Source organism: Tolypothrix campylonemoides VB511288_2, from assembly GCF_045999855.1.
Lineage (GTDB): Bacteria > Cyanobacteriota > Cyanobacteriia > Cyanobacteriales > Nostocaceae > Scytonema > Scytonema bouteillei_A.
Genome location: NZ_JBFPMW010000017.1, coordinates 1 through 115,343, shown reverse-complemented (window position 1 = coordinate 115,343; position 115,343 = coordinate 1). Strand labels below are relative to the sequence as shown.

The 115,343-nt window shown below is 41.2% G+C and carries 91 protein-coding genes and 1 tRNA gene (1 of these 92 running past the window's edge); 40 read left to right on the top strand and 52 right to left on the bottom strand.

Going from position 1 to position 115,343, the window contains the following annotated elements; all coding sequences use genetic code 11:
- Both AB0756_RS35465 and AB0756_RS35460 read left to right on the top strand, forming a co-directional pair.
- Positions 1 to 808, top strand: partial view of a LysR family transcriptional regulator gene (locus AB0756_RS35465; RefSeq protein WP_038075607.1) — the 3' portion only. The gene continues 119 nt to the left of window position 1, outside the view; the window shows 808 of its 927 coding nt (coding positions 120–927); the start codon falls outside the window, past its left edge; its stop codon occupies positions 806 to 808.
- Between the two features lie 267 nt (positions 809 to 1,075).
- On the top strand, positions 1,076 to 1,510 hold the full coding sequence (locus tag AB0756_RS35460) for an RrF2 family transcriptional regulator (protein WP_038075399.1): 435 nt from the start codon (positions 1,076 to 1,078) through the stop codon (positions 1,508 to 1,510).
- Between the two features lie 308 nt (positions 1,511 to 1,818).
- Here the strand turns inward: AB0756_RS35460 and AB0756_RS35455 are convergent, their stop codons facing one another.
- Entirely contained in the window at positions 1,819 to 2,505 is a 687-nt protein-coding gene (locus AB0756_RS35455; protein ID WP_038075397.1) for a cadmium resistance transporter, read from the bottom strand.
- Between the two features lie 75 nt (positions 2,506 to 2,580).
- Between AB0756_RS35455 and AB0756_RS35450 the strand changes: the two genes are divergently transcribed.
- Complete coding sequence (locus AB0756_RS35450; protein WP_038075394.1) at positions 2,581 to 3,243, top strand: cadmium resistance transporter; 663 nt, start codon at positions 2,581 to 2,583, stop codon at positions 3,241 to 3,243.
- On the opposite strand, the gene AB0756_RS35445 is transcribed toward AB0756_RS35450, so the two are convergent.
- A complete protein-coding gene (locus AB0756_RS35445) occupies positions 3,226 to 4,023 on the bottom strand; it encodes a sulfite exporter TauE/SafE family protein (RefSeq protein ID WP_038075390.1) in 798 nt (265 codons plus the stop codon). The two genes, AB0756_RS35450 and AB0756_RS35445, sit on opposite strands and share 18 nt — an antisense overlap.
- Positions 4,024 to 4,529: 506 nt before the next feature.
- On the opposite strand from AB0756_RS35445, the gene AB0756_RS35440 reads away from it, so the two are divergent.
- Positions 4,530 to 5,309, top strand: coding sequence for a phosphatase PAP2 family protein (locus AB0756_RS35440; RefSeq protein ID WP_038075387.1), 780 nt, complete (start codon positions 4,530 to 4,532; stop codon positions 5,307 to 5,309).
- 120 nt (positions 5,310 to 5,429) lie between these two features.
- Here the strand turns inward: AB0756_RS35440 and AB0756_RS35435 are convergent, their stop codons facing one another.
- Complete coding sequence (locus AB0756_RS35435) at positions 5,430 to 6,107, bottom strand: hypothetical protein (protein WP_038075604.1); 678 nt, start codon at positions 6,105 to 6,107, stop codon at positions 5,430 to 5,432.
- 760 nt (positions 6,108 to 6,867) lie between these two features.
- Between AB0756_RS35435 and AB0756_RS35430 the strand changes: the two genes are divergently transcribed.
- The 4 genes from AB0756_RS35430 to AB0756_RS35415 all read left to right on the top strand — a co-directional run bounded on the left by AB0756_RS35430 (position 6,868) and on the right by AB0756_RS35415 (position 10,674).
- Positions 6,868 to 8,325: an APC family permease gene (locus tag AB0756_RS35430; protein WP_038075382.1), complete on the top strand. Its 1,458-nt coding sequence runs from the start codon at positions 6,868 to 6,870 to the stop codon at positions 8,323 to 8,325.
- A gap of 33 nt (positions 8,326 to 8,358) precedes the next feature.
- A complete protein-coding gene (locus AB0756_RS35425) occupies positions 8,359 to 9,072 on the top strand; it encodes a cadmium resistance transporter (RefSeq protein ID WP_408019939.1) in 714 nt (237 codons plus the stop codon).
- 188 nt (positions 9,073 to 9,260) lie between these two features.
- Positions 9,261 to 10,100 (top strand): sulfite exporter TauE/SafE family protein, encoded by an 840-nt coding sequence (locus AB0756_RS35420; protein WP_038075377.1) that lies wholly within the window; start codon positions 9,261 to 9,263, stop codon positions 10,098 to 10,100.
- Between the two features lies 1 nt (position 10,101).
- On the top strand, positions 10,102 to 10,674 hold the full coding sequence (locus AB0756_RS35415) for a DUF1634 domain-containing protein (protein WP_038075375.1): 573 nt from the start codon (positions 10,102 to 10,104) through the stop codon (positions 10,672 to 10,674).
- Between the two features lie 295 nt (positions 10,675 to 10,969).
- Here AB0756_RS35415 and AB0756_RS35410 read toward each other — a convergent pair whose 3' ends face one another.
- Entirely contained in the window at positions 10,970 to 11,236 is a 267-nt protein-coding gene (locus tag AB0756_RS35410; protein ID WP_038075373.1) for a hypothetical protein, read from the bottom strand.
- Between the two features lie 193 nt (positions 11,237 to 11,429).
- Here AB0756_RS35410 and AB0756_RS35405 point away from each other — a divergent pair, with 193 nt between their 5' ends.
- A complete protein-coding gene (locus AB0756_RS35405; RefSeq protein ID WP_038075372.1) occupies positions 11,430 to 11,891 on the top strand; it encodes a hypothetical protein in 462 nt (153 codons plus the stop codon).
- 273 nt (positions 11,892 to 12,164) lie between these two features.
- On the opposite strand, the gene AB0756_RS35400 is transcribed toward AB0756_RS35405, so the two are convergent.
- Positions 12,165 to 12,968, bottom strand: coding sequence for a prohibitin family protein (locus AB0756_RS35400; protein WP_038075600.1), 804 nt, complete (start codon positions 12,966 to 12,968; stop codon positions 12,165 to 12,167).
- A gap of 431 nt (positions 12,969 to 13,399) precedes the next feature.
- On the opposite strand from AB0756_RS35400, the gene AB0756_RS35395 reads away from it, so the two are divergent.
- Entirely contained in the window at positions 13,400 to 13,840 is a 441-nt protein-coding gene (locus AB0756_RS35395; RefSeq protein WP_050045712.1) for an Rrf2 family transcriptional regulator, read from the top strand.
- Between the two features lie 175 nt (positions 13,841 to 14,015).
- Here AB0756_RS35395 and AB0756_RS35390 read toward each other — a convergent pair whose 3' ends face one another.
- Together AB0756_RS35390 and folK are read right to left on the bottom strand one after the other, a co-directional pair.
- On the bottom strand, positions 14,016 to 14,567 hold the full coding sequence (locus AB0756_RS35390; protein WP_038075369.1) for an NUDIX hydrolase: 552 nt from the start codon (positions 14,565 to 14,567) through the stop codon (positions 14,016 to 14,018).
- 84 nt (positions 14,568 to 14,651) lie between these two features.
- Positions 14,652 to 15,137, bottom strand: coding sequence for a 2-amino-4-hydroxy-6-hydroxymethyldihydropteridine diphosphokinase (gene folK / locus AB0756_RS35385; protein ID WP_038075367.1), 486 nt, complete (start codon positions 15,135 to 15,137; stop codon positions 14,652 to 14,654).
- A 169-nt stretch (positions 15,138 to 15,306) separates the two neighbouring features.
- On the opposite strand from folK, the gene AB0756_RS35380 reads away from it, so the two are divergent.
- Positions 15,307 to 17,796, top strand: a complete 2,490-nt coding sequence (locus AB0756_RS35380) for a transglycosylase domain-containing protein (RefSeq protein ID WP_038075365.1) — start codon at positions 15,307 to 15,309, stop codon at positions 17,794 to 17,796.
- Between the two features lie 208 nt (positions 17,797 to 18,004).
- Positions 18,005 to 18,226, top strand: a complete 222-nt coding sequence (gene psb35, locus AB0756_RS35375) for a photosystem II assembly protein Psb35 (protein ID WP_038075364.1) — start codon at positions 18,005 to 18,007, stop codon at positions 18,224 to 18,226.
- A gap of 93 nt (positions 18,227 to 18,319) precedes the next feature.
- Here psb35 and AB0756_RS35370 read toward each other — a convergent pair whose 3' ends face one another.
- From AB0756_RS35370 to AB0756_RS35360, 3 genes are all read right to left on the bottom strand, one after another.
- Positions 18,320 to 18,745: a tellurite resistance TerB family protein gene (locus tag AB0756_RS35370; RefSeq protein ID WP_038083042.1), complete on the bottom strand. Its 426-nt coding sequence runs from the start codon at positions 18,743 to 18,745 to the stop codon at positions 18,320 to 18,322.
- Positions 18,746 to 18,784: 39 nt separating this feature from the next.
- The gene (locus tag AB0756_RS35365) at positions 18,785 to 20,248 is read right to left on the bottom strand and encodes a 16S rRNA (cytosine(967)-C(5))-methyltransferase (protein ID WP_038083043.1); all 1,464 of its coding nucleotides are present in this window, start codon (positions 20,246 to 20,248) and stop codon (positions 18,785 to 18,787) included.
- A gap of 271 nt (positions 20,249 to 20,519) precedes the next feature.
- On the bottom strand, positions 20,520 to 21,968 hold the full coding sequence (locus AB0756_RS35360; protein WP_038083044.1) for a glycoside hydrolase 100 family protein: 1,449 nt from the start codon (positions 21,966 to 21,968) through the stop codon (positions 20,520 to 20,522).
- 1,737 nt (positions 21,969 to 23,705) lie between these two features.
- Here AB0756_RS35360 and AB0756_RS35355 point away from each other — a divergent pair.
- A complete protein-coding gene (locus tag AB0756_RS35355) occupies positions 23,706 to 24,791 on the top strand; it encodes a hypothetical protein (protein WP_038083045.1) in 1,086 nt (361 codons plus the stop codon).
- Positions 24,792 to 24,834: 43 nt separating this feature from the next.
- Here the strand turns inward: AB0756_RS35355 and AB0756_RS35350 are convergent, their stop codons facing one another.
- The gene (locus tag AB0756_RS35350; RefSeq protein ID WP_038083046.1) at positions 24,835 to 25,425 is read right to left on the bottom strand and encodes a flavodoxin family protein; all 591 of its coding nucleotides are present in this window, start codon (positions 25,423 to 25,425) and stop codon (positions 24,835 to 24,837) included.
- Between the two features lie 215 nt (positions 25,426 to 25,640).
- Positions 25,641 to 27,446 (bottom strand): DnaJ domain-containing protein, encoded by a 1,806-nt coding sequence (locus AB0756_RS35345; RefSeq protein WP_038083047.1) that lies wholly within the window; start codon positions 27,444 to 27,446, stop codon positions 25,641 to 25,643.
- Positions 27,447 to 27,737: 291 nt separating this feature from the next.
- On the opposite strand from AB0756_RS35345, the gene AB0756_RS35340 reads away from it, so the two are divergent.
- Positions 27,738 to 28,373: a GNAT family N-acetyltransferase gene (locus AB0756_RS35340; protein WP_038083048.1), complete on the top strand. Its 636-nt coding sequence runs from the start codon at positions 27,738 to 27,740 to the stop codon at positions 28,371 to 28,373.
- 117 nt (positions 28,374 to 28,490) lie between these two features.
- Here AB0756_RS35340 and AB0756_RS35335 read toward each other — a convergent pair whose 3' ends face one another.
- The gene (locus AB0756_RS35335; RefSeq protein WP_038083049.1) at positions 28,491 to 28,925 is read right to left on the bottom strand and encodes a QcrA and Rieske domain-containing protein; all 435 of its coding nucleotides are present in this window, start codon (positions 28,923 to 28,925) and stop codon (positions 28,491 to 28,493) included.
- Between the two features lie 332 nt (positions 28,926 to 29,257).
- Between AB0756_RS35335 and AB0756_RS35330 the strand changes: the two genes are divergently transcribed.
- From AB0756_RS35330 to AB0756_RS35320, 3 genes are all read left to right on the top strand, one after another.
- A complete protein-coding gene (locus AB0756_RS35330; RefSeq protein ID WP_038083050.1) occupies positions 29,258 to 30,460 on the top strand; it encodes a Coenzyme F420 hydrogenase/dehydrogenase, beta subunit C-terminal domain in 1,203 nt (400 codons plus the stop codon).
- A gap of 518 nt (positions 30,461 to 30,978) precedes the next feature.
- Positions 30,979 to 32,334: an alkaline phosphatase PhoX gene (locus tag AB0756_RS35325; RefSeq protein ID WP_038083051.1), complete on the top strand. Its 1,356-nt coding sequence runs from the start codon at positions 30,979 to 30,981 to the stop codon at positions 32,332 to 32,334.
- A 313-nt stretch (positions 32,335 to 32,647) separates the two neighbouring features.
- Positions 32,648 to 38,458, top strand: a complete 5,811-nt coding sequence (locus AB0756_RS35320; RefSeq protein WP_038083052.1) for a trifunctional serine/threonine-protein kinase/ATP-binding protein/sensor histidine kinase — start codon at positions 32,648 to 32,650, stop codon at positions 38,456 to 38,458.
- Between the two features lie 234 nt (positions 38,459 to 38,692).
- On the opposite strand, the gene AB0756_RS35315 is transcribed toward AB0756_RS35320, so the two are convergent.
- The gene (locus AB0756_RS35315; RefSeq protein WP_167844667.1) at positions 38,693 to 44,539 is read right to left on the bottom strand and encodes a trifunctional serine/threonine-protein kinase/ATP-binding protein/sensor histidine kinase; all 5,847 of its coding nucleotides are present in this window, start codon (positions 44,537 to 44,539) and stop codon (positions 38,693 to 38,695) included.
- A 324-nt stretch (positions 44,540 to 44,863) separates the two neighbouring features.
- Here AB0756_RS35315 and AB0756_RS35310 point away from each other — a divergent pair, with 324 nt between their 5' ends.
- Entirely contained in the window at positions 44,864 to 46,483 is a 1,620-nt protein-coding gene (locus tag AB0756_RS35310; RefSeq protein ID WP_038081639.1) for a TAXI family TRAP transporter solute-binding subunit, read from the top strand.
- A gap of 135 nt (positions 46,484 to 46,618) precedes the next feature.
- Here AB0756_RS35310 and AB0756_RS35305 read toward each other — a convergent pair whose 3' ends face one another.
- On the bottom strand, positions 46,619 to 47,845 hold the full coding sequence (locus AB0756_RS35305) for a methionine gamma-lyase family protein (protein WP_038081637.1): 1,227 nt from the start codon (positions 47,843 to 47,845) through the stop codon (positions 46,619 to 46,621).
- Between the two features lie 88 nt (positions 47,846 to 47,933).
- Here AB0756_RS35305 and AB0756_RS35300 point away from each other — a divergent pair, with 88 nt between their 5' ends.
- The 3 genes from AB0756_RS35300 (at position 47,934) to AB0756_RS35290 (ending at position 51,379) form a co-directional block, all read left to right on the top strand.
- Positions 47,934 to 48,749, top strand: a complete 816-nt coding sequence (locus tag AB0756_RS35300; RefSeq protein WP_038081634.1) for an acyl-CoA desaturase — start codon at positions 47,934 to 47,936, stop codon at positions 48,747 to 48,749.
- Positions 48,750 to 48,984: 235 nt separating this feature from the next.
- The gene (locus tag AB0756_RS35295) at positions 48,985 to 50,049 is read left to right on the top strand and encodes a fatty acid desaturase (protein ID WP_038081632.1); all 1,065 of its coding nucleotides are present in this window, start codon (positions 48,985 to 48,987) and stop codon (positions 50,047 to 50,049) included.
- 259 nt (positions 50,050 to 50,308) lie between these two features.
- Positions 50,309 to 51,379 (top strand): fatty acid desaturase, encoded by a 1,071-nt coding sequence (locus AB0756_RS35290; protein ID WP_038081630.1) that lies wholly within the window; start codon positions 50,309 to 50,311, stop codon positions 51,377 to 51,379.
- Between the two features lie 62 nt (positions 51,380 to 51,441).
- Here AB0756_RS35290 and AB0756_RS35285 read toward each other — a convergent pair whose 3' ends face one another.
- Both AB0756_RS35285 and AB0756_RS35280 read right to left on the bottom strand, forming a co-directional pair.
- A complete protein-coding gene (locus AB0756_RS35285; RefSeq protein ID WP_050045991.1) occupies positions 51,442 to 52,668 on the bottom strand; it encodes a glutamate-5-semialdehyde dehydrogenase in 1,227 nt (408 codons plus the stop codon).
- A 47-nt stretch (positions 52,669 to 52,715) separates the two neighbouring features.
- Positions 52,716 to 53,123, bottom strand: a complete 408-nt coding sequence (locus AB0756_RS35280) for a hypothetical protein (protein WP_038081629.1) — start codon at positions 53,121 to 53,123, stop codon at positions 52,716 to 52,718.
- A 331-nt stretch (positions 53,124 to 53,454) separates the two neighbouring features.
- On the opposite strand from AB0756_RS35280, the gene AB0756_RS35275 reads away from it, so the two are divergent.
- A complete protein-coding gene (locus AB0756_RS35275; protein WP_408104041.1) occupies positions 53,455 to 53,607 on the top strand; it encodes a hypothetical protein in 153 nt (50 codons plus the stop codon).
- Positions 53,608 to 53,783: 176 nt separating this feature from the next.
- Here the strand turns inward: AB0756_RS35275 and AB0756_RS35270 are convergent, their stop codons facing one another.
- Both AB0756_RS35270 and AB0756_RS35265 read right to left on the bottom strand, forming a co-directional pair.
- On the bottom strand, positions 53,784 to 54,101 hold the full coding sequence (locus AB0756_RS35270; RefSeq protein ID WP_038081625.1) for a hypothetical protein: 318 nt from the start codon (positions 54,099 to 54,101) through the stop codon (positions 53,784 to 53,786).
- 29 nt (positions 54,102 to 54,130) lie between these two features.
- Positions 54,131 to 55,447, bottom strand: a complete 1,317-nt coding sequence (locus AB0756_RS35265; RefSeq protein ID WP_038081624.1) for an FAD-dependent oxidoreductase — start codon at positions 55,445 to 55,447, stop codon at positions 54,131 to 54,133.
- A gap of 586 nt (positions 55,448 to 56,033) precedes the next feature.
- On the opposite strand from AB0756_RS35265, the gene AB0756_RS35260 reads away from it, so the two are divergent.
- From AB0756_RS35260 to mtnA, 4 genes are all read left to right on the top strand, one after another.
- Positions 56,034 to 57,728 carry a R3H domain-containing nucleic acid-binding protein gene (locus tag AB0756_RS35260; protein ID WP_038081623.1) on the top strand — a complete coding sequence of 565 codons (1,695 nt, stop codon included), beginning with the start codon at positions 56,034 to 56,036 and terminating at the stop codon, positions 57,726 to 57,728.
- A 38-nt stretch (positions 57,729 to 57,766) separates the two neighbouring features.
- Positions 57,767 to 58,330 carry a Uma2 family endonuclease gene (locus AB0756_RS35255; protein ID WP_038081622.1) on the top strand — a complete coding sequence of 188 codons (564 nt, stop codon included), beginning with the start codon at positions 57,767 to 57,769 and terminating at the stop codon, positions 58,328 to 58,330.
- 61 nt (positions 58,331 to 58,391) lie between these two features.
- The gene (locus AB0756_RS35250; RefSeq protein ID WP_408104040.1) at positions 58,392 to 58,955 is read left to right on the top strand and encodes a Uma2 family endonuclease; all 564 of its coding nucleotides are present in this window, start codon (positions 58,392 to 58,394) and stop codon (positions 58,953 to 58,955) included.
- 136 nt (positions 58,956 to 59,091) lie between these two features.
- Complete coding sequence (mtnA, locus tag AB0756_RS35245) at positions 59,092 to 60,153, top strand: S-methyl-5-thioribose-1-phosphate isomerase (protein ID WP_038081620.1); 1,062 nt, start codon at positions 59,092 to 59,094, stop codon at positions 60,151 to 60,153.
- Positions 60,154 to 60,341: 188 nt separating this feature from the next.
- Here the strand turns inward: mtnA and AB0756_RS35240 are convergent, their stop codons facing one another.
- The 3 genes from AB0756_RS35240 to AB0756_RS35230 all read right to left on the bottom strand — a co-directional run bounded on the left by AB0756_RS35240 (position 60,342) and on the right by AB0756_RS35230 (position 63,511).
- Complete coding sequence (locus AB0756_RS35240) at positions 60,342 to 60,833, bottom strand: hypothetical protein (RefSeq protein ID WP_050045714.1); 492 nt, start codon at positions 60,831 to 60,833, stop codon at positions 60,342 to 60,344.
- 137 nt (positions 60,834 to 60,970) lie between these two features.
- Positions 60,971 to 63,112 (bottom strand): pentapeptide repeat-containing protein, encoded by a 2,142-nt coding sequence (locus AB0756_RS35235; protein WP_038078857.1) that lies wholly within the window; start codon positions 63,110 to 63,112, stop codon positions 60,971 to 60,973.
- Between the two features lie 57 nt (positions 63,113 to 63,169).
- On the bottom strand, positions 63,170 to 63,511 hold the full coding sequence (locus AB0756_RS35230) for a hypothetical protein (RefSeq protein ID WP_038078854.1): 342 nt from the start codon (positions 63,509 to 63,511) through the stop codon (positions 63,170 to 63,172).
- A 310-nt stretch (positions 63,512 to 63,821) separates the two neighbouring features.
- Here AB0756_RS35230 and AB0756_RS35225 point away from each other — a divergent pair, with 310 nt between their 5' ends.
- Complete coding sequence (locus AB0756_RS35225) at positions 63,822 to 64,265, top strand: hypothetical protein (protein WP_038078851.1); 444 nt, start codon at positions 63,822 to 63,824, stop codon at positions 64,263 to 64,265.
- Positions 64,266 to 64,532: 267 nt separating this feature from the next.
- Positions 64,533 to 66,722: a HAMP domain-containing sensor histidine kinase gene (locus tag AB0756_RS35220; protein ID WP_038078848.1), complete on the top strand. Its 2,190-nt coding sequence runs from the start codon at positions 64,533 to 64,535 to the stop codon at positions 66,720 to 66,722.
- Positions 66,723 to 66,846: 124 nt separating this feature from the next.
- On the opposite strand, the gene AB0756_RS35215 is transcribed toward AB0756_RS35220, so the two are convergent.
- From AB0756_RS35215 to AB0756_RS35180, 8 genes are all read right to left on the bottom strand, one after another.
- Positions 66,847 to 69,720, bottom strand: coding sequence for a DUF5682 family protein (locus AB0756_RS35215; RefSeq protein ID WP_038078845.1), 2,874 nt, complete (start codon positions 69,718 to 69,720; stop codon positions 66,847 to 66,849).
- A gap of 28 nt (positions 69,721 to 69,748) precedes the next feature.
- Positions 69,749 to 70,879 (bottom strand): ATP-binding protein, encoded by a 1,131-nt coding sequence (locus AB0756_RS35210; RefSeq protein ID WP_038078842.1) that lies wholly within the window; start codon positions 70,877 to 70,879, stop codon positions 69,749 to 69,751.
- A 90-nt stretch (positions 70,880 to 70,969) separates the two neighbouring features.
- Positions 70,970 to 71,551, bottom strand: a complete 582-nt coding sequence (locus tag AB0756_RS35205) for a Uma2 family endonuclease (RefSeq protein ID WP_038078840.1) — start codon at positions 71,549 to 71,551, stop codon at positions 70,970 to 70,972.
- Positions 71,552 to 71,564: 13 nt separating this feature from the next.
- Entirely contained in the window at positions 71,565 to 73,031 is a 1,467-nt protein-coding gene (locus tag AB0756_RS35200; RefSeq protein WP_050045717.1) for a VWA domain-containing protein, read from the bottom strand.
- Positions 73,032 to 73,105: 74 nt separating this feature from the next.
- On the bottom strand, positions 73,106 to 74,482 hold the full coding sequence (locus AB0756_RS35195) for a hypothetical protein (RefSeq protein WP_038078839.1): 1,377 nt from the start codon (positions 74,480 to 74,482) through the stop codon (positions 73,106 to 73,108).
- 12 nt (positions 74,483 to 74,494) lie between these two features.
- Positions 74,495 to 74,965 carry a hypothetical protein gene (locus AB0756_RS35190; RefSeq protein ID WP_050045718.1) on the bottom strand — a complete coding sequence of 157 codons (471 nt, stop codon included), beginning with the start codon at positions 74,963 to 74,965 and terminating at the stop codon, positions 74,495 to 74,497.
- A 44-nt stretch (positions 74,966 to 75,009) separates the two neighbouring features.
- The gene (locus tag AB0756_RS35185; protein WP_050045719.1) at positions 75,010 to 76,944 is read right to left on the bottom strand and encodes a diguanylate cyclase domain-containing protein; all 1,935 of its coding nucleotides are present in this window, start codon (positions 76,942 to 76,944) and stop codon (positions 75,010 to 75,012) included.
- 92 nt (positions 76,945 to 77,036) lie between these two features.
- On the bottom strand, positions 77,037 to 78,803 hold the full coding sequence (locus tag AB0756_RS35180) for a PAS domain-containing sensor histidine kinase (RefSeq protein ID WP_038078836.1): 1,767 nt from the start codon (positions 78,801 to 78,803) through the stop codon (positions 77,037 to 77,039).
- 132 nt (positions 78,804 to 78,935) lie between these two features.
- On the opposite strand from AB0756_RS35180, the gene AB0756_RS35175 reads away from it, so the two are divergent.
- The 4 genes from AB0756_RS35175 (at position 78,936) to AB0756_RS35160 (ending at position 83,693) form a co-directional block, all read left to right on the top strand.
- Positions 78,936 to 80,621, top strand: coding sequence for an ABC-F family ATP-binding cassette domain-containing protein (locus AB0756_RS35175; protein ID WP_038078834.1), 1,686 nt, complete (start codon positions 78,936 to 78,938; stop codon positions 80,619 to 80,621).
- 153 nt (positions 80,622 to 80,774) lie between these two features.
- Positions 80,775 to 82,373 (top strand): 2,3-bisphosphoglycerate-independent phosphoglycerate mutase, encoded by a 1,599-nt coding sequence (gpmI, locus tag AB0756_RS35170; protein WP_038078832.1) that lies wholly within the window; start codon positions 80,775 to 80,777, stop codon positions 82,371 to 82,373.
- Between the two features lie 134 nt (positions 82,374 to 82,507).
- Complete coding sequence (secG, locus tag AB0756_RS35165) at positions 82,508 to 82,741, top strand: preprotein translocase subunit SecG (protein WP_038078830.1); 234 nt, start codon at positions 82,508 to 82,510, stop codon at positions 82,739 to 82,741.
- A 145-nt stretch (positions 82,742 to 82,886) separates the two neighbouring features.
- Positions 82,887 to 83,693: a peptidase gene (locus AB0756_RS35160; protein WP_050045992.1), complete on the top strand. Its 807-nt coding sequence runs from the start codon at positions 82,887 to 82,889 to the stop codon at positions 83,691 to 83,693.
- A 152-nt stretch (positions 83,694 to 83,845) separates the two neighbouring features.
- Here the strand turns inward: AB0756_RS35160 and AB0756_RS35155 are convergent, their stop codons facing one another.
- A complete protein-coding gene (locus AB0756_RS35155) occupies positions 83,846 to 84,211 on the bottom strand; it encodes a tetratricopeptide repeat protein (RefSeq protein WP_050045720.1) in 366 nt (121 codons plus the stop codon).
- Positions 84,212 to 84,220: 9 nt separating this feature from the next.
- The gene (locus tag AB0756_RS35150; RefSeq protein ID WP_137986269.1) at positions 84,221 to 84,361 is read right to left on the bottom strand and encodes a tetratricopeptide repeat protein; all 141 of its coding nucleotides are present in this window, start codon (positions 84,359 to 84,361) and stop codon (positions 84,221 to 84,223) included.
- 234 nt (positions 84,362 to 84,595) lie between these two features.
- On the opposite strand from AB0756_RS35150, the gene AB0756_RS35145 reads away from it, so the two are divergent.
- Positions 84,596 to 84,760 (top strand): hypothetical protein, encoded by a 165-nt coding sequence (locus tag AB0756_RS35145; protein WP_167844668.1) that lies wholly within the window; start codon positions 84,596 to 84,598, stop codon positions 84,758 to 84,760.
- Between the two features lie 22 nt (positions 84,761 to 84,782).
- Here AB0756_RS35145 and AB0756_RS35140 read toward each other — a convergent pair whose 3' ends face one another.
- The 7 genes from AB0756_RS35140 to AB0756_RS35110 form a co-directional block, all read right to left on the bottom strand.
- On the bottom strand, positions 84,783 to 85,472 hold the full coding sequence (locus AB0756_RS35140; protein WP_050045721.1) for an HhH-GPD family protein: 690 nt from the start codon (positions 85,470 to 85,472) through the stop codon (positions 84,783 to 84,785).
- A gap of 288 nt (positions 85,473 to 85,760) precedes the next feature.
- The gene (locus AB0756_RS35135) at positions 85,761 to 86,909 is read right to left on the bottom strand and encodes a glycosyltransferase family 4 protein (RefSeq protein ID WP_038078824.1); all 1,149 of its coding nucleotides are present in this window, start codon (positions 86,907 to 86,909) and stop codon (positions 85,761 to 85,763) included.
- 216 nt (positions 86,910 to 87,125) lie between these two features.
- Positions 87,126 to 87,338, bottom strand: a complete 213-nt coding sequence (locus AB0756_RS35130; RefSeq protein ID WP_137986270.1) for a hypothetical protein — start codon at positions 87,336 to 87,338, stop codon at positions 87,126 to 87,128.
- Positions 87,339 to 87,426: 88 nt separating this feature from the next.
- Positions 87,427 to 89,094: an MFS transporter gene (locus AB0756_RS35125; protein WP_050045722.1), complete on the bottom strand. Its 1,668-nt coding sequence runs from the start codon at positions 89,092 to 89,094 to the stop codon at positions 87,427 to 87,429.
- The gene (gene recO / locus AB0756_RS35120; protein ID WP_038078822.1) at positions 89,081 to 90,019 is read right to left on the bottom strand and encodes a DNA repair protein RecO; all 939 of its coding nucleotides are present in this window, start codon (positions 90,017 to 90,019) and stop codon (positions 89,081 to 89,083) included. Before recO ends, AB0756_RS35125 begins: the two co-directional genes overlap by 14 nt.
- 73 nt (positions 90,020 to 90,092) lie before the next feature.
- A complete protein-coding gene (deoC, locus tag AB0756_RS35115; protein ID WP_038078819.1) occupies positions 90,093 to 90,773 on the bottom strand; it encodes a deoxyribose-phosphate aldolase in 681 nt (226 codons plus the stop codon).
- Between the two features lie 426 nt (positions 90,774 to 91,199).
- Positions 91,200 to 92,339, bottom strand: a complete 1,140-nt coding sequence (locus AB0756_RS35110; RefSeq protein WP_038078818.1) for a DNA cytosine methyltransferase — start codon at positions 92,337 to 92,339, stop codon at positions 91,200 to 91,202.
- A gap of 463 nt (positions 92,340 to 92,802) precedes the next feature.
- On the opposite strand from AB0756_RS35110, the gene AB0756_RS35105 reads away from it, so the two are divergent.
- On the top strand, positions 92,803 to 93,309 hold the full coding sequence (locus tag AB0756_RS35105; RefSeq protein ID WP_050045723.1) for an ADP-ribosylglycohydrolase family protein: 507 nt from the start codon (positions 92,803 to 92,805) through the stop codon (positions 93,307 to 93,309).
- 287 nt (positions 93,310 to 93,596) lie between these two features.
- Here the strand turns inward: AB0756_RS35105 and AB0756_RS35100 are convergent, their stop codons facing one another.
- From AB0756_RS35100 to AB0756_RS35070, 7 genes are all read right to left on the bottom strand, one after another.
- Positions 93,597 to 95,063, bottom strand: coding sequence for a YcjF family protein (locus AB0756_RS35100; RefSeq protein ID WP_038078816.1), 1,467 nt, complete (start codon positions 95,061 to 95,063; stop codon positions 93,597 to 93,599).
- Between the two features lie 227 nt (positions 95,064 to 95,290).
- Positions 95,291 to 95,367, bottom strand: a tRNA-Met gene (locus AB0756_RS35095).
- A 156-nt stretch (positions 95,368 to 95,523) separates the two neighbouring features.
- Positions 95,524 to 96,477 carry an asparaginase gene (locus tag AB0756_RS35090; RefSeq protein WP_038078814.1) on the bottom strand — a complete coding sequence of 318 codons (954 nt, stop codon included), beginning with the start codon at positions 96,475 to 96,477 and terminating at the stop codon, positions 95,524 to 95,526.
- Positions 96,478 to 96,575: 98 nt separating this feature from the next.
- Positions 96,576 to 97,076, bottom strand: a complete 501-nt coding sequence (locus AB0756_RS35085) for a CGLD27 family protein (protein ID WP_038078812.1) — start codon at positions 97,074 to 97,076, stop codon at positions 96,576 to 96,578.
- Positions 97,077 to 97,112: 36 nt separating this feature from the next.
- Positions 97,113 to 97,574, bottom strand: coding sequence for a ribosome silencing factor (gene rsfS / locus AB0756_RS35080; RefSeq protein WP_038078810.1), 462 nt, complete (start codon positions 97,572 to 97,574; stop codon positions 97,113 to 97,115).
- 740 nt (positions 97,575 to 98,314) lie between these two features.
- Positions 98,315 to 99,586, bottom strand: coding sequence for a glycosyltransferase family 4 protein (locus AB0756_RS35075; protein WP_038078807.1), 1,272 nt, complete (start codon positions 99,584 to 99,586; stop codon positions 98,315 to 98,317).
- Positions 99,587 to 100,102: 516 nt separating this feature from the next.
- A complete protein-coding gene (locus AB0756_RS35070) occupies positions 100,103 to 101,125 on the bottom strand; it encodes an exopolysaccharide biosynthesis polyprenyl glycosylphosphotransferase (RefSeq protein WP_137986338.1) in 1,023 nt (340 codons plus the stop codon).
- A 354-nt stretch (positions 101,126 to 101,479) separates the two neighbouring features.
- On the opposite strand from AB0756_RS35070, the gene AB0756_RS35065 reads away from it, so the two are divergent.
- Positions 101,480 to 102,277 (top strand): 7-carboxy-7-deazaguanine synthase QueE, encoded by a 798-nt coding sequence (locus tag AB0756_RS35065; RefSeq protein WP_038078804.1) that lies wholly within the window; start codon positions 101,480 to 101,482, stop codon positions 102,275 to 102,277.
- 235 nt (positions 102,278 to 102,512) lie between these two features.
- Entirely contained in the window at positions 102,513 to 103,985 is a 1,473-nt protein-coding gene (locus tag AB0756_RS35060) for an esterase-like activity of phytase family protein (protein WP_038078801.1), read from the top strand.
- A gap of 144 nt (positions 103,986 to 104,129) precedes the next feature.
- Here AB0756_RS35060 and AB0756_RS35055 read toward each other — a convergent pair whose 3' ends face one another.
- Positions 104,130 to 104,774, bottom strand: a complete 645-nt coding sequence (locus tag AB0756_RS35055) for a DUF3318 domain-containing protein (RefSeq protein WP_038078798.1) — start codon at positions 104,772 to 104,774, stop codon at positions 104,130 to 104,132.
- 76 nt (positions 104,775 to 104,850) lie between these two features.
- Positions 104,851 to 105,408, bottom strand: coding sequence for a type III secretion system chaperone family protein (locus AB0756_RS35050; protein ID WP_038078795.1), 558 nt, complete (start codon positions 105,406 to 105,408; stop codon positions 104,851 to 104,853).
- Between the two features lie 509 nt (positions 105,409 to 105,917).
- On the opposite strand from AB0756_RS35050, the gene AB0756_RS35045 reads away from it, so the two are divergent.
- The 4 genes from AB0756_RS35045 to AB0756_RS35030 all read left to right on the top strand — a co-directional run bounded on the left by AB0756_RS35045 (position 105,918) and on the right by AB0756_RS35030 (position 110,812).
- Positions 105,918 to 108,089: a sensor histidine kinase gene (locus AB0756_RS35045; protein WP_167844670.1), complete on the top strand. Its 2,172-nt coding sequence runs from the start codon at positions 105,918 to 105,920 to the stop codon at positions 108,087 to 108,089.
- A 120-nt stretch (positions 108,090 to 108,209) separates the two neighbouring features.
- The gene (locus AB0756_RS35040; protein ID WP_038078792.1) at positions 108,210 to 108,863 is read left to right on the top strand and encodes a response regulator; all 654 of its coding nucleotides are present in this window, start codon (positions 108,210 to 108,212) and stop codon (positions 108,861 to 108,863) included.
- 174 nt (positions 108,864 to 109,037) lie between these two features.
- Positions 109,038 to 109,904, top strand: a complete 867-nt coding sequence (locus AB0756_RS35035; RefSeq protein ID WP_050045727.1) for a sensor histidine kinase — start codon at positions 109,038 to 109,040, stop codon at positions 109,902 to 109,904.
- 116 nt (positions 109,905 to 110,020) lie between these two features.
- On the top strand, positions 110,021 to 110,812 hold the full coding sequence (locus tag AB0756_RS35030; RefSeq protein ID WP_038078790.1) for a response regulator transcription factor: 792 nt from the start codon (positions 110,021 to 110,023) through the stop codon (positions 110,810 to 110,812).
- A 62-nt stretch (positions 110,813 to 110,874) separates the two neighbouring features.
- Here AB0756_RS35030 and AB0756_RS35025 read toward each other — a convergent pair whose 3' ends face one another.
- The 4 genes from AB0756_RS35025 to AB0756_RS35010 all read right to left on the bottom strand — a co-directional run.
- Entirely contained in the window at positions 110,875 to 112,578 is a 1,704-nt protein-coding gene (locus AB0756_RS35025) for a pentapeptide repeat-containing protein (RefSeq protein WP_038078787.1), read from the bottom strand.
- A 376-nt stretch (positions 112,579 to 112,954) separates the two neighbouring features.
- Positions 112,955 to 114,250, bottom strand: a complete 1,296-nt coding sequence (locus tag AB0756_RS35020; protein ID WP_038078784.1) for a S8 family peptidase — start codon at positions 114,248 to 114,250, stop codon at positions 112,955 to 112,957.
- A gap of 382 nt (positions 114,251 to 114,632) precedes the next feature.
- A complete protein-coding gene (locus tag AB0756_RS35015; protein WP_038078782.1) occupies positions 114,633 to 114,836 on the bottom strand; it encodes a hypothetical protein in 204 nt (67 codons plus the stop codon).
- Between the two features lie 277 nt (positions 114,837 to 115,113).
- Positions 115,114 to 115,343, bottom strand: a 230-nt coding sequence (locus tag AB0756_RS35010; RefSeq protein ID WP_408104039.1) for a hypothetical protein, incomplete at its 5' end; no start/stop codon positions are given.

The following is a 115,343-nucleotide window of genomic DNA, read 5'->3' as shown; positions in this document are numbered from 1 at the left end:
AACAGAATACGGGGTCAAATTATTTCATAGAATTGGTCGTCATATCGAAATCACTGATGCTGGGAAGTTGCTCCAAGTAGAAGCACAAAAGATTCTCGATCAAGTTTCTTTAACTCAAAGGGGCTTGCGAGAGTTAAACAATATGCAACGGGGGGAGTTAAAACTGGGGTCAAGTCTGACTATTGGTAATTACTGGTTACCTGAAAAAATTAGCCAGTTCAATCGTCACTATCCCGGTATCCATATAAATTGCACTTTGGGTAACGCTGAAGAAATCTGTGAAGGAACCGCGACGGGGTTGTTTGATTTCGGGTTAGTGACAGGTGACGTGAAAGTCTCCCTGAGAAACTATTTAGAAAAAGAAGTTGTGGGAAGCGATCGCTTGCAGATAGTTGTAGGCAAATCTCACCCTTGGTTTGGCAGAAGAGAAATTTCCCCCGCAGAACTCCTTACAACAACTTGGGTGATGAGAGAGTCAGGGTCTGGGGCGCAACAAATGTTTGAGCAAGCCCTGCAAAAATGGGGAATCGAGCCGACCGAACTGGAAGTTGTTCTCGTTCTTAGTAGCAGCGAGATGGTAAAAGCAGTCGTTGAAAGCGGTGTAGGTGCAGCAGCCATTCCAGAATTGATGGTGAAAAAAGAATTACAGCTATCCACACTGCACGCAGTCCGTGTTATCGGTCGAGATACTAACACAAAGTTAGAAATTGTCCAACCCGTATGGAAACTGAAGCACCTACAACGCTTTCAAACCAGAGTAGCAAGCGCTTTTGAACAGATTCTCAGTCAATGTTCGCTCTCAGTGTAGGGGAATTGGGGATTGGGGATAAGGTAAAATTGCCTTCCTTGTCCTCAATCCCCAATCCCTTCGTACCAATCAATTACTTTTTTTTATTGAATTAAGAAAAAAAAATACTTGCTTTTATTGACAGTATCCTTGTATATTGATGTCAACATGCGAGCGTAGAAGCTCGCCAAAACACCAAATAACACTTTAACCTGATTCAATCGGGTTATGCTGAATCGCCCTGTTAGGTGATGAAGTACCTTTTAGGTGTCTCATCTCTCTTAATTTATGGAACTTTCAAATAAAACAGAGTATGCAATTCTCTCTTTGCTGGCACTGGCAAAATGCTATGCTGACGGTGAATCATTGCAAATCCGAGAGATAGCAGCACGTCAAAACATTCCCAACCGCTATTTAGAAGAACTTCTAGCAACTCTAAGGCGTGGAGGTTTGATTAAGAGCATACGTGGGGTGAAAGGAGGTTACGTTTTAGCCAGGGAACCTCAAAAAATAACAGTTTTGGAAGCTTTACGTTGTATAGAGGGGTCAGACGATGAACCCGGTAAGCCTTCCAATATCAAAACGGTAGAAACTGAAGTTATTCGTGATGTTTGGCAAGAAGTTCGTCAAGCTGCTTACGACGTTTTACAGAAACATACACTTCAAGATCTTTGCGAAAAGCGAATTTCCAAGCAGCAAATGGAACTAATGTACTATATATAAATTATGCCTTCGCGGACTAATAAAAAGTCCACGTAGGTGGTGAGTCCAGAGAAAGTAGGCGGGTTTCCCGCCGTAGGCGACTGGTGAGTCCAGCGCTGCAGGAGGGTTTCCCGCCGTAGGCGACTGGCGAACCCGGAGGGCGAACCCGAAGGGACTTTGTTTGTATAGACGCAATTTTAATCGCCATTTGGATTTTAATCGCCCTTTGTTTGTATAGACGCGATTTTAATCGCCATTTGTTTTTTCTAATTGGAATGCTCCCTATTTGTCTGTATCTTGAAAAACACCAAGCGATCGCGTTAAAACTCTCACGATCGCTTATCATCTTTCTTCACTAGAATTGTTATACAAAAACAACTAGCAATTAGCTTTGTTATACTTAATGCATCACTTTTTAAAATAATAAAAATTCCCAATCCTATCAAGATAAAAGGAATAAAGTAATTACCATATCGCGCGATCGTCTCGGCTATTTCTTTTTGACGAGTTAATTGGTAAGCTACATAACACCAAACTCCTAGCAATAGAAAGAAGATAGAGACAACTATCAAAAAGCTTGCTAAATTGCTGCTAGCAAATAATGGCACGTAGACACTGATATTATCGCTACCGTTAGCGATGGTCACAGATGCAACACTATAAGTTTGAGGAGACACCAAATTCAAAAGAATAGATTCTTCAGAATCTTCTGTCTCAAATTCACTTTCCCCGGTAGGATTTTCTTCCCCATTCACCAAACTGCTAAGACCCATAGCAATTGGCATGAAACCAAGCAATCCAATCCAGCGTCCCGATAACAATAACCCTCCAAACAGACCAGAAAGACTGGTAAAAATCAGTATACAAAACCCCAAATACTGACCTGTAATAATATGCTTGTAAGTGAAGGTGGCATTTACTTGGGAAAAAAACAATAAAAGGATGAGAAGGTCATCGATATTAGTAGCAGTAAAGGCAAGGATTCCCGTGCTAATTGCAGCGATCGATTCACCCATATTGTCTTTATTGTTTAATTGCAAGCAAAGACGCACTCGTTTTTTCTAAAGTAACACTCTCTTATAAAAGCAACCATGAATATGTTTTGGGCGGCTTTCACAGAAGGTATAATTGCTTTTGCAGCAACCAATATTGATGATATCTTAATCCTTCTACTTTTTTTCTCACAAGTAGATGCTAATTTTCGCAAGCGCCATATCATTGTTGGTCAATACCTTGGTTTTTCAGCTATCATCATCGCCAGCCTACCAGGATTTTTTGGTGGTTTGGTAGTACCGCACGAAGTCATTGGGCTGCTCGGATTGTTACCTATAGCAATTGGCATAAAAAAGCTGTTGAGTCGAGAAGAATCTACAGAAGTTCAGGCTGTAACCAGCGATTTTCAGCCGATTTCATCAAACAATTCTCCGAGGTCTTTTTTAGTTAGTCTTTTGCACCCTCCAACTTATAAAGTAGCCGCAGTCACTCTTGCAAATGGGGGCGATAATATCAGCATTTACATACCGTTATTTGCTGGAAATAGCTATGCCAGTATGGGTGTAATTTTGATTGTCTTCTTAGTTATGGTTGGAGTCTGGTGTGCAATTGCTAACTTCTTAGCCCGTCAAGAGGCGATCGCTCATATTTTAAGCCGATATGGTAGAGCGGCTGTTCCTTTTATTTTGATTTGTTTGGGTTTATTTATTATGTACGAAAGAGGTACCATTCCATGGCTTTACTCATACTGGAGAAACTAATTTGTAACTCACCATTAGCAAAAGCGTGTAGATGACAAAACGCAATGGACGTTGGGGTGCAATCTCGCAAAGTTTGGCACCAAGGAGGACCCCAGGTACAGATCCAAACCATATAGGTAATACCAAACTCCAATCAACTGTTCCCAAGCTCAAATGCCCAATAGAAGTAAATAATAACAAGATAGCTGCTTGCGAAATATCTGTACCCACTAATTTACGAGCATCCAAGCGGAAAAAGGAAATTAGCACCAACGCGAACATTGAACCGGAAGAGACACTCGTTAAACCAACCAAACAGCCTAAAATAGCTCCTACACTCATTGCCAACACGCGACCCAACCCAGTATCTAGATCGAACTTCGGCAGATCGGGAAACTTCAAATTTGGGAAAAATGTGATGAGCAGCAGTTGTATCAGGGCTGATAGCGTAACAACCAAAATCATTAGCCCAACCAAGTGCAGCAAAACGTGATTGAGATTGTACTCTCCACTGTGCTTGATAAAGTGTAGAATTCCCACACCAAACAAGGAACCGGGAACGCTGCCAAAAGCCAGCCATTTTACCACTTGCAAGTCAATAGTTTTTTGCTGCCAATGCTTAAAGCCGCCTACAAATTTCATTAACGTCGCCGCTACTACGTCAGAACTGACCGCAACGGAAGGTGGAACTTGAAAGATAAAGATCAGCATTGGTGTTATGAGGGATGCTCCACCAATTCCGGTTAAACCAACGACTATACCAACACAAAAACTAAAGAGGGGTAATAAAAGATAATGCATACGACGGCTCGCATATAGGGTTATTATTTTGCCCAAACTTCCTGTGGAAGTCAGATTGGTAGATGTAAACCCTTTTTTTTTCAAAAAAGACAAAAGTCGATATACTTACCGTACTTTAACTTAGATCGCGGTCAAACGTCTAGCGTATTCGCACATACGCAATTAAATTATTTATTACAGTTCTTAAAAGAGAAGAATCAGATGCAAAAGCCTTATATAGCAAGGCATCGAGGCTGTGTAAATTTTTTAAAAGAATATAATCTGACAGCAAAAAAATACAATTTAGCCTTTCAATTCCCAAATTTCCCTGACCTAGGGAAAGTATGAAGGATAAAATATATCCCACGTAAGTTCCAGGGGGATCGGGCAAGGATGAAGGATAAGGTATGGGGTATGAAGGTATATCCTAGGTTTGTTCCAGGGTTAGTTGATGGGAATGAGCTACCCCGTCGGGTTTATCTTGTTTCCTTTACCCTGTATCCTTTCACCGTTTTAGTGTTATAGAAATGTCTCAAACTGAGTTCAACAAACCCAACCAGTCTTTTTTCAATTTTTTCAAAGCATTATTAGCTGCTCGTTGGCAGTCGCTGCTATTGCTACTTATAGGTATCTACTTACCTTTACAAATCTTTGGGCTTCTGGCAATAGCCGTTTGGGAAAGCAAAGGCGGTTTCCCCTTTCCTTGGGATGTACCCATTCTCATAGCAGTTCATTCTACAGCAACAGCACAACTTGATGCGATCGCGGTGGTACTGACCCAATTCGGTTCTTCAAAATTTATGTTTCCCGCAATCGGTTTTCTTGGGCTGCTTCTTTTGCTGCTACAACGGTGGCGATCGCTCACTTTCTTGCTCACAACAACTATAGGAAGCGCCATTATCAACCGTACAGCGAAAGAGTTCATGCACAGAATCCGCCCCCATTTGTGGGATTCACTTGCACCTGAATTAGATTTTTCATTTCCTAGCGGTCATTCGATGATGACCATGACACTAGTAGCAACCTTGGTTGTTTTAACTTGGGGTACGCTCTGGTCATGGGCTGTGCTAATTGCTGGAAGTTTTTTTGTCATAGCCATTGGCTGGACGAGACTTTATTTAGGAGTTCACTTTCCTAGCGATATTTTGGCAGGTTGGATGGTTTCAATAGCCTGGGTAATTGGCGTCAGCCTAATTATAAGACCGCATTTTACTAAAACAACTGCCGTCACCGAAGCGCCAACGGCAGAAGAAACTACATTACTTCCTGAAGAAAAGCAGGTTTTGCAAGAGAAAACAGATCGTTGATTGCTCGGAACTTTCAGATAGAAATACCCAATTAAGTCTTTGTGGGACGGGGATTTTGCCCGTCCTTTATTAATATACAGACAGGCAATATACCCCACATCACAAGTAGTGATAGTATCCTTAATCCCCAAGACTGATTTGTGGAGTCTCGTTCGTGGGCGCGTTGGTAGCTCTTGTATCTAAGAATGCTTGAGAGACTTTAGGAACAAACCAGTTGATTTTACTAGATTTGGACACTTGAGCAACCGGCATATTAAATTCCAGTGCTCCAGTATTTTGATTGCTAGCGATCGCTAACTTAGTCCCTTTGGGGACTTTAACAACGACACCGCCACTAATTTCTTGATTTTTTCCGCTAGAAGTTGAGGATACAGCAGTGACATCACTGGGTATGTAAATTCCCTGACAATCCCAGTCATTTTGGGTTGTTTGACCATCAGCTAGAAAGTAAAGCCCAGCATCATATGGAAAATCTTCTTGTTCCACGTTTGCTGGTATTGGCCCATAAATAGCTAGAGTTTTGCCAGTTTTGTTTTCGCACTGACCCCAATTGACGCCTGACTCATAAGCGTATTTGAGCAACTCCAACTCTGCGAGCTTGCTTTCTATTTCTTCTGGTGTATAACCCTCGATATCTGATTGAGATTCTTGGACGCTTTGCAACTTGTTAATCTCTTTAGTCAATGCTTTGTATTCAGGGCTTTTCGTAATTTTTGGTGCATCTGCAAAGGAAGGTTGAGCAAACAAAAAGTTTGCTAGTAGTAGCAGCACCATCAAAAGATATTTGAAAGCTTTCATGTTTTTTTCCAAACCAAATAACAAAATCCGAAACTTGAAACCTATGGTTTGCAGGCAACACATTATCCACATTGTAGCAACTGCAAAGACAAAAAATAGAGTCTAGAGAATGGGAGTTAAGGGTTGGGTAAGAAAGATGTTCGTGCTTTGTTTTGAGCTATTGCTGATAAACATCTATCTTATCTATTCAGAAGTTACATTATCATCTAGCCGTCAGTTATTAAATCTTAAAAAACAATTAATTTTATACGGAGAGATAGCATATCTTCGAGCGCTTTTAATTGCTATCTCTCAATCCTATCAACTCCTTTAGCTTTCTCAAGGAGTCATGGCAACTTTTCCGGTAAACTTTTGCGTGTATTAAATAAAACTTTTATTTTGTATATTCAAATACTTGTTATTTTGTTGGTAGCAATTTTTTGCTACTATTCCGATGAACTTGGCGTAGAATTAGAATTTATTAAAAAACACTGATTTAGTATTTTTTAAAGACTTGATTGCCGAAATTATATAAGCTATGATTTACTTCGCAGCCCAAATTCAATTAACCAAGAGAAAAATGTATTGCAATCATTAATATTTTGTATATATCCTGCTCGTGCAAAGGAATATAGCAGTCATAAATGAAATATAAAAATAAGAGTGAAGACTGCTAATAGCTAACGATCGAAAAGCAATTAGCTATCAGCCATTAGCTATTAGCTAATTTCTCAAAACTCACCAAAAATATTGGCTATCTCAGGGTAAAAAAACTTGCAAGATGAAACCTAAAATATTATCCCACAGTAAAAGTACGCATGGTTTAAAACCCGCGTGTCTCTCATTTGGGGAAGTTCTAGCTCAATCCTTTGCTGTTATTGCACCTACCACAATTCCTGCATCTAATATTGGTTTGATAGTGGCGCTTTCGGGGAAAGGAGCCTGGTTAAGTTTTCTCATCGGTTTAATTGGACTCGTTTTAGTCAGTATCAACATCAATCAGTTTGCCAGTCGTTCGGCTTCTCCCGGTTCCCTATACTCTTATATTGTCAAAGGCTTAGGTCCAACAGCGGGTGTGATTTGTGGTTGGTGTTTGGTACTGGCATATTTGTTCACGGGAATGTCCGTATTGTGTGGTTTTGCCAACTTCAGTGGAAATTTAATCGGTCAATTGGGTATTCATCCCTCTAGTATTACGTTGTTGGCTTTAGGTGCGGGAATAGCTTGGTATGCAGCCTATAAAGATATTCAGCTTTCTGCTATGGCAATGCTCTGGCTCGAAGGAATCTCGCTGGCTTTGATTGCAGTGTTGTGCGCGATCGTTTGGGCAAATAAAGGTTTTGCTTTAGATATGTCACAACTAACACTTTCTGATGTCACTCCTGGCAAAGTTGCAACGGGATTAGTATTGGTCATGTTTGCTTTTTCTGGCTTTGAAAGTGCTACGTCGTTGGGTGATGAAGCAAAGAAACCGTTAAAAACCATTCCCAGATCGGTGATTGGGAGTGTTATTCTAGCAGGTCTGTTTTATATATCAACGACATATATTGAAGTCTTGGGTTTTAGCGGTACTGGTGTGTCGATTACCAAAACTGAAGAACCTTTAAAGTTTTTATCCCAACAAGTCGGTATGGGATTTTTGGGAGAGTTAATTGCTTTTGGCGCATTATTTAGCTTTTTTGCTTGCGTTTTGGGCTGTATTAATCCTGCCGCTAGAATTTTCTTTATGATGGCACGTCACGGATTATTCTACTCCAAGCTAGGGACTGCACATTCTTTTAATCGAACTCCCCATATTGCGGTGACGATGTGCTCGTTTGCTATTTTCTTAGTTCCTGCAGTGATGTCCTTATTTAACATTCAGTTGTTTGAAAGTATGGGTTACTTAGGAGCTATCTGTAGCTATGGATTTCTCACAGTTTATATCCTCATTTCTATTGCAGCACCAGTTTATCTCTATCAAATCGGTAAACTCCGCTTCCATCATGTCGTTTTCTCTGTGCTAGCGGTTGCATTTATGATGATTCCTGTATTGGGAAGTGTCGGAATTCCAGGCAGTACAATGTTTCCAGTTCCAGAAGCTCCTTATGATGTTTTCCCCTACTTATTCTTGACGTATTTAGCGCTCACTTGTGGCACGTTTGTGTTGCAGCGATTGCGATCGCCCAACATTGTTATGGAAATGCGCCAAGGAGTTGAAGAAATTCATGCTCGATTTAGCGATCGCGATGGGCTTTAATTTCAATTTATATAGAACTACAGGTTCTAGCAGATGAACGTCGAGCGAGAAAGTACAATTCAAAATTCAACATTCCTTAATCCAAAATCCCAAATTGACATGAGTGGATTAGTAACTGCAATTAGTACAGGGGCAGCTGCTTTTGGTGCTACCAACATTGATGATATTGTTATCCTGACAATCTTTTTTTCACAAGTTAATGAAACATTTCGCCGTTGGCATATTATCTTGGGTCAGTATTTAGGGTTTACAATACTGGTTCTTGCGAGTCTTCCCGGCTTTTTTGGAGGTTTAATTGTACCGAAACCGTGGATTGGACTTTTTGGCTTAGTACCAATCCTAATTGGTATTAGGTACTTAATGAACAAAGATGAAGAAGATTCAGAAAACGCTGAGGAAGAGTCAGAACAGAGCCAAAACTCTTTTTTTGCCAAATTTTTTAACGTACAAGTTTATAGTGTTGCTGCTGTGACATTTGCCAATGGCAGCGATAATATTAGTATTTATATTCCTTTATTTGCTAGCAGCACTTTAGACAGCTTGGTTGTTATCATAGCAGTCTTTTTTCTACTTGTGGGAGCTTTGTGCTTTGCAGCATATCAATTAACCAATCAGAGAACCGTAGCTGAAATGCTTTCTTGTCATGGTAATAATTTTGTCCCATTTGTATTGATGGGATTGGGTGCTTTAATTTTAATAGAAAGTGGTGTTTTAACTCCTCTACTTTCTTTTGTTATAGATAGTTAATGGTTAGTTGTTAGTAGTTGTTTATTAGTTGTAAATAACTACTTACCACTAACGATGAAAGGCGAGACGCCTGTCCCAACCCAATAAAGACAAACTACTAACCACCAGTCATTAACAAGTTTGGTTACAGAATATACAAACATATTACTGGATATTTTAGTATAAATTTATAAATTTGAGGAATAAAATTGACTATTTTAGAATTTTCATTATTAGTTTGGATAGGGTCGTTTACTGCAGGATTTCTAGGGGCATTAACTGGTTTGGGAGGTGGCGTTGTGATTGTCCCGTTGTTAGCGTCGGTTTTTGGAGTTGACATCAGATATGCAGTTGGTGCTTCTTTAGTCTCTGTCATCGCCACTTCCTTAGGTGCAGCATCTACATATATAAAGAAAGGCTACACAAATTTGCGGTTGGGAATGTTTTTAGAAGTCGCAACAACGATTGGAGCTTTAATTGGAGCGTTAATTGCTACGTATATTTCTGTGAAAGCTTTAACTATTGTGCTGGCTGTTGTTCTACTTTATTCAGCTTACCTTTCACAACAACCTAAACTTGATAATCCGGAAAGCGAGTCGCCCGATCCTTTGGGCAATTATTTACAACTTAACGGCAGTTATCCCGCACCTGAAGGAGTAGTATCTTATCAAGTTCACTCCGTCCCTGCTGGATTTAGCGTGATGCTTGTTGCTGGTGTGATTTCTGGTTTATTGGGTATTGGTTCGGGCGCGTTTAAAGTACTGGCAATGGATCAAATCATGCGTGTCCCGTTCAAAGTTTCTACAACCACAAGCAATTTTATGATTGGGGTGACAGCCGCCGCATCTACAGGAGTTTACTTAGCACGCGGTTACATCGATCCTGCATTGTCAATGCCAGTTATGTTAGGCGTTTTACCCGGTGCTTTTTTAGGTGCGCGAGTTCTTATAGGAGTTAAAACTCAAACTTTAAGAATTGTCTTTAGTCTTGTGCTAGTTCTTATGGCTTGCAAAATGGTATTTAACAGCTTAACATCAGGGGCAGCGTAATATGGAAAAAACAATTTTTAGTTTTTGGCGGGGTTCGCCTACACTTTCAGAAAGTGAACCCACTCAACTCCAGTTACAGCAATTTGGCGATACTGCTACAACCGTTAAGCCGGAGGCTCATCGCAACTTAATTCAGCAGAACAACAAAACCGCCCCACTAGTGGCTCATAACTCCGAGCTTGATGCTAGCAAAGACGGTACTAAGACGGTAAGCGATTTACAACTCGAGCCATTACTGAGCAACTTATTAAAATATGGCGTACTCATTGCTAGTGCTGTCATTTTCATAGGCGGCTTACTCTACTTAATTCGCCACGGTGCTGAACCAGCTAACTATCACATTTTTAAAGAAGAATCATTTGAGTTTCGCTCTCCCATAGGTGTTATAGATGTTATTCGAGCAGGTAGCTATCGTGGAATTATTCAACTTGGATTACTGCTACTAGTTGCAACTCCTATATTACGCGTTATTATCTCCCTATTCGTATTTCTACGACACAGAGAATATACTTACGCTCTCATTACGTCGATTGTCCTGAGTGCTTTATTGTGCAGCTTTTTAGGTGCTTTTTAGCGGAAGTAAGCCAAAGAGTGCCAAAGCCTGCAAGAATGGAATTCTCGGGTTATACAAACAAAGCCTGCCCAGGCAGGCTTTTTTCAAAATCATGTGGCACGAACGCAATTACCCAGACTCAGCCCGACAATGTTTGCGCTTCAGTCTGCCTGAACTTTGTGGGAATCTTTGACTTTTCGCTAACAGCGAGCGCGAAAAAATATTACTTTTTCCGGTCTTCTTTTAAAATTGCGATGCTCCCTTTTAGACCAACTATTGAGCGTCTCTAGATGAAAATTTTTTTAAAATAAAAATTTTAGGAAACAAAGCGATTTATTAATCCTAAATTTTGTTGAATAAACTCCGATATAGAAGTTCTCAACAAATCAATCATTTCCGTTGAGAATAATCCCAATGCAGCAGCAGAACCCAAGCTAAACAAACCAACAATCAAAGCTAGAAACCTTCCAAAAAAACCGGGGTTAATTTCCATAAAACCCAGTCGCGATTGTCCTATAACTGAAATAGTCAGAAAAACTATTCCTAGGATTAAAAAAATATTAGTTAAAGGTAAAGCACTCATATTTTTCAAAAATTTCCTGTCTTCGATTATAACCGTGATTTTTACTTAACTGCTTACCCATAAAGTAAGAAATTCAGGTGCTAAACCCTAACTTCTTTAAAGGCGTTGGGGAGCTAGCACTGCTAACCACTAGACTTTTGATTTATTTTTCGTTATACTACGGTAAGTGAATAGACTTTATGCAATTTACATTATGCAACAAGCCCCACAAATGCCTCATGAGTCGAACTTAGCAGCGGACACAGCCCTTGAGCAGTCGCAGTCAGATGCTCCTGTGGGTTTGAAGCAAGGAATTTTCAAAAAAATCAGAGGGGGATTGTTTTTTGCCCTTGGATATTTACTATCACCTCTATGTTGGTGGAATGACTTAATTTTCAATCTGCCGATCGCTTACGGTTTTGGCTATGTTTGCAGTTTATTCTCGCCAAAACTACTTATCCCTTGCTCAATAGCAGGCTATTGGCTTTCTAACGTTGTTGGGATTCTTTTGATGCAAAGAGGCGCTTTGGATGTGTTTCAAAACCAACCAACAGAACGCAATCCAAGAAAAGAGTTGGTTACAGGTCTCGTAACCTCAACTATTTTTACAGTCGTTATTTTAACTTTAATCCAGTTAAAAGTTATTGAGACTCCGGATTTGTTTCCAAATAGCTAATGGTTAATGGCTAATTACTAATTGCTAATTGCTAATTGCTAATTGCTAATTGCTAATTGCTAATAGTGAGTCCAGAGAAAGTAGGCGGGTTTCCCATGCCGCAGGTGACTGGCGTACAGCCCTTCGGACATAGCTTCGTATCGCGTATAGCCCTTACGGGCAATAGCCTGCGGCAACGCGGAGCGTGTGCCTTGCACATAGCGTCTGTGCTCCTGAGATACAAGGGAGGGCTAATAGACATTTGGCCATTAGCCATTAGCCATTAGCCATTAGCTAATACGATTTCAAAAAATCTGTCAAATTTAATAACTTTTGTTCTCCTTGACCAACAATTACGGGAAGCTTACCATCCCATTTTTCTAAGGCTTGCTTTTCCAGAATCTCTGGTGTTAAGTTTTCGCGGATAATCTTGTGTGCTTCCGCTTCACCTTTTGCCAAGTTCACTCTCGCTTCTGCTTCTTTTGATGCTTTTAAAGCGATGAATTCCGCACGTTTGGCTTCTTGTGCAGCCACTTGTTTTGATTCTACAGCTTCATTAAACTTTTGCGAGAAGTGAATGTGGAGCAGAGAAACGTCGTCTACTGCAATGTGATAGTTAGCCAATCTATTTGTTAAAGTTTCGTCTACTCCTGCTTTCATTTCTTCTCGCTTGAGAATAATTTCTTCGGCAGTATATTTTGCAACAATCGCCTTGAGGACTTCTTCAAGTGCTGGATTGATAATGCGATCGACAACATTTTTTTCATCTCCAATTTTCTGGAAAATAGTATTGGCTTTCTCTGGAATAATATGCCAGTTTAGAGCCACCTCTGCGGAGATATTCTGTAAATCTTTAGTAGAAGCCTCAGCAGAAATGTTTTGTTTCTGCACTTGCACGCTCAATCTCTTTACTGTGTTTACTACTGGTACGATGATGTGAATACCTTCTCCAAGGACTCTGTCTTGAACTTTACCAAATTCCATCAATACACCTCGTTCTCCTGCATTAACGATCGCAAAGGGAGTCAAGAACAAAGTGATGAGAACTAGAAGTGCTGTCAGTTTACCGGCATTGTTAAATGCTTTACTTTTTTTCATAATTGCTAACGAATGTAAAGTATCTGTAACAAGTTTGACTGTTGCTTTGCGTCTCCAGAGCAGGATGAGTATTGCTTGTGGATAAACAATTTGGGATGCGATCGTGTATTTTGACAAAAATTAATTTTTTACTGAGTTATTTCTGCTTTTAAAAAGTACGGTATATTGGTAGAATTGCCGTACTCACAGTTTGACATATTTTATAACTGCGTGTTGCGGCAAACAATGTATAAAACCCATACCCAACATAGATGAAAAAGGATACAAACTTTATACCGGACATTCATCTATTAAATGGATACCATATCCTATCTTTATCTACGGGAAAATATGGTAGCGTAAAAACTTTTTTGTCAAGCCCTTAAATGTTTAGTGTGAGGTCTATTTTATTCCCTCATACTTTATACTTCATCCTTTAGTTGATTTTTTTGATGATGGAAATATCCTCGAAAATTAAATATACTCTACTAGCACTGCTAGAGCTGACTCGATACTACGAGCAAGAAGAATTTTTACAAATTGAACAAATCGCAGTTTCTCAGCAAATACCAGATCGGTATTTAGGACAACTCTTGATGAGTTTGCGACGATGCGGTTTGGTTTGCAGTCAGCGAGGAGTTAAAGGGGGTTATCAACTCAGCAAACCTCCTGAAGAAATTACATTGCTTGAAGTGCTGACTTGTCTTGAAGGTGCAGCAACTCAAGAATACGGGGAACTGGGGGAGCCACTCAGTATGGAAAATATGATTATTAAAGAAGTGTGGCATGAAGCGACGAAAGCGGCATTGACAGTTTTTGGAAGTTATACCTTAAGAGGGTTGTATGAGAAACAACAAGCAAGGCAGTTGTTAAATCCAATGTATTATATTTAACTGGATTTCGACAGACTTCACCCTGCTCTCCTTGTAGGGGTTCGGGGTGAGGTCTGTTTTGGCTTCATTGGACTCACTTCTTTTTAAGCGGGACATCTAACACTTTGAAAACACGCTTTAGTCCCCTTAAACAAGGGGACTGTGGACTATAGCTAAATGAATAATTGATAACCTTTCATTGATTTAAGAAAGGACGGGCGAGAAAAAAGCTAGTAATTGATTTAGCGTCTACCTGTTCGCCATCAAGAATCGCTTTCTCTAACTCTTGAGGAGTAAAGAAAACTGTCTCCATATCTTCGTCTTCATCTTGTGGTGGCGGTTCGTCTAGCTTTTCTAAATCTTGGGCGAGGAAAGCATAAATAATCTCGCTAGAATAACCAGGGGCTAGGAAAAACTCACCTAATTTTTGCCACTTATGAGCGCGAAAACCTGTTTCTTCCTGAATTTCACGCTGAATGGTTGCTAGGGGGTCTTCACCGTACTCTACAGTTCCCGCAGGAAACTCAAATAACCTTCCTTGTGCTGCAAATCGATACTGGCGCACGAGTAAAAGTTTACCTTCTGAAGTCACAGGTATTACTAAAGCTCCACCTGGGTGACGGATGCACTCCCATTCTCCTTCAGAGTTGTTGGGTAAACGCAAGCGATTGACTTCAAAATCGAACTTGCGTCCCTTATAGAACAAGCGTTGCTTTAACAGTTGGGGTAATTCTCTACCTAATGGCATACTCTGTTTTATAGTTAAAAAGCACACAGACTAGTACTTTCGGTGGATGTGAAACTAGCGTTTTCTGCGCTTATAGTTGTAAAATTAATAGCCCACCAATAGTTGCACTTCTGTACAGTCTACATCTTTAACAAGCTCTTTAATCCTGCGTCCGGAAATTGGTTCTACCCAATCTGGAGCGATTTCTGCTAGTGGAACTAACACAAATGCTCGTTGCTGCATTCGAGGGTGGGGAACTTGGAGTTTTGGCGTCTCTAAAATCAAGTTATCGTATAACAACAAATCCAAATCTAAGGTGCGTGGTTCCCATCGTTCTCGCCGCACTCGTCCAAATTGATTTTCAATATTTAGTAAAGTTTCGAGCAGTTGTTCTGGTACCATCTCTATTTGTAAAATAGCTGTACCGTTGATGTAATCTGGTTGTGGTGGTCCGACAGCTTTGGTTCTGTACCAACTGGATTTTGCCTGTAAAACAACCCCCGGTGTCTGGGCTAGAGCTTCTATGGCGGCTTCTAAGATTGCTAGGGAATCACCAATGTTGCTACCCAACGCGATCGCACTACTTTTCATGAGCAACTTGCCAATGGAAAAATAATAAGTAAAAATTATCGATAAAGTTTGCCCTATAGGGATACAGTTTATTATTTGGCGGATGTTATACTAACACGGTTGTGGCTCAAAAATCAGAAAAAGTTTTTCATGACGATCGCATTGCAACTGCTTGAAGTGAGGGATTAACGTGGTAAAGTTTACCTCCTGGTTCAAAGACAAACAAATTAAGTCGAGTGAATCTGATAGAGAGAAACAGTCACCGCAGCCAAATCATCAGGACGAAAACGCGGAATCTACTCAGGATAAAAAATCACAAAGCTTCTTGGCAAATGTGAGGAAATCACTGAATGGGATAAGTGCCAAATTACCTGGAGGTCACAAACCTATTTATCGTCGCTACTGGTTTTGGGCGGGCTTGGGTCTGAGTGGTGGAATTATTGCTGCTAGTTATGGTGTATCGGCAATAGACCGTTCTCTACCTGACAAAGCTGAACTGAACGCAGTTGTCAGAGAACAGACACTCACTATTAAAGCTGCTAACGGGTCAATTTTACAACAACAAGGAGAAGCAACCAGAGAACAGTTAACGCTAGAGGAAATACCGGATAAGCTGCAACAAGCTTTCATTGCTTCAGAAGATCGACGGTTTAGCCAGCATAATGGGGTCGATACTCAGGGAATAGCAAGAGCCATACTAAATAACCTGCGATCGCAAAACGTGGTAGAAGGTGGTAGTACCATCACGCAGCAACTTGCCAGAATTCTTTTTCTCAAACAAGAGCGTACAGTTTGGCGCAAGCTTAAAGAAGCGCGTCTGGCTCAAAAAATGGAAGAAGAATTGACAAAAGACGCCATTTTAGAACGGTACCTGAACTTAGTTTATTTGGGGTCCGGAGCCTACGGTGTAGCAGATGCAGCTTGGGTTTACTATAGCAAACCTGTAAGCAAACTTACCCTAGGGGAGATGGCAACAATCGCAGCATTACCGCCCGCCCCAAATAACTTCTCGCCGATAGTCAATCGTCAAGCAGCACAACAACGACGGAATATAGTGCTGCAACGGATGCGAGAAGAAGGATTTATTACAGCCGCCGAACAACAAGCAGCAACTGCAGAACCAATCAACCTAAAAGCAAGCGCCCCAAGGCGATGGGAAGTAGAATCTCCCTACTTTATCAGCTATGTACAAAAAGAGATACCCAAATATGTTTCCCCTGAAGTTCTGAAAGCAGGTGGCTTAACAGTAGAAACCAGCCTGGACCTAAAATGGCAGGATGCGGCGGAAAAAGCTGTGGCTAAAACTTTGAGAAATCAAGGGCGTTGGGAAAATTTTAAACAAGCAGCCTTAGTTGCCATTGACCCCCGCAATGGTCAAATTAAAGCAATGGTTGGGGGAAAAGATTTTAACAAAAACCAATTTAACCGCGTTACTCAAGCACAGCGCCAACCCGGTTCTACTTTTAAAGGGTTTGTGTATGCCACTGCGATCGCAGCAGGTTTCAATCCCACCGATGGTTACTTAGATTCACCTTTAATAATAGACGGTTACGAACCCAAAAACTTCGATGAAGGTTATCGAGGTTGGATTAGCATGAAAGATGCTCTCACCAAATCAGTGAATATTGTTGCGGTGAGAGTCATGATGAAAGTGGGATTTGAGCCAACTATCAGAATGGCTCACAAAATGGGGATTAAATCGGATCTCAAGCCAATGTATTCATTAGCACTTGGCTCTTCAGAAGTGAATCTTTTAGAATTGACGAGTGCTTATGGAACTTTTGCTACCAAAGGTCTGCACGTAGAACCCCACGGTATTACCCGCATTCTCGACCGTAAAGGAAAAGTCATTTGGTCTCCAAACTTTAAACCAGAACGGGCTTTAGATACTGAGAGTGCAGCTATTATGACATGGATGCTGCGTAATGTTGTGGAAAATGGTACCGGTCGAGCCGCCCAACTGGGTAGACCTGTTGCAGGAAAGACCGGCACCACAGATGAAGCTCGCGATCTGTGGTTTATTGGTTATATTCCGCAACTTGTGACAGGTGTTTGGTTGGGTAATGACGATAACAAACCGACCTGGGGTAGCAGTGGAAGCGCTGCTTACACTTGGCATGAATTTATGGAACAGGTGGTCAGTAAAATACCCGTTGAGAAGTTTCCTGAAATACCCAAGCTAGCAGGTCGAAAAGGTACTATCAAAGCACAGGCTGTTAAACCCAGACGAATAGTAAATCGTTCTGCAGGTTTCTACAACAACGATGATGATGATAATTCTCGTAAATCTTACAGGCGCGATCGAGAAAATACCTCAGATGATGGCTCTCAAGAGCGTACCTATAGAAGACGCAGATATAGGAGACGTTACGACCAAGAGGAGCAGCAACAACCGCAAGAGTATACTTCAAGACGCAGCAGGCGTAACTATCAACAAGACGACGAGGAAAGCAGCACCTCCAGAAGGCGCTATCGCCGTCGCTACCGTGTAGAGCAATCGGAATCTGGCGAGTCAAGTTCGCAAAGAAGATACAGGGGAAGCAATTCTGATTCATCGCCAAGAATTCGCCGACGGTACACGCCCGATACAGGTAATTCCTCAGAGTCTACATCTCCAAAACGCTCTTGGAGAGAACGGCTCAGACCGACAACACCTCCTGCTTCGGAGACAGTACCTTAAAGAACAAGGGAGATAAGGGGGACAAGGGGAATTTTCTCCTTTATCTTCCCCCTCTTCCTTGTCTACCATCTCTACCCCATCCCCCCTCTCCCCCTCCCAATTATCGGAATGTACGACTTTGGATGAGTTCTACAGAGTAGGCGTTAATGATACTCTCTTCATATAAGGTAGTAATAAGTAGTGTTGCCTACATAAGGAGGGTCTACCCATGTACTTTTTATTAGAAACAGCAGCGCAAGCAGCAGCAGAAGCAAAAGACCCATATCAATTTCCTTGGGCTTTTACAGCAGTCTACGTAATCGGCTTTATTGCTGCTGTGACAATTGGTTCAATCGCTTGGTATAACTCCAAGCGTCCTGTTGGTTGGGAAAGCAAGGAGCGCCCAGACTTTGTACCTAAGGTAGATAAAGATCCAACACCAGGTGTGTAGTCATTGCTAATGGCTAATGGCTAATGGCTAGTAGCTAATGGCTAAGCAACTAACAAATAACAATTAGCAATTAGCAATTAGCAATTAGCAAATTCAATTTTGAACGTCAACCCAACGGCGGTAAAGTTTTTGAATTTGTCTGAGAACATTATGATGCCCATGTTGGGTTGAATCGTTGGTATCCGATATTTGTTGTAATTTTGTCAACAGTTTTGCTTCTTCTGTTGCAACTTCACCATCACTGTAAATCAATCCGCCGATCGCCTCGATCAAGTTTTGGCATTCTTCTTGAGTGGGGCGTTCCCCCAAATACTCCTTCAACCAATCATAAAACTGTTCTGGTTGCACGGAGACTAACTCGTACAACCAAGGTTGAATTTCTGGCTCGTCAGCAACTCCCTTCTCTTGAGCCACTTTGCGAAGATATTGCCTCTCTTCTGGTTGAATTCTGCCATCAATCCAAGCCGCCCCAATCAGGATTTTGACCAAGTTTTTCACGCTACTAGAATTACCAACCATAAGGTAAATCCTCCGGTAGTTCAATTTACCTATTCTCCCTCAATTCCTGATTTTTCTTAAGCGCACCATAAAAAAGCCATCCATATCTTGTTGGTGGGGTAAAACTTTAATCCAACCTTCTCGAGTGCAGTAAGGATGGGCTAGTGAATCAATTCTGGGGGTTTCAATTTCCCAGTTTGGATAATCTGCGAGAAATGACTCAATGACATTTTCATTTTCTTTGGGATGCAGCGTACAGGTTGAGTAAACAAGTACACCATTTAACTTGACAAAAGTAGAGGAATGTGCAATAAGTTGTTTTTGTAGCACGGAAAGCTCTTCGACAGTTTCTGGTTTTTGCCGCCAACGCGCATCAGCATGACGGTGGAGTGTTCCCAAGCCAGAACAGGGCGCATCTAAGAGTACTCGATCGGCGGTATTTTGAAACTCGGTAAAGTCACGGGTGCTATCACCGAGATATATTTGTATGGATTGTAGGGAAAGCCGTTGAATATTTTCTTGAAGTTTTTTCACACGCGATGGAGTGCGATGTACCAAAAGTGCGGCTTCGCGCTCGCTCTTAGCGCCTGTACCCGGCTTATCGCAAGCGCAAATTTTTCCCCTATCTGCCATTAATTCTGCAATGTGGGTTGTTTTACCACCAGGTGCAGCACAAACATCAATAATAGTCTCATCTGGTTGAGGGTCCAGTAAATGACTGACGAGTTGAGCGCTACTATCTTGTACAGTCCACCAACCTTGGTTATAACCGGGTAAATTTTGAATGGGACCAGCGTTACTCATCAATCGTAAAGCTTGAGGTAACTGATGAACCCTTTGAAACGAAACACCCGCCGATTGTAACTCCGCCTCCACTTCTTCCACCGCAACCCGCAACAAATTAACCCGCAAATCAATCGCTGGAGTTTTGTTCATCCACATACATAATTGTTCTGTTTCAGCTAAACCAAATTGCTCTACCCACACTTGAACAATCCAATCGGGAAAGCTGTGTAAAATACCCAAGCGTGCGATCGGGTTTTCTGGCAATTGCAAGGGGATTTTGGATTTTGGATTTTGAATTGGGAAATCTTCTCCCCCTTCCCCCCCTCTGTCTTTCTCCCTCTCCTCTTTCCCCTCAGTCATTCTGATATACTGACGCAGTAAACCGTTAACAACACCAGTTAAACCAGAAAAACCATTTTCTTTGGCTAACTGAACTGTGGTGTTGACAGCTGCACTAACAGGAATCCGTTCTTGATATTGTAATTGGTACAAACCCAAATGGATAATAGTGCGGAGGTCTTTTGGCTGTTGGTGAGATTTCTTTTTACCAAGTTGGTCTATAATGGCATCGAGGGTACGCTGTCTTCTGGTGCATCCGTATACCAATTCCGTCACAAGACGACGATCCATATCAGGTAAATTAACTTTTTGCAGTACGCGATCGAGGGCAATATCAACATAAGCCCCTTTATGAATATCTCGCAGTGCAGTAAAAGCTAATTGACGGGAAGAAATCATTGTCAAATGTATGTAAATTTTAAAATTTCCGATTGTTCTTTAGGGTAGCAAATACTTCAGCAGGATTTTAAATAGGCAAAAAAATTTCTTAAGGAAGAATTAGATACTTAACCAATCTGTTTTAAAGGTCGCTTGGGGTTGAGAGATCGGCTTAAAGCCGTTCCTAACTGGTAGGAACGGCTGCGAGAATTTGTTGATGAAATTCTCAAAGATATGGACAAACAGTAAGTTATGAGTAGCTTTATCCGAAATTAAGTAACAGCTTCAAACCCTAACCAAGAATCATAGTATCAGCATGAGCGAGTTCAAACTCACAAGCTCTAGAAGTCTGTTCTACAGAAAATGGTTCAAAAGTTACAAGTGGTAAAAGTGTGGGATTTTGCAATAATTCTTTTGCAAGCAAGAATCCAGCAATTGTCCAAGTTTGATATTTCCTAGCTTGTTTGCCAATTAACCGACCTTTCTTACCGTCGTAATACTCCGGCCACTCATCATAATGGAGCCTAGCCTGTGCAATTTCAAGCGCTCTATTTGCCAGTTCCGGTCTATTTGTTTTCACAGCAGCTGCTGATAATAACCACAATAAAACAGGCCAACTGCCGCCATTATGATAAGACCAGGGAATGTTTTTGGGGTCACATCCAGTAACAATTTTATACTCTTCGTCTTTTAAAGCGGGGAAACAAATTTTCACTGGCATATCTCCCACTAGGTCTTCCCAACGTTCGTCGAAAAGATTCATAATGGCTTGCGATTGTTCTTCACTTGCAAGATCTGAGATAACGGCCACTAAATTTCCTAAAGTAAAGAAGCGAGTATCTAGCTGAGACGGTCCAACATTACCTACTAGATAACCGCCTTTTCTTGGCAACCACTTGTCCAATTCATAGTATGGTAAAGAATCAGCATATATATTGAAGAGGTTGACTGCTGCTTTGCCGTACTCTTCACTCTTGAAGCGATAAATTTTGTTCAAGCAATTCAAATCCATCCAATAATGCTGGCGGATGTGAACGCGTAAGAGTGGTAAGCGATTATCAATAGCTTCCACAATATCTTCGTTACCTTGGCAAATTAGGAGTTCTCTTGCTGAACGTAATGCAGCAAAAAATAAAGCCTGAATTTCTAAAGGATGCCCGTAGATACCCATACGACGATCGATCATACAAGCACCATCTGGCACCAATAAGGTTGGATACATATCAAACCTTGTCGCCAAGCACAGTTCCATAATTAACCGGATACCATGTTGAAATTCAGGTTGATAGGCTAAAGAAAAATCTTTTGTAGCTACTACATAAGCACGTAATAAAATCACCCACCAAAGGCAAGAATCGACTGGCGTGACTCGAGCAATAGCGTGTTCGCCAAAATCGGGTTCTAGATATTCTTCTCCACCCTCTGAGACAACCTTGAAGCTAGCTGGCATCAGACCCCGACCTGGCTTGTAAGCATTTAACTGCCTTTCCTTTGGCTGTAACTTTAAGGTTTCCTCTAGAAAATTACGAACAATATCTGTTCTTCCTTTAGTCAGAAAAATTAGAGCTGAGGATACGAAATCACGAACAAAGCATTGGTCATAATTTAATGCTTCTACTGAGCTATCATAAGCGGCTACTGTTCCTACAGGACGCCCTTTATAGTAAAGAATGGAATTTTCTAATGCTTTCCAAGCCTCACTCTCTATGTTTTCACTTGGAACAAAATCATCTAAATACATTGTCAGAACAACTCCAATGGTTTGGTAAATGGGTAGTGAGAGGTATTGTGGTATCTACTGCTATTTAGATCATAACAATGATGATTTGTTCAATAGCAAATACAACAATCTGCTGGGGATTAACAACAGCAGCAACAGCTTCAATTACCGCTCTTTTGGCGGCATAATTGATAGTTATTTGCTTTTGTAAATAGGCTTCCTGTTAGTTAAAGCTGTTTTTTTCATATCAAACGATCGCATAAACTTTAGTTATCCATGATATGTTGTTACGTTCAAACGTTAGAAACATTTTTTACTTAACAAAAACATACTTTAAATACTATGCAATCTTTCAAGGAATTAGTGACTTTATTTTAAGTATTTTTACTTAAAAGGATAAAGTTTACTGAGAGTACATAATGAAATAATATTTCCATGCCTATAGATAAGAATTTATAACGAATTTTTGTTGGATGCAATATGGTTTTTGAAGTTCATAACTCTTACTGCTTAAAAAAATACATATTCTACCTCAAATATATTGATTTAGGAACTAACATAGTTCTGTTTATTTTTGCCTAACAACTTCTCTCATAATTGAAAAACATTTGTTAACAGTTAATTTTTTTGTCAAAAGTTAATTGCTAACAGTGGATAATTTCGCGCTACTCCAGCATCACTGTTAATTTTGAGGTTTTTTCAGCTACAACTACAAAACCCACCAATACCAATCGGCGGGCAAAAATGCCACAATGACAACACTTGATGGAAGTCAAACTAAGTAACACGGTTTTGAGTGTAGATGTTACCCGCAAAGATCGATAGCAGATGAATATGTTCGGCTTTCTTTTTAAAGATGTTGCTATAAGAGCTATTCTCTTTTACCAAAGGATAGAAGAAGCCTATTGTACAGCTTCTCTTAAATACAAAATGTCACAAAGAAACCGACATCTAAATCGTGAACTGTGCTACATAACCACTGTTTGGATGTAGATAGTACAAGTATTCTATCGGCTGTAGCTGTGTAACATTTTGGGAATCGGGAATATAAACTGTAGCCAGCTACACAGATTTTACACCAGATATACCTGTTGAACTATATCAACAATATAAATTTTTCATCATCCTCAGTAAGGTAATTGTAAATTTTATACATTTATTATAGTTGGTACTTGTCGCTATACCTCAGTAATACTTCGGAAATTTTTCCGGATTCCTGTTAAAGTTTCTGTAATTCATAATATCGGATTTTTTATATCTATACAATCTGGAAGATTGAGAAGTCTGTTTGACCGTCAATTCTTCCTCTTGTTCTTGAAATAAGTGTGAAAAGAGTTCTCGCTTGACATATTAAAAGCATAATAAATCTCTGACAATTAACAAGCTTAAAAGTTTGGAAAATGACAGCATATATTATTGACATGAGTAATAGTATATATGGATAATTTTTATGCAAAAGCATAGAAAATTTAAAGTTTGATTTGTTTTTTTATATCTTTATATAATACAATCATTATAATAATAATTTTTCTTAAACAAGAAGGAGTTTAATTTACATTTCTATCTTTAAGCTTTCAAATTTTCCAGGAAAAGGGTAGGATTTTCCTACTTTTTTTGGAGTTTATCCATAACGTTAAAAATTAGTTAAAAACTGGTAAAAATTATATTCATCCAGTCACTTACTTAAAAAGCCCTAAAATCTAAAGCCATAGCACTTCGATTTGTCAGATTCACAAAAAGATTGCAAAGGTCAAATTTATGTTAAAAACTTCCCAGGCTAGAAAAACTTACTCTGTTGAAAATTTGCTTAAACTGTGGTTGCAGCGTTTTACAATTAATACAATTTCTCTATCCATAGACAAGCATCTATCTTATGAGGATTTATTAAAAGCTAACTCATCACAAGGTAGAACACTTACAGTTGCAAAACTAAAGGATACAGTCTTAGATATTAATTGTCAAATGGCATGGATTCAAACAAAAGATCTTTATGGTTATATTCCTAACATTTTTGATTTAAACGAAGCGAGGCGAATAACTCAATTTGCTTTTCGCGTATACCGGAAATTGCTAGAAGTTTATCAACAACATTTTATAGAAGAGACTGTACACGCAACAGAAGAAAAAACCTCTCTACCTATATGGGGTATAGCAGAACTTGAACAGTTGTTATACGAACTAGAACCAACATTGATGGTTTTTCAGGAACAACACGTAATATCTAAAGACTGGCGTGCGCTTGGTTTTATGACTTCGCAGTTGAACTTCAGCAACCAGTTAATTTTAAAAAAACTTGCACCAGCGGAAAAAGTGCTCCTGACACCTTACCTTAAGTTTGTTGAAGAACAAGTTGCAATGCCTTGGCAAAGAGTTTGTCACTCTGCAGCCAAGCACGAGCAAGGCTCTCCGATGATAGCACTTGTTGAACAAATGCTACCTGAATCTGAAAACATCGCTCAAAGTGTTTATCGCCGACTCACTGAATTATTGCCCAACCATCAAAGTCGTAGGGGTGGGTTGGGAGATCCAGGAATTACTCACTCCTGTCTTCGCGACTTGAATATGTTCCAAGCTTACCTTTGGCTGTGTTTGTTAGAAAAAAGTGTTGCTCCGCTCGAACAGGAACTCCTTCCTTTATGCGTTATGGTTGTCCAAGGTGTAGACATTCCATGGGAGTTGACAAAGCAATGGTGCCAAATTCTAGGAGAAGAAATTGCCACCCGTATTCAGTCAGAACAGAGAGATTTATTAAAACCTTACATTCAAGCAATGCAGCAAATATTTTTTGAGGAACGTCAGCGTTTGCTTTGTCCGGTAGCACTAGAAACTGTTTCAGAATTGTAAGGATGGATTGGGGACGAATACTCGTCCCGGTTAATTGATAAAACTACTTGAGCCAGCGTTTAGTGACTTCAGCAATACGTTGTCCAAATCGTTCTGCTGTTAAGCGATCGCCAGGGTCAAGTACAGCTTCTTTACCACTCATATCTATCTGACTTTGACCCATTGCGCCAAGAAATCCTCCAAGTCTATTGACTCCATCGTCTTTACCAAGTAAAAAGCTTTGCAAGTCCCCCAAATTTACCCAAATCATACCGTGTTGAGCGGCATTAGTGACCAAATATAAGAGTGTTCCTTGTTTATCACCACTTGGCGAGCTAGAGTGAGTGAAACCAGCAGCAAGTTTATCTTTCCATCCATGATGGAACCAAATTGTACTGGCTGCATCGATAAACGCCTTGAATTGAGCTGCAACCCCACCCATATAGGTTGGTGAACCAAATACGATGGCATCAGACTGATTCAGCTTTTCTATTATTGCATCGTCTTTCCAACGACCATTTACAATTTGCTCCCCGACAATCCGTAACACTTCGACAGTTGTGCCTTCAATTTTACCAGCACCTTCAGCAACTGCTTGTGCCATTAGATGAGTATGACCTGAACCAGAAAAGTAGACAATCGCAACGGTGGACATGGGACACTTGCTCAATTGTAATTATAATGAATATCATACGCAGTCTTGATAACAGAGTAAATAGCACCAATCTACTGGCAAACACTTTATGCTTTATCACTAAGTTAGTGAGAAAAAACCAAACTATGTAACAAAAAGTAAAATCTTTGTATTTGGCTCGAAGTAACGCTTCAGCCTATGCATTGCAACTACATACTAGTAATGATTATTTGTACCTACTTAACTGAATTCCCTAAGTTGTCCATATTTAATTGCTGACGAAATTCTTTGTAGGCTCGATTAATAGCTTGCATTTTGGATTTTGCACAAGCAGAACCATTGATATCAGGATGATACAGTCTTGCTAATCTTACATACGCAAACTTTACAGCTTTTGGAGAAGCAAACTTATCAACTGCCAAAACTTCCCACCATTCCTCATTCCCCAGTAATATATTTTCTAGTACTGAATCGTCACTACCAAATCTTTGAGTCCAAATCTTGAGAGTGGCACCTTTTCCTCCACTGACTAATGTCTTTCCATCAGGACTAAAAGCAACAGGGCTGCTTCCAGAAAGAGTTTGTAGAATTTTTCCCAAGCGCAAATTCCAAAGATGAATGATACCGTCTCTGCTGGTACTTGCAAGGGTTTGTCCGTCAGGAGCGATCGCAACAGACACAACTGCGCTTGAGTGTCCGGTTAAAGTTTCAAGTAATTCACCAGTATGAAAATTCCATAACTTGATAGTAGCATCAGTACTTCCACTGATTAGAGTATGACCATCAGGACTGATAACGATGGTGTTAATTGCTGCCAAATGTCCGGTAAGCATGCGTAACTGCTTTCCGGTGTTTAAATCCCAAAATCTTATGGTGCGATCGGCACTACCACTGGCTAAAACTTTTGCATAAGAACCGATCGCAATAGATAAAACTGCTTCTGTATGTCCATTTAAAGTACGTTTTAATTCTCCGGTATAACGTCCCCAAAGTCTTATTGTCTTGTCATCACTACAGCTAGCAAGAATACTTCCATTAGGGCTAAAAACAATTGAATGTATAAAGCCAGTATGGCTGTAAGGGAAATCTAAGTATAAAAAAGTATGGCAATATTTTTTGGTATCTAGTTTCCAGCTAGTAATCTTCCTATCTACACAGCCACTTGCAATTATTTGACCATCAGGGCTAATGGCAACAGATAATACTGCCTCTGCTTGCCCCGCAAAAGTGTAGAGCCATTTTCCAGTTTTCAAATCCCACAAATGAACCGATTTGTCATCACTTCCACTGACAAAACTTTGACCATCAGGAGTAAATGCGATCGTATTGACTCCTGCAGAGTGACCCTTAATAATATTTACGCATTTCCAAGTTTCAAGCGATCGGGATTTGAGAGAATTCGTTTCTGTTTCAACTTTAGGGTTTGCGGTTTCAAACTTCACAGACGAAGAGACACAAGTTTCTGTTTTTTGCTGGAATTCTGCCTTGAGTACTTGCGTTTCATCCTCAACTTCCAAAGCAGCAAATTTTTGATTTAAATTCTCCCCATATAAAAATACTTCTAACTCCGTCACTGCTGCGGAATAAGCTTCCATCTGTAAAACTTTTTCTTCCATCCGCTCAAAAACTTGTGCTGGTGTTTCCCGTGTTCCAGTTTCGTCCAGCAACTTAGCAATACCATACGCAGCGAGTCCTACCACTGCAACAACTCCAGCCATCGGTACTGTACCGATACCAACGGCTAAACCTATTTTAGGAGCAACTAATCCCATCCCACCGACAACACTAGAAATGCCAGCACCACCTATTGAGCCAATTCCCATTGCACAGAAAGCAGCTGCGTCTCCTTCACTTATTGCCTTAAAAGCACCATAAGCAGCAGCACCAACAACACCACCAGCACCAACTATAGGAACTGTTCCCAGTCCAACTGCTCCAAATCCTCCAGCCAGACCCATTCCGCCGACAGTTGTCGAAACACCAGCACCTGCTAAGTTTCCTCCTACAATAAATGCTGCACCTGTTGGGGAGTTTTGTTTCACTTGTTATAGTTCCTGTAAACCATTTTTTTGTTGGGTCTCACTGTTGTCAACCCATTTTAATAATGATACGGCTTACACATAGCCTCCCTTTTTTAGCTATGAATTTTCCGAATCTTTACAAATCTGTTGTATATCCATGATTTTTCTTGATTAGAAAACCAACTTGCTATCAATTCTCGATCTCTTTCTTCTCACATTTAATAAATGATCTGTAAACTTTTGTGTATGGCGAAATCTCGCCTACGCCTATTTGGGAAGAATAACCAAGAAATAATTTCAAAATGAAATACCATGACTCATGCCTCACCTGAGTTACCTTCAGGTGTAATTATTCGCCCAATTCAACTGACAGATATCGATGTCCTATCACTTAAGATGATGCCTAACGATCCGCGTCGTTTACCGTCTTGGGCATCTACAAAGATGATACTAACTCTTTACAAAATTGGAGAGGGTATAGTTTCAGCTATCCTACCTAGCAGTTTACTTTATTTGCTGATTTTGTTTGCTGGAGGACTCAATATACCAATTAATTGGTTGTGGATATGGGCGGCTTGGTTAATTCTCTTAGAAATTTGCATCTTCTTTGCCCTAACTCATCGCCATGACTGGCTTAACTGCTGCTGGGTAGTGGAGCACCAAGGGGGTTTCGTTGCTTATGCTGTCTTGCGTCCATACAACCATTTTAGGATTTTGGAATGGCTACAAGTACATTCTAAATGGAGAAGAAAAGGCATTGGTTCTGCATTAATGAGAACTTTGATCTCGCAATCTCAAAAGCCTATTTACTTAGAAAGCAGTTTTCTTAGTGTTAGATTCTACACTCGCCTTAGCTTTCGGAAAATTCCATGGAAAGATATGCCCCCTGAAGTTCAACAGCGATTCTCTTTTATAGGTAGTACTGTTTTAATGGTCTACAGCACTTAAGACAAAAAACTTGATTTTTTTGTAAGTCCGCGTAGGCGGACTTTGTTTGTGTAGTAACGAATTATATTCGCCCAATACTTTGAAAACACCGTCTAAGATCTTGTAGGGCGTGGAGACCTAACCTGCTTTTACCAAAACCTCATTCCCTTCAACCTTTGCTGTATACGTAGGTATGGGCTTGTCAGCAGGACCGTTGAGAACCTTACCATCAGCAGCAAATTTAGAACCATGACAGGGACAAACAAAAGAATTTTCATCTTTTTTCCATCCAACATCACAACCCGCATGAGTGCAAACGGGATTGACAGCTAGGACTTGACTCGTGTTGTTTGGATCTCGAACGACCAACACTTTGCTAGTAGCAAATTTTTCATTGAGAATTTGACCATTTTTGTCTAAATCTGCTACTGTGCCAACAGCCTGAAATCCGTCAGCACGGGGAGGGCTTGCTGGTGGCTGAGTGTTTTGAGAAGAACAAGCACTGATAACTCCCGGTAAAGAACTAGCAACGCCTGCTACACCAACCCAACTCATAAATTCACGACGGTCCACTGGAATACCTACCTTAGTTAATTGATTTTGTAAAGAGCTTTTCAGAACAGCCCAATCGTAGCACTTTAGCCGTATCCGTCATGAAGTTTATGGCTGATAAAGGTATTGTTAATAAAAGCAGTATTGCTGAATAAAAGAATGATTTTTGTAGATCCCCCCAACCCCCCTTAAAAAGGGGGGCTGTGCGTAAGCCTTAAAAAGGGGGCTGTGCGTAAGTCCTATATAAGAAGCTCCCTTCTCCCTTAACCGAGTTGAGTTGGGGTGATAGGCAATTCATACTTTAATTCAGCAACGCCATAAAAGCTACTCCTTGATAAGACAAGCAATTTATTATGACTTCTGTGGATTCTAGCAAGCATAAGAAAGCCAAAGCTCTCAAACCCGGTAGCCGCCGTCCTGCAAAGGAACTATGTAGTGAATGCGGGCTGTGCGATACATACTATATTCATTATGTCAAGGAAGCTTGCGCGTTCATCAATCAGCAAATAGAGACTCTCGAACAACAAACTCACTCGCGATCGCGTAACCTAGAAAAACCTGATGAACTCTACTTTGGCGTCCACCAAGATATGATGGCGGCGCGGAAAAAGGAGCCCGTTCCTGGTGCTCAATGGACTGGTATTGTCAGTACCATCGCAATTGAAATGCTCAATCGCGGTATTGTTGAAGGTGTTGTTTGCGTCCAAAATACCAAAGAAGATCGCTTTGGTCCAATGCCTGTCATCGCTCGTACCCCAGAGGAAGTACTAGCAGCAAAGGTTAACAAACCAACTCTTTCACCCAACCTTTCTATTCTCGAACAAGTAGAAAAATCCGGGCTAAAGCGACTGTTAGTCATTGGTGTTGGTTGTCAAATTCAAGCATTACGGGCTGTTGAAAAACAATTGGGCTTAGAAAAACTTTACGTTTTGGGGACACCTTGTGTCGATAATGTCAGCCGTGAAGGGCTGCAAAAATTTTTAGAAACCACTAGTAAATCGCCCGATACTGTGGTTCATTATGAATTTATGCAAGACTTTCGAGTTCATTTTAAACACGAAGATGGCTCGATTGAAAAAGTACCGTTTTTTGGGCTGAAAACGAACAAACTTAAAGATGTTTTTGCCCCTTCCTGTATGAGTTGCTTTGACTATGTTAATTCTCTTGCCGATTTAGTTGTGGGATATATGGGAGCACCTTTTGGTTGGCAATGGATTGTTGTGAGAAATGACCAAGGTCAACAAATGCTCGACTTGGTAAACGAGCAACTCGAAACTCAACCAGTCATGTCCAAAGGCGATCGCAAAGCTGCCGTCCAACAAAGTATACCAGCCTACGATAAAGGCGTCACCCTTCCCATGTGGGCAGCACAATTAATGGGTGTTTTTATTGAAAAAATCGGTCCTAAAGGTTTAGAATACGCCCGTTTTTCCATAGACTCCCACTTTACCCGCAATTATTTATATGTTAAGCGGAATCATCCAGAGAAATTAGAAGCACATATTCCACAATTTGCCAAGTGTATTGTTGAGCAATATCAGTTACCGGAGTCGTAGCCGTTTCTAATTGCTTTGTAGTTGCGAATGTCTGCTCAAGCGCAACTACAAATCATAATTTTCTTTTTATAAAAGATATTTTACAAAATTTTATATAAAAAATAATGCTCATTATTTTTTATCAAGCATATAAATAATTTATAAAAACTTGTAAGTACTTTAGGGTAAGCAGCCCACCACAAAAAGCTTTTGGTGGGTAGAGTCCACCTTACTATTATTATTTACCAAGCAAGAAATATAAATTTACATTAATTCAAGAACTTGTTGATTGATAGAGACAATTAACAATGTCATTAACTCACCTTAACTTTATAAGTCTATTCTCATTTTTGGAAGAGCTAAGTGAGTAGATGTGCTAATAACGGATCTTATTTTAAAAGTTGAGACATAGGTGAATTTTGACAGCCATACTTAAGCTATTGGTCTGAATACAGAAAATTTACAAACATGCTCAATCTTTGGTCTAAGTATTACATGCAATCTACTCATATTTTAGATGCAGATATAGAGAGGAGACTATGGCTTTCTCAAGAAGAAAATTTTTTGCCCTAGCAGGTACAACTGCTGCAACTTTAGTTGTTGGAGAGAACTTAAAAGGTCTTTACGCAAGAGCACAAGGAGCATCGTCAACAACATATGGTTATGGTCCCCTCATCAAAGACCCCAATGGCTTGTTAGACTTACCTGCTGGATTTCAGTATAAAGCCTTTTCCCGCACAGGCGATCTCATGAGCGATGGTAACCCCGTACCCGGAGGTCATGATGGAATGGCAGCTTTTGCTGGACCAAATCGCTCAGTAATCTTAGTTCGCAACCACGAACTTAGCCCAAATTCTTCAACTGAGGTAAAAGGCAACAAGTATGACGAGCTTTGTAAAGGCGGTACAACAACATTAGTTGTTAATCCAGCACGCGAGCTTGTCAGAGACTATGCATCACTAGCAGGAACCTACCGCAACTGTGCTGGAGGTCTGACTCCTTGGGGATCGTGGATTAGTTGTGAAGAAAATACTTCCACTCCAGAAACAACCCCAAGCACCATAGAACAACCCGCTAATTCTGGTATTTTTGTACCCAATCCAAACAGAGTGACTAAACGCCACGGGTACAACTTTGAAGTTCCAGCACTTTGGAAGCCCAAAAAAGGTACTGTAGACCCCGTACCTTTAATAGAAATGGGTCGATTCAACCACGAAGCTGTAGCTGTAGATCCCAGAACCGGAATTGTATATCAGACAGAAGATGCAGGAGATAGCCTCTTCTATCGCTTTATTCCTAACAAACCGGGCTACTTGCAAGAAGGCGGTGTTTTAGAAGCTCTTGCGATCGTCGGTTTATTTCAAGAAAATACCAAAACTGGTTTCCCTGTAGGGAAGAAGTATCAAGCTGAATGGGTTCGTATTGAAGATTACGATCCTTATGCGGACACCGTGCGGAAAGAAGGTTTTGCTAAGGGAGCCGCACAATTTGCTCGTGGTGAAGGTATATGGTATGGCAACGGAGAATTTTACTTCTGCTGCACGAGTGGTGGTGCTAACAGTGGTGGTCAGGTATGGCGTTACATCCCTGGTAGAACTGCTAAAGAGGGCGGTACAATTGAACTATTTGTAGAGCCAAACGATAAGAGCATACTAGATATGCCAGATAATATTGTCGTAGCTCCCTTTGGAGACCTAATCCTTTGTGAAGATGGTGATGACGAGCAATTTGTTGTTGGGGTAACTCCTGAAGGTGGGCTTTATCAGTTTGCTCGCAACGCTCTTAATGACAATGAATTTGCTGGTGCTTGCTTCTCACCAGACAATCAAACTTTGTTTGTGAATATTCAAACTCCTGGTATCACTTTCGCTATCTGGGGACCTTGGAATAAATAATTGCTTCACCTAAAGACGCAAAGGTGTTAATACCAATTCTTTGTGAAATTGCACAGAACTCCTATCTGTCAAATCCTTATCTAGAATGAGCTTTATTTATTGCTGTTCTATGCATTTGCACGTGGAATTGGTATTTTCTAGCAATCGCTTCCTCTGACTTATGCGATTATGGTTTTCATGAAGGAAGCATGGCGTTAACCTCCTTGCTAAGATTGGAATTCTAAGGAATTCCAATACAAATTTTGGTGCTGATATAAATGACTCCATAGATCTGGGAATACTAAATCCAGCAATTTTCAAGATGAGCGCAGTTATGGTTGGCACTCTTTTTAGTATTTCTGGATATCATATAACGGAAGAACTCTACAATGGTTCGAGAACACTGGTTTATCGTGGGTATCGCGAAGCGGACTCATTACCAGTGGCGATTAAACTGCTGAAGACTCCTTATCCTAGCTTCAGCGAACTCGTACAATTTCGCAATCAATATACCATTGCCAAAAACCTCAACTATTCCGGAATTGTCCAAACCTATAGCCTCGAACCTTTCCAAAACGGCTATGCGTTGGTCATGGAAGATTTTGGGGGAATTTCTCTAAAAGATTATTTTGCTCATCTACAGAGTTTACACACAACATCTCTACAAGAATTTCTGCAAATAGCGATCGCTTTGTGCAATATCTTATATTGTCTCTATCAAGAACGCATTATTCATAAAGATATTAAACCCAGTAATATATTAATTAACCCCGAAACCAAACAAGTTAAATTAATTGACTTTAGTATTGCATCTTTATTGCCAAGAGAAACACAAACGCTTATCAGTCCTAATGTTTTAGAAGGGACACTCGCTTACATTTCTCCCGAACAAACAGGGAGAATGAATCGAGGAATTGATTATCGCACTGACTTCTATTCACTCGGTGTAACTTTCTATGAATTACTAACAGGAGAATTACCTTTTGCGTCTAACGATTCAATAGAATTAGTGCATTGTCATCTAGCTCAAACAGCACCATTAGTCCACGAAACGAATGTTGAAATTCCTCCGATCGTTTCCAGAATTATCTGCAAATTAATGGCAAAAAATTCTGAAGACAGATATCAAAGTGCTTTAGGCTTGAAGTTTGATTTGGAAAAATGTTTGCAACAACTCGTAGAAACTAGTGTCATATCTGATTTTGAAATTGCGCGTAGGGATGTGTGCGATCGCTTCATCATTCCCGATCGACTTTATGGGAGAGAAGCTGAAATCTCAACCCTGCTTCAAGCCTTTGATAGAGTCTGTCAAGGTGCAACAGAAATAATGCTCGTTGCTGGATTTTCTGGAATTGGAAAAACCGCTGTGGTCAACGAAGTGCATAAACCCATTGTTCGCCAACGCGGTTATTTTGTCAAAGGTAAATATGACCAATTTCAACGCAACATTCCTTTTAGTGCATTTGTGCAAGCATTTCGAGATTTAATGGGACAATTGCTTGCGGAAAGTGATGTCCAACTAGAGCAGTGGAAAAAGAAAATTTTAGATGTAGTTGGCGAAAATGGTCAAGTCCTTATTGAAGTTATTCCCGAACTAGAAAGAATTATTGACGAACAACCACTAGCAATAGAGTTATCAGGAACCGAGGCACAAAATAGATTTAATTTACTCTTCCAAAAATTTATTCACGTCTTTACTTGTGCAGAACATCCATTAGTCATATTTTTAGATGATTTGCAATGGGCAGATTCGGCATCATTGAATTTAATGCAGCTGTTAATGGCTGATGCAGGTCATCTTTTCATTATTGGTGCGTACCGTGATAACGAGGTTAATCTAGCACATCCACTAATGTTGACTTTGAATGAAATTCAAAAAAAACAAGCAAAAATTAGTACAATTAATTTAGCACCACTGAATCAAGTACAAGTCAATAAGTTAGTAGCTGATACTCTTAAATGCACAGAAGATTTGGCATATAATATTTCTCAATTAATCCATCAAAAAACCAAAGGAAACCCATTTTTTGCTACTCAATTTCTCAAAGCATTACATCAAGATGGATTCATTGAATTTAATTTTGATTTGAGTTGTTGGCAATGTGACATGACCCAAGTGACAATTCAAGCAGTTACAGATGATGTTGTAACCTTTATGGGTTGTCAATTGCGAAAACTACCACAATATACCCAAGACATATTACAATTAGCAGCTTGTATTGGCAATCAGTTTGATTTAGCAACTTTAGCAATTGTTTCCGAACAATCGGAACTTGAGACGGCTGCAGCTTTGTGGAAGGCTTTACAAGAAGGATTGATTTTACCAATTGGGGAGATTTATAAGTTTTATATTGGGCAAGAAATCCTTGCAGGTACATCAGAAAAGCAACAGACTGTTACATATAAATTTTTACATGACCGAGTACAGCAAGCCGCTTATTCCCTAATTCCTGACAGTGAAAAACAAACAACTCACTACCAAATCGGACAACTGCTACTGCAACAGATTTCCGCACAAGCAAGAGAAGACCGTATTTTTGAAATTGTCCATCAATTAAATTATGGAACTTCTCTAATCAGAGAACAAACTCAACGAGATGAACTAGCACAACTTAATCTAATTGCATCTCGCAAAGCCAAAAATTCCACCGCCTATCAAGCAGCGCGTGAATATGTCACGGTAGGATTATCTTTGTTAGGAAAAAATACTTGGCAGCAGCAGTATGAAATGACCCTCGCCTTGCATGAATTAGCGGCGGAAGTAGCACTGCTAAATGGTAGTTTTGAGGCGATGGAACAGTTTATTGATACTGTCATTCAACAAGCACATTCTTTATTAGAAAAGGTGAATGTTTACTGCATTAGAATTCAATCTCAGATTTTCCAAAGTAAATTAACTTCAGCGATCGCGATCGCCCAAACAATCTTACAACAGCTTGGTGTAACCTTTCCTGAAACACCCACACCATCAGATCTTCAACGGGAAATCCAAGAGATTGAGAAACTTATTGGCGATCGCTCAATTGCCGATTTAGTTAACTTACCTGAGATGCGGGATGCAGAAAAACTCGCTACTCTCAAGATTGCCAGTATCATCAGCCCAGCAGCTTACCTCACTGGTTCAGCCTTGTTCCCATTGCTGAATACTTTGTCCGTTAAAGTCTCGATTCAGTACGGTAACACATCGACGTCTACTTACGGCTATGCGAATTATGGCAATATTCTCTGCAATTTCTTCCAAGTCGTGGATACAGGAACGCAGTTTGGTTCCCTGGCACTCCAGATTATCCCAAAACTCGATGCCAAAGCCAGTAAAACAGATGTTTTGATGCTCTCGGGGTTGTTTATTGTACACCGCAACTCTCACATTCAAGAAACACTACCCATGTTGCAAGAAGGTTACACTAGTGCCCTAGAATTTGGCAACCTAGTACTTGCTGGTTACAATGGCCACAGTTTTTGTCTCAATTCTTTTTGGTGCAGTAAACCCCTGGCTACCTTAGAGCAGGATATTTGCGCTTACTGCCATAGTTTAATGCAATTAAATCAATTGACAAGCGCAAATTATTGCAGAATCTATTGGCAACCAGTTTTAAATCTCCTAGGTTTTGCAGAACATACCACCCTTTTGTCTGGAAAAGCCCTTGAAGAAACAGAATTTCTCCTACAACTACAATCTGCCGATGATGGATATGGATTGTATATTTTCCATGTGTATAAACTCATGCTTTGCTTCTTGTTTGGAGAAATTGAGCCAGCGAAAAATCATGCTATTGAAGTCAGGCGCTATTTTGTAGCAGGTGCGGGATTAGTCAGCGAACCAGTATTTTATCTATATGATTCTCTAATGACTTTGGCACAATTGAATCCACAGTTAGAAGAAACATCGGCAGCATTGCAGAGTGTAACAGAAAACCAAACCCGGTTACAGCAATGGGCGCATCATGCACCCATGAATTACCAGCACAAGGTGGATTTGGTAGAGGCAGAAAAATATCGGGTTTTAGGCAACAATTACGCAGCAGGGGATTATTACGATCGCGCTATTTCTCTTGCTAAAGTCAACGGATACCTCCAAGAAGAAGCCTTAGCAAACGAACTGGCAGCTAAATTCTACCTGGAATGGAAAAAAGAAAAAGTAGCTGCCGGATATATGCAGGAAGCTTACTATTGCTATGCGAAATGGGGAGCCAAAGCTAAAGTTGTCGATCTAGAAAAACGCTATCCCCAACTACTTGCCCCTATATTACAGCCAACTCGTTCGACTCTCTCAACTGATGAAACCATCTTCGCCTTGGGGACTCTCACCTCCACCAGTGGAGTTACTTCTAACAGCAGTATTTCAGATATCCTAGATTTAAAAGCTATTCTCAAAGCTTCTCAAACTATCTCAGGCGAAATCGAACTGGAAAAACTGCTGTCATCGTTACTCAAAATTGTCATCGAAAATGCTGGGGCTGATAAATGCGTGCTCATGCTGTTGCGAGACGATCGCCTGCTAGTAAAAGGATTAATCTCTCAGGGAACACAGCCCGTCGTGTTGCAGCGCCTTCCCATTGAAGACAGCCAGGATGTTCCCCAAAAGCTAATTTACAAAGTCAAACACAGCAAACAGACTGTTGTCTTGCTGGACGCGAAAGCAGATCCCACCTTAGCCAACGATCCTTATATTGTTCGCCAACAGCCTCACAGTATCTTGTGCAGTCCGATTTTGCATCAAGGCAAGTTGATGGGAATATTATATTTAGAGAATAATTTAGCAACCGGAGCGTTCACTAGCGATCGCATGGAGCTGTTGAATTTACTTTGCGCTCAAGCTGCCATCTCACTAGAAAATGCCCGACTGTATGAAAGTTCCCAGAAATATGCCCAACAGTTAGAACAGTCATTCGCCGAATTGAGTGCTGCTCAGTCTCGCTTCCACAATTTAGTAGACAACGTGCCCGGAGTGGTTTATCAATATCACATGACTCCTGATGGCATTATCTCACTCATCTATATTAGTGCTAACTGTCACAGCGTGTTTGAAATTACCCCCGAACAAGCTGCAGCCACAGCAGAGTTTCTCCCAGAACTGGTGCATCCAGAGGATACGGTCAGTTTTCAGCAGTCTAGGACTAATGCCATTCAAAACTGTTCCTCCTGGCAATGGGAAGGGCGGATCATCACTCCTTCAGGAATCGTCAAGTGGATTCATGGAGAAGGGCGAATTGAGAAGCGTGGCGATGGTTCGGTATTTTGGGATGGATTGTTTTTAGAGATTAGCGATCGCAAAAAAGCTGAATTTGCCCTGCAACAAGCACAATTACAAATCATCCAAAGTGAGAAAATGTCAGCTTTAGGTAACTTAGTTGCGGGTGTAGCTCACGAAATGAATAATCCTTTGGGCTTTATTTCTGCTAGTCTCAAACAAGCTCAACCCACTTTTTTTGATATTGCAGAACACTTAAAACTTTATCAAAAAACTTTCCCCAATCGGACTGAAGAAATCCTTGACCATGCAGAGTCAGTTGACTTGGAATATAGCTTAGAAGATTTCCCAAAAATACTGGATTCCATGATTTTGGCGTGCGACAGACTCAAAAATATCAGCACTAGTCTCCGCACTTTCTCTCGTGCCGATCGCGATTGCAAAGTGCCGTTTAATATTCACGAAGGCATTGACAGTACCCTTCTCATTCTCAAGCATCGCCTGAAAGCCAACGAACAACGTCCGGCGATTGAAGTTGTCACCAACTACAAGAATTTCCCTCAAATTGAATGCTTTCCCGGACAATTAAATCAAGTATTTATGAATCTTATTGCTAATGCTATTGATGCAATAGAAGAGTCAAATATTGGGCTGACTTTGGCAGAGATTCAAGCTCATCCCCATCGAATTACAATTACTACTAACCTAGCAGACCATCTTGTCAGGATTACCATTGCTGATAATGGGAAAGGCATGACTGAAGAAATTCAACAAAAAATATTTGACCACTTGTTTACTACAAAAGCTGTGGGGAAAGGAACGGGATTGGGATTGGCTATAGCTCGGTCTATTATTGTTGAAAAACATGGCGGAACAATTACCGTTAACTCTACACTAGGAGCCGGAACTGAATTTATTATTAGTTTACCAATTCAGGCAAAATCAACAAATTAACTTTTCCCAGGCTTTCCAACTGACTCAAACTGTAGATATATTCGTTGACACATAGGATGGTCAATTTGTACAGTGCGTAAGTCCTACGAATAACTCTACAATGGTTCGAGAACCTTAATTTATTGAGGATATCGGGAAATGAACTCATTACTAGTAGCGTTCTAAAGACGCAAAGATTTTATTTGCGTCTTTTTGCTATATGGCAAATTGCTGAGTAAAATGCCAAGTGGAAAATTACACTGGAATTTCAATAATCAATTCAGTGCCTTCACCCAAAACAGAGTTGCACCTCAATTTTCCACCATGGGTTTCTTCCACAATTTGACGGGCGATAGCTAATCCTAACCCCGTACCTTTTCCGACAGCTTTTGTCGTAAATAAATGGTCAAATATCTTTTGTTTAATATCTTCACTCATCCCCTTACCATTATCTAAAATAGCAATTTTAGCTAGATTATTTTCTACTGAAGTTGTAATTGTAATTAGGTTGGTTTGATGTTTAATTTCCTCAAGTTTCTGTCCGTGATTGGATTCTTCTAAGGCATCAATAGCATTTGCTAAAATATTCATAAATACCTGATTTAATTGACCTGGGAAGCATTCAATTTGTGGTAAATTACCGTAGTTAGTGACAACTTCAATCGCCGGACGTTGTTCGTTAGCTTTGAGACGATGTTTGAGAATAAGAATGGTGCTATCAATGCCTTCGTGAATATTAAACGATACTTTGTAGTCTTTGTCAGCACGGGAGAAAGTGCGGAGTGAAGTGCTAATATTTTTGAGTCGGTCACATGCCATAGTCATGGAATCAAGCATTTTGGGTAAATCTTCTAAGCTATATTCCAAATCAATTTCTGACTCGTGGTCGAGGATTTCTTCACTCTTAGAGGGGAAAGTTTGTTGATAGAGTTTCAGGTGTTCAAGAATATCAGAAATTGTGGGTTTAGCTTGTTTAATACTGGCAGAAATAAAGCCGAGAGGATTATTCATTTCGTGAGCCACACCAGCAACCAAGTTACCCAAAGCAGACATTTTCTCACTTTGGACGATTTGTAATTGAGCGTTTTGCAGGTCAAGTAATGCTTGTTGTAAGTCAAGGGATTTTTGTTGCAAGGCAAGTTCAGCTTTTTTGCGATCGCTAATATCACGCATCGCAACTACTGCACCAACTTTGTTACCCCAAGCATCGAAGATTGCTTGTCCGCTAGCTAACAAACTTCTCCGAGAACCCTGCTTCGGCGCAATTACCATTTCGACATTTTTGACGATTTCTCCTTGCAAGGCACGAAACAGAGGAATTTCTGTTTTTGATAAGGGTGTTTGACCATCAGGTTGATAGAGTAAAGAATATTCTGCCCATTGTTCTGGCGGTAATGATTCCACTGGTAAGCCATGAAATTCACAAGTTGCTTTATTAAATAGAGTTAAAGTCCCAGTAGCATCGCAGACAACAATTCCATCGGTAATAGTGTGGATAATGGCATTCAAAAACTCTCGTTCCTTAGCTAGAGATGCTTCAGTTTGTTTTAATTTTTCTAGTGATGCTTGTAATGATTTAGATTTTTCCTGTTCTCGTTCATAAAGTTGGGCATTTTCTATAGAAATAGCAGCTTGAGAGCAAAGTAGATTCAAGAGTTCGACGCGATCGCTAGTAAACGCCCCTGTCGCTAAATTATTCTCTAGATATAAAATGCCCATCAATTTACCTTGATGCAAAATTGGGCTGCATAAGATACTTTTGGGCTGCTGACGAATGATATAGGGGTCATTGGCTAAGGTTGGTTCAGCACTTGCATCAAGCAGCACAACAGTCTGACTGTTGTGCTTGACTTTGTAAATTAGTCTCAGGGGAATATCCAAGCTCTGTTCAATGGGAAGACGCTGCAATACAACTGGTTCTGTCCCCAGAGTAATCGAGCCTTTAATTAGCAGTTGTCCCTCTCGCAACAGCATTAACACACATTTATCGGCTCCCGCATTTTTGATGACAATCGATAGCAGCGATGAAAGCAGCTTGGACAGTTCGATTTCACTCGAGATAGTTTGGGAAGCTTTGAGAATGGCAGCTAAATCTAAAGCTACAGAAGCACTACTAGAAGTAGCGGATGTAGTGGAGGTGATAGTTCCCAAAGCGAAGATGGTTTCATTAGTTGAGAGGGGAGAATGGGTTTGTTGTAATATAGGGGCGAGTAATTGGGGATAGCGTCTTTCCAAGTCGGCTACTTTGGCTTTTGCACCCCAACGAGCGTAGCAGTAGTATGCTTCTTGCATATATATTTGGGCGATTTTTTCTTTACCCCAGTTGAGATAAAATTTAGCTGCTAGTTCATTTGCTAACCCTTCTTCTTGGATATATTCGTTAACTTTAGCTCCCAAAATTGCCTTATCGTATAGCTCAATTGCTTCGGATTTTTGTCCTAACACTCGAAATTTTTCCGCTTCTACGAGATCGACCTTATGCTGGTAATTCATAGGAGCATAGTGTGCCCAATGCTGTAACTTAGTTTGATTTTCTGCCACCCGCTCTAATGCGGTTGATTCCTCGCCTGAAGATTGACTCAATTGTGCCAGAGCAATCAAAGAATCATAGAAATAAAATGCAGGTTCGCAGACTGTTCCAACACCAGCTATTAAATAGTTTTTGTCTAAGAGTGCATAATTGTTAGCTTGTTCAACTTCTCCAAACAAAAAGCAAAGAGCCAGCTTATACAAATAGAAGTAATACAACCCAGATAAATCATTAGCAGACCGCAGTAGGGGCAGAAGTTCCGTTTCTTGCAGGGCTGACCCAGACAAAAGGGTGGGATGCTCCGCAAAACCCAGTAAATTTAGAATAGATTGCCAATAGATCCGGCAGTAATTAGCTGTTATCAATTGGTTAATTTGTACTAAACCATTGTAGTAGGTGCGTATATCCTGCTCCAGAATTCTAAGGGGCTGACCGCACCAAAAAGAATTCAGACAGAAACAATGGCCACTATATCCGGCGTATGCCAGATTTCCGACTTCTAAAGCAGTCGCGTAGCTTTCCCTCAAGAGTGGAAACGTTTCTTTGATGTGAGATTTGCGGTGAAAGATAAATACTCCCAGTATCTCTAATATTTCAGGTTTAGTCGCTTTAGCATCAAGTTTTAAAGCCACATTCCATGCCAACTGACCAAACTGTAAGGCTAAATCCACATCTTGCAAGAAATTACAGACAAGAATGCTGTAGCAAACATAGTAATAAGCTGAAGTCGAGATGTTTCCATACTGTATGGATAATTTGACTGATAGAGAAGTCAGGAATGGGAACAAAGGAGAGCCAGAAATGTAAGCTGGTGTCATAATGCTACTGGCAATCTGGATAATGGCAATCTTGTTTGCATCGGTCATTACAGGAAGATGAACAAAATCTTCAATTTTCCGCGCTCCAACTAATTCGCTAATTTCTTGCATTAACTGTTGAATATCTTCTGAGGTCGGTGTTTCTGGAATTTTTACACCCAACTTTTGCAGGAGTTTCTGTCCGATTTCAATAGCTACGGTCAGTTTATTCTGGCTGGTATTTACTAAAATTTTCATGCAGTAAACATTTGCCTGTTCAGGTAAAGAATGAGCCTGTTCGATGACAACATTAATGAACTGCTCCATCCGCTCAAAATTACCGCCTAGCATTGCTACTTCTGCCGCTAATTCATGGAAGGCGAGGGTCATTTCGTACTGCCGTTGCCAAGCCTTTTCTCCCAACAGGGACAATCCGATTGCCGCATATTCACCAGCTACTTGATAGGCGGTTGAATTTTTGGCTTTGCGACAGGCAATCAGATTAAGTTGCGCTAGTTCATCTCTTTGTATTTGTTCGGTAATTAAAGTAGTTCCATAATTTAATTGATTGACGATTTCAAAAATTCGCTCTTCTGTTGCTGGTGTGGAAATCTGTTGCAGAAGTAGTTGTCCGATTTGGTAATGAGTCGTTTGTTTTTGGTCATCGGGAATTAAAGAATAAGCGGCTTGTTGTACTCGGTCGTGTAAAAATTTGTAGGTAACAGCCTTTTGATTTTCTTGAGTCACTGCAAGAATCTCTTGCCCGACATAAAACTTATAAACATCTCCGATCGGTAAAATCAATCCTTCTTGCAATGCTTTCCACAAAGCAGATGCCGTCTCTATTTCTGATTGTTCCGAAACAAGAGCTAAAGTTGCTAACTCAAAAGAGTTGCCAATACAAGCAGCTAACTGCAATAATTCTTGAGTTGAGCGCGGGAGTTTTCGGAGTTGCAAGCTCATAAAAGCTACAACGTCATCTGTAACTGCTTGAGTCGTCACTTTTACTATGTCACATTGCCAACAGCCTAACTCCACATCAAATTGAATCAGTTCTTCTTGATGCAATGCTTTGAGAAACTGGGTGGCAAAAAACGGATTTCCTTGAGTCTTTTGAACTATCAATCTAGACAGAGAGGATGTCAAACTCAACGAACATTTCAGCGTCTCAGCAACTAACTGATTGACGCTTATTTGATTGAGTGGTTCTAAAGTAATTGTATTAATCGTTGCTTGATTTTTCTGGATTTCACTCAGAGTCAACATCAATGGATGTGCTGGATTGACTTCGTTATCGCGATATGCACCAATAATGAAAAGATGACTTGTATCAGTCATTAAAAGCTGCATTAAATTCACTGATGCTGAATCTGCCCATTGCAAATCATCTAAAAACATCACTAAGGGATGTTCTGCACTGGTAAAGACTTGGGTAAATTTTTGAAACAATAGATTAAAGCGATTTTGAGCTGCTGTTCCCGATAATTCTACTACAGGTGGTTGTTCCCCGATAATTCTTTCTAGTTCGGGTATAACTTCAATAATTACTTGTCCGTTCTCCCCAACTGCTTCTAATATTTTGTTTTTCCATTGCTGAATTTGTGCATCACTTTCTGTAAGCAATTGACCCATTAAATCTCGGAATGCTTGTACAAAAGCAGAGAAGGGAATATTACGTTGAAATTGGTCGAATTTCCCTTTGATAAAATAACCGCGTTGCCTGATAATAGGTTTGTGAACTTCGTTGACAACTGCGGTTTTTCCAATCCCGGAAAAGCCAGCGACTAGCATCATTTCTGTTGCGCCTTGGCTGACTCTTTCAAAGGCTTGCAATAGCGTTTCAACTTCAGTCTCTCGTCCGTAGAGTTTGTCAGGGATGAGGAAGCGATCGCTCACATCCAGCCGCCCAATTTCAAAGCTCTGAATTTCTCCAGTTTCTTTAAGCTGATATAAACATCTTTCTAAATCGGATTTCAGTCCTAACGCACTCTGATAGCGATCTTCCGCATTTTTTGCCATTAATTTGCTGACAATCTCTGAAAGCACAAATGGAATTTGGGGGTTAATTTCACGTAATAATGGTGCTGCTTTGGCGATATGGCAATGCACTAATTCCATCGGGTCATTTGATTGAAATGGCAATTCTCCTGTCAGTAATTCATAGAGAGTCACACCCAAAGAATAAAAATCAGTCCGGTAATCAATCCCCCGGTTCATTCTGCCTGTTTGTTCCGGAGAAATGTAAGCCAGTGTCCCTTCTAATACATTGGGATTGACAAGGGTTTGTGTTTCTCTTGGTAGTAAAGATGCAATACTAAAGTCGATTAATTTAATTTGTTTGGTTTCAGGATTAATTAATATGTTGCTGGGTTTGATATCTTTATGAATAATGCGTTCCCGGTACAATATATCTAAGATATTGCAGAGGGAGATGGCAATTTCTAAAAATTCTTCTAGGGATATGATATTATTCTTGGTGAAATAATTATTCAGGGAAGTTACCCCAAAATCTTCTATCACTAAGGCATAGCCATTTTGGTAAGCTTCCAAACTATAAGTTTGAATAATTAAAAAAGAATTAATATTTTTGGTAATGGTGTATTGATTGCGAAACGACAAGAGTTCGCTGAAACTGGGGTAAGGATTTTTCAGCAGTTTAATTACTACTGCTAAAGAATCAGTCTCTCGAACTGCTCGATAAACTAGGGTTCTCGAACCATTGTAGAGTTCTTCAACGATTCGATATCCGGGAATACTGACAAGAGTGCCAATCATACTGCGGTCATCCTCGGGATTGCTGAATTTAGTATTCCCAGATATGCTAAGTGATTTATATCAAAGCAAAAACTTACACCGAAATCTTAATAATAAATTCAGTACCTTTACCCATAACAGAGTTGCAATTCAATTTGCTGTCCTGGGTTTCTTCGATGATTTGTCAACGAGTGCCAACCATAATTACGTATATTTACTTAGAATTTTTGTAGTAAATAAATGAGAAACTCTGGTGTTTCATAATCACTGTTTGTAGACGTGATTCCATAAAAGACTGGGCTCACCATACAATAATCCCCTAACAGAGATTAAAATTTTACATCTATGGCGGCGTTAAAAACTTCTCATAAACTTTCTTTTAGAAGATTTTTTCAGCAACTCGATCCGCTCTCTAAATTTGTCTTTATCAGTCTTGGACTTTTTAGCACGGGCTTACTTGCTTTTAGTTTGTGGAGATTTGCAGGGCGTTTGACAGCACCTGAAATTATTCTTGCGGCTGGAGATACGGAAGGAGAAAGCTACATTATCAGTGAAGCAATCGAGAAAGTTGTTGAAAGTAAGTCTAATATCAAAATTACAGTACGGGAAACTGGAGGTACTTCTCAAAGTTTGCAGATGTTAGAAACAGGTCAAGTGCAAATGGCGGCTGCACAAGCAGATGTTGCTTCTGAAGAAATGGACGTATCTACTCGTAAAACGAAACCATTAAAGTTAGAGAGAGGAAATGCTGAATTAAGAACCATAGCCATTTTATATCAAGATTTATTTCAGTTAGTTGTTAGAGATCCTAGTATTAAACAATTTTCTCAGTTAAAAGGAAAAACTGTTGCTTTGCCCGCAAAAGGTGGTCAATATAAATCTTTTCAGAAAATAGCTAAGCATTATGGTTTATCAGACATTGTAGTTACAGGAAATTTAAAAGGTCAACAAGATTACAACGATACAAAAGCAGAAGAAGATTTTAAAGCTGGTAGAGCAAATGCTTTATTTCGCGTTCGTGCTGTTGGAAATAGAGGGATCGCTACACTTGTAGAGAATTACAATGGCAGACTGGTCGGCATTGCACAAGCAGAAGCTATGAAAATTAAGCATCCGGCTTTTGAAAATACCAAAATTCCCCAAGGTGCGTATAAGGGAAATCCTGCCGTACCTGAAGAAGATTTGCCAACTGTAGCCGTCTCAAGACTTTTAGTGGCAAGCGATAAAGTTGATAAAAGTGTAATCCGAGAAATCACTCGCATTATATTTGAAAACAGGCAAGCGATCGCAGATGCTGTTTCTCAAGAACATCCTGAAGTTAAACCTCTCATTGCTAACATTAAAGACCCCAGAGAATCGGCAAGTACAGGTCTTCCCCCACTTCATCCAGGTGCGCTTGCTTTTTACGATAGAAATCAACCCTCTTTTGTTCAAGAAAATGCAGATTATTTAGCTTTAATTTTAACAATTTTTCTGCTTGTTTTATCATGGATTCGACAAATAAAATCTTGGATGGAGAGTAGTAGAAAAAATGAAGCTGATGAATACATTCAATCAGCCATTAATTTAATGAAAGCTAATTCTGGAAGCTTAGAAAGCAATCAAAAGCAGCTTGATGAAATCTTTAAAAAAGCTGCTGATGCTCTAATTGATGAAAGGATCTCCCAGGAATCATTCCGGACATTCAATGAAGCTTACAAAACTTCACGAGAAGCTATAGAGCGTGAAAGAGAATTCAACCAAGAACAAATCGAACAAAAGCAGCGAGAACTTTCTGCTAGTTACATTAAAGCAATAGTCGAGTTACTCAGAAACAGTCATATTAGTAAGGATGTACTCCAGCAAAAAGTAGACGCTATTCTTAAAGAAGTTGCAGAGAAATTGGTCGTAGAAGAAATTTCCCAAGAATCCTTCCGAACCTTTATTGAAGCTTATAAAACCACAAGAGATGCGATTGAAAGATAATAGTTATTAGCTAATGGCTAATAGTTATTAGCCCTTTCTTGTTCGCGAGTCGTTAGGACGCAGAGAACCAGCCTGAAGCACTGGACTCACCGCCTGTTTTCTCCGATCTCACCATTAACCATTAACCATTAGCCATTAGCCATTCACTGCCTCAATTGCCGCTTCTAAAGCTATAGCAACATGAGTCCAATGGGTACCGCCTTGGCAGTATACAACATAGGGTTCCCGCAAAGGACCGTCAGCGGAAAACTCCGAAGTACTACCCTCGATAAAAGTTCCCCCAGCCATAACGACTTTACTTTCATAACCGGGCATTTCATCTGGAACGGGGTCTAGATAGGAGCCTACGGGTGAATTCTGTTGTATTGCTTTACAAAATGCAATCAATTTCTCGGCAGAACCTAATTTAATTGCTTGAATCACGTCCCGACGGGGAACAAGGGGTGCTGGATTTACGGGGTAACCCAATTTATCAAATACGTACCCTGTCAAGTGAGTCCCTTTCATCGCTTCTCCTACCATTTGGGGGGCAAGAAATAGCCCTTGAAATAGCAATCGATTCTGGTCGAGGGTTGCACCACCATAACTGCCAATTCCAGGTGCTGTGAGGCGACAAGCAGCCGCTTCTACCAAGTCGGCACGTCCGGCAACATAACCACCTGCTGTTACTATAGTTCCACCGGGATTTTTAATTAACGATCCTGCCATGAGATCTGCACCAATGTGTGTCGGTTCTTGAGTTTCAATAAACTCGCCATAGCAGTTGTCAACAAAGCAAACAGTGTTGGGATTTTGCTGTTTGACTAATTTAATAATTTTTTCAATATCGGCAATTGATAGGCTAGGACGCCAAGAATAGCCACAGGAACGCTGAATCAGCACTAAACGTGTCGTGTCCTCTACCGCACGGCTTAAAGCTTCCCAATCTACCGTTCCTTCCTCAGTCAGATCTAACTGTCGGTAATGAATGCCAAACTCAAGGAGGGAACCTTGTCCGTGGCAGCGCAGTCCAATGACTTCTTCCAGTGTATCGTAGGGTGCGCCCGCAACAGATAGCATTTCATCACCGGGGCGCAGGACACCAAATAAGGCACAGGCGATCGCATGGGTTCCTGAAACAAACTGTACCCGTACAGCTGCCGCCTCAGCGCCCACAACTTGGGCGAAAACCTTATCTAAAGTTTCTCGCCCTAGATCGTCGTGTCCATATCCGGAGACACCTGCAAAATGGTGCGATCCTACACGATAATAGCGGAAGGCATCTAGCACTCGTTGAAGATTTTGCTTGACCTGAGCGTCAATTCCAGAAAAAATCTGTAACAGTGCCTGTTCTGCTTCACGCAGCTGTTCCAAGCTGTTCATTAGTTCCTCTTTTTAAGAAAACATAAAAAACTTGCGGATTTTTGAATCGCGCAGATTAGGCTGAACAATTCCTACTTCGGGTTACTGCATGACACTCGCTACTCCAACCAAACACCAAATCCACTGGGTCAATACCCTCTTTTTCGTTGGTTTGCACATCGGAGCTTTGTTTGCCTTGCTTCCCAGTAACTTTAGCTGGAAAGCTCTAGGTGTTGCTTTCGTTATGTACTGGGTGAGTGGTGGTTTAGGGATTACTCTAGGATTCCACCGTCTTGTTACCCACCGTAGTTTTCAAACTCCCAAGTGGCTGGAGTACTTCTTAGTCTTTTGTGGGACACTTGCTTGCCAAGGGGGACCTATTGAATGGGTAGGGACTCACCGCATGCACCATTTACACTCTGATACGGAGAAAGACCCTCATGACTCCAACAAGGGCTTCTGGTGGAGTCACATGGGTTGGTTGATTTATCAAAGAAAAGAAGATGAATCAGAAATTCCTCGCTTTACTAAAGACATTGCAGACGATCCAGTTTATCAGTTTTTAGAAAAAAATATGATTTTTCTCCAGCTTGCCCTGGGTGCAGTTCTTTTGCTTTTGGGCGGCTGGTCTTTCGTTGTCTGGGGAATTTTTGTTCGCATCGTTTTTGTTTACCACTGCACCTGGTTAGTCAACAGCGCTACCCATAAATTTGGTTATCGCAGCCACGAATCAGGTGACAACTCAACAAATTGTTGGTGGGTAGCCCTCTTGGTGTTTGGCGAAGGATGGCACAACAACCACCATGCTTTTCAGTACTCAGCCCGTCATGGTTTGCAATGGTGGGAACTAGACTTTACATGGATGACAATCCAATTACTTCAAGCTCTCGGTCTGGCTACAAATGTCAAGCTGGCAAATAAGTAAAAATAAACTGTAAAGGATAAAGGATAAAAGTTAATTTTCTGAGTATTGATTAGCAACTCAAATAAGCTAAAATACACTACTTTCAGTAAATCTTTTATCCTTAATCCTTAGTTTTTCATCCTTTTTTTGCGCTTTGGTGGATTAGATTGTTATAATCCGAACGCTAGTGTTACAAAACTTTGCGTCAAGGCGCTTTTTTGGTGACTTGGTAGTGAAGGTGCTTTTTTAGGTATTCATGATTACAACAACAGTAGACAGCCACAAACCAAATCCTGACTTTGGTCGATCCGAATTGACGCTCAAAGATATTATCAAAAGCTTGCCACAGGAATGTTTTAAACAGGATTCGCGCAAAGCTTGGACGCAATTATTGATAAACGTCTTAATGGTTGGCTTGGGTTATGCTAGTTTGGTATTTTCTCCTTGGTATCTCCTCCCCTTTGCATGGTTTTTTACGGGGACTGCTTTGACGGGTTTTTTTGTGATCGGTCATGATTGCGGTCATCGTTCGTTTGCCAAAAGTCGTTGGGTTAACGATTTGGTAGGTCACGTAATGATGATGCCGTTGATTTACCCTTTCCACAGTTGGCGTATCGGGCACAACTATCATCACGCCCACACTAACAAACTGAATGAAGATAACGCTTGGCACCCTATTAGGACAGAAGTATACGAGAGTTGGGGAAAAGCCTCACAACGGGCTTTTGAGTTGTTCATGCGCCTTCGATTGTGGTGGATAGGTTCCATTTTTCATTGGGCAATCGTCCACTTTAATTGGTCTAAGTTTCAAGAGAAAGACCGAGCCAATGTCAAACTTTCTGTGGTGGTCGTCGTTCTGTTTGCTGCGATCGTGTTCCCAATTTTAATTGCGACAACTGGTATTTGGGGATTTGTCAAATTTTGGTTTATCCCTTGGCTGGTTTATCACTTTTGGATGAGCACTTTTACTTACGTTCACCACACTACCTCAGATATTCCTTTTGTTGCAGAGCCCAAGTGGAACGCTGTTACTGCTCAGCTTCAAGGAACAGTTCACTGCGATTATCCTCGTTGGATAGAATTTCTCTGCCACGATATTAACGTTCATGTTCCCCATCATGTATCAACCGCAATTCCCTCATATAATTTGCGTCTTGCATACGCCAGCATAAAAGAGAATTGGAGTGGGTATCTGCATTCTGAATGTCAATTTTCTTGGTCTTTAATGAAAGATATTACGGATAAGTGCCACCTCTATGTTGTTGATGATGGCTATATCACTTTCAAAGACTACCAAGCAGGAACACTTAGCACTCAATGACTGGTAACTAGTAACCCAATCAAAGAAAGGTGGGCAATGCCCACCAAGACCTAGTAATATTGATTGTTTGATACAGTGGTTATGCCGCACAAAGGCTAGATATAGTGGGCAAGGTTTGCCCAAATTGTCTACCTATCTCTATCATTTGATCTGATAGAAAACATTCTCATGAAAATCTAAACGCAGGTTAGCTTTTGCTTGCCTGTATGCAAAGTGCTGCTTTGCATTCATACCAGATTACACCCAACAACAAAATAAAGTGCAAACCAATACCATTAATTCCACTGAGACTCACAATAGCTGTGAGTCATCTGAAACTGTTACCCAGTTACCCTTCACCCTAAGTTCTTTAAAAGCGGCCATCCCAGCTGAATGCTTTCAGCCAAATGTAGGTAAGTCACTCTTTTTCTTTTTCCGTGACGTCCTAATTATTAGTCTGCTTTACGCAATCGCTCATCGCTTAGATTCTTGGTTTTTCTGGCCTATTTTCTGGGTCATACAAGGGACAATGTTTTGGGCTTTATTTGTCGTCGGACATGATTGCGGACACCAATCTTTTTCTAAAAAGAAATGGCTTAACGATCTAATCGGTCATCTTTCCCACATACCGATTCTTGTTCCCTATCACGGTTGGCGAATTAGCCACAGAACTCACCATCTCAATACCGGTCACCTGGATAATGACGAAAGCTGGTACCCTGTCAGTGAATCTCAGTATAAAGCAATGCCTTGGGAGCAAAAGATAGGCCGATATTATCTGTTTTTATTGGCTTATCCAGTTTATCTATTTAAACGTTCTCCAAATAAAGAAGGCTCTCACTTCTCGCCTAAGAGCCCCCTCTTCAAACCTTCTGAAAAATGGGATATCGTTACCAGCACTGTACTTTGGACTTGCATGGTAGGCTTGCTTGGTTTTCTCACCTATCAATGGGGTTGGATGTGGTTGCTCAAATACTACGTTGGACCCTATCTTGTGTTCGTTATGTGGTTGGACTTAGTGACTTTTTTACACCACACCGAACCAGATATTCCTTGGTATCGCGAAGAAGAATGGACTTTCCTCAAAGGTGCGCTTTCAACAATTGACCGCGATTATGGTTTCATCAATCACATACATCATGATATCGGCACTCATGTTGCTCACCATATCTTCCTCAATATACCTCACTACAATTTAAAGAGGGCAACTGAAGCGATTAAACCCGTTTTAGGTAACTATTTCCGTAAGTCAGAGGAACCAATTGTCACTTCACTATGGCGTTCTTGTACAAGTTGCCATTATGTACCGGATACTGGAACGAAGGTCTACTATACGCATCATGAAGGTTAGTAGTCAGTAGTCAGTAGTTAGTAGTTAGTTGTTACTACTAACTACTAACCACCAACCAACAACTAAAACCTTCCATTACCTAAAACAATATGTTTCATAGTTGTCAAACTCTCCAGACTAATCAATCCACGTCTGTGCCCTTTTTGGTTTGACATTCCTAAAAAGACTGAATCTCCTCGCGAAGGATTGCGGGAAAATCGGGGAGAAGCGTTGATGTAACTAGAAGCACTGTTAACTCCTAACGCAAACTGTCGGCTTTCCTGATACGATTCTGTGGCGATGCAATCAGCATGACCGCTACTATACTGGTTAATCCAGGCTATTGCTGCTTCCAGACTGTCCATTAATTTGAAAGCAACTGTTTTTGTCAAGTACGCACTTCCCCATTCTGTATCTTTTGCAAGTTGCAATTGAGGAAAGGCATCAACTAGTTCTGCATCTCCTTTGATTTCAAACCCCTTTTCTTTTAAACTATTCCATAATGTGACCAGGGATGATGGTAGGGCTTGGCGATGAATCAAGACTTTTTCAATGGCGTTCACTGGGTCTGGTTCGCTTTGGTGACTGTCTACGATCATCCACCGCACCATTTCTAAACTGCCATTGGTTGACCAGTATAAGTAACAATTACCCATAGCTGATTTGAGAACTGGAGATGTTGAATGCCTTACAACTTGCTGTATTAAGCTAGAACGCCCGTAAGGAATAACGAGATTTAGAAATTGGTCTTGGGTGATTAAATCTTTGATGGATCTGCCATGTTCTTCTGTAATTAACTGTACGCAATCTTCTGGAAGACTAACGTCAGCTAGGGCATTGGTTAGTGCGATCGCAATTGCACTGTTAGAATGAGTTGCTTCTGTACCACCTCTTAGCACAATACTGTTGCCGGTTTTAATGCACAAACCGGCAGCAATTGCTCCCAACTCGGGAAATGCCTCATAAATAAAGGCTATCACACCTAAAGGCATTAACTGTGAGTAAGTTTGTGAGTCCTCTAATTGATAGTCAGCGTGTCTCACCCGCCGCAATGGATCTGATAATTCTCCCAACCGTTGGAGAATTTCTACTGTCATCTCCAGCCGTTTCGGAGTCAGTTTCAGCCATTCCAACATTAAATCTGGTAACGCCATTTCGCGGCTGGCTTCTAAATCCAGGGTATTGGCTTCTAAAATATCGTCAAATGAACGCGTGAGCGACTGTGCCATTGATAGCACGGCGCGACTCCTATCTACGCCTTTTGTTGTTCCTAATTTCAAGGAAGCACAATGGGCGCGTCTCGCACTCATGACTATTGGTTCGGAGTAATCATCAAAATCATCCACTGTCCGCCTCGTTAACGTCTGTAGGTGAGCCAGACCATCAGTGCTGGCAAGATAGCCAGCAGAACTGCCACCATCGCCCAAGCAATTATGCTGTATCCACTTGCCAATCGTAGCGCTAATGGTAACCATATAATCACTAGCACGAAAATTATACCAAGTGCTACTGGCAAATAGTTTTCTCCAAAACGAGGATGGACAACTTGCCAAGAATTTCCCGTCCAGCGCCAAGCTCGCTTGTATGGATAGGTGGTGGATAGCTGCTCCAGTACATATCCATTATCTTCTACTACGAATATTTGCGGACAGCGATCGCATCCAAATGCTTCTGTCAACGTAATCGGAATTAACCTTCCCCGCCGACGACAGGGGCAAAGGTATTCCGTATTCAAATCTATTTTTTCTGGTTTTTGAGGTTGCACAAGCGAACTTTTAACTTGAGCGTGTTTGTTTTTGACTTAGAGATATAGTCCTTAAACGTTATTCATTAAGTTAACTATCCTCTCCTAAACTTTTTATAACATTAGCTAGCTTGGGTAAGTCTTTTTCCCCAGATAATTTTATTTTACTTACCAGAAAGACTGGTTTGGCACACTATCAGCTAGAGTTTTAAGTGTTTCAAGCAGTAAAACAATTTGAAATACAAAATTAGGATTATTGATTAGATTAAGACAAGCTTTTCTTATCGGTCCTTATATCCTCCTAGTTCATTTCTCTGTTTTCACGATCGCGTACTTTACCCAGAGCGACTTGATGCCACTTAACAATATTGTAGTTTGTGAATATCATAATTTTACCTTACCTAAGTATATTTACGTTAAGTTACTTAACTTTCTTTCTTCACAAGCGGTTAACGGTCTGATGGATGCGCGGGCGATCGCCGGACTGGGTAACGGCTTGCTCTGATGTCTGGTGTTTGCAAGCCTTGTCTGCAAATTTTATCTTATTTTAATATTCTCCAAACAAGATCCCTCTATACCTAACTCAGTACAGTTCATCCCATCCGGATAACATTTATAGAATTTAATAATTTTGTCATCGGTCTTGGGCAGGTTGAGGAACCACTGAACTGCCAAGGTTCTTCAGCCTTCATCCTTCATCGGGAGGAGTTGTTCAACCGAATTTTTCCAAACCTCCTGAAATCCGTGAGATATTTCTTCACTCCGTGTTAATGCAGCAACACTCACTAAAGCTACCATTCCAAGAATGCATAAAACGAGTGGCTTATTGCGCGTAAATTCACTCTCTTCTTTTTGAATAGGTTGTTGAAGTTCTTGAAAGACTTCTGTTTTAATACAAGAACTCCATTTATTTCCACCAGTCCACCACAAATTCGATTCACATAATTCCTTTAAGTCTCTATATTTTTTTCTTTGTTTGCAAATATTTTTGTTTGTCATTTTATAAATATCCTTTTAGAGTTAAAAACTTAAATCGTTTCTAAAAAATTTTCATTACTTTTCTTGACCTTGTCGATCCAATCTCTATAACAATCTAAAATTTGCGAGTATGGAATTGTACTTTCTGTTATCAAATCAAAAAGAAACGGCTGAAAGTATTTGGGAAATATTTTGTGCATTATTGTTGAAAATCTCGTTCTGAGAAGAAACTCAACAAACAACTTTCCAGATAAAGGCATAGTGTAGTTGCTCAGTTCAACTAAAGCCCAAGCATCCGGTCTGCGACGAATGGTAAACTGTTCCAATGCTTCTGCTAAATTATCTGAATATTCATCCAAAAGAGCGTCGAATACAACCACATCTTCGAGGGCAGAATTACAACCTTGACCGATAGAAGGAGGTACAGCGTGTGCTGCATCTCCAATAAGTAATACGCTATCACCATGATGAAAGCAGTTACAGCTAACAGACACAACTCTTGATATTGGTCTTGATACAAAAGCTTCAGCTTCTTCATCTGCGATCGCTCCAGCGATCTCTGGAAAATTTTCGTAAAAATACTGGAGAACCTTTTGTTTGGTAGAGAGTTCAGCTATTTGATTTTTGCCATGAGGAAAATTAATGACCCCACTCCAGCTCCCATCAAGTTGAGAAAGCAACAATAAGTTAGTTGCATTATTTAGTCTGAGTCGCCAAGAATGCAAATTCCCTGGTTGAAGTTGAATTTTTGACTCGGACTCAGTCGGGGAAAGAAAAATTGATTTATAGTCCTTATAAAAATATTTTTGCTCATACTCAAATCCCTCAGTCTTGAGTAACTCCTCTCTAACTGCAGAACTCGCTCCATCTGCACCAATTAGCAAATCGTAATTTACATATTTAAGGTTGGGTTGTTCGCTAGAGTGACTTTCAAATGTGACTGTCTTAGCAGCAAAATCTACTTGAGTACATTTAGAATCAAAATTAATTGTGACACGACTGCTGTCGTAACTAGAAGTAAGCTTTTGTAGAATTGCGATCGCCAAATTTGTCCTGTCGAGAGTCAGTTGAGGAGTCTTGAGACGTTTAAATAGAGTTTTACCGTTTTTTTGGTGAATGACAGTTCCCGATACTTCCACACTCACAGCCCTAACAGCTTCCTCAAGCCCAGCAATGTTTTTTAAAGCATTGATTCCCCTTGGCGAAAGTGCTAAAGAATAAGTTCTGTATTTAGGAAACGATACCAAGCGGGGGTCTCCGCGACGTTCGTAAATTTCAATTTGGTATTTGTCACTACGACGTAACAAATAGTGTGAGAGTAGAAGACCGCTAGGTCCAGCGCCAACAATAACTACTTTCTCAGTCATATTTTGGTGTCAGATATTCCCTCTGTTAGTTCTTATAGGGATCGCTAGGATTAAATTATGGCTCTTGGTAAGGAAGAGGGGGGAGAGAGAGCATTTATGAGGGAGAAGCAACAAAGATGCCTATCTTAATAAAATTAACGATCTCTTCCTGAAAACTTTTTCAGTTAATCGTACAAAAAACTTAAAATTGTGTATTATTGCGTGCTACAATAATACAAGACAGTCAGTGAATAAAGCTAAAGTAGTAAGGGAAATACTACCTACAGATTCGTAGTTTCTGCAAAAGAACAAAAATTTGTCTTTGTCAAAATATAAATTAGAAGTGTATTTAACACATATGAAAGTTTTAAAATATTAACCTGTCACTGCTCGCTGGTTAGCGATCGCTCGTTAAAACCCTCGCCTCACGAACAAGTAACTGCGGTCTTACAGCAGTTTTCACAGTCTAGAACCACAGTATCTTGTGGTACAGCTTTCCTAGCTCGTTCTAGTACTCAACCGCATTGATTGTGAGAGGCTGCCCGATCCCCGCCGCACGTGAGTGGTCGGAGATCTAACACTCTCTTTGTTAAAAAACATTAAAACTATGTATATGACAGACGATCTCCAAAAATTGCTGGAGATTTTGCCACCAGAAATTCAACAGAGCGCACAAGAGCATCCACAGCGCGATAATTTAGTTGAAATCGTTTTGGACTTGGGTCGGCGTCCGGAAGCGCGTTTTCCACATCGAGCAGAGTATCTTTCGGAAACAGCAGTTACGAGAGAACATCTCAATTATTGCATTCACAGAGTAGGAGAGTTTGGCGGAGATAACCGTGCTGGAATTGAGCAAACTCTACACCGCATCAGCGCTATCAGAAACCGCACGGGGGATATTATTGGTCTCACCTGCCGTGTAGGTCGGGCAGTCTATGGCACAATTCACATTATCCGTGACTTAGTAGAAAGCGGTCAATCAATTCTCATGTTGGGCCGTCCTGGTGTCGGTAAAACAACAGCTTTGCGAGAAATTGCTCGCGTGTTAGCTGATGATTTTAACAAAAGGGTTGTCATTATTGATACTTCTAACGAGATTGCTGGTGATGGAGATGTACCTCATCCTGCTATCGGTCGCGCACGACGCATGCAAGTAGCCCGCCCGGAACTTCAGCATCAGGTCATGATTGAAGCAGTGGAAAACCATATGCCTGAAGTTATTGTAATTGATGAAATTGGTACGGAATTGGAAGCATCAGCTGCTCGTACTATTGCCGAACGTGGAGTACAACTTGTAGGGACTGCTCACGGTAATGAAATTGAAAACCTGATTAAAAACCCCACTCTGTCCGATTTAGTTGGTGGAATTCAATCTGTCACGTTGGGTGATGAAGAAGCTAGAAGGCGACGGACGCAGAAAACTGTTTTGGAAAGAAAGGCTCCACCTACTTTTGATATTGCTGTAGAAATGCTAGAGCGACAACGGTGGGTCGTCCATAGAAGCGTCGCTGATACTGTAGATAGTTTATTAAGGGGACATCAGCCAAATCCAGAAGTTAGAACTGTTAACGAAAACGGGCAGGTGACGATTACGCGGGAGTCACCCAGTCTTTCTAGTCTCAACTTCTCCCAACAATCCCAAAAACGACAAAGAGCTCGAAAGATAGTCCCTTTTTCTCAAACTCAAAAAAAAGATGGATTTTCAGGGGAAATAGAATTTGAGGTCTCCTCAGATACATCTTCCAAGCAACCCCAACAGTTCTTCGGTGACACACTCAATTCGCTTGATGAAGGTGAACTGTGTCACCTTTACCCTTATGGTGTGAGTTACCATCAATTGGAAACAGTGATTCGCGAACTCAACTTGCCAGTGGTTTTGACAAAGGATATTCAGAGAGCGGATGCAATTCTAGCACTGCGAGCGCATGCCAGAAAGCACTCCAATCTCAGACGTATAGCGGAAGAAAATCAAGTACCCGTATATACCCTAAAAGCCAATTCCTACAGTCAAATTCACCAATCTTTACAGCAAGTATTGGGTATGGAAGAACCAACGGTAGACGATGAACCCGAACCCAATCGGTTTGCTCGCAGTGGAAGTGAAGATGATGAAATTGATGCATTGGAAGAAGCCAGACTTGCTGTAGAGGAAATTGTGATTCCCAAAAAACAGCCTGTGGAATTACTTCCCCGTTCTGCAAAAGTGCGTGCCATGCAACACGAACTTGTTGAAAGGTACAATCTCAAATCACAAAGTTTTGGTGAAGAACCTTTTCGTCGCTTGCGAATTTATCCAGCTTAAGAATGTTTTAGAATGAAAACACATTTCTAGACCTCAATATGGTAGCTTCACCTGACATATACGTGACTCCTGAGGAATACCTCCAAATGGAGGAAAAAAGCGACATCAAACACGAATATATTGATGGCTGTGCTTACGCAATGGCAGGAGCCCTCGATCCCCATGTTACTATTGCAGGGAATCTGTTTGCACTCTTGCGGAATCGCGTGCGCGGTACGGGCTGTCGCGTTTATATCGCTGATATGAAAGCACGTATCGAATCGTTAAATCGATACTATTATCCTGATGTCATGATGAGTTGCGACCAAAGAGACAGGGAAACTCCCGCGTATAAAAGATTTCCCTGTTTAATTGTCGAAGTTTTATCTGATTCTACTGAAGCTTTCGATCGCGGCGACAAATTTGCTGACTATCAAACCTTAGAGAGTCTCAAAGAATACGTTCTCATCAATACCAAACGTCAGCGTGTCGAGTGTTTTCGCCGTAATGATGAAGGGCTATGGGTTTTACAAACTTATACGGCAGATAATCAATCATTTCGACTGCACAGTATTGACTTTGAAGCTACCTTCGCCGACCTTTATGAAGATGCAGTGAACTAAAGTATTGTATTAGTATAGTATTTAACATGGAGTAGATAGAAACACATTTCTAGACCTCAATATGGTAGCTTCACCTGACATATACGTGACTCCTGAGGAATACCTCCAAATGGAGGAAAAAAGCGACATCAAACACGAATATATTGATGGCTGTGCTTACGCAATGGCAGGAGCCCTCGATCCCCATGTTACTATTGCAGGGAATCTGTTTGCACTCTTGCGGAATCGCGTGCGCGGTACGGGCTGTCGCGTTTATATCGCTGATATGAAAGCACGTATCGAATCGTTAAATCGATACTATTATCCTGATGTCATGATGAGTTGCGACCAAAGAGACAGGGAAACTCCCGCGTATAAAAGATTTCCCTGTTTAATTGTCGAAGTTTTATCTGATTCTACTGAAGCTTTCGATCGCGGCGACAAATTTGCTGACTATCAAACCTTAGAGAGTCTCAAAGAATACGTTCTCATCAATACCAAACGTCAGCGTGTCGAGTGTTTTCGCCGTAATGATGAAGGGCTATGGGTTTTACAAACTTATACGGCAGATAATCAATCATTTCGACTGCACAGTATTGACTTTGAAGCTACCTTCGCCGACCTTTATGAAGATGCAGAGCTTTAAAGATCTGCTAAGATATCAGTAGATTTTTTGTATCATATTTAACTTTTAACTTCATCGTTTATACTTTTTCTAAATTTGACAGAACTTGTAGAATTGCTAACGTTACAATTTTAAAAATTTGATAGCGTTCAATTCCATGAATTCTTCCACAAACCAGGTTTATTCCATTATTTGGCACAATGACTCAGTTTCCCTGATTGACCAAACCCGTTTACCAAATGAATACACATTTGTAGAAATTAGTCGTTGCGAAGATATGGCGCGAGCGATTAAAACTATGATTGTGCGAGGCGCACCAGCAATAGGTGTGGCTGCAGCATATGGAATGTATCTTGGCGCAAGGGAAATCAGCACTGGCGATCGCGACGAATTTTTGAACCATTTGGAGAAAGTCGCAGACCTGTTGCGATCGACACGTCCAACGGCGGTGAATTTGTTTTGGGCCATTTCGCGGATGATGAAAACTGCTTATGAAACTCTTGGAACGATTGAAGAAATCAAAAAAACTCTTTTAGATACAGCCCAAACCATCCATTTAGAAGATTTACAAACCTGTCATGCTATTGGTGATAATGGTTTAGCTGTATTACCCAAGACACCAGAACGACTGACAATACTCACTCATTGTAATGCAGGCGCACTAGCAACAGGAGGTTATGGAACTGCTTTGGGAGTCGTGCGTTCTGCTTTTCGAGAAGGACGGTTAGCGCGTTTGTTTGCTGACGAAACTCGTCCTCGCTTGCAAGGAGCAAGATTAACTGCTTGGGAATGCGTCCAAGAGGGAATTCCAGTGACAGTCATTACTGACAGTATGGCAGCTCAGTGCATGAAGGAGGGTTTAATTGATGTCGTAGTTGTTGGTGCTGACAGAATAGCAGCCAATGGCGACACGGCCAACAAAATTGGTACGTATAGTTTATCACTCGTAGCTAAAGCACATAATATTCCATTCTATGTTGCTGCACCCCTTTCCACTGTTGATTTTTCTTTATCTGATGGGAGTAAAATTCCTATCGAGGAGCGCAATCCAGAGGAAATATATCAAATTGGAAACACAATTTTGACGGCATCTGGCGTAGAATTTTACAATCCGGCTTTCGACGTAACACCAGCTGAATTAATTACATCGATCGTTACAGAGCATGGCGCATTTTCTCCGAAAGAATTAATAAAATATCAGGAAAAGAAAGTAGCTTGACAACTGCTCTGGGTTCCCCCGTTGAAGCAAGTGACGTGACAGACTGCTCGCCTACATCCACCGTCTAAAAGCACAGATAAGACTCGTAGCGCGTGCGTAGAGTCTTATCTTCGGTGGTTTTGGCTGCTCGATTTCTTATATATAAATGCGTAGGAACCTTTGTTGAATCGTCTCTCATGGGGCGCTCATTAGAACCTTAAACCAACTCCACCCTGTAAAGAGAAAGCTGTACCACCGTCGCGGATAGCGTCGAAAGCAATGATAGCATTGCCAAAGATCACTGTGTTGCTATTTGGAACTATGTAATCAACACCTGGTTGTAAAGCAAAGCTGATTTTATTCCCAACCGGCGATGGATCGTCTCCGCTAGCAAGCACAACTCCAGCCCCCAAGTAAGCGTCTGTTTGCCAGTTCAAAGGAACATCGTAAGAAACTGTCGGGACAAGCGCTGCACTCTTCCCAAGGAAAGCTTGAGCGCGGAGAGAAATTGGTAATTCTAGAAGTTTGTAGCGACCGGCAATCACTGCTCCTACTTGAACGCCATCTCCAAAACCAATTGCTGGACCGATACCAACATAGCTACCATATGCAACTTGGGCTTGTGCTGGTTGGGTGAATTGGGCAAAACTTAAAACCGAACTTGCTAAAACAAGAGATGCTAAATACTTGACGTGCCTCATTCCCCAACTCCTTACACAATTATGGATTTTAAATTTTGGATTTTGGATTGATTTTAAGATTATTCCATTTTGGCAATAAGAGCTAGAGAGTGAGGAGTAAAAATTATCACTTTTTTCTACTCCCTACTCCCTCTCTATTACGGACACCGAGGATGAAGACCTCTTTGAGTACAAATGTAAGCTATCTGCTTGGGATCTAAATTTTTAACGTGAGTAAAATCGACTCCATCCACAGCAGCAGATTGTGTACCGAGAGAAGGGGTCTGCACGAATTGATCGGTAGGGTCTTGTTTGTTAGGAGACAGGATTGCTCCTTGAAAATCAGCACCATTGAGATTTGCTCCCCTTAAATCTGCAAGGCTTAAGTCAGCATTTCGCAGGTTAGCATTCTCTAAATTAGCCGAGTTTAATACAGCACCTGTCAAGCGAGTTGCACTTAGGTTTGCATCGCTCAAATTAGCACGATCCAAGGAAGCACCGGAAAGATCTGAACCCTGCCAATCGGTTTTTACAAGATTAGCAAAAGACAATTGCGTACCAACAGCAATTACGCGACCCAAACGAGCTGCGTACATATCCGCTTCATTCAGTTTTGCATCACCCAAATCGGCTCCAGTGAGACTTGCATTTTGCAGAACTGCATTTCGCAAATCAGCTCCTGAGAGTTGAGCGCTACTGAGGTTAGCACCCGATAAACGAGCATTGGATAAGTTGGCTTTGTTGAGGATAGCGCGACTTAAATCGGCACGAATCATTGAAACGCGGCTGAGGTTTGCTTCAGAAAGATTAGCTTGTGTCATTCGTGCTTGGTTGAGATCGGAAATCCAATCATCATAGGTATCCCAGCGTCCATCCTCACCTATTCCTCGGAAACGACTGCCTTTAAAAGTACCAAAGGATAGATTTGCACCTCTAAACTTAATTCCCCACAAGTCAGCTTTGTCTAATATCAATCTGAAAGAACTATCCCCAGCTCCGCTTGGACTCAGTTGGACGTTACTTAAATCGACATTTTCCAGCTTGCCGTGATATGCAGATAAAACCTTGTTAATTGCTCGCTGATTGGCATAAAGTTGTTTCTGCCGCACTTCTAGAGATTGTGATTTATTGCTGCCATCTAGCTCGCTGACAATGAACTGATTCATCCGCTTTAAATTGGGAAGGGCTTGGGGCCCAATACCAACGAGTGCTTGCTGAATTGTATCAATGAGAACGGGGTTTGTTTCGCTCACTAGCAAATCAACGAGATACTGAGCCGCTTGCGTGTCATTAAGGGTAGCCATAGCTGAAATTGCACTGCGGCGCTCCTCAACGGTAGCAGTAGAGTCAGGATTTAACTGTTTTGCGAGTGCAAGAAATTGCTCGCTATTGCGCTGTCCCGAACTGCCCTGGTTTTGCAAGCTGTGAATGTAAATTTGGGTTCCCACTAAAGTAACAAATAATGCACCCAAGCTAGCGATCGCAACCCCTAGTAATGTTTGGTTTGGATTTTGTTGCTGTATCCATTGCAACAAACTTGGTATCGCTCTTGATTCTTCAGGAGTAATCACAACCGAGGCAATCGCAGCTTCCTCATCGCCTTCAGTCCATGGAGATTGACTGCGTTTGCTATCTTTTACAGTAAAAGGTGTAAAAGGTTTGTGAGCATCTACAGTGAAAGTACCAGCGAGGCGATCGTGAAGTGCGCGACGGTCTTGCTGCCAGGGGAAGCCCGTTCCTTCTAGCAGCAACACAATACCAGTCAAGGTCATAAAAGCACTTAAATTGGGAAATAAGAAACTGTAACGCCATAAAAGATATGCGACAGACATCGGTACAGCCCAACGACCAATGCCTTCCCGTACCAAAATCGGTCCCAATCCGGCTGGCTTGCCGTTCGCGCTCACCACTTTAATCCCCAACCATTTTTTGGGAAGTGTGCTTCCTGTTTTAGCAAGTAAGTACAATTGCCAACCTGATAGTGTTAGAGGGACTAACAAAGAGAGCGTCCACAAAAAATTTGTAGGCCATGCTACGTTACGAATACCATAGCTCACGGGTAAAGCCAGTGGGCGGGCGATCGCTCGTTCTGTTTGTACCAGTACGGGATTCAGCGGTACGCGGTTAATATCACCTTTAGAATTTAAATACGTACCGACACTAAAGGGAATCAACCCACTGGTCACAACTAGAGCCAATTCTGTTGCCCATGCAGCAATTCGCCTTGTTGTCAAGGGGACAGACTGAGCTTTTCCCTGTTCGTTGGCGTTATTATTTCTCCTCACACTTGGGGTAGCCATTTAGATAAATTCCTTTAACTTTAATTTCTACGTCACTCTCGGCTCGTTTAAAAACCACTACTTGAGTTGAGAGTTACTCGATATGAAAAATTTGTATCCAACGTACACTAAGATTGACAAGACCGCCAGACTAATAACAGCCGCAACGAGCTTAAAAACGGCTTGGAGCAAGGAGAATGCCAGCAAAAACCCAACACCCAAAACAATTATCTTTTTGATTCCAGACTGAGTCTTGTACCAAGCTAGAACTCGTGACGTGTGGTACGAGAAGAAACTAAGAACCTTATTGGGCTGTGAATTCGCTGCTTGCGATTGTGAAGTCATTCCAGACGGGGAGTTAATCTCAGCCTCTAACTTTTCCAAGCGGCGTTGCAAGTCATCGTTAGGTTGGGGATTCATATATTCTTACCTCTGCTAAGATACTTAACGAACAACAAACCAACTCTTATCTCAATATATTGGCAGTTGACATTGTGATTTTAGCGAAAGTCTTTACACTTAAAGCTCGCTCCTAATAGTTAAATTTCCAGCTTTTGGCAATACGAGTGCTGGCAAACTTGATTTTTTTTAATATTCGCTTGCGTAACAATTTCTTTAGTGACAAAAATATTACAAACAATTAGGAACAGATATTTGACCTACACGTCTTATGTACTAGATATAAATGTATTAATAAGCGCTTAAAAAAAATTGGGAACATAATGATTTTATGAAGAAAACTACATTGTTAAAAAGCATTCCTATAGCACTCTTCAGTAGTTTATTTCTGACCAGTGCTACTTGGGCTGGGGAAGTCGTGCAAGTGAGCCCCAATCAGCAGCCAGATCCCCTAGTTGTTAATGGTACATCTGGAGGAAAACAAGACAGTAATTGTGGCAAGATTGCCGAGCAACCCAGTCAAATTATAAAAATTACGAAAGCACTACCTTACCTGAGATTAACAGTGGAGAGTGGCGGCAAGCCAACTTTGTTAATTGATGGTCCGGGAGGGCGGTTTTGCGTATTGGCAGACAGTTACTCTGGAAGTAAGCCAGAAATTTCTGGTTTTTGGCAGGAGGGAAACTACTCCTTATATGTGGGTGAGCTATCTCAAGGACAGTATAACTATAGACTTTCCATATCGCAACAAAAGCCAAATAAAACTGCTAAATAGTTGGATATTCACCAATCCAAGACTCGCTTTTGCTACCCCTTAGCCCATAACCCCGCACGAGAACAATATCTTGCAGTTCTGTGAATACAACGACAAACAGGAAAGCAATCCTGTCGCGATCGCAGTTAAACAGACAAAACTTGCAGCGGTATTTCTAATTTCAATCTGGGAACTATAAACTTGTCGAATTCTCCGGAGAGAAGTCAGAGCAATAATGTGGGATGCTTGGGTTTTAGATAAAAATTAAAAGTCTTGGATTATTAAAAAATGCCTTTAGTTGTTAAAAAAGTTTCACTGCGCTTGCTTCTTGTTGTCCCTTTTGTCGTACAAATCTTTGCTGCTGTGGGGTTAACTGGTTATTTATCTTTATATAACGGGCAAAAAGCGGTTAATAATTTAGCAATGCGGTTATGTAATGAGGTGAGCGGGCGTATTCATCAGCACCTTGACAGCTACATGAAAGCGCCTCAGATACTGAGCCACACCTATGCAGATGCTTTCGATTTGGGGTTACTCGCTCCACAAGATCTAGAAAAGTTGCAACGCTTTTTCGCAAGACAAATACAGTTATATAAAGTTGGTTATATTCTTTTTGGTTCTACCAAAGGTGAATTTGCATCAGCTGGACGTTCTGCTTATGACAACCGCATTAATATTGATGAGATCTCACAAAAACGACATGGCAATAGAGGGATTTACACTTACGCCACAGACGAGAAGGGAAATCGGGCTAAACTCATTGAATACGTGAAGAATTACGCTTTTCAACAAGAAGCTTGGTATGCACAAACAACCCAACTTCGCAAACCTTTATGGAGTGCTATCTATCAATGGGAAACACAGCCATATCCCCTGTCAATTTCTGCAACTCATCCTGTTGTTGATAAAAACAAAAATCTCATAGGTGTCATTGCTGTCGAGCAGCGTCTATCACAGATTAGTAATTTTTTACGCCTTCTGAAAGTTAGCCCCAGCGGAAAAACCTTTATATTGGAGCGCAACGGATTATTAGTTGCTAATTCCAGTACCGAGCAACCTTTCACAGTGGTCAATGGAAAGCCACAAAGGCTTAAGGGAATATACAGTCACGATTATTTAATTCAAGCAACTACAAAATACTTAACACAGCATTTTGGCGAGATGGGCAAAATCAAAAACTCGCAGCAGTTTAACCTGATGCTGAATCAAAAGCGCCAATTTGTTTTGGTGACTCCCTGGCGCGATGATTTGGGTCTGGATTGGTTAGTAGTGGTGGTCGTTCCTGAAACTGACTTTATGGAACAAATTCACGCCAACACTCGTACCACAATACTACTGTGTTTGGGAGCATTAATACTGGCTGTTATTTTAGGAATATATACTTCACATTGGATTACGGTACCAGTTCTACGTTTAACGGAAGCATCCACTGCTATTTCTAATGGTTGTTTAGAACAAAAAGTAGTAAATTCAAGGGTTCATGAAATTGGTGTTTTAGCAAATACCTTTAATCTAATGGCTGTACAACTGAGTTCTGCTTTTACTGATTTAGCAAAGACAAATAAAGAACTGGAAAATGCTAATTCAGAATTGGAAAATCGAGTTCAAAAACGGACAGAAGAACTGACACAAGCATTGCACAATCTCAAACAAGCTCAAGCTCAATTAGTACAGAGTGAAAAAATGTCTAGTTTGGGGCAAATGGTAGCTGGGATTGCTCATGAAATTAATAATCCCCTCAGTTTTATTTATGGAAATATAACTTATGTTAGTCAATACTTACAAACACTAATAACTACTTTAAATTTGTACCAAAAACACTATCCTCAACCAGACAGTGAAATTCAGGAATTTTTAGAAGACAACGATCTTGAGTTCCTTCAAGAAGACTTTCCAAAATTACTTAATTCCATGAAGGAAGGAACAAAGCGTATCAACAATATTGTTTTAAGTTTGCGTATTTTTAGCCGACTGGATGAAGCAGAATTAAAACCTGTAGATCTTCATACGGGAGTCGATAGTGCCTTGCTACTACTGGAGCATAAACTAAAGTACAATGCCCTTCTTAAAAGCGAAATTAGAATTTTAAAAATGTACGGTCAGTTGCCAAAAGTTGAGTGTAACTCAGGACAAATTAACCAAGTGTTTTTTAGTATCTTAAATAACGCTATTGATGCCCTAGAACGGGGTTGTAGGAAAGAGTTTTTTCCTCCTCAAATTCAAATTATGACTGAAGTTGCACAAGATAACTGCGTCCTAATTCGGATTCGGGATAATGGCTGTGGAATGCGTCCGGAAGTTCTGTCTAAGATATTCGATCCCTTCTACACCACCAAACCCGTAGGTAAAGGCACTGGTTTGGGATTATCAATATGCTACCAAATTGTAGTTGAGAAACATCGAGGTCAATTAAGTTGTATGTCTTCTCCAGGAGAGGGAACAGAGTTTGCGATCGCAATTCCCATCCAGCAATCGTAAGGTCATCGTGAGAAGTGCCTGTGTATTGTTTTATTTTTCATTTGTTGCCGATTGCCGATCGTTTCTCGGTCCCAGGTTCTACCACAGAATGCAGACCGTGAGGCTCTGCCTTATGTTGCCTGGATTAGGAGGCGGAGCCTGGGAACGAGGTGGGGGTTAAAAAACCTGCTAAAGAATTCATTGTTGCCGATTGAGATACAAGCAAAGTTTGAACCAGAACTTCTTTTTCCGATAAGCAATCATCGGAGTTGGATTCTGTGTTGGATAGCAAAGTCTCTTCCCAAGTGACATTTTCTACGTCCAACAATTGTGCCAACGCCTCAGTTGTTTGTCTTGTATTAAACAGCAATTGCCGCACTTCCATTTCTCTATCGCTCAGTGCAGGTGTAGGTTGTTTTTCAGAAGTCTTTGGCTGAAAGTCTTCTACCTTAGTAGCCCAAGAAGGTTGCCATTGGTCAAAATCGCTCAAATTTTGTGGAAAAATCTTTGCTGCTTCCTTAAGCAACACCTGTAAAATTTGAGTATGAGGTCGCAAGCGTAAAATTAAACTAGGTAACCACGGTAATAATACTGAGTCTGGAACTGAAGCAAAGAGTTTACTCAACAGTTCTACGACTAATTGACCGATTCGAGGAGCAAAATTGAGCGCTAGAATAAACCCGTTGAGATAGTCGGGAAAAGCAGCTATCTGCATCTCATTGTTAAGCACGTGGTTCAAGAATTCGCGAATTTGTTCTATGGTTCGCAATCCTAGCAATAATTCCGTTGTCCACAGCAAACCCAGCTTTGCTCGATCTTCCAACTCCTGGCTTGCTTGCTGCACTCCAATTAACAACTGGCTGCGATTGCAACCTAAAGAAAGTGCTAAGCTTTCCAGGGTAAAGATAAAGCCCAGCATTCCAGCAATTTGTTCGGGTGAAGTTCCTCGATCCGCAAAGGCTTTGGGTAAAAGTGTTGCATAATGCCCGTAACCAGTAACAACAAATCGTTCAATCCAAGTTGGCAATCCTGTCGCTGTGGTGCGGTAGTAATGCACCAAACGGCGTACCCTCTCAAAAATTTTAGGTGCATCTTCAGCTCCGGTTTCTTGGGAAAGTAATGCGATCGCGTGTTCTCCCAATTCTTGCGTCAACCGCAAGCTGTGGAGGTATAAAATACTATTTTCAGCAGCTTCTAAAACAGAACTCGTTTTTGCCCGATCTGCGAAAGCAAACTGTTTGAGCCGTTGTTCCAAAACTTGCTCGATAGTTACGCCTTCATAACCCAGCATAATAATCTCTCGCTGGTTCTTACCAATCCGAATTTCCCAAGATTCTTGTAACGGCTTAAACCCAAGAGTTCGCTCTCCCATAATGGGTTGTACGAGACGAGCTCCTACCAAATAGTGAAGTCGCCACAAAACATCAGAACAAGCCAACAACTCAGGTTGTTGCTTGAAGTCCATCAAAGCACGTTGATTGGTTTGGCTCAGTAAGTTCATCCCAAGTGGTGTTAAGCGATTGTAAACATCTTGAGCTAACGGCGGTAGGGAAGCATAGCCCACCGTTCCAATGCGATCGCCCCCCAGCAAAATTTGGCACAGTTGAGCAATATTGCGTTTTTTGGGAGTACGGTCTTTTTCCAAACAGGTAATAGCTGCATCTTGGAAATCATAAGGGGTTGGATGAACCCGATGTCGCATTCCTGCAAGCAGCATTGAAGTTTGATAAATAGCTATAGCATCTGCAGTACTTGCCAAGTATCCATTTTTACGTGCAGAGGCAACGATATCAGCACACCATTGCAAGAGTTGTTCTGTATCCCCTTGTGCAAATTCTGGGGGACGGGTGAGGAAGTTTGTTAGAGAAGTGGGAGAGGGGGTAGACGAGGGAGAGGGGGTAGACAAGGGAGAAGATTCTACCTTGTCCCTTGTATCCTTTTTCTCCAGAACGAATGGTTTTAATTTAGCTACCTTGAGACTCTTTTTCCAAGTCGCTTCGGCGAGGGAAATCGTTCCGGCTGGATGGTTAAACTGATATTCAATAGCTACAAAACTTGAGGGAATTAGCCCGTACAGCCATTTTGTTTGAGTCAGTTCGGGAATATCATTCCATATTGTACTGTTAGATACTCCAAACTCAGGAACATCACTAGCAGCGTGTGCTGCACCACAGATGTATATGGCTTCATGGGGAGCAATAGAGTTTGCTTTCATGTGCTGCTTAATACGAGTCCACATATACCGTTCGCGCAGGCGATCGCTTTCCACATCTTTGTTGTTTGTTCCCAGCCGCCGCATTAAGCTACCTATTAAAAACATAACTTGGCGATAGGTTTCGAGATCGGCACCGATAATAGCTTGCTCAACATATTGATCCCACCATTCAGCAAAGTGGCGCGTGTTGGAGTTGCGCAGCAAAAAATCAAGAAATCTCTCGAATGTGGGAACTAAACTGCCAACTTCCACCCCAAAAGCCGTACCGTGCATTTTAGCTTCATCTGAAGGTGCTTCTTCTGATTCCTCTTGGCTTTTCAACTCATTTGGTTCCCATTGAAAGATAAAATCAACTGCCCGATCTACAAATACCAGTTGTGTTTTTGGATGCTTTAAAGTGTAAGCGATCGCTTGATACTCAGCAGAAGCTTCTGTTAGGGGTGCGACTGCACTTAAGGGCATTAATTTGGGTGAAAAAGTTTGAGATTCAGCAGCAAATGCTTGTAATGCGACAGGTAATTTACAATCCCGCAAATGTTCTACAACAGGTAGTAAATCCTCACACATTTCCAGGTAAATTGCTTTGAGTGGTTTCTCATGCAGCCTTCTCACCATCTGTAAAGCTGAGGATGGTGAGTGGTGACATACGGGAAAGATTTCTAACGGTTCGGCTGCAGCCCTTTCCACATCTCGGACTAAAGCTGCTAAAAATTCGCTCAAAGGTTGAGCATCTGTGGCAAACTTTTCTGCAGCGTCAAGTAGCTGTTGTTGGAGAGGTGCTAGTGTTTGTGGAAGTTTAACCATTGCCTTTTCTGTAGTGCTTGATGTTTCCTTATTTCTTCATCAATCCCATAGCCTGCTTTCCCCCTTCTAAAAATGGTTGCCACTCTCCCTTTTGCTCCTGACTGCGTTTTTCGACAACAGCATGCCAAAACTGATTGAGTACGGAAACATCTTCAGGTAATCGGCGTACTAATGTACCAACAAGAGAACGTGCTAGTGTCCCGGCTTCTAAAGAAGTGACGCCAAAAAAGCGGCTGTGGAGAATGGCATCTTCTAAGACCCCTATTTGTTCGGCGGTAGATAGAGCAGATTCGAGACGCCCGTCATCAGAACTAGCGGCTGCACTTGTTTCTCGTAAATCGGCAAAGGTTTGCAGCAAAACATCAAGTAATGTGGGTGGGATGTCAACTTCAAAACCATGACGACTCATGAGTTCTTGAGTCCGGAACAGAATGATTTCTTTTTCCTGTTTTTTGTTTGTGACTACGGGCATATGGACAAAGTTAAAGCGGCGTTTTAAAGCTGAAGAGAGTTCATTGACGCCTCTGTCTCGACTGTTGGCTGTGGCAATGACGTTAAATCCTGGTTGGGCAAAGGCAATGTTATCTGTTTTTAATTCGGGTATGGAAATATACTTTTCGCTAAGAATGGAAATGAGGGCGTCTTGTACGTCGGATGTACACCGCGTTAACTCTTCAAACCGTCCCATGGCTCCTGTTTGCATTGCGGTCATGATGGGAGAAGGTATGAGGGACTCTCTGGATTGTCCGGCGGCGATGACCATTGCTACGTTCCAGGAGTATTTAATTTGGTCTTCTGTGGTTCCTGCGGTTCCTTGAACGACGTAAGTGGAATTACTGGAAATTGCTGCAGCTAGTAGTTCCGCGAGCCAGCTTTTTCCTGTACCGGGATCGCCTATAAGGAGTAAACCCCTGTCTGAGGCTAGGGTAACGATGGCTCGTTCGACTATTGCTGTATCGCCGTACCATTTTTGTTCTATGGTGCGATCGAGTTTTTGCGAGGGGGTGTTTCCGAGTATGAAGGTTCTAACCATCTGTGGGGATAGTTTCCAGGAGAAGGGTTTGGTTCCTTTGTCGATTGAGGTTAGATATTGGAGTTCTTCTTTGTATTTGGTTTCGGCTGGTTGTCGCAGCATTGTTGTGGTTTTTGTTTTTGCCATTTTTTTATTGGTGGTTGAAGATTTTATTTAAGGAACCGCAAAGGCGCAAAGGGCGCAAAGAAAAGAGATAAGGAAGTGTGAGATGAGTGTCTATGTTTGGATTGAAAATTCTACTTTGTCGTAAAGGTCGATGAGTTGTATTTGAAATGGAACGGAGCTTAGGTTTAGGATTGTTTTCTCTCCTTCATAACTTGAAAAAAGCCATTTATTGTCTTCGGTTTTTGTATATTGTTCTGCATAAATTTCTGTTTGTGAAATTAGGATATATTCTTTTAGTGTGGAAATGGCACGATAGAGTTTGAATTTTCCAACTCGGTCATATTTTTCTGTAGATTCTGATAAAATTTCTGCAATCGCAATCGGGTTGGTAATTATGTCTTTACGTTCTTCTGCTAACTCTACTTGACCTGCAACGACCATAACATCAGGATATGTATATAAATTATTGCTTGGAATCCACAAGCGCATATCAGTCATGAAGACTTCGTAAGGTTGCTTTTTGAGGGCAAAATTGAGTGCTGAACTCAAATTTAGAGTAATTCGATTATGATTTGGGGTTCCGCCTGCTATGGGAAATATTTGACCGTTGTAATATTCGCTTCTGTAGGTTGCAGCAGCTTCTAGCTCTAGATATTCTTCGGGCGTGTAGTAGTCTTGTTGCTGAACTTGCATAGTTGTTGGGTTATTAAGTGACTATTACCTTCTTTAATTCTTGTATTAATTTCTTAGGACTGCCAGTTAAAATTGGCGTACCTAATTCTTTGAGTTTGTCTCTAAACCATTGATGAACGCTAAAGTACCCGGAACTGGTAACTGCTCCTACAGGAATGAAATGCAAACCCGTTTCTTTGAGCGATCTAATGTAGTCATACAGCACTTGGTCGCTACCACCTTCGTAAAAGTCGGAAATAAGGACGAGAACTGTATTTTGTGGCTCAAGAATTTTTTGGGCTGCTTCTACAAGTGCTCCATAAATGTATGTTCCACCTCCTAGTTGAGTGCGTAACAAAACTTCAAACGGATCGTGTACCCAAGGTGTTAAATCGAGTACTTGTGTATCAAAGGCAAGTAAGTGTACGTCTACGTTGGGAATTCCAGCGAAAATTGAGGCGAGAATTGTACACTGTACCATTGCATCTACCATTGACCCTGATTGGTCAACAACAACAATCATGCGGGTTGGTGTCTTTTTTCTAGCAGTATGGTGGTAGTAAAGGCGATCGACTAATAATTGTTGCTCTTGTGGGCTCCAGTTAGTTAGGTTCTTCCAGATAGTTCGCTTTAAGTCTAGATTGCGGAAAACTCGTTTTGGGGGAACTGAGCGATCGATTTTGCCAGTCACTGTTTGTGCAACTTGTAGACGCAACACTTCTGCTAATTCATTAATGAATTCTTGAATGAGTCGTTTGGCATTTTTGAGGGAATTCCCTGATAAATTGGCTTTATCGCGTAGAAGTTGTTCAACTAATGCCATTGAGGGGGTTAATTGACTGGCTAATCGGTCATCTTTTAAAACTTCCCGCAATGCCATCCTTTCAATCAGTTCACCCTCCATTGCTTTTAGAGTGGCGCTTAACTGTTCTCTATCAACCGTAAAGCCTTCTCCTATACCCAATCCTGCACCCATTCCCGCGCTACTGCTTGCACCACCCCGATCTTTTCCACTACCTGTACCTGTACCAATCCCCGGTTTTTGTCCTCGCAAGCTACCCGGTGAACAACCAAGGGCTTTTTCTAAATAGCTGACATCCTTTAACCATTGAGCATACTGTTGTGCAGTAATCACACTATTTTGAGTATTGGGACCAAAGGCGTTTAGTAGTAGTTTAGAAAAGACAAGCGCACGACGTAGGATTGTAGTGTCATGGGGGTTGGTTGGAGATAAGGGAGAAGAATTAGTGTCCTGCTGATTGGCTTCTGCAATTTCAGCTATTATTGGTTGCGTGAAATCTTGCTCCAACTCTGGGTAGCGCTGTAGCAAATTCTCTATACTCATATTGGGATCGAGAATCAGTTGTGGCAAACCCAGTTCATCAACGATCGCCCGACTCATTCGCTCAAAATTTGCGCCCTGTTCGGTATAGCCAAACATGGCTGTAAGCAATCGCCAGTAAAGAACTTGACGCCGTTGAGCAATCTGGTTTCCATCCATAAGTTCATTGAAATAAGTAAAAAAATATTTATCGTTCTGTCAACTTCCCAATCCAAAATTGATGAATTTAAAATTTAACTCTTCTTCCGCAGCAACCGACTCGCACGTTCCTGTAAAATCGTTACAACACTATTTTTTGGGGGAGCGTTCAACACTTTAGCCGCACCTTGCCCTGAAAAAATAGTTTTACCTTGTACGGTTGCAACTAATGGTTGAACAGCCCAACAACCAGCATTAAAACGAAGAAGCCCAAAAAGTTCGGTTGATTTAGAAATGTCTTCTGTATTGATTTCTGATAAAGAACTCATGCGTTCAGTAGCAATTGGCAATACCCCTCCATCTTTCCACTTCAACATCAAGGTATTATCCTGACGAGCGATCGCGTAATCTTTCAGAAATATAGGTTCAGCCAATTGTACTGGATGGCGATCGACAGGAGGGATCGCAGGGAAATTCAAGTTATTTGTAGCATCGATCGCAAAAAATTCAGATGCTTTATGCATCAAGTTATAATTCTTACCCAATTGAGCTTCACCCTGCCAAAGTAAATCCCCTGTTGGTAGCAGAGGGATATCCTTAAGGTGCAACGCTCTATTTTCAGCAAAAGCATGGAGTAGAACAGCAGCGTTAGGAAACAGCAGCCAAATTTGGTCACCACTAATTGCATCAACTTTATAAGCAGATAACGTCAGTCGTACCCATTGAACTAGAGCATCAACCTTCAGCAATCCATAAGCAGTAAAACTTACCACATTAGAGTGATGGCGTAAGTCCAAGCCCAATAATTCTAATGTCCCAGACACAATCTCAGGTTGAGGTGTAACAGGAGGACGTATTGCACCAACCATCGCTTGCGTCCACAAATCAACCCAGCGATAAATGGGAATAGTGCTCGTATCAGCCACCGGAACCCAACTCATCAGTTCGTTAAAAAATCCTGTTAATAAAGCAGCTTGGCGCACCAGTCGAGGTTCTGACTGAATTTGCTCTAGAGTAGCCATAAAAGGAATTAAAGTTGGTGCTTCAAGGCGAGCATACCCCGTCAAGGCAATTTCCATCAGCCAGTGACGAATGCTTTCCAACCAAACCCGCAAACCGTCATCTTCCTTGTCTCCCGTGTCCCCCGTGTCCTCTACCATCCGTCCCAACCCACTCCTCGCTTGCTGCTGTAAGGTATCAAAAAGGGCTCCTTGCAAGGAAGCGCGTGCGGTTGCCAAAATCATGAAATGTCGATCTAAAAACTCATGACTTTGAAGGGCAGTATATGTTTTAGAGATAGGTTGTTGAAGTGGTGTACCTGTAAATATTTGCTGAAGACTGTTGAGAGTGTCTAGGTGTTGGGTGTCAAGATTTGCAAAACCCACGAGGAAGCATCGATCGAAATCAGCAATCAATTCAAACGTTTCTTGAGTTCCTTTAGGCAGTTGGTTTAGTACATTTGAAAATGCCATAATTTTCTTCCTTTATACAAACCAACTCATTTCGGGTAAGGGACGGTTATCGCTACTAAGTTCTAAGTAACGAAGGTAGTTGAGAAACCGACTGAAAACTTCACTCTTCTGTTCTTTTTTCACTGTTCCCGTGCGGCTAAGAATGTCACCTATTGCTTTAATTTGGCTAATGTCACCAGGAACTTTGAGACTATTGGCAACTTGCTCGATTCCATATGAAATTACAGCCTCTTGGAGTAAAGCTTGCAAATGCTTGCACGGGTATCCACGTAACCCACCACATGGACGATTGTTATTGGTGCTGCAGTAGTAATCTAAAGTGTTGGCTTCAAAAAAAGAAACATAGACTCGTTCGATATCAGAACCACTAGACACAACTCCTTGCAAACGCCCGTTAAACACTTCCACAAAGGGGACGTCTTTGATATTTCGCTTTCCAGAAACAATATTGCGTTCGGAGTGAATGAAGGATGAGTTAAGCATATAAAGCAGCACTCACGCTTGTATAAAAAGTTCAGTATATTCTTTTATTTTTCATTTGTCGCCGATCGCCGATCGTCGGTCACTATACAATAGCGATCGCGTCCTTGCTGCTTTGCTTGGTATAAAGCTGTATCTGCTCTTGCAATCAACGCTGAAGGGCAACTGTTTTCATTAGGAATCATGCTGGCTATACCCAAGCTTGCCGTGACATAATTCTTAACGTCTGAGGAGAGGTGAGAAATTTGAAGTTGGGCTATTTGTTCTTGAATACGTACAGCAACTTGCTCAGCCCCTGTCTGTGCAGTATTCGGTAGAATAACGGCAAATTCTTCCCCACCGTAACGTGCTACTAAATCTGCTGGGTATTGTAAAGCGCTGGTAATTTCACGTGCAATTTTTACCAAACAGGTGTCTCCTGCGGGATGACCGTAGGTGTCATTGTACCGTTTGAACTGGTCAATATCACATAAAATCAACGATATGGGTTTTTGCTCTCGTGTCAATCGCCGCCACTGTTGTTCTAAGTACTCATCGAAGCGGCGGCGATTAGCAACATGGGTTAACGCATCAATCTTAGCCAAACGTTCTAGTTGCTGTTTTGCTTGTTGCAGTTTTTGGTAAAGTTCTGACTGCTGTAAAGCGATCGCTAAATTACTGGCAATTTGATGCAGTAAGTCTACGTCCTCTGTTTGCCATTGTCGGTGATTGCCACAAGTATGAACGATGAGCAGACCCCATAATTTTACTGTTTGCGATTTAGGGATTATTGCATCGCTACTTTCTAAAATGTTTTCCTCACCATGACTGACACTAGCTAAATCTTCTGAGTGTTGAATGATGGGAGTAACAACCTTAGATTTTACTCCTATCTGCTGCATAAAGTTCTTCAAACAACCACTTAAATCCTCTTGATTTGTATCAAAAATGACTTGTGACTGTCCCCGACAGTAAAGGTCATAACAATGAGAGGGAAAACATCGATCTAAGAATTGAAGTCCCAAGGTTGATATAAATGCAGGATCGACAGATTCTTGAATCACAATTCCCGATCCATCTGATTTAAGTTGAAAAATTAAGACTCGATCGACTTGCAGAATTTGACGGACTTGAGTGACTGTCGTGGTCAAAATTTCATTAAAATCCAATGATTTATGAATTTGTTTGGTAATCTCCGCTAATAATCTCTGGCGCTGCATTTGGTTTTGCAAGGCAAGTTCTGTTCGTTTGCGATCGCTTATATCTTCTATTAACCCATCACAAATAATTTCTCCATTCTCTTGTCTGGTCACTCGGCTAGCAACCTGAATCCATTTCATTTGCTGGGAAGAAACAACAATACGTCCTTCCCATTTCAGGGTTAGCGTCGTTTCTAAAGCATTGTATAACGATTCTTCTAAAGAACTAACATCATCGGGGTAAATGGAACTTTCTATAAACTCACCCCCCTGTTGGAAAGATACGAGATCTGTTTCAAACAGGTTTTGGAAACTGGGACTGATGTAAAGCCATCGATTCGATCCATCAAGCTGATGTAACACCCTATAAATGACACTAGGTAGATTAGCTGCTAGGTCTTGAAATCTAGCTTCACTTATTTGTAGCTGTCTTTCCAACTGAGAACGCCGCAAAGCTGTAGTGATAGTTGTGTGCAGTTCGGTCCGTTTAAAGGGTTTGATCAGATAACCGTAGGGATCGGTAGCCATTGCTCGCTTGAGAGTTGGCTCATCAGCATATGCTGTTAAGTAAATAATCGGAATGTGTAAGCGATCGCGAATTCTAGCAGCTGCTTCTATACCATCCATACTTCCCTGTAGTCGGATATCCATGAGTATCAAATCTGGTTTGAGCTTTTCGGCAAGATCGACTGCCTTTTCACCAGATGCAATGTTACCTGCAACGACATACCCTAACTTTTCTAAGGAAGTTTGAAGATTCCAAGCAACGACTCGCTCATCTTCAACTATCAAAATGCCAGCCATATTTAGCTTCGGACAGCTTGAAAAAGGTGAGATTCTATTTTATTCTTTTTATCTGTCGAAAAAAATTCGCTTTTGCCTGGATTTATCTGTACTCAACACTTAGATGGGAAAATTTGAATTTTAAACCACGTCACATCTCCCCTTTCTATTCCAACCTTACCCATCAATTGTTCGACCAACAGCATAACTAACTTGAGTCCCATAGAAGCGTTTTGCTGAATATCAAAATCAATGGGAAGACTATTACCATCATTACCAACAGCTAGTTCAATCCAATCATCAGGCAAATTTTTCACGTGGATGTATATGTTTCCACAGCGACCGTCACTAAAACTGTGTTTGAATGCATTCGTCACGAGTTCATTTAGCAACAATCCACAAGGAATGGCTTGGTCAAGACCGAGAAAGACTGATTCAGTATCAAATTTGAGGGTTGCTCGATTCCCAAAAAATATGTATGTATCTAGTAAATCACGTGCAAGCTGCTGCACGTATTCAGCAAAATCGATCCCAGAAAAATTGTTTGTCCGATACAAGTTTTCATGTACTAACGCCATTGAACTTATCCGGTTGCAGCTGTCCTCTAAAGCGGCTTTGGCTTGTAGATCGCTAACCTTATCCATTTGAAGCTCAAGCAAACTAGAAATGACATAGAGATTGTTTTTGACGCGATGGTGAACCTCTGCTAGCAAAACTTCTTTTTCTTGCAGTGAAGCTCGCAGTTTCTCTTCTGCTCGTTTGGGTTCTGTAATATCCTCAATGAATCCCAAGACAAACTCTGGATTTCCCTCTCCATTACAAATAGCCACTTTTTTATTGCGAATAATTTTAAGTTCTCTTTGCTTTGTCCAAATTAATTCTTCTGGAACTTCCATAACTTGGCAGTTTGCGACCACTTCTCGGTCTTGAGCTATGCAAAAATCTGCCTGTCGCTTTGGAAAGAGGTCATAATCGGTTTTAGCCAAAACTTCTTCTGCTGTATAGCCCATTAACGACTGACATGCCGAGTTCCAAAGCACAAAACAAAAATTTTTGGTTTCCTTAGCAAACACTGCAATGGGTAGGTGTTCTAAAACGGATTGCAGGAAATTACGAGTTTGTACAAGTCTTGTTTCTGCTTGCTTGCGATCGCTAATTTCCCTACTTAATTGCTCGTTGATCTGGCTCAACTTCGCTGTTCGTTCTGCTACTCGTTGCTCCAACACTTCACTCAAATGGCGGTACTTTGCTTGACTCTGTCGCAATTCCTGTTCAGTTTGCTTGAGTCTTGTGATATCTGTTGCCGTACCCACTACCTGCGAGGGAGAACCATTAGTATCTCTATTTAAGACTACGTTTCGGATATTCAGCCAGCGCCACTCTCCATTCCTATGGCACATACGATATTCAGCTTCTATAATTTCTTTATCTTTCGCTGTTGCAAGCCGATGGAAGATTTCTGCCACTATCACCTTATCATCAGGATGAATCAAGGTTTGCACAAATTCAGTCCCCTTGCTTTGAATAACGGTGGGAGAATAACCTAGAATCTCAGTTAGCTGACGATTTGAGTAGATATTCCGTCGTTCATATAGGTCGTAAACGTATAGAATAGCTGGTGTTGACTCCGCTATCTGCTCGAGCAATCGCTGTTTTTTCAACAGATCTGCCTCTATGCGAGCGCGTTCGGCTTCGATTTGCTTGTACCTGCTAGTAAAATTATTTATTAATTTTTTATAATTAATATGTAGTTCAGTAAAAGCTTGAGAAATTTGCACGCATTGGTCTGCAGTTTGAGGCAGCTTGTTGACTTGCAGTTCTAAAGTAGTTAAGCGATTGCAGAACGACTCCATAACTTGAGTCAATTGTTTTGCCGTCATAACGATAACTCCTACTAATTCTTAATTTTTTCAGTATTTTCGCTCGCCAATTGTCAGTTAAATTTTGTTAAGATTAAACTCGGTACTAACACTTTCGCCTCAAGCACCAATACCCTACCTTGGAGAGACTCAATGCTGCGACTAGAACACATAAGTAAAATTTACCCCACAGGCGAAGTTCTCAAGGATATAAACTGGGAAGTAAAACCGGGCGATCGCATAGGTTTGGTTGGTGTCAATGGTGCGGGAAAATCGACTCAGCTGAAAATTATTTCTGGGGAAATCGAACCCACCGCAGGAGAGATAGTTCGTCCTGCTAGCTTGCACATTGCTTACCTCAATCAAGAATTTGAAGTCGATCCCACGCGGACTGTTCGTGAAGAATTTTGGACAGTCTTTAAAGAAGCAAACCAAGTACAGCAAGATTTGGCGCAGGTACAGCGAGACATGGAAAGCGCCAACCCAGAGCAACTTGACCGCCTGATTAATAAGTTAGACCGCTTGCAAAGGAAGTTTGAAGCACTAGACGGCTACGTGCTGGAAACAAGAATAGGTAAGATACTACCAGAAATGGGTTTTCAGTTAGAAGATGGCGAGCGTCTTGTAAGTGCTTTTAGTGGCGGTTGGCAAATGCGGATGGGTTTGGGAAAAATTCTTTTGCAGCAGCCAGATCTGTTACTCTTAGACGAACCGACAAACCATTTAGACTTAGAAACAATTGAGTGGTTGGAGACTTATCTTAAAGGGCTCACAACTCCAATGGTGATTGTTTCTCACGACCGAGAATTCTTGGATCGGCTTTGCACTCAAATTGTGGAAACCGAACGCGGGGTTTCTAGCACGTACCTTGGGAACTACTCAGCATACCTCCAACAAAAAGCTGAAAACCAAGCAGCACAGTTATCGGCTTACGAACGCCAGCAAAAAGAACTCGAAAAACAACAAGCTTTTGTCGATCGCTTCCGTGCGAGTGCTACCCGCAGTACTCAAGCAAAGAGCAGGGAAAAACAACTCGAAAAGATCGAGCGCGTTGAAGCACCACAATCTGACGTCAGAACGCTACACTTTCGGTTTCCACCTGCACCCCGTAGCGGGCTTGAGGTAGTAAAAATTAAAGATTTAACACACACTTACGATGATAAGATTTTGTTTTTAGGTGCAAATCTTTTAGTCGAGCGAGGCGATCGCATCGCTTTTGTTGCTCCTAACGGTGCAGGCAAATCTACTTTATTGCGCTTGATTATGGGTCTGGAAAAACCCACAGAAGGTAAGGTAGATCTAGGTCAGCATAATGTGATTCCCGGTTATTTTGAACAAAACCAAGCCGAAGCTTTGGATTTGAAAAAAACAGTCATGGAAACCATTCATGATGAAGTTCCCGATTGGAAAAATGAAGAAGTAAGGACAATTTTGGGAAGATTTTTATTTAGTGGTGATACTGTATTTAAACAAGTATCAGCATTGAGCGGAGGCGAGAAAGCAAGGCTGGCATTGGCAAAAATGCTTTTACAGCCAGTGAATTTATTAATCCTTGATGAGCCGACAAATCACTTGGATATACCTGCCAAAGAAATGCTAGAAGAAGCCATCCAAAATTATGATGGGACAGTGATAGTCGTATCGCACGACCGTTATTTCATCTCACAAGTTGCCAACAAAATTGTGGAAATTCGCGATGGTGAGTTTCGTGTATACTTGGGAAATTATCACTACTACTTAGACAAAATAGCAGAAGAAAAAGAACAGGCAAGGTTGGCTGCGATCGCAGCCGAAAAAGCCGCGAAAAAAGCAGCAAAAGCATCAGGAAAGAAAAAGTAGGGAACTGCTAATGGCTAATAGCTTATGGGTAATAGTATGAGAACAATTAGCAATTAGCTATTAGCTATTAGCAAGATAAGCAGAAATTCACTTGCGGTTGTGATTAGCAGTGGTATCATTCGGGTATTACAAAAAGTAAAGGGCAATTATACTATGACCAAAGCACCTATTGCTCCCGTGGTGCTAGTCATTTTAGACGGATGGGGCTACTCCGAGGAGACTCATGGAAATGCTATTGCCGTTGCAAAAACCCCGGTAATGGATAGCTTATGGGCAGCTTATCCTCACACCCTCATAAGAACATCAGGGAAAGCGGTGGGATTACCAGAAGGTCAAATGGGCAATTCAGAAGTTGGCCATTTGAATCTGGGCGCAGGAAGAGTAGTACCTCAAGAGCTGGTACGCATCTCAGATGCTGTAGAAGACGGTTCCATCCTCAAAAACCCAGCACTTGTCAAAATCTGCCAGGAAGTGTTTAGTCGCCAAGGCAAGTTGCATTTAATGGGTCTTTGTTCCGAGGGAGGAGTGCATTCGCACCTCAATCATCTATTCGGATTAATTGACTTAGCCAAAGTACACTTAATTTCAGAAGTTTGCATACACGCTATCACTGACGGTCGCGATACTACTCCAACAGAAGGGGTAAAAGCACTAGCACAAATTCAAGACTATATCGACCGTATAGGTGTTGGGCGCATAGTGACGGTTAGCGGTCGCTACTACGCCATGGATCGCGATCGCCGTTGGGATCGTGTCAAACGTGCTTATGACGTTATGACACAGGCAGAACCTGGTGATGGTCGCAAAGCTGTAGACGTTCTCCAAACATCGTATGCAGAAGGCATTACAGACGAATTCATCGTTCCAGTGAGAATAGCTCCGGGAGCGATCGCTCCCGGAGATGGAGTTATTTTCTTTAACTTCCGTCCGGATCGCGCCAGACAGCTCACTCAAGCGTTTGTCAATCCAGAATTTGACGGTTTTGAAAGACAGCAGATCGAACCACTGTCTTTTGTGACCTTTACACAGTATGAGCCAGAATTAGCAGTTGGGGTTGCCTTTGAGCCTCAAAATCTCAGCAATATTCTGGGTGAAGTGATTGCTCAAAACGGTCTGAAGCAGTTTCGGACTGCAGAAACAGAAAAATACGCTCACGTTACCTACTTCTTCAACGGTGGTTTAGAAGAACCATTTGAAGGAGAAGATAGAGAACTGGTGAACAGTCCGATGGTGGCGACGTATGACTCTGCCCCAGCAATGTCAGCCCAAGCAGTTACAGAGGTGGCTGCTTCAGCCATTGAAAAGCGCATTTATTCTCTAGTGGTCATTAACTATGCCAATCCTGACATGGTGGGACACACTGGAAAAATTGATGCTACAGTCACAGCACTTGAGACTGTTGATAAGTGTTTGGGTCATCTGCTTGCAAGTATTAGCAAAGTAGGTGGTACAGCAATTATTACAGCCGACCACGGGAATGCCGAGTACATGGTAGACACGGATGGTAATCCCTGGACAGCTCATACTACCAACCCCGTTCCTTTAATTTTGGTGGAAGGAGAAAAAGCAAAAATTCCAGGGCACGGCACAAACGTTGTTCTCAGAAGCGATGGCAAACTAGCTGACATTGCTCCTACAATTCTAGAAATTTTGCAATTGCCCAAACCATCTGAAATGACAGGGCAATCTTTGATACAACAAACAGGGTATGACCTCCAAGCTTCTCGCACTCCCGTACAACTAGGGCTGTAGTCGAAGAATGATGAATTATGAATGATGAATGATGAATGATGATACAGGTCAAAATTCATGCATCTCAATTCATAATTCATACTTCATAATTTATAATTTGTATATCCAATTCATAATTCATAGTTCGTAATAATATGACCATTACTAACGTTGTACAGGGCATTTGGGCATTTTCTGCAATTGGAATGATTGTTTTAGTTTTACTACACAGCCCCAAAGGAGATGGTATAGCAGCGATCGGCGGACAAGCTCAATTATTTAGCAGCACCAAGAGTGCTGAAAATACTTTAAACCGCGTTACATGGGCGCTTACAGTCATTTTTCTGGGTTTAACCGTGGTTTTAAGTGCAGGTTGGTTGCCAAAATAAACACCTGCAAGTGACCGAAAAATTCAGGAGATCGAGATCGTGTTCGGCTAAAGACTCATAAATTAATGAGTTTTCAGGTGTGCTTTAGTGCAAGCAAAGTATTAATCCGAACATGATACAAAGACTCTGGTCACTGAAAATAGCTATGAAACTTAGCATTTTTAGAAAAATAAATATAAAAATCTCGATATGGCAGCGCTTAATTGCCTCCTTAGTATTGGCAATTGTTACAGCACTGCTTATTGTTTTGCCTAACTCTCCAATCCTGGCTGATGGTAAAAACCCATCCCCTCAACTCTCCCAATCTTCTCCATCTTTTCCCAAACCCCATCCTCTACCGCTAACACTGGCACAATGGCAAGATCCCGCAAACAGTGGAGATTATTTTGCACAAGTGACACCAGTTGAAGAAGGTTACTTAGTTTGGTCGAAATTTCCCGTTCGGGTTTACGTGGAACCACCGAGGGCGGTCAATAACCCACAAGCAGAGGCATGGGTTAAGTCTGTTGTACAAGCAGTACAGGAATGGAATGCGTATTTACCCCTAACAGTTATTGAAAAACCAGAGGAAGCTGATATTACTATCGTGCGCAAGGCTCCTCCACTTCAAACTTCTTCAGATAGCAAAATTCCCCGTGCGCGTTCTGCCCAAACTACTTATAGAGTATACATCAGCAAAAATAATCTTCTGTCTCATCGCTTTGCAATTTTGCTGAGTCCCAGCCAAACAGGTCAGTATGTTTTGGCAGCTGCTCGTCACGAACTCGGTCACGCTTTGGGCATTTGGGGACACAGTCCGCAACAAACCGATGCTTTGTACTTTTCCCAAGTCCGCAATCCACCACCAATTTCTCCGCGAGATGCGAACACGTTGAAGCGGGTTTACGAACAACCAACGACTTTGGGATGGTCAGTAAATGTCGCAAACCCGAGTCGGTCACCTCGATCGTGAGGGGCTGCTAGATCTCGGACTTTTTCAATAAGAAGTCCGAGATCTGAATCGGTTGTTATTACTGCAAAAGTGCCTGAAATCGTTTATTTTTTCACAAAGTATCTAGATCTGCATCGGTTCTTGCAGCAGCTAGATACTTTGCTCGATTAAGCTTAATAGCTCGGGCAATGCAATCCACAGCTAGAGTTGCTTTGCCCTGACGCATAACAGTAACCTTTGTTGTAAATAGCATTTGCAAGGTCGGGTTTGATTTGCAAGGCGCGGTCAATGCTCTCATGGGCTTCGCGATATTTTCCCAAAATGGCAAGAGAGTTTCCCTTCGAGTCCCAAGCTTCATAATCATAGGGATATAATGACAGTAAGAGATCGTAGCTTTCCAATGCTTCTTTATGCTTGCCCCATTCAACCAAGATTAAGCTACGATTGCTTAAAACACGGCGATCTTTAGGGCTCAGAGCAAGAGCACGATTCAAACTCTCAAGAGACTCTGCGTAACGCTTCAAATGTCCTAGAGCCAATCCATGACATCACCAGGCATCACTATAGGTGGGATCGAGCTTTAAAGCTTCTTCCAAGGAAGCGATCGCCATACTATACTTCCTTGCCTCAAAAAGCCGAAGCCCTTCATCAAACAAAGTTTTAGCTTGTGCTTCCGGGTGTTCTTGCATGAGTCTTGCAAAACTGAGATGAAAGACAGGATAACATGGTTAGCATTCTCGTTTCTTCTAGAAAAAATTCCCTGAAAGCAACCAAAAATGCTGAATATTCTAGTGCAGAAAGTCATGTTCAATGTAATTTCTTTCTTGAGATGTAAGCTTTCCAAGGCAATGCTTAACTCCTGACAGAGAAATTACTTTTCTCCCTCCGCTAGAACGGATAACAAAATGTAGTGAGGATGAATAATGATTTATTTGGGATATGCCACTTTTTTTCTGATGCTACTGCTAGCGTTATGTGGCTCAATGATTCAAATGAGTGCTGCTCTCGATGAAGCTGACATTCAGGGCTTTTCTGTTTGGACAAGTATTGCATGCGTGATTGCCGGGTTACCGATAATGCTTTGGTAGTCTACTCGAACCATCGTAAATGCTATTGGGCAGATTGTAGAGAAGATTTTTGGATGCAATCATTACATTGATGTCGCAAAGGACACTCTGCACACAGGGGATTTCTCGCCGTACAAACACCAGCCCCAAAGTCAAAAAGTGCTAAATTCCAAGCTCCAACTTCGTTTGCGGGAGCTGCTTGTTCAGCCGCTTGCCAAAGGAGGGGACAGCGAGATTTTACCCGACCGCCTTGCAATCCAAAAAATCGCTCCAAAATCCGAGCAACATTAGTATCAATGACTGCTTTAGGCTGTCCAAAAGCATTAGCACATACCGATCTAGCTATGTATTTGCCTACCCCAGGAAGTTTTAACAGCTGTGCTTCTTGTTCGGGAATTTTGCCCCCATAGTCTTTGACAATTATCTGTGCTGATTTATGCAGTCGTTCTGCTCTAAAAGCAAGACCTAATGGCTGTAAAAGTCCTGATATCTCAGCAACAGAAGCGTTTGCGAGCAACCCAACTGTGGGATAGCGTTGCATAAATATCTCGTACAAAGAAGCGACCGAAGGTGCATTGGTCTTTTGCAGAAAAACTTCAGCAACCAAGATAGCATAAGGGTCTTGAGTATTGCGCCAAGCAAATTGCCTGCGGTTCAGCTTTGCCCAAGTTAGCAGTTGCTCGCGAAACCATTTGAGTTTCTCTTTATTGAGATAGATGGAATGTCCGCTCATTGAATGGTCGCTCCGGTGCCGCTTATCATGCTAGTCTGGGCTATATTTGGGCTTAATTTTTGTTTAAGTCCCACTAGTGACTTGCTTGTATATTTCAGTATATTTCAGGAAAAATACTAACACAATTTTTCCTAAACCTACGCAGTGTTGATCTTCCTGCTGTATTGCTGGAATAGGCGTTCCCATACAACAATTTAGCTTTTTTAATCTCTTAATAGACGTAGCAGAACGACTTTGATAAATTACTATAATAACCGTTCCGCTACATCTTGGTATTACAAGTGACTGCTAAGCACCGCGACTGTATTGAAAGCTGCGCTGCTTGAGAACTTCAGCGTACAGTTCTACCAATCTAGCAATGTTTTTATTGAGAGTATAACTATCTAACACTCTTTGTCTCGCTTTTTGCCCTAACAAAGTTGTTACTTCCGGATGGTCTTGGAACAGTGGCAGAAGTGTTCTTAATTGAGAACGGACTGTTTTTGGATTGAGAACAACTCCCGCTCCTTTATCCAGTACTTCCCCATCTGCACCTACATCTGTTGCTATACAAGCAATTCCACAAGACATTGCCTCTAGGAGTGATAGAGATAAACCTTCTACAAGTGAAGGCAAAATAAACACATCACCACCCCGCAAAATTTCGATGCGCCGTTGTTCGTCGGCTACAAATCCCAACCAAACGATGTTGTATTCTTCTCCGTAAAACGTTTCTAGTGATGGCTTTAACGGACCATCACCAACAACAAGTAATTTGCTTTGGGGACCCATATCCGCCTGCTTCCATGCTCGAAGCAAAGCTTCAACATTCTTCTCTGGAGCTATACGACCTTGATAGACAAACAAACGGTTGGCTCGAAACTCAGCTTTAACCTGAGAAGGACCGGGAGAATACTTGACCACATCTACGCCATTGGGAATCACGGCGATATTATCTTCCGGAACTCCCAAGCGTGCTAACAAATCTCGCTGAATCTGGGAAAAAACTATCGTGCGATCGTAGTTGCCCAGAAAAGGTGCGTAGAGTTGATAAGCTAAAAGCTGTGTTCCCGATACAAGTTTTGCTCCTTTACCTGCAAAGGGGGTATGAAAAGTCGCAATTAGAGGCAAGTTCAGCTTTTCACAAATTTCCGGTAAAACAAAGTCAAGGGGAGACAGAGTCAGCGAAGCATGAACTATATCTGGTTTGATACGTCGCAATGACTGAGTCAACACCTTAGTCGCGTTCAAAGTCGGAATTGTGTAAACCTGGGACTTGTAAATGAAGGGTAAAGTTACTTCTTGGCAATTAGGCCAATTGTCCGAATCAGATTCTTCTTGAGCAAAATGAAGAAAGCTAACTTGATGTCCTCCGTCTAGCAATGCGTTTGTAATTTCTCTGCTATAGGTGACATTACCGCAAAAGGGAGATTTTTTTCCAATCCAGGCTATACGCATTCTTTGTTAGCTATCAGGAAAGCGAAATTAATTATATTAACTTTTTGTCTTTTTTTGATCGGTTCTGTTTGAAATTTTACTTGTTGGTTATTGAGTCATCATAAAGACTTCAAAAATCACTGCCTTTACAGAAAAGCTGAAATCTTTCCGGACAGTAAATCTTTGACTTCACTTACTCTCTCAAGAATATTAATTCAACAAAACATTTCCCAGATACTAACGATCGCATTCAGTGACAGTCTTTGTCAATTCCCAATAAGCATGAGAAAAGATCGACGATCGCTGGTCATCGGTTACTGGTTGAAGCCTTTGTCGATACCCAACAAGTATGAGAGAACTCTTCAATGTGGTAAGTTTACCATGAAAAGCGAAGCTTTCAGTCAACAAGCAAGCAATAAAAGCTGAATCTTGACTCAAATAATCATTCAAAAATAAAGAACTCCAAGCAAGAGGGGTTAGCTACCTCAGGACACCGGAAATCAACTGCTAATTGTCTGCTTTACCTAGCACTTTTTATTCATTCTGTTGCGCCCAGTTCAGGAGACGATGACTTGGAAGAGTTGAACCAGGTTAATACACCACCTGAAAAGACGATCGCAGCTAATGCCAAAAAGACTGCTTGCAATCCAATAAAAGTTTCCGCCAAACCAGCCAGTGCTAGAGGTAGAGTCAGAGCGATGTTAATAACGTTGTTTTGCAAACCAAAAACTTTGCCACGCATTTCTGCAGGAGTTTCTGTTTGGATAGCCGTTTGCATGGGAATACCTATCAATGCCCCAAAAACACCAACTAGCGTTACTAACGCCAGAACAACCCAGAGTTGTTTGGTAAATATCGATAAACCAATAAGAGATGCGCCCACACCCAAACAACCAAATAAACTGAGTTGAGTGTATGAAAAGCGCTGACAGAACAGCCCTAAAATTGTTGCTCCTAAAGCAATGCCAACTCCACCTGCAGCCAGCAAGAAGCCAAATTGAGATGCTTTTAAATGCGGAATAACTTCTGCCATCCGAACAGCAAGAACGGTTAAAGCAGCAAAGACGGAGAATAATATTATAAGTTGCAGCAAAGCATTGCGAAGACGAGGATTTTCTCCCAAATACCGAAACCCATCCCGCAAGTCAGCTAAAACATGAGGTGCTTCTTCATCAGGTTTGTGCGGTTTTTCGTGAGTGGTTAGGAGTAACAAAATAATTCCTGCGATCGCATAGCTACCACCAACCACTATTTCTTTCCCGAGCCCGTAACTCCCACCAAGTTGCGCCCAAATTCGATCTGCCACACCCAACAGAGGTTCCCCTACCGCAAACCCAACTATCACCGACGCCATCATCGTTGTGGTGTAAAGTGAGTTAGCAGAAAGTAAATGTTGCTCTTGTACCACTAAAGGAATTGCAGCTTGCTCTGCAGGTGCAAAAAATTGTGTAAGCGTGGACACTAAAAAAGTAACCGCCAAAATGATGACAAATCCTACTGGCAAAACTCCTAGAAACGGTTGCCAATCTTCAGTGAGCCATAAAAGTAGCGGAATGCTCAAAACTAAGATACCCCGCCAAACATTTGTTGATACCAAAACTACTTTTTTTGACCAGCGATCTACAAACACACCTGCAAGAGAACCAAATAGTACTGCAGGAATGGTAAAAAACATCATCAGCGCCGATACCCAACCACTGATGGTCTGGTCGCTTGCTTGGAAATGAGTACTAATGATGGCAATCATCAGTACCAAATAAACCTTATCTGCTAGTTGACAAAAAACTTGTCCACCCCAAAGAGCAAGAAAGTTGGGATTTCTTAATACTGGAAAAAAGCCCCCATCTTCTTTTTTTTCATCTGATGCTATCTTGCTATTGGAATCAGATGCAGCTGTGACATTATCAGTTCCTGCTGGGATATGTCCGGAACCGTTGCCGTTGCCATTGTTATGACTATAAGTAGGTTGGGATTCCCATTTTTTTTCACAGTCATTTGTGAAATTGGGTTTGGGTACTTCCGGTTTCTCATTTTTGTATTTGCCAGAAAGGTCGTTTGCTGACTTTTCCTGGAGATAAACCTGATTGGAGACAGGTTTAGTCACACTAGGGTGATTTGTGACTTGCTGTACCGAAGCCCTACTTTGTTTCTTAACATGGCTTGGTGGTGTTGGCTGGATTTTTGTGTCTAAATCAGACGGTTGCATCATGGTGGGTAGCAAAATAAGAATCAATTAAAGCAGCAGAGCGAATCGAGCGACCAAGGTGGTATTGAGCATATTGGCGCAAAATTTGCTCGACAGAAAACCAGCCGTAGTTTTTGGCTATATCTTGCATTATCTCTGGTTGTGATAACTGTTGGAGTATGGAAAGCTCTATAGCATCCAACCGACTGGAAATAACAGGTAATTCTTGTTGATGGACAACAGTTTTGTAACTAGTAGTCTTTTCTTTAACAGAAGGTGGGGATGGGGTAGACAGGGGAGAAGATGCTCCCTTATCCCCCTTGTCCCCCTTGTCCCCCAGCCTCCTTATCCCCTCTTCCTTCAAGCGTTTCCATGTTGTCAGGCAAACTGTTCCACCAGTAGGAATGCTAAATCCTACTTGCCAATCGGGGTTGGTAAAATCTGGAGTCAAAGTGTTTCCTGTCAGACAGCAAGCTTGTACCTGTGGGGTGAGTCCTGCTATGGCTAAAAGGTGAAATAATCCATGTGCCAAATGTGCTATGACAGCTGATGGCTCGTGGCTTGGTAATTCTTCTATACGGCTGAGGTGTTCCTTCAATAATTCATACAACTCTTCTTGAGGTTGCTCGCTTAACGCCTGACACAGTACTACCTCTGCTAAATACTGACTGGCTGCAAGTTTTCCCAAATTTGTTGCAAGTCCTGGGAAAGTTTTTATAGTTTGAGCTTGGGTAATTTTGTCTAGCGATCGCCCCTTAGCAATCAATAACTCATTTACCACAAACATTCCACTTCTACCGCCCAAACTAGACTTGTGCTTGCGCGATCCAGGAGCAACAGCGCGAATCAGACCAAACTCTCGTGTCAAAATTGTCACTAGTCTATCTGATTCTCCTATCGCTTGGGTTTTCAAATTAATTCCAGTTGTTTTATAAGTTTTACTCATTTGTCTTTTGTCCTCTGTCATTTGTCCTTTGTCTCATACTAATGACTCATGACTAATGACTCATGACTAATGATTACTTGCTACGATCCAGCCTATCGCGCTGTCGGAGCAATTCAACACTTCGCGAGGTTCCCAAACGAGTGGCTCCCTCTAATATCAAGTCTAAAGCTTGGTCAATAGTGCGAATTCCCCCAGAGGCTTTAATTCCTACCCTTTCTCCTGCGACTTCCTTCAAAAGTTTGACATCTGCCACTGTTGCACCACCATTCCAACCCGTACTGGTTTTAAGAAATGCTGCTCCAGCATCCATAGCAAGTTCCGCCGCCAGTCTTTTCTCTTCGTCAGTCAGCAGGTTTGTTTCCAAAATCACTTTTACTGTTTGCCCGGTTTCTTCACAAATTTCAGCAATTTCCCGATGCACGTCATCGCTTTTGCCAGCTTTCAACCATCCCAAGTTGATCGTGACATCTAACTCTGTTGCACCATTTTCCACAGCTTCTTGAGCTTCGTACAATTTAGTTGCTGAAGTCACCGCGCCTGTAGGAAAGCCAATAACTGTACAGACTTTAGGCTGTTTGCCCTGCAAAAGTTCTGCTGCTTGCCTTACGTGTACGGGGTATACGCAAACTGCCGCAAAATGAAATTTGTCTGCTTCTTCACACCATTGCTCTACCTGCTCTGGAGTAGCTGTTGGCATCAACAAAGCATGGTCAATGAATGGCGCAATATCAATGTCTGTATAATCTGCTGCCATCGTTTTTTTGTAGTTGATTATTAACCTTTATAAAGAAATTTAAAACTCTTTAGATAAATTAAATCATAATTCTTATGAATTTCCGCTAAAGCTTTTTCCTTTATTAGGTGTAATCAATGACTGATTGTGATAGGGCTAACTTTAGCTTAGACACCTACTCTCTCAAAGAAAGCAATTTTTTAGACTAACCAATTATCCTTAGATAAATTGTATCAATCTATATTTAGAATTATATAGTAGTCTTTGGGAGTGTGGAAAAGTCAAAGGCAAAGAGAATTCTCAGATGGGCAAGACTCGCCTTTGCTCACTGGCTCTTGCAGTGTAGTCTTGTCGCATTGTGTAGCGCGTGCTTTACGTATAGTATATGTCTAAGGATATACCCAGAAAAACCTCGCTTGTACAGGAGCAAATTTTCTTCACCTTTTGTCAGATATCGTCTAAAAAACCCAAAATAGTTTGAGCTAAAGCCTTTGAAGCTAAATAAGGAACGCCATTACCAATTGTTTTAAACATATTTGTCAGTGACATACTGTTGGGAAGTGAAAAACTTGCAGGCAAAGATTGAATTGCTAAAGCTTCAGCAACGGAAATTCGCCGCATTTTGTAGGGATGTAAATGTACTTCATTGTTACCGTAGCAAGCTGTGGGAGAATAACGCCATCTGTGAAGGCGTTTGTAAGATTTTTTGGAATCGTCTCCTTCATCAATAGTAGCGAATTTTCTGATACCTGCCCTTGGTTGAAAATAGTGCTGAGTATTGGGATGCTTCAGTACATCATTTTTTCTAAACCAGTACTCAACAGTAAGTTCTTGAGGAATACCATCAGGACAGGGCAAAATAGAGCCTTCCCGAAAGGGTTCGCAACGGCTCCAGTTATGGGAAAAAACTTTCTCTTTGGTATATACAATATATTTTTCCCAAGGAAAAACCCCTACAGGTAGAAATTTTTCCCCATTGAGTTTTATCCCCAAATCCCCAACCAACTCAAGTTGAAATCCAAGAAGAATAATTCTTTCTCTATCTTGTGGAACACCATATTCTATGGAATTGATTAACCTTTCTGTAAGTACATAACCAGCTTGAGTTAATTTTTGCTTTAGCCCTTCAAAGAACAAACGGTGTTTCTTTGTCTTCCACAAACCCTTTACATTCTCGAACAGAAAAAAATCTGGTAAAGCTTCACAAATTAATTCAACATAAGCAGCCGACAGTTTGCCATTCTCTCCAAATTGCCCTCTATTTTTTCCACCAATAGAAAAATCAGGGCAGGGAGGACCACCAATAAATCCCACAATATTATTAGATTTACGGCAATCAGCTACCAATTCACGCAAGCGCAAAATTTGTGCTTCTTCAGTCAGTTTTGCTACGTCGCCTTCTTCCCTTTGATGATAACCGTATTCTGGCAATGGAAGGTTGAGACTAGAACGTGAATAGCGGTATGCCTCCATGAAAGGAGAGAAAACTTCATTCACATAAACAATATGGAAACCACTCGTTTCAAAACCCAAATCTAGAAAACCCGAACCAGCAAAAAAGGAAAATATTCTGGGGCTTAAATTCATTTAATAACTGTGACACGCTTTGATAATATTTAATGGCATTTTTTAATTAATCTATTTTTGTTATGTCCCCATCTGACTGGGACATTATTGCCCTCACTCTAGAAGAGTGGGGCTATACAAACAAAGCCTGCCTTCGCAGGCTAATTGTATGCAGCTTCATATTAAATTGGTATAAGATGCGATCGCCGTTAGTCACTGCGATATCTTGTCCGGCAAATTAAGTATAATAAAACCTCGGTAGACTTGTTTGTGTCTTTACGCTTTTGCGTGAAATAAACCATAATTGTTTAACTGGACATAATGGTAGTCGTTGTTGACGCAGTAAAGAGATCGCTGCTGAGAGCTAGTTTCCTTTGAAAGCAGTGTTAGATTCTGCCGAGCAACGGGGAAAACTGGAAATAGGTGTTTAAATAATGTTCTTTATGAAAACATCTTTTCCAACACAAAAGGATGCTGTTATTGGTTGCTTACTTGGAACAGCTATTGGAGATGCTATTGGGCTGCCTTTGGAAGGGTTATCTCAGAAAATGACAGTGCTCAAGCAAATCACACAGCAGCATTGTTTGCGGCTCAGTGTAAAATTAGTTCTGGTATTAGTGGCTACGTATATCACACCGTACCTGTCGTTGTCCAAGTTTGGTTGAGACACCAGCGCAGCTATAGGGATGCAATTGAAGAAATTGTTCGCCTTGGAGGAGATACCGACACTACCGCCGCTATTGTAGGTGGAATTATAGGTGCTGGTGTAGGCACATCGGGTTTACCTAAAGATTGGCTGAATAGCTTGTACGAATACCCTAGAACTGTGGAATGGATGAAATCTTTGGGTGAAAGATTATTTGAGGTATCAAGTAGCGGTAAAAATCAACTTCCTTTGCCCTTATCAATACCAGGACTATTGGTGAGAAATGTGCTTTTCTTGTTGATTGTCCTCGGACATGGATTTCGTCGATTACTGCCGCCTTATTGATTAAATTATTACTGCTTCAAGCAAAAAATTTGCTTGGCAAAAATCTTTATAAAGACTCGACATGGGACTCTATCTATATATATGAAAATTTTTCTAACAAACCAAAATCCGAGCAGTGTTGTATTCAAATGTAATTTTATTGCTTCCTCTTGATTTATAAAAGTTACCCTATTTTAAAATCGCGATCGCCAACCATAACTGGTCTAACTTTGAGTTTCCTCGCTGTTGCCAATTCTACAGTTAAGCGATCGCTCAATAGAGCGGTAAAAATTTGCACAAACTACCCACTAAGCAACAGTCTCAGCAGCAGTTAGTTCAGCTTCAGGGACTTCTGGTAACAGACGCTTGACGCCTTGCTTAACAAAGCCCTGCAAAAATCCGATTTGCTGGCTTTGCTGAAACACCCTTTGCAAATTTTGCCCCAACTTCTCAAGATTTAACGCAGTTCCAGAATTTGTAGCTATTTCCTGCTGTTGGAAATATTCCACTAAACTCAATCCCGCCAATCGGGTGAGGTAAGCTGCACTGACTCCCTGTACTAAACCACCTGCTACAAAGGTGACAGCATTACTCTTAAGTACGATACCAATTGCTTTGGAAGAAAGTTCCACTAAACCCAGTTTTACCATCAAACTTCCCATTGTTCCCGCTACAGTTTGTGCTTGTTCCAAGGAAAGTTTTTGCTGGTAGATTTTACCCAAATCCACAACCATTTGGGCATTAATCGCGGCTGTTGCCAGAACATCAAGCGCTGGAACTGGGTTGGCAAATGCAGCTGCTGCTGCTATCCACTGATATTGTTCAATAATTGGTACGCTGCGATCGCGTCTGATACCATTGAGTAAATCTTTTGCTTCAGCTTTCAGCAACAAAGCTTTTCTCATGGTCGTTCCCCACACAAGTTGCTGTGCTTGCTGTGCCAAAACTTCACCCAAGTGCTGGGTTAACTGCTGAACATCTGGGGCTGGTACCTCCAGCCATTCTTGTATGGAACCATCTTCCTGATGCTTGCGTACTTTGATAGTTGCAGGAGAGGCTGCAACTGCGACTACAGATGAAGGTACGCGTTGTTTTAGGGACTGCAAAACGCTCACACGTTCATCTGGCAAATACTGGTCTTGTTTGTTAAAAACCAGAATTGTGCTTTGATTTGCACCCTTGAGTTGCTGTAAGGCTTGAAATTCAGTATCTGTTAAATCCCCATTTGTAAGAAATAGGACGAGATCGGATTTTTGTGCTTCTACAAACACATCAGCATCTGACTTCTCGCCTGCTTCTACAAACAAAGGAGATGTTTCTTGGAAATGTAGGGACGATCGGTATCCTGTCTCTACACTTTGCTCGAGCACCTCAATCAAGGTAGTTTTACCTACTAACTTACCGCCAGTGACAGTAGCTAGAATCTGTTGCCTGTCTAACTCCGCCGTGAGATTTGCAACTTGTTCTTGTTGTAGAGAAGCGATACGTCGCTTCTCTACAGAGTCTTCTGCTTCTTGTGTTAGTTGGTTAACCACAGATTGGGTTTTTGCAATAGCAACTTCCACTGTTTCCCTATCTACAGGCATACCATTTAGCAGTTGGGTACTATCCTTGGGACGGTTTTTTTGAAACAACCACAAACCGCCGCCAACTGCTAAGAGACTCAGTAAGCCAAATTCACCCACCTGTACCAATGAATCTTGCAAACTGTCTAACATCCAAAGGGAAAAGGACAGTCCCAATCCTCCCACTAAAATTGGTCGCCGCAACTTCACAAACCTAGTTCTCCGTAATCTTTGGATCGATTCTTCTTAAGAATAGCTCACAAGCCTGCTTCTCCAAACTCCATTGGCGAATGCACCAATTTTTCTTTACATTCAGCAACTTGCACGATTTAAGTTTGGTCGGATTACCGATTTCTTCAAGAAGTTGCTCATCTGACCAATTATCAAATACAAAAAACGAAACCCTACAATGATGATTGTAGGGTTTCGTTTTAATTTGGTAGCGGGAAGTGGATTTGAACCACTGACCTTCGGGTTATGAGCCCGACGAGCTACCAGGCTGCTCTATCCCGCGTCGCTCTGTCTTCTCTACTATAGCAACAGGTTTAGAAATTTGACAAGTCCTAATAAAAAAATTTTGGAATTTTCTGGGGAGCAGGATCTGGGGTTAGGGAAAAGACTGCTCGTAATTCCACTTTTGCTAACACCCCAAACCCTTATCCCTAACCCCTTACAATAAGGATAATTCTCCCAGAACTTCTAAACGCTTGTACTTACCGAAGTTCATAAACTTTTCCGACAGGACATCCGCTACGCTGGGAGTAATCCAGCCTAACTGCTGAAGTATATGAATGGCCGCAGCGTGTTTTGCTCGCTTCGATCCATCAATAACTTTAATTGCCAATCCCATGCCTTCACCGAGTCTGCCAATGCACTGTACGCCCTCAGCACCGGATTTACTGACCAGTTCGCCCGGTGTGGCACGCATCAATTCCGTGTCAAATTCTCCCTCCCCTGCTACCATAACTGGATGATGGGTCATGGCTCGGACGATGCGCTCCATATCTAAACTGCTACGAGAAGCTAGCTGAGCGTATAGTGCTCCCATTTGCCCAAGTTGTAACAAGTAGGTAGGAGCACCACAATCGTCATGGGCGCTGATAAATTCTTCGGATGGCATTCGCAGCAATTCCGATACTTTACTAAGAATCAATTGCTGCACTGGGTGTCTGCGGTGCAAATAGTTATTGAGCGACCAATTACACTGCTGACAAACAGCTAGCATTCCAGCATGTTTACCAGAACAATTGTATTCTAGGGGGCTGCGTTTACCTTCAGGAATGGGACATTGGAGTGCTGAAGGGTCTACATCAGCCCGCCAAAGAATATTAAATACTTGTCTTACTTGCTCTATCGTTCCCTTGTGGGAACTGGTAACGATCGCTAGGTCTTTGTCGCTGAGGTCATAGCGTTCTAGGGTACCTGTGCTAGTCACAGCGAGTGCTTGAAATGGTTTCAGTGCTGAACGAACAAACGTGCTTGTTTCAGCATTACCAGCAACGGATAGAATCCGCCCGCGATTATCACAGATCGCTGCTTGGACTATGTGCTTTGACTCTATAATGCCTTCTCGCAGTAACCTAACTTCTAGTGCGGTGGCTTGTGTTCGTTTTCCCATTGTCATGGGTAAAAGTATACCATAATTGTGTCAATTGTCCTCAGTCCTCGGTCATTGGTCATTTGTTTTGTGCAAATGACCAATGACAAATGACCAATGACTATTTAAACTAAGTGCCAAACTATCGTACCAGCAACGAACAACACAGCCAAGCCAGCAAATGAAATTTGTAATCTCTGAAGGATGGGTTTGATCGAGTAGGTCACTATCAGTCGATCGCGTGTTACGATTTCCTGTGGTTTTGTCCAGGTTTGACCGTCGTACCAACCCGACTCTTCGTAAAAAATAATCGGACTCATCAGGCGGTCTCGGATATAAGACCAACCCAAATATAACCGCACCAGTACTAATATGACTCCAACACTTGCGCCTGCGGCACTGCTGAGAATAAATTGTGCTGTATGCTTGTGTGGAGCAAAACTTGTCGCCGCTATTGGTCCTGCTACTATTGACGATAACACCCAAATAAGCGCGATTTTAGTGATATACTCGCTCCAATTTAAGGTACAGTCACGAAATAGCCAGGACGATTTTAATTCTTCGTACTCGTTAAGCGGTTGTTGTTCTGTTGGTACTGGGCAATTTGAGACCGAAGACTTTATCATGTTGGCTGACTCCCACCGTCTGATTTACAAAGCTGGTTACTCCAGTTCGCGTGCTTTTGTTGCGGATGTTATATACTCTATACGTTCTGCGTGTCCCCAGAACGCTTCCAAATTATAAAACTCCCGTTCTTTGGGAAACATAACATGAACAATAACCTCGCCGTAATCTAACAGCACCCACGTTGCTTCTGCTTTCCCTTCTGTCCGCAAGGGGCGTCTTGACCACTCAGTTTCTAATTTATCTTCCACTGCATCCGCTATCGCCCTGACCTGTACCCTGGAGTAGCCCGTCATGACGACGAAGTAGTCCGCCAAATAAGAGACATCTCCTATCTTAAGTATCAGAATATCACCTGCTTTGCGGTCAGACCCTGCTTCGGCAATAGTCCAAGCCATCTTTCCACTCACGTCGTTGTCATCTATAGGTGGGTTTCCTGCTGAACTGTTTGTCACCGTGATAGATTGCCTTGGGAAATTTGTTTGAAAAGAATCAGTCATTAAACCTCAGCTGCTGTATCTCTTTAGTAATATTTTTTTACAAGTTCTGCCAAACAATCAAGAATTGGAATGAACTTTGCAACTGTGAGACCTGGTTTTTTTGAATACTAACAAAAAAACAGGTGTCTGTGCATTATGCTCTACACCTTAGAGCCTTCGATGTCCATCCTTGAAGAAATCAATTACGCCTTGTATGACTTGCTAAGGAATTAAGCAAGAATTTTCTAGTAAAAATCTGAGATTGCAATCGCAGGTCAATCACAAAGCGCGATCGATGTTTTCATGGCTTGCAATTCTTAAAGCTTGCAATTCTTAAAGCTTGCAATTCGGAAGCGTTGCCGCCTCTTGATTCCAGTTTGTGTGATAAAAACACAATACAGGAATGCGGACTCATGCCCAGTCTATCCAAAGTACGATCGGCTATAGCTTGCAATACTTCTTCATCATTCACATAAAATCTATCCATTACCAGGATAGCACTTAGGTGTGGATTTAACACGTGGAAGCGATCGCCAAAAGTTGTTGATTGTTGACTGTCAGCAATTAACAGTTAGCAAGCAACAACTATTGCAATAGCTGCGACCGTTTGCAAATCAAGATTGTAAGGTTGTGTAGAGTGTACCCTGTCGTAGAGAAAATTAAGCCCTACTTGTTTAGATGCTGTGGTGTTGCGTACTATCTGATTTGCAATTCCTGGTCTAGCTATCAAAATTCACAACGTTACGAATGCTCCAGAGGTGTCAAACTTCCTGTTCTGATACGATTTTTGGCTCAATCACTGAGTTCTCGTCTGTCAGCGAGTAAAATAGGGATTCATACTGGCTTAAAGCTTGATCGAAAGAATACTGGTCAATAGCAAATTTCCGACTATTGTATCCCAAAGTTTTAACTTTTTCTGGATGTTGATACAACTCTAAAATAGCGTCTGCTAAAGCCTGTGGGTCTTCTGGAGGGACAATCACCCCACCACCACTTTGTTTAATAGCTCTTGCTGCCGTACCATTTTTGGGAACAGAACCAATCAATGCTCTACCACTAGCCAGTAAAACTTGAATCTTCGAGGGCATATTGAAGGAAATCACATTTTTCTTTTGCACAACCAAACCTACGTCAGCGGCTGCTAGCATTTCTGGCAGAGTTTCGCGAGGCTGAAAAGGTAGTAGTAAAACATTATCTGCACCCGATGCATGACAAGCGTTATGCAATCGCTGTAAACCTTTCTCCTCACCAACAATCACAAAAGCAATCTCTGGAATATGACGCAGCATAGCAGCTGCTTTCACCACAGTTTCTAAACCTTGGGTGAGGGCGATATTGCCAGAATATGAAATAACAAATTTGCCCTCTAAATTGTGTTTTGCGCGGAAAGTGTTATTTTCTTTAGACAGGGGGCGAATAAAGTTGGTATCAACCCAGTTAGGAATTTGGACGATTTTTCTTCCCGGTACACCTTTAGCCTGCAAGTTATCCACAAAACCGTCAGCGATGACACTGATTTTGGTAGCACTTGCGTAAGCAAATTTTTCCAGTAATGCAAAGGCTCTAATAAGCCATTTATTCTTTAATAAACCAACGTGAACAGCAGCTTCTGGGAGTATATCCTGGAGATTTAAGACAACAGGGCAGCTGTGCAGCACGCCAAGAAGAGCCGTTGGCAAACAACTAGGTAGAGATGGAGAAGTCGAAAGAATAACATCCGGACGCCAACCAAACAGCGCTGGGAAGAAACTTGTGAACACGTAGCTTGCATCTAGCAACATCCGATCTAGTAGATTGGGCTGCGGACGAATCCACACGTAACTTCTTTGAATTTCAACCCCATTTTTGTATTCAGTATGGTACCATTTGCCCCGATAGTCCTTGTAGATCTGACGTTCTGGGTAATTAGGCATAGCGGTAACGACACGCACTTGGTGTCCGCGTTTAACCAATCCCTCAGCGAGTTCAGTCATCAAGGGAGCAATGCCTATCGGTTCTGGGTAATAGTTGTACGAGTAAATTAAAATACGCATAATTGGTTATTCTTGTACTCCTAGTCTGAAGAACCCTGGTGTCTTATTAATGACAACATTTGCTTGTGACCTGTTTCCGCACGTTATGTGTGCTTAATTAAAATTTTCGCTTCAGAACCATTCAAATGTCAGTTTTTTTTGTTGAAGATTAAGTAAAATTTGATGCTTCATTTTTGAGCATACGTAATAAATTTAGAGTTAAGAATATTTTGTATTTATATTTTTGAAATAGTGTATATACTTAGATAGAAATTTTATTTCTATAGGTTATAGTCCTGATGTAAAAACTCAGAAAAAGACGTAAAAGGCATAAATTTCAGAGCTAAGGTTTGAAAAAATTCTGGGTTTCACTATGAAAAGTTAGATACCTAACTTCTTAAAGAAGCCGGAGATCCAGAATTGTCAACTTTATCTCGGTATAGCAAATAAAAAAACACGGAGAAAAGTACTGAAATTTCCTCCGTGTTTCTAGCATCAGGCTCTATCGTAAGGTTTGAATTCAATCTGATTTATTGCTCAAACAGCTCCACTGTTTTTATTAAACAAAATCATAACTGTTCTAAAAATCAGCTTCAAATCGTACATAAAGCTCCAATTTTTCTGGTATTGCAAATCCATCCGAATAACATCCTCAAATTTACGGATAGTAGAACGACCGTTAACTTGCCATTCTCCAGTCATTCCTGGCTTGACATCCAAACGTTGCCATTCTGGAACTTCATAACGCTCGACTTCGTCTGGTGTAGGTGGTCTAGTTCCGACTAAACTCATATCTCCTTTGAGAACGTTCCAAAATTGTGGCAGTTCATCTAAACTACTACGCCGCAAAAAACGACCTACTTTAGTAACTCTCGGGTCATTGTCTATTTTAAAAAATGCCCCTTGTACCTGGTTTTGCTTCTCTAATTCAGCTTTGCGAGCTTCAGCATCAATGTACATTGAACGAAATTTCCAAATCTGAAAGCGCTGTCCCATCCAACCACAACGGGTTTGAGAGAAAAAAATCGGACCCGGACTGTCGAGTCTAATTGCAAGAGCAATGGGAATCAATAAAATCCCTGTGATAAACAAACCAATTAACGAACCCACAATATCTGTTAACCGCTTCATCCAAGAACGGACAGAAGGATGGGTGGCTGGTAGTTGCTCTTCTAATTGGCGGTTGATAGATGGACTTTCCGCTTGAGACTCTAAATTGAAAACTTTGTCTAACCCTGTAAGATTAAGTACTGCCGTGACCTGCGGAGTTACGTTACGAAGTGTAAATTTAATATTTTTTTCTTGAGCTATTTTGAGGTTACTGACTAGAGCACCTAAACCACTACTATCCATGAAAATAGTTTGATGAAAATCAATGATGATTTCCATCGGACTGGGGGTTCGCTCAGTTATCTCTTGGCAGGTCTGCTTAAAGGCTACAGCCTCTAGCACACTTAACCGTGCGGGTACCTGCACAATTGCCGTGTCATTTGAGAACATTATAGGAAAATTCACCTCTTTGGGTTGGCCAGTCATTAAGCCCTGCACTTTCATTGCCATGTCTATATAATTTGCCAAACAAATTGTGTTCTAGCAAATAGTCACTACTGATAAACTATCAGTGGTAAAAATAACTAGTCACTAGGAAGTTGATTGAGAGGAGCGATCGTTAGGAACGATTCAAAATAGAACAAGAAGTTACTGAAAGTCTGAAGTTTGAAAAACAAAGGATGATACAAGCATAAAGGATAAAAAAACGAGGTATGAATTACTTTATACTTCAATTTCCACTTCGTTATTCTTGACTTTTGTCTTAAATTCATACTTCACGCCTTATACTTCATACTTCTTTCATGAAACATACACATTCCTGTTCTTGTGCCAACGAAGGCGCATACGCGTTGCTAACATCACATGACTGCTAAAACTACTGTTACACCTACCGCACGCCTGATAGAAATTTTTTCCGCCATACAAGGGGAAGGACTGAATGTAGGAACACGTCAGATCTTTATTCGCTTTGCTTTGTGTGACTTGCGCTGTCACTTTTGTGATAGCGCTCATACTTGGCATGCACCCGCCACCTGTAGGATAGAACGGACCCCTGGATTGCGTGACTTTGAAACTTACTCTAACCCCGTTACACTACCTGCGTTACTTCAGTGGGTCGAGTGGCAGAATTTGCCTTTCGTACATGATACTATCAGCCTAACAGGAGGCGAACCTCTTCTGCACGCATCATTCTTGCTAGAATTCTTACCTCAAGTGCGCTCTGTTACGGGTTTGCCAATATACTTGGAAACTGGCGGACACCGTCCAAAACAACTAGCGGCAATATTACCTTATTTAGATTCAGTAGGGATGGATTTCAAATTACCCAGTACTAGTGGTGAAAGTCACTGGCAAGAACACGCAGAGTTTCTCCAACTCTGTCATACTGCAAAAGTTGAACTCTTTGTCAAGCTCATTGTTTCTCAAACAACTGACCCTTCAGAATTGGAACGTTCGGCGGAATTGGTGGCGTCTGTCGATCCATCGATCCCAGTCTTTTTACAGCCCGTTACTCCTCTAGATACCTCGCTGAATCTGACAGATAAACCTCAACTTGCGCCTTTTCCAGAGCAAGTTTTAACTTGGCAAGCTTTGATGAAGCGATTGGTTAAGCAGGTGCGGGTGATACCTCAAACTCACAAAATGCTGAATCAGCTTTAAGTAAATGGTTAGTGGTTAGTAGTAATAAGAACCACTAACTATTAACTAATTTATGTGAATAGTTAATAGTTAGTAGTAATAAGAACCACTAACGACTCGCTAATTTATAAAGATATTATCAAGTAAAACTCTATTACGTGAAGTTTTGAAGTAGTAAAGATTACATATTCAATATTTAACCTGTTCTTAATAGGGAGGTCGGATGCTAAAAAAATCAATTTCCTAATCCTTGACCATGATTTACATAAAACACATACTTTGTGCGATCGGGTGTTCGTTTATCATGTCTAGCTTGAGTATCGCAGGGTTTGCCTCATCAGCACGCGGTATTTCCCTGGCTAACACTCTTGTGCTCCCCGCTGAAGGTACAGATTTATACCCATTTCCAGGAAGCAGTGCCAATATTAATCGTTTGGGATATTTCTCCGATCTCTACTACGATCGCTATAACAACGTGTACTATGCATTAGGCGATCGCGGTCCTGGAGGTGGAGTCATCTCCTACCAAACACGAGTACAAAAATTGACTTTAGATGTAGACCCTAAGACTGGAGCCATTTCCAACTTTAAGGTACTAGAGACCATCTTATTTACCAAAGATGGTCAAAATTTTAACGGTTTGAATCCAGAAAAACTCAATGGCAATCCAAGCAATTTAGGGCTCAGTCTCGATCCTGAGGGGTTTGCCATTGCACCCAATGGGAATTTCTACATTTCTGACGAATACGGTCCATCCGTCTATGAATTTAAACCAGATGGTTCTTTTGTAAGAGCATTTGCAACACCACAAAATCTCCTGCCTAAAGAAACTAATGGTGATTTAAACTTTGTTGATGGGCGTCCCACCATTACCAACGGTCGCCAAGACAACAGAGGATTTGAAGGATTAACTCTTAGCCCAGATGCAAAAAAACTGTATGCTTTGCTGCAAGATCCTTTAGTTAATGAAGGTTCACCAGATGGAAGACGCAGCCGCAACCTAAGGTTGGTAGAATTTGACACAGCAACAGGACAAAATACTGCTCAGTATATTTATCAGCTTGAAAGTCTCACTAGTATTAACGATCGCATTCCTGGAACAAAAGATGATTTTGGAGACAACTCCCAAGGGCGTAATATTGGTATCAGTGCTATTTCAGCCTTGAACGATAAAGAATTCTTAGTGCTAGAAAGAGATAATCGCGGGATTGGAGTAGACGATCCATTGGGAACAGCACCTGTTGCTAGCAAACGTGTCTACAAAATTGACTTAACTGACGCAACAGATGTAAGCAATATTAGCTTAGTAGGAACTAACACTTTACCTACAGGGGTTAAAGCGGTTGGTAAAACCTTATTCTTAGACATTGCTGAGTCTTTGAAGACAGCAGGACAAACAATACCAGAAAAGTTTGAGGGTCTGGCGATCGGTCCCAAACTCAGTGATGGTTCTTATGCACTCTTATTGGGAACTGATAATGACTTTAGCGTTACCCAAAATGATGACGATGTTCAATTCGATGTTTGTACTAACGGTACTCAAGTCGCAATTGACAGTGGCTGTCCAGATGGCAGTTCTCTAATTCCCGCATACCTTTATTCATTTAAGGTAAGTGCTTCTGAGTTAGGCAAATTTATTCCATCCCAAAAAGTACCCGAGCCTACAGCAACTATTGGGCTGTTATTACTGGGTGGTATAAGTAGTTTATTACTCAAGCAACGTAAATAATTATTAAAGCGATCGGCAATCAGCAACACATGAGCGATCGCCGATCGGTCCAGTCCTGCAGGCGGATTTCCCGCCCCAGGAAACTGGCAAAACCATATAGCCTGCGGCATTGCGTAGCATCCCCGTAAGGAGATAGGATCACTCTTAAAATGCTCCCTCTTCTAAATTTTTAGATTTTGCCTTTGCTTTATTCGCACTCCGCTTGAGAGAGGAAAGCCTTGCTTCAAATTTAGACCGTTGCCGTTTGCTAGGAGTTGTATCAATTAAAGTTTTTAAAGCACTCCCCAAGCTTTTGTAAGCGTTGGGAAGAGTATAGCCAAAACGAGTTGCTAGGGCTATAGCCTTCTCATCAGCTTCTACTAATTCTTTTAATTGCTTCTCACCATTGTTTTTTTGGTACAGCCGCCAGCCTGAGACTCCGCACAAAGCCAAAGCCAGTACTAGCAGCAACCCATCTTGAACCCACAGTTCGCCAACAGCACCACCCAAACCAATTGCAAGGGCTGCCATTTCCCAACCGTCTTTAGGAATAGTATCATTTTGAATGCGAGCGACTTCATGCCAGAATAACAAGTTGCGCTGATCCATTGCCAGTGCATCCCATTTAGCCAAGTCAATTTGAATTTCTACCTGGTCTTTACCAATTTCTTCAGAACGAATCAGGGGTGGATTCACCTCAGTCGTACCTTCAACCGTAACCCAGCTTTGTAATTCTGGCGGTAATAAGCCTTTTAACCGCCTGAGTTCGCTCATTTCTGCTCTAGCACTAGAGGTTGCATAAGATGTCATATTATTCAGAAGGGTGAAAACTTCAGTATATAGAGAGTATCACTTTGGAGTATAGCGATTTCACCAGCAAAACGGCTCAGTCGTTCGGAAAACTCCCACGCCTTTTTCGGGCTTCCATTGCCTTTTCCAAAACGTCTAGCAATCCTGGAGCTTGTTCTTGAATGCTCAATAAAATTCTCTCTCCAAGTTCCACATTCCCCGGATCTTGACCTGTTTCCATAACTTCTGTCAGTCGGGGCACTGCCACCGTATCTACAAGCTGAATTAACCCGTGCAAACAACGGTTAAATTGCTTTTCTGTCAGAATTGAGTCTTCTAGTGGAAACTCAATAATAGCACGAATTTCACCGTCTGATGGGTCGTACTCCCATTGCAACATTTTCGTTTCCCAGGAAATGGAAAGCATTGTTTGCAGTATCGCAGCTTTGTAAGGATGTTCTTGGATACCCGATAGCACTTGGGGCGCAAAGAGACGGAAGAACCTTCCTTCTTCATCCAGTTGAACAACAATGAGAAAATCCTCTAAGTTATCACTTTCTACTCCTGTAATAATACGGTCATCTTCTTCATCAATACGATATTCCCAACCAAGGTTGTCTAAATACTTGGCGATTTGCTGCAGATTTGCTGCCATAAAAGCCTCATAGTTCAATGGAGCCTGCGTTACCAGACCTAGTTTAACCTGCCAGGGTCAAGACGTAGAATGCTATTGTTACCTTCTGTTTTATTGACTCCTGTTCTCTACACACAAGTATTTGTCAAATAAATGACACCAAAATGACAGAAACCCATGTTTTTAAGGTCGATTGTTCTTTAAAGCTCATTTTTTAGACTGTTACCTTCTACTAAATATTTTACCAAATTGCGTTTTAATATATGATACACAACGGGACTATAAAAATTTACATAAAAATAATAATCACTCCGACTAACTGTACCAGAAAAAAACTCAGTAATTTTCTGTAATTTTCAGCAAGCATTGGTTGTTAGGATTTAAAAATTTAATTCATTTTTTTCATAAAAAAATCTGGAATTAAGACTCACCAACGAGAAGTAAACTTGTACATCCGGAAAGATTTTTAGCTAGTTGCAGCGTGGCATGATTGTAAGTATCGCAGTTTTAATTGCGAGGGGGGCGATCGCATGGGTTGGGAAGAACTTACCTCAGTTTACGAGCAACTACATCATTGTGCATTTCAAATTGAAGACATTGCCAGAGTTAAGGAGCGTCAACGTATCGCCCGCGACCTGCATGATTCGTTGGGACACGCGCTGACAGCGCTCAATATTCAGTTGCAAACTGCTCTCAAGCTTTGGAAGCTTGACCCTGCTAAGGCTGAATGTTTTCTCATACAGGCTCAACGGCTTGGCACAACCGCTATGAAGGAGGTGCGGCAATCTGTCTGTTCTTTACGAGCAACAGCAAAGGCGGACCAGTCTCACCAGTCTCTAGAACCACTGATTGAATCTTTAGTAGAAGATTTTCGGCAAGTTAGCGACGTATCAATTTCGACTTGTATAACTCTGTCTGCTATTTTGCCTCCTGAGGTAAGTACTACACTCTACCGAGTTGTGCAAGAATCTCTAACTAATATTCGCAAGCACGCAGCAGCAACAGCAGTACAAATTAAGATTCACCCCACTTCGTATGGAGTGCGGCTTGTAGTTGCTGACAACGGCAAAGGATTTAAACAGGATACCCTATCAAAGGGATTCGGACTTCAGGGGATGGCAGAACGAGTAGCAGCATTGGGAGGTCAAATAGACATTTATACAGAGCCGGGGAAGGGCTGTCAGATTAGGGCTGAGTTACCCTTACAACAGCAGCCTCCAGTACAGAAGTCTCTAGATTTTGGCGTTGATGTTTCTCCCTTAAAAGTTGCAGATTACCTAAAGCATTTGGTTCTTGCTGACAAACAATCGTTACAAAAGTTTGAAGCGAAGCCAAGAAAGCGCAGCCAAATAACAGTCGATTTGCCCTTACAGCAGCAGATTCTCACGCAGAACTCACTAGATTTTGCTGCTAGTGACGCCACCATAACTATAGTCAAGCCTGTAAAGCCCTTGGTTCTCAGTCGCGATCTCTCAATTCAGTTAGAAGAGATTTTAACCGAATACGTTGGCTCTATTGCCACAACCTTGCTGCAGAAACTAACAGAACAAACACAAAATCGTCAAGAACTTGTTACAAAACTACTGTTTTATATTCCCGAGCAGCAACGAACCGAGTTTGAGCAGCGCTTGTCGTTTCTTTTTGACTCATCCCCCAGCCCAGAGGAAATAATTTCAAGAGACTGGGGAAAAGAGCAGGGAGCCAAAGGAAAGGAAACACCTTCCCCTTCCTCTTTACCCTTGACGCTTTACCCTAATTTCTCTAAGAATTCTAAGTTACCTCTTCTTCAACTTAACGTTGAAACGGAGCAAGAATTGGGTGTCAAAATTGCGGTTGAGCAGCCGTTACAAGAGCAAGCTATGGCACAAGAGTGGCGAGATTTTGCTGCTAGTGTCTCTACCTCAGAAGTAGCAGACCTAAGAGAGCGTTTGGTTCTTTCTAACGAGCAATTGTTGCAGTTGGAAAACATTTTGGCAGAATACATTGGAATCACAATTGCCCCAATGCTATTGCAAGAAGTCGTAGAACAAACGACGACCTGTCAAGAACTTGTTGCAGAACTATTGCTTTACATTTGTGCTTCACAACGAACTGAATTCGAGCAGCAGTTGTCGTTTCTGTTTGACTCAAACCCTAGCGTAGATGAAACAACTCAAGAGCACTTTTCCGATCTCAGTTTTCAAACCATCAATGAGAGTTTTATTCGTCAGTGCGAGGAACAACTGATTGATTTGATAGGACCGTTTGCTCCGGTGTTGATTCAGGAAACGCTTCAGTCTTCACCTGGAATTTCTGCCTCGGAATTGGTAGAAGCCATAGCAACAAAAATTCCTGATGCTCAACTAGCTGTCGAATTTCGACAAGCATTAAGCAGTTTTCCTAACATTGAAACAGAGCAAGAAATTTTATCTTACATTCCTGCCGTTCGGGAAACTGAATTTGAGGAGCAAGTTGCATTTCTGTCTAATCCAGTCTCTAGAGAATATGACCTTGACTTGACCTATCAAAGCATTAATAAGAATTTTTTGTACCAATGCGAGCAACAACTAATAGATTTAGTAGGACCGATCGCTCCATTGCTTATTGAGGAAACGCTTGAGTCTTTGCCTGGAATTTCGCGAGCGGAATTGGTAGAAACAATAGCAGCAAAAATTCCCGATGCTCAAGTGGCTGGCGAATTTCAACGACGGATGGGTCTCTAAGTCGATTGGATTCCCTTAGATTCCTTCAGATTCTGCAGCGCTGTGAACCTAATGGTAGATTCGCCTCCAAATACTACGCAGCAGAATATCCATACATGAGTTTGACTTGAGGTGAATTAGATGATTCGTCTGTTACTGGTAGATGACCAAAGTTTAGTGCGTGACGGTATTAAAGCTATGCTTAGCTTAGAACCCGATTTGCAGATTGTTGGTACGGCTGACAACGGAAAAACCGCGATCGAGCTAGTAGAAGCACTGCAACCAGATGTGGTTTTGATGGATGTGCGGATGCCGATTATGGATGGTAAGGAAGCTACTCGCTCGATCGTCCAACACTTTCCAAAAGTTAAAGTCATTGTTCTCAGTACCTTTGATGATGATGAATACATTACCGAGTCGATACGGGCTGGAGCAAAGGGTTATTTGCTCAAAGATATGTTATCTGAAGAATTGGCAGAGTCAATTCGGTTTGTCCATCGCGGTTACTCACAATTAGCTCCCGGACTGCTGGAAAAGTTGGTCACTCAAGCTGCGGATTCAGCATCGAGGCGTAGCGAGACAACTCCAACAGTTTTGGCTGAGTTAACTGCTAGGGAACGAGATGTGTTGCGCTTAATTGGTAGGGGTGCTACCAATCGCGAAATTGCTCAGCAGCTTATTATCTCCGAAGGTACGGTGAAGACTTACGTTACCAATCTTTTTAACCGTTTGAACTTGAAGAACCGCTCGCAGCTTGCCATTTATGCTAATTCTGTAAGCTGGAATGAAAGTTAGGACAAACATTGACGAAAGTTTTAAGAAGATCTACTTATTGGCAAACTTTAGTCAGGGTGAATTTATCTATTTGTTGAAGTAGAAATTAAGACATTTTTCAGATGATTATTAGTAGTTAACAATTTAGGATAGAAGTATAAAGTGATTGAAAAGTATTTTTATCAAAACTAGATTATGTTTGTTCGCGATATCAACAAATGCCAACAGCCTTTCTTGACTTTACAAAGGGCACAAGAAGCACCAGAACAAAAAGTGCGAAAGCTTCTTGCTAAATTAAGTTATATGAACGAGCAATTATGTCATGAGAAAGCTTTACGTTTGCGGGCGGAGGCGGAACTAGAAAAGTCTCTTGCATTGACAAAGAAAGAGCCATTAGTTTCTATGATTTGCCATGAATTCCGTTCTTCACTGAACGTTATCTCCTTCTCCACTAGTTTACTTAAACGTCACCATCACAATTGGAGTGAGGAGAAAACACTACAGTATTTCCAGCGTCTTCAAACAACAGTCGAACAGCTCGGTCAACTGATGGACGAACTTCTAACGATCGAGAGAGCAGAAGCAGGAAAGCTAGAGTTTGAGCCTACATCGGTTAATTTGATCTCATTCTGCCATGATATATTAACTCAAATGAATTTGAGTGAAAACTCTCAGAACGCAATTAATTTTGTGATACAAGGTGATAGCAAAGCAGTTTGTATAGATAAAAAATTATTGCAGCCTGTTCTTACGAATTTATTATCGAACGCGATTAAATATTCCCCCAATGGTAGTACAGTTGATATGATACTCTCCTATCTAGATGAAGAAGTTATTTTTACGATAAAAGATAGGGGAATTGGCATTCCAAAAGCAGATCGACAACGGCTGTTTGAGCCATTTCATCGTGGTGGAAATGTCGGTGATAAACCGGGTACTGGATTGGGTTTAGCAATTGTCAAAAAATTTGTGGATATACATGGTGGGGAAATCATTATAGAGAGTGAAGTGGGTGTTGGTACTACGTTTACGATCGCATTGCCATGCCAAATGTGTCACTAATACCTACACAGTGAGGTAATACCAACTTGAGAAAAGAAGGCAACAAATAATTGAGCGAAATTAAGTCCAAGCAGGACTTTGTCAATCTATAATCGAAAATCCAAAATATACAAACTATGACAAAAGTTTTAGTAATTGAAGATGAAGTAGAAAGTCGAAATATATTTCTTGAATGCCTCGAAGCAGAAGGGTTTGATACTATCAGTGCAGAAAACGGTCTGATAGGCGTTCAGAAAGCACAAGAAAACTTGCCCGACCTCATTATTTGTGACGTTTCCATGCCAGAATTAGATGGTTATGGTGTCCTCACCTCATTACGCCAAAACACGGGAACAGCAAGGATTCCCTTTATTTTTCTTAGTGCCAAGAGTACAAAGGCTGAGGTGCGTCAAGGCATGACGCTTGGTGCTGATGACTATCTCACCAAGCCTACTACAGCAGAGGAATTATTAGAAGCGATCGCTACCCGACTGAAAAAACAAGCAACTATTAAGGAGTGGTACGAGACTCAATCACCACAAGTCACACCACCTCCTGCTAATACCGCTCCATCAGCCGACTCCCAGTCATCCTCTCCTGCTAGCCCTCAGTTGAAGGAGGTTTTTGACTTTATCGAAGCCAATTATCACCAAGCTATAAGCTTAAGTGACGTAGCCCAAGCCGTGGGTTATTCCCCAGCATACTTAACTGACTTAATGCGACGCCAAACAGGAAAGACGGTACATCAATGGATCGTAGAGCACCGAATGACAAAGGCATGCTCATTGCTTTTGGAAACCAAGCAGTCAGTAGAACAGATTGCGGAAGCAGTGGGTTATCAATATGTAGGGTGTTTCTTTCGTCAATTTCGTATCAGCTTTGGAACTACCCCTCAAGTTTGGCGCAACCAGAAGATACGCAAAGATTGAAGTCAGGGGCTTCCACATAAGGAATATCTCAAAATTTCTTATTATTAATAGAAATTTATTTATTAATAGCTATTCCTAACACTACCATTAGGCATGATAGTTTTATGAAATATTGCTCCTGACAAATTTGCACCTTCTAAAATTGCACCTTCAAAGTTAGTATTAGTGAGATTAGCGTTGCTGAGATCGGCATAACTTAAATCAATATATTTCAAAATAGAATTACTTAAGTTTGTATTAGATAAATCAACTTCACGTAAATTAATTTTACTAAAAAAGATATGAGATAGATTTGCACCTGCTACAAGATATATAGCTTTTGATAAATCAATACCATTAGGAAAAATAGTAGCTGAATTATAAAATGCTCCCCTGAAATCGGTATTAGCTACTATACTGTAGCTGAGGTCAGCATTACTTAAATCAGCCCCAGCTAAACGAGCATTTGTAAGGTTAGTACCTGCTAAGTTTGTACCTTTTAAATTTGCATGACTTAAACGAGTATTACTAAGATTAGATTCACTCATGTTAGTACCGCTAAAATTTACATCATTTAAATAAAGACCACTTAAGTTAGCTCTACTTAAATCAAGTGAGTGTAAATCTTTGCAAGATAAAAGAGATTTGCCATATCCAGACAAATCTACACCAGAGGTAATTGGTATAGCTTGGGATAAATCCACATTTTCAGGGAAAATTGTTTCTGAACAGTAAATTGCTTCACTTAAGTTTGCCCCTGCTAAGTCTGCTTCACTAAAATTGGCACGTATTAAATCAGTCTTACTGAGATTTGTATTTCTTAATATAGCTCTGGTTAAATTTGCTTTATTCAGTATTGCTCTGGCTAAATTGGCATTACTTAAATCGGCTTCTGTTAAGTTAGCATTTATTAAATCTGTTAAAACAAAACCATGTTCACCTACATCTAATCTAGCTCCTTTTAAGTTAGCTTTTTTTAAATTACTTCCTCTAAAAGATGTGCTACTTAATTTGCTTTCTTCTAAATTGATACCTTCTAAATTAGCATTTAGGAAAAAAATTTCAATTAACCAAGCACCACTTAAGTTCGCATTACTCATATTTACATCTTTTAAAGAAGCATTCCATAGTTTTATGCCAGGAAGCTGTACATCACTTAAATTTACTCCTTGCAAATCAGAAAGCCTTAATTCTACACAACTAAAATTATTAGTAAAATCTCTTTCTCCTCGTGCATAGCGTAGCAACAAAGTATCCTTAATCGCCGCCGGATTACGATTATTGTTACAAATACTACCGCTTGGCATAATAGTGTTGCACAAAATAGCATGCATTAATTCTGGAGAGCCACTTGTATTCTCAACTTGAGCATTACGTAAATTCGTATTTTTCAGATTTGTATCTTCAAGATTTGTGTCAATTATTACTGTATTTTCTAGATTTGCATCCTCTAGATTTGCTCCTTCTAAACTGCTTTCAAGTATTGTACAATTTATTAAATTCGCCCTTTTTAAGCTGGCGTACTGAAAATTGCAGTTAGTTAAATTGGTATTACTCAAATCTGCTTCATCTAGAACTGCGTAGCGTAAGCTAGCACCTTCTAAATCAATGCCTCTAAGAATAGTTCGTTGAAGATTAGCTCCATGTAACTCGGCATCTCTTAACTTAGAGTTGCTTAAATTAGCACCGCTCAAGTTAATCCCTATTAAATTGGCACTCCTTAAACTAATGCCTATAAAATTTCTTTCCCCAGAGGTGTACTGTGTGAGTAAATTTTCAATATCCATACATAACTCAAATAAATTGTTTAAATACTAATAACAGTATCTCCTTATAAGATAAATCCTGCCACTAAGTTAAGTGCAACCTTGCAAGAAATGTACGCAGCACTGGCTACTGAAAGCTTTGCTATCCCTCAACTATGACAATTAATGTAAGAATTTTCGCACTGGATTTTCTGACTTAGTCAAGCCTGAAATAAGGGCAATAACAAATTTAGACATTGAGATTAACCAAATTCCGTGTTATTGCAATACTGCTCTGCGGGTTCATGTGCTTATACGTACTTAGTAATTTCCCACCCTATTTTCCCTTAACCGAGCAGTAGTAAATTCCATTTATAAAGGACGGGTAAGAAAACCCGTCCCAAAATCAGGGATTTTACTATTTGTAGTTTTCTAAAAAGACGTTGGCTTGTAGCTTGTACGAAAGTTGATCAACGCTTGAGTGAACTAGAGCAAGACTCAAGCTAGACTTAGTTCTGGTTTTAGACTTTTGCTGATTGCGTTGCAGAAAGACACCAGCAATTAAAACACTGACACACAGCAAAGCAGGAACTGCCGAAGGTTCGGGGATAGTTGTTGGTTTAGGCTGAACTCCCAGCGATAAGATCGCTCGATCTGCTCGAATCAAACCATAACCATATCTGGAATCAAAACCGGACAAAGGACTTTCAGCTGTATTTCTCAAAGCGTTATAGATTTCAGTAGGCGTTGCGTTCGGATTTGCCTGTAGTAGCAGCGCTGCGACTGCAGCAGTATACGGAGCAGACACCGAACTTCCGAAGAAGCTAAAGAATTGAGGATTGTCATAAGGACGAGCTTCTCCAGTCAAGTTGAAAGAAGTTGGTAGACCATCCGGAGCTACAACATCCGGTTTTAGAGATCCTGGATTCCCTTCCGAAGAGAAAGGCTCTATTTGCCCCTGCGTAATAGTAAGACCAGATCGAGTTGTGTAAAACTGTGCATTCCCATAGTACACAGCTCCGACACTCAATGCATTTGGGTTATTGACGTGCCCGTATATTGGTAAATTGGGAAACTCATTACCTGCGGAACTAAAGTAAGAAATTCCCCGATCGAAGACTGCGTTAATTGCTTGGTTGATCGGTCCGTCTGGCGGCTCCAAATCCTGCAAGTTTGAAGGTACATCAGGAATACTTTGGGGGAATAAACCTCTATCATCCACAATAATATTGGCTCCGACAGCCCCTAGAGCTTGAATACCCTGACTAATAACATTTACGTCTCCCGCACCCGAGTAAAACGCTAATTTAGCGCCTGGAGCTATAGCATGAACGATCTGCAAGATAGCGCGACCCTCATCTGTAGGATCGTCCTCAGTAATGGTAGGGTCTGCATCTGAATAGTCCTGTAAAACTTGAATATTTGAGGGTAGGTAACCGTCGGCAATATTAGTGGCATAGTTATCGACCTTCCCCAAACTGTCAAAACTGTTTGGCGAAGTATTAAAGCTGTCAGATATTACACCGATGGTGATTCCAGTACCATCCAAACCATAGCGATCGCGTAAAATATCGACTCCTGTGGCTTTGGCAGCGGCTTCAATTGGTAAGGAGAAGGTAGCTGCTTGAACCTTGGCAACAAAGCCTACCAGGGCAACAGTTGTTGCGATCGCCCCTGAAGTAACAGTTTTTTGAAAGAGTTTCACATTTTTCATAGCGTTTACAAACCTTCACAAGATTTTTCGTAAAACGTAAAATTTTATACTTATTTTGTCTGGTTAAGCTTACACTTAAACCATTAGCTTTCCGTACTATCGTGCCTTCTGCTTCTTTAGGAGTATTTAGCGTGCAATTTCTACATAAAAGCTACAGCTTGAAAGGACAACGAATACGGAAACTAGAATATCAATATAAAAACTACAACTTCAATTTGAATTCTTTAGGAAAGACAATCAAAAAAATTAACAGTCATTGAATGAGAGACTTAAGTGCTAATTATGCAACAAAACCCAGTGAACGAAGAAGAATTCTCTATAAAAGTTCACTGGGTTATAACAATTTGTCACTGGACGTAATTACCAAAAAGTTCAGTTTAGCTTAGACGGATTTGTTGGCGTTCCGGGCAAAACTCCAAGCAACGCAAGCTTTTACGAAACTCCAACCCAGACATACGCCACCTGCAACTTCTTCGAGAGCTTCATCAGATAATTCGCCTTCGGTCTTGGGTGCAGTTGATTCCGTGTTGAACTCGGTGTTGGTATCGAGAGCTTGAGAGATGGCTTGATTGAGTTCGTCTTGCATTTTTTTGTCTCCTATTTTTTAATTTGTTGAGCGAGTGAAAGTCAGTAGCTCGCAAACTTGGGTAAATCAATGTAGAAATAAGGGTTTCAGCCATTGTCACTCTGATAGGTAAAGAGCATTTGTTTAATAGAAATCGCCTTGTGAAAGTGAAGGTCGTGACCTTGGCCGAAATACTGATGAGAATGTGTTTTCTCAATACAAGAGCGTCCTACTAAAATCTTCATGTAGTAACACTTCTAAAAACTTTGCGATCTACTGACAGTAATTGGTATAAGTCTTAGACGGATTTGTTAGCGTTATAAACAAAACTCCAACCCCTGCAAGGTTTTGGTTTTAGATGAGTCCAACCCAGACATATGCCACCTGCAACTTCTTCGAGGGCTTCATCGGATAATTCGCCTTCGGTCTTTGGTGCAGTTGATTCCGTGTTGAACTCGGTGTTGGTGTCGAGAGCTTGAGAGATAACTTGTTTGAGTTCGTCTTGCATTTTTTTGTCTCCTATTGTTT

What these genes read in the sequence shown, in the direction of transcription:
- AB0756_RS35405 (WP_038075372.1), top strand. Translation starts at nt 11,430, where the DNA reads ATGCAACAAGCCCCACAAATGCCTCATGAGTCGAACTTAGCAGCGGAC.
- AB0756_RS35260 (WP_038081623.1), top strand. Translation starts at nt 56,034, where the DNA reads ATGTATATGACAGACGATCTCCAAAAATTGCTGGAGATTTTGCCACCA.
- AB0756_RS35235 (WP_038078857.1), bottom strand. Translation starts at nt 63,112, where the DNA reads ATGGCTACCCCAAGTGTGAGGAGAAATAATAACGCCAACGAACAGGGA.
- AB0756_RS35340 (WP_038083048.1), top strand. Translation starts at nt 27,738, where the DNA reads ATGACTCATGCCTCACCTGAGTTACCTTCAGGTGTAATTATTCGCCCA.
- AB0756_RS35200 (WP_050045717.1), bottom strand. Translation starts at nt 73,031, where the DNA reads ATGGATGGAAACCAGATTGCTCAACGGCGTCAAGTTCTTTACTGGCGA.
- AB0756_RS35175 (WP_038078834.1), top strand. Translation starts at nt 78,936, where the DNA reads ATGCTGCGACTAGAACACATAAGTAAAATTTACCCCACAGGCGAAGTT.
- AB0756_RS35250 (WP_408104040.1), top strand. Translation starts at nt 58,392, where the DNA reads ATGGTAGCTTCACCTGACATATACGTGACTCCTGAGGAATACCTCCAA.
- AB0756_RS35425 (WP_408019939.1), top strand. Translation starts at nt 8,359, where the DNA reads ATGAACGTCGAGCGAGAAAGTACAATTCAAAATTCAACATTCCTTAAT.
- AB0756_RS35350 (WP_038083046.1), bottom strand. Translation starts at nt 25,425, where the DNA reads ATGTCCACCGTTGCGATTGTCTACTTTTCTGGTTCAGGTCATACTCAT.
- AB0756_RS35020 (WP_038078784.1), bottom strand. Translation starts at nt 114,250, where the DNA reads ATGAAAAATGTGAAACTCTTTCAAAAAACTGTTACTTCAGGGGCGATC.
- AB0756_RS35395 (WP_050045712.1), top strand. Translation starts at nt 13,400, where the DNA reads ATGATGGAAATATCCTCGAAAATTAAATATACTCTACTAGCACTGCTA.
- AB0756_RS35085 (WP_038078812.1), bottom strand. Translation starts at nt 97,076, where the DNA reads ATGATAAAGTCTTCGGTCTCAAATTGCCCAGTACCAACAGAACAACAA.
- AB0756_RS35230 (WP_038078854.1), bottom strand. Translation starts at nt 63,511, where the DNA reads ATGAATCCCCAACCTAACGATGACTTGCAACGCCGCTTGGAAAAGTTA.
- AB0756_RS35325 (WP_038083051.1), top strand. Translation starts at nt 30,979, where the DNA reads ATGGCTTTCTCAAGAAGAAAATTTTTTGCCCTAGCAGGTACAACTGCT.
- AB0756_RS35210 (WP_038078842.1), bottom strand. Translation starts at nt 70,879, where the DNA reads ATGGCAAAAACAAAAACCACAACAATGCTGCGACAACCAGCCGAAACC.
- AB0756_RS35075 (WP_038078807.1), bottom strand. Translation starts at nt 99,586, where the DNA reads ATGCGTATTTTAATTTACTCGTACAACTATTACCCAGAACCGATAGGC.
- AB0756_RS35415 (WP_038075375.1), top strand. Translation starts at nt 10,102, where the DNA reads ATGGAAAAAACAATTTTTAGTTTTTGGCGGGGTTCGCCTACACTTTCA.
- AB0756_RS35270 (WP_038081625.1), bottom strand. Translation starts at nt 54,101, where the DNA reads ATGACAAACAAAAATATTTGCAAACAAAGAAAAAAATATAGAGACTTA.
- AB0756_RS35045 (WP_167844670.1), top strand. Translation starts at nt 105,918, where the DNA reads ATGGGTTGGGAAGAACTTACCTCAGTTTACGAGCAACTACATCATTGT.
- AB0756_RS35125 (WP_050045722.1), bottom strand. Translation starts at nt 89,094, where the DNA reads ATGCAACCGTCTGATTTAGACACAAAAATCCAGCCAACACCACCAAGC.
- AB0756_RS35025 (WP_038078787.1), bottom strand. Translation starts at nt 112,578, where the DNA reads ATGGATATTGAAAATTTACTCACACAGTACACCTCTGGGGAAAGAAAT.
- AB0756_RS35275 (WP_408104041.1), top strand. Translation starts at nt 53,455, where the DNA reads ATGCCACTTAACAATATTGTAGTTTGTGAATATCATAATTTTACCTTA.
- AB0756_RS35455 (WP_038075397.1), bottom strand. Translation starts at nt 2,505, where the DNA reads ATGGGTGAATCGATCGCTGCAATTAGCACGGGAATCCTTGCCTTTACT.
- AB0756_RS35060 (WP_038078801.1), top strand. Translation starts at nt 102,513, where the DNA reads ATGATTTACATAAAACACATACTTTGTGCGATCGGGTGTTCGTTTATC.
- AB0756_RS35435 (WP_038075604.1), bottom strand. Translation starts at nt 6,107, where the DNA reads ATGAAAGCTTTCAAATATCTTTTGATGGTGCTGCTACTACTAGCAAAC.
- gpmI (WP_038078832.1), top strand. Translation starts at nt 80,775, where the DNA reads ATGACCAAAGCACCTATTGCTCCCGTGGTGCTAGTCATTTTAGACGGA.
- AB0756_RS35055 (WP_038078798.1), bottom strand. Translation starts at nt 104,774, where the DNA reads ATGACATCTTATGCAACCTCTAGTGCTAGAGCAGAAATGAGCGAACTC.
- AB0756_RS35320 (WP_038083052.1), top strand. Translation starts at nt 32,648, where the DNA reads ATGGTTGGCACTCTTTTTAGTATTTCTGGATATCATATAACGGAAGAA.
- mtnA (WP_038081620.1), top strand. Translation starts at nt 59,092, where the DNA reads ATGAATTCTTCCACAAACCAGGTTTATTCCATTATTTGGCACAATGAC.
- AB0756_RS35220 (WP_038078848.1), top strand. Translation starts at nt 64,533, where the DNA reads ATGCCTTTAGTTGTTAAAAAAGTTTCACTGCGCTTGCTTCTTGTTGTC.
- recO (WP_038078822.1), bottom strand. Translation starts at nt 90,019, where the DNA reads ATGAGTAAAACTTATAAAACAACTGGAATTAATTTGAAAACCCAAGCG.
- AB0756_RS35015 (WP_038078782.1), bottom strand. Translation starts at nt 114,836, where the DNA reads ATGCAAGACGAACTCAATCAAGCCATCTCTCAAGCTCTCGATACCAAC.
- folK (WP_038075367.1), bottom strand. Translation starts at nt 15,137, where the DNA reads ATGAAAAGTAGTGCGATCGCGTTGGGTAGCAACATTGGTGATTCCCTA.
- AB0756_RS35430 (WP_038075382.1), top strand. Translation starts at nt 6,868, where the DNA reads ATGAAACCTAAAATATTATCCCACAGTAAAAGTACGCATGGTTTAAAA.
- AB0756_RS35445 (WP_038075390.1), bottom strand. Translation starts at nt 4,023, where the DNA reads ATGCATTATCTTTTATTACCCCTCTTTAGTTTTTGTGTTGGTATAGTC.
- secG (WP_038078830.1), top strand. Translation starts at nt 82,508, where the DNA reads ATGACCATTACTAACGTTGTACAGGGCATTTGGGCATTTTCTGCAATT.
- AB0756_RS35330 (WP_038083050.1), top strand. Translation starts at nt 29,258, where the DNA reads ATGACTTCTGTGGATTCTAGCAAGCATAAGAAAGCCAAAGCTCTCAAA.
- AB0756_RS35030 (WP_038078790.1), top strand. Translation starts at nt 110,021, where the DNA reads ATGACAAAAGTTTTAGTAATTGAAGATGAAGTAGAAAGTCGAAATATA.
- AB0756_RS35070 (WP_137986338.1), bottom strand. Translation starts at nt 101,125, where the DNA reads ATGGCAATGAAAGTGCAGGGCTTAATGACTGGCCAACCCAAAGAGGTG.
- AB0756_RS35255 (WP_038081622.1), top strand. Translation starts at nt 57,767, where the DNA reads ATGGTAGCTTCACCTGACATATACGTGACTCCTGAGGAATACCTCCAA.
- AB0756_RS35205 (WP_038078840.1), bottom strand. Translation starts at nt 71,551, where the DNA reads ATGCAAGTTCAGCAACAAGACTACTACACGCCCGAAGAATATCTAGAG.
- AB0756_RS35315 (WP_167844667.1), bottom strand. Translation starts at nt 44,539, where the DNA reads ATGATTGGCACTCTTGTCAGTATTCCCGGATATCGAATCGTTGAAGAA.
- AB0756_RS35310 (WP_038081639.1), top strand. Translation starts at nt 44,864, where the DNA reads ATGGCGGCGTTAAAAACTTCTCATAAACTTTCTTTTAGAAGATTTTTT.
- AB0756_RS35400 (WP_038075600.1), bottom strand. Translation starts at nt 12,968, where the DNA reads ATGAAAAAAAGTAAAGCATTTAACAATGCCGGTAAACTGACAGCACTT.
- AB0756_RS35145 (WP_167844668.1), top strand. Translation starts at nt 84,596, where the DNA reads ATGATTTATTTGGGATATGCCACTTTTTTTCTGATGCTACTGCTAGCG.
- rsfS (WP_038078810.1), bottom strand. Translation starts at nt 97,574, where the DNA reads ATGACTGATTCTTTTCAAACAAATTTCCCAAGGCAATCTATCACGGTG.
- AB0756_RS35285 (WP_050045991.1), bottom strand. Translation starts at nt 52,668, where the DNA reads ATGAGTGCGAGACGCGCCCATTGTGCTTCCTTGAAATTAGGAACAACA.
- AB0756_RS35135 (WP_038078824.1), bottom strand. Translation starts at nt 86,909, where the DNA reads ATGCGTATAGCCTGGATTGGAAAAAAATCTCCCTTTTGCGGTAATGTC.
- AB0756_RS35215 (WP_038078845.1), bottom strand. Translation starts at nt 69,720, where the DNA reads ATGGTTAAACTTCCACAAACACTAGCACCTCTCCAACAACAGCTACTT.
- AB0756_RS35410 (WP_038075373.1), bottom strand. Translation starts at nt 11,236, where the DNA reads ATGAGTGCTTTACCTTTAACTAATATTTTTTTAATCCTAGGAATAGTT.
- AB0756_RS35040 (WP_038078792.1), top strand. Translation starts at nt 108,210, where the DNA reads ATGATTCGTCTGTTACTGGTAGATGACCAAAGTTTAGTGCGTGACGGT.
- AB0756_RS35295 (WP_038081632.1), top strand. Translation starts at nt 48,985, where the DNA reads ATGATTACAACAACAGTAGACAGCCACAAACCAAATCCTGACTTTGGT.
- AB0756_RS35090 (WP_038078814.1), bottom strand. Translation starts at nt 96,477, where the DNA reads ATGACAATGGGAAAACGAACACAAGCCACCGCACTAGAAGTTAGGTTA.
- AB0756_RS35265 (WP_038081624.1), bottom strand. Translation starts at nt 55,447, where the DNA reads ATGACTGAGAAAGTAGTTATTGTTGGCGCTGGACCTAGCGGTCTTCTA.
- AB0756_RS35050 (WP_038078795.1), bottom strand. Translation starts at nt 105,408, where the DNA reads ATGGCAGCAAATCTGCAGCAAATCGCCAAGTATTTAGACAACCTTGGT.
- AB0756_RS35300 (WP_038081634.1), top strand. Translation starts at nt 47,934, where the DNA reads ATGACACTCGCTACTCCAACCAAACACCAAATCCACTGGGTCAATACC.
- AB0756_RS35240 (WP_050045714.1), bottom strand. Translation starts at nt 60,833, where the DNA reads ATGAGGCACGTCAAGTATTTAGCATCTCTTGTTTTAGCAAGTTCGGTT.
- AB0756_RS35035 (WP_050045727.1), top strand. Translation starts at nt 109,038, where the DNA reads ATGTTTGTTCGCGATATCAACAAATGCCAACAGCCTTTCTTGACTTTA.
- AB0756_RS35180 (WP_038078836.1), bottom strand. Translation starts at nt 78,803, where the DNA reads ATGACGGCAAAACAATTGACTCAAGTTATGGAGTCGTTCTGCAATCGC.
- AB0756_RS35185 (WP_050045719.1), bottom strand. Translation starts at nt 76,944, where the DNA reads ATGGCTGGCATTTTGATAGTTGAAGATGAGCGAGTCGTTGCTTGGAAT.
- AB0756_RS35065 (WP_038078804.1), top strand. Translation starts at nt 101,480, where the DNA reads ATGACTGCTAAAACTACTGTTACACCTACCGCACGCCTGATAGAAATT.
- AB0756_RS35440 (WP_038075387.1), top strand. Translation starts at nt 4,530, where the DNA reads ATGTCTCAAACTGAGTTCAACAAACCCAACCAGTCTTTTTTCAATTTT.
- AB0756_RS35190 (WP_050045718.1), bottom strand. Translation starts at nt 74,965, where the DNA reads ATGCTTAACTCATCCTTCATTCACTCCGAACGCAATATTGTTTCTGGA.
- AB0756_RS35225 (WP_038078851.1), top strand. Translation starts at nt 63,822, where the DNA reads ATGAAGAAAACTACATTGTTAAAAAGCATTCCTATAGCACTCTTCAGT.
- AB0756_RS35390 (WP_038075369.1), bottom strand. Translation starts at nt 14,567, where the DNA reads ATGCCATTAGGTAGAGAATTACCCCAACTGTTAAAGCAACGCTTGTTC.
- AB0756_RS35450 (WP_038075394.1), top strand. Translation starts at nt 2,581, where the DNA reads ATGAATATGTTTTGGGCGGCTTTCACAGAAGGTATAATTGCTTTTGCA.
- AB0756_RS35460 (WP_038075399.1), top strand. Translation starts at nt 1,076, where the DNA reads ATGGAACTTTCAAATAAAACAGAGTATGCAATTCTCTCTTTGCTGGCA.
- AB0756_RS35140 (WP_050045721.1), bottom strand. Translation starts at nt 85,472, where the DNA reads ATGAGCGGACATTCCATCTATCTCAATAAAGAGAAACTCAAATGGTTT.
- AB0756_RS35195 (WP_038078839.1), bottom strand. Translation starts at nt 74,482, where the DNA reads ATGGCATTTTCAAATGTACTAAACCAACTGCCTAAAGGAACTCAAGAA.
- deoC (WP_038078819.1), bottom strand. Translation starts at nt 90,773, where the DNA reads ATGGCAGCAGATTATACAGACATTGATATTGCGCCATTCATTGACCAT.
- AB0756_RS35360 (WP_038083044.1), bottom strand. Translation starts at nt 21,968, where the DNA reads ATGTATTTAGATGATTTTGTTCCAAGTGAAAACATAGAGAGTGAGGCT.
- AB0756_RS35365 (WP_038083043.1), bottom strand. Translation starts at nt 20,248, where the DNA reads ATGATTTCTTCCCGTCAATTAGCTTTTACTGCACTGCGAGATATTCAT.
- psb35 (WP_038075364.1), top strand. Translation starts at nt 18,005, where the DNA reads ATGTACTTTTTATTAGAAACAGCAGCGCAAGCAGCAGCAGAAGCAAAA.
- AB0756_RS35355 (WP_038083045.1), top strand. Translation starts at nt 23,706, where the DNA reads ATGTTAAAAACTTCCCAGGCTAGAAAAACTTACTCTGTTGAAAATTTG.
- AB0756_RS35305 (WP_038081637.1), bottom strand. Translation starts at nt 47,845, where the DNA reads ATGAACAGCTTGGAACAGCTGCGTGAAGCAGAACAGGCACTGTTACAG.
- AB0756_RS35160 (WP_050045992.1), top strand. Translation starts at nt 82,887, where the DNA reads ATGAAACTTAGCATTTTTAGAAAAATAAATATAAAAATCTCGATATGG.
- AB0756_RS35150 (WP_137986269.1), bottom strand. Translation starts at nt 84,361, where the DNA reads ATGCAAGAACACCCGGAAGCACAAGCTAAAACTTTGTTTGATGAAGGG.
- AB0756_RS35370 (WP_038083042.1), bottom strand. Translation starts at nt 18,745, where the DNA reads ATGGTTGGTAATTCTAGTAGCGTGAAAAACTTGGTCAAAATCCTGATT.
- AB0756_RS35110 (WP_038078818.1), bottom strand. Translation starts at nt 92,339, where the DNA reads ATGAATTTAAGCCCCAGAATATTTTCCTTTTTTGCTGGTTCGGGTTTT.